Annotated in this window: 106 protein-coding genes (2 of these 106 cut by a window edge); 54 read left to right on the top strand and 52 right to left on the bottom strand. The window is 65.0% G+C overall.

Features of this window, described 5'->3' with window-relative positions; all coding sequences use genetic code 11:
- Together ML401_RS08590 and ML401_RS08595 are read right to left on the bottom strand one after the other, a co-directional pair.
- Nucleotides 1-153, bottom strand: partial view of a DUF58 domain-containing protein gene (locus ML401_RS08590; protein WP_194406580.1) — the beginning only. The gene continues 792 nt to the left of window position 1, outside the view; only the first 153 of its 945 coding nucleotides appear in the window; its start codon is at nt 151-153; the stop codon falls past the left edge of the window.
- Entirely contained in the window at nt 153-1,151 is a 999-nt protein-coding gene (locus ML401_RS08595; RefSeq protein ID WP_194406581.1) for a MoxR family ATPase, read from the bottom strand. Before ML401_RS08595 ends, ML401_RS08590 begins: the two co-directional genes overlap by 1 nt.
- Before the next feature lie 273 nt (nt 1,152-1,424).
- Here ML401_RS08595 and ML401_RS08600 point away from each other — a divergent pair, with 273 nt between their 5' ends.
- From ML401_RS08600 to ML401_RS08630, 7 genes are all read left to right on the top strand, one after another.
- The gene (locus tag ML401_RS08600) at nt 1,425-2,036 is read left to right on the top strand and encodes a DUF1285 domain-containing protein (protein ID WP_194406582.1); all 612 of its coding nucleotides are present in this window, start codon (nt 1,425-1,427) and stop codon (nt 2,034-2,036) included.
- Nucleotides 2,033-2,704 (top strand): CoA pyrophosphatase, encoded by a 672-nt coding sequence (locus ML401_RS08605; RefSeq protein WP_194406583.1) that lies wholly within the window; start codon nt 2,033-2,035, stop codon nt 2,702-2,704. Before ML401_RS08600 ends, ML401_RS08605 begins: the two co-directional genes overlap by 4 nt.
- Complete coding sequence (locus ML401_RS08610) at nt 2,701-2,964, top strand: DUF6111 family protein (protein ID WP_211419477.1); 264 nt, start codon at nt 2,701-2,703, stop codon at nt 2,962-2,964. The genes ML401_RS08605 and ML401_RS08610 overlap by 4 nt, the downstream gene beginning before the upstream one ends.
- A 10-nt stretch (nt 2,965-2,974) precedes the next feature.
- Nucleotides 2,975-4,231, top strand: a complete 1,257-nt coding sequence (locus ML401_RS08615) for a CCA tRNA nucleotidyltransferase (protein ID WP_285811411.1) — start codon at nt 2,975-2,977, stop codon at nt 4,229-4,231.
- Complete coding sequence (locus ML401_RS08620) at nt 4,228-4,998, top strand: sulfite exporter TauE/SafE family protein (protein WP_211419475.1); 771 nt, start codon at nt 4,228-4,230, stop codon at nt 4,996-4,998. The genes ML401_RS08615 and ML401_RS08620 overlap by 4 nt, the downstream gene beginning before the upstream one ends.
- Nucleotides 4,999-6,445: 1,447 nt before the next feature.
- Nucleotides 6,446-6,664, top strand: a complete 219-nt coding sequence (locus tag ML401_RS08625) for a hypothetical protein (RefSeq protein WP_211419474.1) — start codon at nt 6,446-6,448, stop codon at nt 6,662-6,664.
- A gap of 490 nt (nt 6,665-7,154) precedes the next feature.
- Nucleotides 7,155-7,700: a hypothetical protein gene (locus ML401_RS08630; RefSeq protein ID WP_211419908.1), complete on the top strand. Its 546-nt coding sequence runs from the start codon at nt 7,155-7,157 to the stop codon at nt 7,698-7,700.
- 186 nt (nt 7,701-7,886) lie between these two features.
- Here the strand turns inward: ML401_RS08630 and ML401_RS08635 are convergent, their stop codons facing one another.
- Both ML401_RS08635 and ML401_RS08640 read right to left on the bottom strand, forming a co-directional pair.
- Nucleotides 7,887-8,063 (bottom strand): hypothetical protein, encoded by a 177-nt coding sequence (locus tag ML401_RS08635; protein ID WP_212065609.1) that lies wholly within the window; start codon nt 8,061-8,063, stop codon nt 7,887-7,889.
- A gap of 29 nt (nt 8,064-8,092) precedes the next feature.
- Nucleotides 8,093-8,317, bottom strand: a complete 225-nt coding sequence (locus ML401_RS08640; RefSeq protein WP_285811413.1) for a hypothetical protein — start codon at nt 8,315-8,317, stop codon at nt 8,093-8,095.
- A 1,001-nt stretch (nt 8,318-9,318) separates the two neighbouring features.
- On the opposite strand from ML401_RS08640, the gene ML401_RS08645 reads away from it, so the two are divergent.
- Nucleotides 9,319-12,675: an adenylate/guanylate cyclase domain-containing protein gene (locus ML401_RS08645; protein ID WP_285811414.1), complete on the top strand. Its 3,357-nt coding sequence runs from the start codon at nt 9,319-9,321 to the stop codon at nt 12,673-12,675.
- A gap of 157 nt (nt 12,676-12,832) precedes the next feature.
- Here ML401_RS08645 and ML401_RS08650 read toward each other — a convergent pair whose 3' ends face one another.
- The gene (locus ML401_RS08650; protein ID WP_211419470.1) at nt 12,833-13,990 is read right to left on the bottom strand and encodes an acyl-CoA dehydrogenase family protein; all 1,158 of its coding nucleotides are present in this window, start codon (nt 13,988-13,990) and stop codon (nt 12,833-12,835) included.
- Between the two features lie 104 nt (nt 13,991-14,094).
- Here ML401_RS08650 and ML401_RS08655 point away from each other — a divergent pair, with 104 nt between their 5' ends.
- A complete protein-coding gene (locus ML401_RS08655) occupies nt 14,095-15,039 on the top strand; it encodes a LysR substrate-binding domain-containing protein (RefSeq protein ID WP_259204613.1) in 945 nt (314 codons plus the stop codon).
- 233 nt (nt 15,040-15,272) lie between these two features.
- On the opposite strand, the gene ML401_RS08660 is transcribed toward ML401_RS08655, so the two are convergent.
- The 6 genes from ML401_RS08660 to ML401_RS08685 form a co-directional block, all read right to left on the bottom strand.
- Entirely contained in the window at nt 15,273-15,734 is a 462-nt protein-coding gene (locus ML401_RS08660; protein ID WP_285811417.1) for a GNAT family N-acetyltransferase, read from the bottom strand.
- A gap of 7 nt (nt 15,735-15,741) precedes the next feature.
- A complete protein-coding gene (locus ML401_RS08665) occupies nt 15,742-16,206 on the bottom strand; it encodes a GNAT family N-acetyltransferase (protein WP_285811419.1) in 465 nt (154 codons plus the stop codon).
- Nucleotides 16,207-16,492: 286 nt separating this feature from the next.
- Entirely contained in the window at nt 16,493-17,251 is a 759-nt protein-coding gene (locus tag ML401_RS08670) for an HAD family hydrolase (protein WP_285811421.1), read from the bottom strand.
- Complete coding sequence (gene hemF, locus ML401_RS08675) at nt 17,242-18,129, bottom strand: oxygen-dependent coproporphyrinogen oxidase (RefSeq protein WP_285811423.1); 888 nt, start codon at nt 18,127-18,129, stop codon at nt 17,242-17,244. The genes ML401_RS08670 and hemF overlap by 10 nt, the downstream gene beginning before the upstream one ends.
- A 19-nt stretch (nt 18,130-18,148) precedes the next feature.
- Nucleotides 18,149-18,781 carry a 7-carboxy-7-deazaguanine synthase gene (queE, locus tag ML401_RS08680; protein WP_259204620.1) on the bottom strand — a complete coding sequence of 211 codons (633 nt, stop codon included), beginning with the start codon at nt 18,779-18,781 and terminating at the stop codon, nt 18,149-18,151.
- An 18-nt stretch (nt 18,782-18,799) separates the two neighbouring features.
- A complete protein-coding gene (locus ML401_RS08685; protein WP_211419463.1) occupies nt 18,800-19,258 on the bottom strand; it encodes a tRNA (cytidine(34)-2'-O)-methyltransferase in 459 nt (152 codons plus the stop codon).
- Nucleotides 19,259-19,536: 278 nt separating this feature from the next.
- Between ML401_RS08685 and petA the strand changes: the two genes are divergently transcribed.
- The 6 genes from petA (at nt 19,537) to ML401_RS08715 (ending at nt 26,516) form a co-directional block, all read left to right on the top strand.
- Nucleotides 19,537-20,067, top strand: a complete 531-nt coding sequence (gene petA, locus ML401_RS08690; protein ID WP_194406595.1) for a ubiquinol-cytochrome c reductase iron-sulfur subunit — start codon at nt 19,537-19,539, stop codon at nt 20,065-20,067.
- Nucleotides 20,068-20,129: 62 nt separating this feature from the next.
- Nucleotides 20,130-22,202 carry a cytochrome b/c1 gene (fbcH, locus tag ML401_RS08695; RefSeq protein WP_194406596.1) on the top strand — a complete coding sequence of 691 codons (2,073 nt, stop codon included), beginning with the start codon at nt 20,130-20,132 and terminating at the stop codon, nt 22,200-22,202.
- Nucleotides 22,203-22,387: 185 nt separating this feature from the next.
- Entirely contained in the window at nt 22,388-23,062 is a 675-nt protein-coding gene (locus ML401_RS08700) for a dienelactone hydrolase family protein (RefSeq protein ID WP_285811427.1), read from the top strand.
- A gap of 1 nt (nt 23,063) precedes the next feature.
- Entirely contained in the window at nt 23,064-23,528 is a 465-nt protein-coding gene (locus ML401_RS08705) for a GNAT family N-acetyltransferase (RefSeq protein ID WP_212065600.1), read from the top strand.
- A 273-nt stretch (nt 23,529-23,801) separates the two neighbouring features.
- Nucleotides 23,802-25,967, top strand: coding sequence for an anthranilate synthase component I (locus tag ML401_RS08710; RefSeq protein WP_259204622.1), 2,166 nt, complete (start codon nt 23,802-23,804; stop codon nt 25,965-25,967).
- A gap of 9 nt (nt 25,968-25,976) precedes the next feature.
- On the top strand, nt 25,977-26,516 hold the full coding sequence (locus tag ML401_RS08715; RefSeq protein WP_018323310.1) for an adenine phosphoribosyltransferase: 540 nt from the start codon (nt 25,977-25,979) through the stop codon (nt 26,514-26,516).
- A gap of 14 nt (nt 26,517-26,530) precedes the next feature.
- On the opposite strand, the gene ML401_RS08720 is transcribed toward ML401_RS08715, so the two are convergent.
- The 9 genes from ML401_RS08720 to ML401_RS08760 form a co-directional block, all read right to left on the bottom strand.
- On the bottom strand, nt 26,531-26,863 hold the full coding sequence (locus ML401_RS08720) for a GIY-YIG nuclease family protein (RefSeq protein WP_285811433.1): 333 nt from the start codon (nt 26,861-26,863) through the stop codon (nt 26,531-26,533).
- A gap of 86 nt (nt 26,864-26,949) precedes the next feature.
- Nucleotides 26,950-27,618 (bottom strand): hypothetical protein, encoded by a 669-nt coding sequence (locus ML401_RS08725; RefSeq protein ID WP_285811434.1) that lies wholly within the window; start codon nt 27,616-27,618, stop codon nt 26,950-26,952.
- 60 nt (nt 27,619-27,678) lie between these two features.
- Complete coding sequence (locus ML401_RS08730) at nt 27,679-28,431, bottom strand: hypothetical protein (RefSeq protein ID WP_063196576.1); 753 nt, start codon at nt 28,429-28,431, stop codon at nt 27,679-27,681.
- 219 nt (nt 28,432-28,650) lie between these two features.
- Nucleotides 28,651-29,865, bottom strand: coding sequence for a M48 family metallopeptidase (locus ML401_RS08735; RefSeq protein WP_285811435.1), 1,215 nt, complete (start codon nt 29,863-29,865; stop codon nt 28,651-28,653).
- Nucleotides 29,866-29,898: 33 nt separating this feature from the next.
- A complete protein-coding gene (locus ML401_RS08740) occupies nt 29,899-30,459 on the bottom strand; it encodes a LemA family protein (protein ID WP_194406603.1) in 561 nt (186 codons plus the stop codon).
- 138 nt (nt 30,460-30,597) lie between these two features.
- Nucleotides 30,598-31,578, bottom strand: a complete 981-nt coding sequence (locus ML401_RS08745) for a small ribosomal subunit Rsm22 family protein (RefSeq protein WP_259204634.1) — start codon at nt 31,576-31,578, stop codon at nt 30,598-30,600.
- Nucleotides 31,579-31,686: 108 nt separating this feature from the next.
- On the bottom strand, nt 31,687-35,151 hold the full coding sequence (gene smc, locus ML401_RS08750) for a chromosome segregation protein SMC (protein ID WP_211419454.1): 3,465 nt from the start codon (nt 35,149-35,151) through the stop codon (nt 31,687-31,689).
- Between the two features lie 217 nt (nt 35,152-35,368).
- Nucleotides 35,369-36,025, bottom strand: coding sequence for a DsbA family protein (locus ML401_RS08755; protein ID WP_212065594.1), 657 nt, complete (start codon nt 36,023-36,025; stop codon nt 35,369-35,371).
- Nucleotides 36,026-36,157: 132 nt separating this feature from the next.
- Nucleotides 36,158-36,655, bottom strand: a complete 498-nt coding sequence (locus ML401_RS08760) for a DUF721 domain-containing protein (protein ID WP_063196570.1) — start codon at nt 36,653-36,655, stop codon at nt 36,158-36,160.
- Between the two features lie 179 nt (nt 36,656-36,834).
- Between ML401_RS08760 and mutY the strand changes: the two genes are divergently transcribed.
- Together mutY and ML401_RS08770 are read left to right on the top strand one after the other, a co-directional pair.
- Nucleotides 36,835-37,953: an A/G-specific adenine glycosylase gene (mutY, locus tag ML401_RS08765; protein WP_285811436.1), complete on the top strand. Its 1,119-nt coding sequence runs from the start codon at nt 36,835-36,837 to the stop codon at nt 37,951-37,953.
- 52 nt (nt 37,954-38,005) lie between these two features.
- Nucleotides 38,006-38,428: a PaaI family thioesterase gene (locus ML401_RS08770; RefSeq protein ID WP_285811437.1), complete on the top strand. Its 423-nt coding sequence runs from the start codon at nt 38,006-38,008 to the stop codon at nt 38,426-38,428.
- Nucleotides 38,429-38,581: 153 nt separating this feature from the next.
- On the opposite strand, the gene ML401_RS08775 is transcribed toward ML401_RS08770, so the two are convergent.
- The gene (locus ML401_RS08775; RefSeq protein ID WP_285811439.1) at nt 38,582-39,859 is read right to left on the bottom strand and encodes a flavin-dependent oxidoreductase; all 1,278 of its coding nucleotides are present in this window, start codon (nt 39,857-39,859) and stop codon (nt 38,582-38,584) included.
- Between the two features lie 123 nt (nt 39,860-39,982).
- Here ML401_RS08775 and ML401_RS08780 point away from each other — a divergent pair, with 123 nt between their 5' ends.
- Nucleotides 39,983-40,603 (top strand): glutathione S-transferase family protein, encoded by a 621-nt coding sequence (locus ML401_RS08780; RefSeq protein ID WP_194408204.1) that lies wholly within the window; start codon nt 39,983-39,985, stop codon nt 40,601-40,603.
- Nucleotides 40,604-40,717: 114 nt separating this feature from the next.
- On the opposite strand, the gene ML401_RS08785 is transcribed toward ML401_RS08780, so the two are convergent.
- A complete protein-coding gene (locus ML401_RS08785) occupies nt 40,718-41,632 on the bottom strand; it encodes a LysR family transcriptional regulator (protein WP_285811442.1) in 915 nt (304 codons plus the stop codon).
- 91 nt (nt 41,633-41,723) lie between these two features.
- Here ML401_RS08785 and ML401_RS08790 point away from each other — a divergent pair, with 91 nt between their 5' ends.
- From ML401_RS08790 to ML401_RS08810, 5 genes are all read left to right on the top strand, one after another.
- Nucleotides 41,724-42,167 (top strand): nuclear transport factor 2 family protein, encoded by a 444-nt coding sequence (locus ML401_RS08790; RefSeq protein WP_285811443.1) that lies wholly within the window; start codon nt 41,724-41,726, stop codon nt 42,165-42,167.
- 83 nt (nt 42,168-42,250) lie between these two features.
- Nucleotides 42,251-42,385: a DUF1127 domain-containing protein gene (locus ML401_RS08795; RefSeq protein WP_285812646.1), complete on the top strand. Its 135-nt coding sequence runs from the start codon at nt 42,251-42,253 to the stop codon at nt 42,383-42,385.
- A 127-nt stretch (nt 42,386-42,512) separates the two neighbouring features.
- Nucleotides 42,513-43,094, top strand: coding sequence for a biliverdin-producing heme oxygenase (locus tag ML401_RS08800; RefSeq protein ID WP_259204641.1), 582 nt, complete (start codon nt 42,513-42,515; stop codon nt 43,092-43,094).
- The gene (locus ML401_RS08805; protein WP_211419445.1) at nt 43,091-45,637 is read left to right on the top strand and encodes an HWE histidine kinase domain-containing protein; all 2,547 of its coding nucleotides are present in this window, start codon (nt 43,091-43,093) and stop codon (nt 45,635-45,637) included. The genes ML401_RS08800 and ML401_RS08805 overlap by 4 nt, the downstream gene beginning before the upstream one ends.
- 257 nt (nt 45,638-45,894) lie before the next feature.
- Entirely contained in the window at nt 45,895-47,904 is a 2,010-nt protein-coding gene (locus ML401_RS08810) for a methyl-accepting chemotaxis protein (RefSeq protein WP_285811446.1), read from the top strand.
- Nucleotides 47,905-47,962: 58 nt separating this feature from the next.
- Here the strand turns inward: ML401_RS08810 and ML401_RS08815 are convergent, their stop codons facing one another.
- From ML401_RS08815 to ML401_RS08825, 3 genes are all read right to left on the bottom strand, one after another.
- The gene (locus ML401_RS08815) at nt 47,963-48,649 is read right to left on the bottom strand and encodes a glutathione S-transferase family protein (RefSeq protein ID WP_211419443.1); all 687 of its coding nucleotides are present in this window, start codon (nt 48,647-48,649) and stop codon (nt 47,963-47,965) included.
- 125 nt (nt 48,650-48,774) lie between these two features.
- A complete protein-coding gene (locus ML401_RS08820; RefSeq protein WP_285811448.1) occupies nt 48,775-49,101 on the bottom strand; it encodes a hypothetical protein in 327 nt (108 codons plus the stop codon).
- A 188-nt stretch (nt 49,102-49,289) separates the two neighbouring features.
- Nucleotides 49,290-50,420, bottom strand: a complete 1,131-nt coding sequence (locus tag ML401_RS08825) for a site-specific DNA-methyltransferase (protein WP_283818887.1) — start codon at nt 50,418-50,420, stop codon at nt 49,290-49,292.
- A gap of 439 nt (nt 50,421-50,859) precedes the next feature.
- Between ML401_RS08825 and ML401_RS08830 the strand changes: the two genes are divergently transcribed.
- Entirely contained in the window at nt 50,860-51,798 is a 939-nt protein-coding gene (locus ML401_RS08830) for a neutral zinc metallopeptidase (protein WP_194406621.1), read from the top strand.
- A 161-nt stretch (nt 51,799-51,959) separates the two neighbouring features.
- Nucleotides 51,960-52,523: a molybdenum cofactor biosynthesis protein B gene (moaB, locus tag ML401_RS08835; protein ID WP_285811451.1), complete on the top strand. Its 564-nt coding sequence runs from the start codon at nt 51,960-51,962 to the stop codon at nt 52,521-52,523.
- A gap of 49 nt (nt 52,524-52,572) precedes the next feature.
- Here moaB and ML401_RS08840 read toward each other — a convergent pair whose 3' ends face one another.
- Entirely contained in the window at nt 52,573-53,502 is a 930-nt protein-coding gene (locus ML401_RS08840; protein ID WP_259204645.1) for a helix-turn-helix domain-containing GNAT family N-acetyltransferase, read from the bottom strand.
- Between the two features lie 62 nt (nt 53,503-53,564).
- A complete protein-coding gene (locus ML401_RS08845) occupies nt 53,565-54,140 on the bottom strand; it encodes a glycosyl transferase (RefSeq protein WP_285811454.1) in 576 nt (191 codons plus the stop codon).
- Nucleotides 54,141-54,459: 319 nt separating this feature from the next.
- On the opposite strand from ML401_RS08845, the gene ML401_RS08850 reads away from it, so the two are divergent.
- On the top strand, nt 54,460-55,299 hold the full coding sequence (locus ML401_RS08850) for an RMD1 family protein (protein ID WP_285811456.1): 840 nt from the start codon (nt 54,460-54,462) through the stop codon (nt 55,297-55,299).
- Nucleotides 55,300-55,373: 74 nt separating this feature from the next.
- On the opposite strand, the gene ML401_RS08855 is transcribed toward ML401_RS08850, so the two are convergent.
- Nucleotides 55,374-56,552 carry an acetate/propionate family kinase gene (locus tag ML401_RS08855; RefSeq protein WP_285811457.1) on the bottom strand — a complete coding sequence of 393 codons (1,179 nt, stop codon included), beginning with the start codon at nt 56,550-56,552 and terminating at the stop codon, nt 55,374-55,376.
- A gap of 2 nt (nt 56,553-56,554) precedes the next feature.
- On the bottom strand, nt 56,555-58,969 hold the full coding sequence (locus ML401_RS08860; protein ID WP_285811458.1) for a phosphoketolase: 2,415 nt from the start codon (nt 58,967-58,969) through the stop codon (nt 56,555-56,557).
- Nucleotides 58,970-59,190: 221 nt separating this feature from the next.
- On the opposite strand from ML401_RS08860, the gene ML401_RS08865 reads away from it, so the two are divergent.
- From ML401_RS08865 to ML401_RS08880, 4 genes are all read left to right on the top strand, one after another.
- Nucleotides 59,191-60,369: a PA0069 family radical SAM protein gene (locus tag ML401_RS08865; protein ID WP_211419435.1), complete on the top strand. Its 1,179-nt coding sequence runs from the start codon at nt 59,191-59,193 to the stop codon at nt 60,367-60,369.
- 35 nt (nt 60,370-60,404) lie between these two features.
- The gene (locus ML401_RS08870) at nt 60,405-60,860 is read left to right on the top strand and encodes a VOC family protein (RefSeq protein ID WP_212065578.1); all 456 of its coding nucleotides are present in this window, start codon (nt 60,405-60,407) and stop codon (nt 60,858-60,860) included.
- 73 nt (nt 60,861-60,933) lie between these two features.
- A complete protein-coding gene (locus tag ML401_RS08875; protein ID WP_285811462.1) occupies nt 60,934-61,830 on the top strand; it encodes a ribonuclease HII in 897 nt (298 codons plus the stop codon).
- 278 nt (nt 61,831-62,108) lie between these two features.
- Nucleotides 62,109-63,617 carry a glycosyltransferase family 39 protein gene (locus ML401_RS08880; RefSeq protein ID WP_285811464.1) on the top strand — a complete coding sequence of 503 codons (1,509 nt, stop codon included), beginning with the start codon at nt 62,109-62,111 and terminating at the stop codon, nt 63,615-63,617.
- Between the two features lie 75 nt (nt 63,618-63,692).
- Here the strand turns inward: ML401_RS08880 and ML401_RS08885 are convergent, their stop codons facing one another.
- On the bottom strand, nt 63,693-64,499 hold the full coding sequence (locus ML401_RS08885; RefSeq protein WP_259204656.1) for a uracil-DNA glycosylase family protein: 807 nt from the start codon (nt 64,497-64,499) through the stop codon (nt 63,693-63,695).
- A 136-nt stretch (nt 64,500-64,635) separates the two neighbouring features.
- Between ML401_RS08885 and ML401_RS08890 the strand changes: the two genes are divergently transcribed.
- The 3 genes from ML401_RS08890 (at nt 64,636) to ML401_RS08900 (ending at nt 69,315) form a co-directional block, all read left to right on the top strand.
- Nucleotides 64,636-66,297 (top strand): electron transfer flavoprotein-ubiquinone oxidoreductase, encoded by a 1,662-nt coding sequence (locus tag ML401_RS08890; protein ID WP_285811468.1) that lies wholly within the window; start codon nt 64,636-64,638, stop codon nt 66,295-66,297.
- Nucleotides 66,298-66,604: 307 nt separating this feature from the next.
- Complete coding sequence (locus tag ML401_RS08895; RefSeq protein ID WP_211419429.1) at nt 66,605-68,401, top strand: tetratricopeptide repeat protein; 1,797 nt, start codon at nt 66,605-66,607, stop codon at nt 68,399-68,401.
- A gap of 29 nt (nt 68,402-68,430) precedes the next feature.
- The gene (locus ML401_RS08900; protein ID WP_194406635.1) at nt 68,431-69,315 is read left to right on the top strand and encodes a 4-(cytidine 5'-diphospho)-2-C-methyl-D-erythritol kinase; all 885 of its coding nucleotides are present in this window, start codon (nt 68,431-68,433) and stop codon (nt 69,313-69,315) included.
- Between the two features lie 32 nt (nt 69,316-69,347).
- On the opposite strand, the gene ML401_RS08905 is transcribed toward ML401_RS08900, so the two are convergent.
- From ML401_RS08905 to ML401_RS08925, 5 genes are all read right to left on the bottom strand, one after another.
- Entirely contained in the window at nt 69,348-70,241 is an 894-nt protein-coding gene (locus tag ML401_RS08905) for an alpha/beta fold hydrolase (protein ID WP_285811471.1), read from the bottom strand.
- A complete protein-coding gene (locus tag ML401_RS08910) occupies nt 70,234-70,866 on the bottom strand; it encodes a LysE family translocator (RefSeq protein ID WP_285811473.1) in 633 nt (210 codons plus the stop codon). The genes ML401_RS08905 and ML401_RS08910 overlap by 8 nt, the downstream gene beginning before the upstream one ends.
- Nucleotides 70,867-70,922: 56 nt before the next feature.
- The gene (gene fabF / locus ML401_RS08915; protein WP_285811475.1) at nt 70,923-72,185 is read right to left on the bottom strand and encodes a beta-ketoacyl-ACP synthase II; all 1,263 of its coding nucleotides are present in this window, start codon (nt 72,183-72,185) and stop codon (nt 70,923-70,925) included.
- 1 nt (nt 72,186) lies between these two features.
- The gene (locus ML401_RS08920) at nt 72,187-72,702 is read right to left on the bottom strand and encodes a helix-turn-helix domain-containing protein (RefSeq protein ID WP_211419424.1); all 516 of its coding nucleotides are present in this window, start codon (nt 72,700-72,702) and stop codon (nt 72,187-72,189) included.
- A 368-nt stretch (nt 72,703-73,070) separates the two neighbouring features.
- A complete protein-coding gene (locus tag ML401_RS08925; RefSeq protein WP_026202916.1) occupies nt 73,071-74,078 on the bottom strand; it encodes a polyprenyl synthetase family protein in 1,008 nt (335 codons plus the stop codon).
- Nucleotides 74,079-74,208: 130 nt separating this feature from the next.
- On the opposite strand from ML401_RS08925, the gene ML401_RS08930 reads away from it, so the two are divergent.
- The 6 genes from ML401_RS08930 (at nt 74,209) to glyS (ending at nt 79,846) form a co-directional block, all read left to right on the top strand.
- Nucleotides 74,209-74,436 (top strand): DUF2007 domain-containing protein, encoded by a 228-nt coding sequence (locus tag ML401_RS08930; RefSeq protein WP_018323354.1) that lies wholly within the window; start codon nt 74,209-74,211, stop codon nt 74,434-74,436.
- Entirely contained in the window at nt 74,429-75,193 is a 765-nt protein-coding gene (locus ML401_RS08935) for a tRNA1(Val) (adenine(37)-N6)-methyltransferase (protein ID WP_285811484.1), read from the top strand. Before ML401_RS08930 ends, ML401_RS08935 begins: the two co-directional genes overlap by 8 nt.
- A 214-nt stretch (nt 75,194-75,407) precedes the next feature.
- Entirely contained in the window at nt 75,408-76,316 is a 909-nt protein-coding gene (locus tag ML401_RS08940) for a S49 family peptidase (RefSeq protein WP_285811486.1), read from the top strand.
- A gap of 115 nt (nt 76,317-76,431) precedes the next feature.
- Nucleotides 76,432-76,623: a hypothetical protein gene (locus ML401_RS08945; protein WP_211419421.1), complete on the top strand. Its 192-nt coding sequence runs from the start codon at nt 76,432-76,434 to the stop codon at nt 76,621-76,623.
- A 188-nt stretch (nt 76,624-76,811) separates the two neighbouring features.
- A complete protein-coding gene (locus tag ML401_RS08950) occupies nt 76,812-77,747 on the top strand; it encodes a glycine--tRNA ligase subunit alpha (protein ID WP_038948278.1) in 936 nt (311 codons plus the stop codon).
- Nucleotides 77,747-79,846 (top strand): glycine--tRNA ligase subunit beta, encoded by a 2,100-nt coding sequence (gene glyS, locus ML401_RS08955; protein ID WP_285811491.1) that lies wholly within the window; start codon nt 77,747-77,749, stop codon nt 79,844-79,846. Before ML401_RS08950 ends, glyS begins: the two co-directional genes overlap by 1 nt.
- 297 nt (nt 79,847-80,143) lie before the next feature.
- Here the strand turns inward: glyS and ML401_RS08960 are convergent, their stop codons facing one another.
- A complete protein-coding gene (locus ML401_RS08960) occupies nt 80,144-80,497 on the bottom strand; it encodes a DUF1236 domain-containing protein (protein WP_194406644.1) in 354 nt (117 codons plus the stop codon).
- Between the two features lie 223 nt (nt 80,498-80,720).
- Between ML401_RS08960 and ML401_RS08965 the strand changes: the two genes are divergently transcribed.
- The 3 genes from ML401_RS08965 to ML401_RS08975 all read left to right on the top strand — a co-directional run bounded on the left by ML401_RS08965 (nt 80,721) and on the right by ML401_RS08975 (nt 85,827).
- The gene (locus ML401_RS08965) at nt 80,721-80,876 is read left to right on the top strand and encodes a DUF3096 domain-containing protein (RefSeq protein WP_008562090.1); all 156 of its coding nucleotides are present in this window, start codon (nt 80,721-80,723) and stop codon (nt 80,874-80,876) included.
- A 96-nt stretch (nt 80,877-80,972) separates the two neighbouring features.
- On the top strand, nt 80,973-83,912 hold the full coding sequence (ppdK, locus tag ML401_RS08970; RefSeq protein WP_285811510.1) for a pyruvate, phosphate dikinase: 2,940 nt from the start codon (nt 80,973-80,975) through the stop codon (nt 83,910-83,912).
- A gap of 460 nt (nt 83,913-84,372) precedes the next feature.
- Nucleotides 84,373-85,827: a cell wall hydrolase gene (locus tag ML401_RS08975; RefSeq protein ID WP_211419419.1), complete on the top strand. Its 1,455-nt coding sequence runs from the start codon at nt 84,373-84,375 to the stop codon at nt 85,825-85,827.
- Between the two features lie 115 nt (nt 85,828-85,942).
- On the opposite strand, the gene nadC is transcribed toward ML401_RS08975, so the two are convergent.
- From nadC to nadA, 3 genes are all read right to left on the bottom strand, one after another.
- The gene (nadC, locus tag ML401_RS08980) at nt 85,943-86,821 is read right to left on the bottom strand and encodes a carboxylating nicotinate-nucleotide diphosphorylase (protein ID WP_285812647.1); all 879 of its coding nucleotides are present in this window, start codon (nt 86,819-86,821) and stop codon (nt 85,943-85,945) included.
- Nucleotides 86,822-86,830: 9 nt separating this feature from the next.
- Nucleotides 86,831-88,432: an L-aspartate oxidase gene (locus ML401_RS08985; RefSeq protein ID WP_285811512.1), complete on the bottom strand. Its 1,602-nt coding sequence runs from the start codon at nt 88,430-88,432 to the stop codon at nt 86,831-86,833.
- Nucleotides 88,433-88,625: 193 nt separating this feature from the next.
- The gene (nadA, locus tag ML401_RS08990) at nt 88,626-89,744 is read right to left on the bottom strand and encodes a quinolinate synthase NadA (RefSeq protein WP_212065563.1); all 1,119 of its coding nucleotides are present in this window, start codon (nt 89,742-89,744) and stop codon (nt 88,626-88,628) included.
- A gap of 334 nt (nt 89,745-90,078) precedes the next feature.
- On the opposite strand from nadA, the gene ML401_RS08995 reads away from it, so the two are divergent.
- The 6 genes from ML401_RS08995 to ML401_RS09020 all read left to right on the top strand — a co-directional run bounded on the left by ML401_RS08995 (nt 90,079) and on the right by ML401_RS09020 (nt 97,485).
- Nucleotides 90,079-91,329 (top strand): MFS transporter, encoded by a 1,251-nt coding sequence (locus ML401_RS08995; protein ID WP_211419416.1) that lies wholly within the window; start codon nt 90,079-90,081, stop codon nt 91,327-91,329.
- A gap of 41 nt (nt 91,330-91,370) precedes the next feature.
- A complete protein-coding gene (locus ML401_RS09000; RefSeq protein WP_212065562.1) occupies nt 91,371-92,357 on the top strand; it encodes an MDR family oxidoreductase in 987 nt (328 codons plus the stop codon).
- Between the two features lie 113 nt (nt 92,358-92,470).
- Nucleotides 92,471-93,070: a hypothetical protein gene (locus tag ML401_RS09005; RefSeq protein WP_285811517.1), complete on the top strand. Its 600-nt coding sequence runs from the start codon at nt 92,471-92,473 to the stop codon at nt 93,068-93,070.
- Between the two features lie 166 nt (nt 93,071-93,236).
- Nucleotides 93,237-93,470 carry a DUF6894 family protein gene (locus tag ML401_RS09010; protein ID WP_194406652.1) on the top strand — a complete coding sequence of 78 codons (234 nt, stop codon included), beginning with the start codon at nt 93,237-93,239 and terminating at the stop codon, nt 93,468-93,470.
- A gap of 232 nt (nt 93,471-93,702) precedes the next feature.
- Complete coding sequence (locus ML401_RS09015) at nt 93,703-95,445, top strand: methyl-accepting chemotaxis protein (protein ID WP_285811520.1); 1,743 nt, start codon at nt 93,703-93,705, stop codon at nt 95,443-95,445.
- A gap of 351 nt (nt 95,446-95,796) precedes the next feature.
- The gene (locus ML401_RS09020) at nt 95,797-97,485 is read left to right on the top strand and encodes a methyl-accepting chemotaxis protein (RefSeq protein WP_211419411.1); all 1,689 of its coding nucleotides are present in this window, start codon (nt 95,797-95,799) and stop codon (nt 97,483-97,485) included.
- Nucleotides 97,486-97,488: 3 nt separating this feature from the next.
- Here ML401_RS09020 and ML401_RS09025 read toward each other — a convergent pair whose 3' ends face one another.
- The 6 genes from ML401_RS09025 to ML401_RS09050 all read right to left on the bottom strand — a co-directional run bounded on the left by ML401_RS09025 (nt 97,489) and on the right by ML401_RS09050 (nt 103,996).
- On the bottom strand, nt 97,489-100,203 hold the full coding sequence (locus tag ML401_RS09025) for a DUF2339 domain-containing protein (protein ID WP_285811523.1): 2,715 nt from the start codon (nt 100,201-100,203) through the stop codon (nt 97,489-97,491).
- A gap of 49 nt (nt 100,204-100,252) precedes the next feature.
- Nucleotides 100,253-101,221, bottom strand: a complete 969-nt coding sequence (locus tag ML401_RS09030; protein WP_211419409.1) for an NAD regulator — start codon at nt 101,219-101,221, stop codon at nt 100,253-100,255.
- Nucleotides 101,222-101,240: 19 nt separating this feature from the next.
- Complete coding sequence (locus ML401_RS09035) at nt 101,241-101,747, bottom strand: tyrosine phosphatase family protein (RefSeq protein ID WP_194406657.1); 507 nt, start codon at nt 101,745-101,747, stop codon at nt 101,241-101,243.
- Between the two features lie 139 nt (nt 101,748-101,886).
- Complete coding sequence (locus tag ML401_RS09040) at nt 101,887-102,501, bottom strand: YfbR-like 5'-deoxynucleotidase (RefSeq protein ID WP_194406658.1); 615 nt, start codon at nt 102,499-102,501, stop codon at nt 101,887-101,889.
- Nucleotides 102,498-103,124 (bottom strand): DNA-3-methyladenine glycosylase I, encoded by a 627-nt coding sequence (locus ML401_RS09045; RefSeq protein WP_211419407.1) that lies wholly within the window; start codon nt 103,122-103,124, stop codon nt 102,498-102,500. Before ML401_RS09045 ends, ML401_RS09040 begins: the two co-directional genes overlap by 4 nt.
- Nucleotides 103,121-103,996 (bottom strand): folate-binding protein YgfZ, encoded by an 876-nt coding sequence (locus tag ML401_RS09050; protein WP_211419406.1) that lies wholly within the window; start codon nt 103,994-103,996, stop codon nt 103,121-103,123. The genes ML401_RS09045 and ML401_RS09050 overlap by 4 nt, the downstream gene beginning before the upstream one ends.
- Before the next feature lie 101 nt (nt 103,997-104,097).
- Between ML401_RS09050 and ML401_RS09055 the strand changes: the two genes are divergently transcribed.
- The 5 genes from ML401_RS09055 to ML401_RS09075 all read left to right on the top strand — a co-directional run bounded on the left by ML401_RS09055 (nt 104,098) and on the right by ML401_RS09075 (nt 108,315).
- Complete coding sequence (locus ML401_RS09055; RefSeq protein ID WP_259204682.1) at nt 104,098-105,432, top strand: dihydroorotase; 1,335 nt, start codon at nt 104,098-104,100, stop codon at nt 105,430-105,432.
- A gap of 230 nt (nt 105,433-105,662) precedes the next feature.
- The gene (locus ML401_RS09060; protein ID WP_285811528.1) at nt 105,663-106,532 is read left to right on the top strand and encodes a sulfurtransferase; all 870 of its coding nucleotides are present in this window, start codon (nt 105,663-105,665) and stop codon (nt 106,530-106,532) included.
- Nucleotides 106,533-106,642: 110 nt separating this feature from the next.
- A complete protein-coding gene (locus ML401_RS09065; protein ID WP_259204684.1) occupies nt 106,643-107,332 on the top strand; it encodes an RNA polymerase sigma factor in 690 nt (229 codons plus the stop codon).
- A 118-nt stretch (nt 107,333-107,450) separates the two neighbouring features.
- Nucleotides 107,451-107,984 (top strand): DUF4142 domain-containing protein, encoded by a 534-nt coding sequence (locus ML401_RS09070; RefSeq protein WP_194406664.1) that lies wholly within the window; start codon nt 107,451-107,453, stop codon nt 107,982-107,984.
- A 10-nt stretch (nt 107,985-107,994) separates the two neighbouring features.
- Nucleotides 107,995-108,315 carry a cupredoxin domain-containing protein gene (locus ML401_RS09075; RefSeq protein ID WP_285811531.1) on the top strand — a complete coding sequence of 107 codons (321 nt, stop codon included), beginning with the start codon at nt 107,995-107,997 and terminating at the stop codon, nt 108,313-108,315.
- Between the two features lie 192 nt (nt 108,316-108,507).
- Here the strand turns inward: ML401_RS09075 and ML401_RS09080 are convergent, their stop codons facing one another.
- The 4 genes from ML401_RS09080 to ML401_RS09095 all read right to left on the bottom strand — a co-directional run bounded on the left by ML401_RS09080 (nt 108,508) and on the right by ML401_RS09095 (nt 110,460).
- Nucleotides 108,508-108,774, bottom strand: coding sequence for a hypothetical protein (locus tag ML401_RS09080; protein ID WP_028134933.1), 267 nt, complete (start codon nt 108,772-108,774; stop codon nt 108,508-108,510).
- 278 nt (nt 108,775-109,052) lie between these two features.
- Nucleotides 109,053-109,430 (bottom strand): TIGR02301 family protein, encoded by a 378-nt coding sequence (locus tag ML401_RS09085; RefSeq protein WP_194406666.1) that lies wholly within the window; start codon nt 109,428-109,430, stop codon nt 109,053-109,055.
- A 48-nt stretch (nt 109,431-109,478) separates the two neighbouring features.
- Complete coding sequence (locus tag ML401_RS09090; protein ID WP_285811534.1) at nt 109,479-109,913, bottom strand: NUDIX hydrolase; 435 nt, start codon at nt 109,911-109,913, stop codon at nt 109,479-109,481.
- A 46-nt stretch (nt 109,914-109,959) separates the two neighbouring features.
- Nucleotides 109,960-110,460, bottom strand: coding sequence for a hypothetical protein (locus ML401_RS09095; RefSeq protein ID WP_194406668.1), 501 nt, complete (start codon nt 110,458-110,460; stop codon nt 109,960-109,962).
- Nucleotides 110,461-110,523: 63 nt separating this feature from the next.
- Here ML401_RS09095 and ML401_RS09100 point away from each other — a divergent pair, with 63 nt between their 5' ends.
- The gene (locus ML401_RS09100; protein WP_212065555.1) at nt 110,524-111,288 is read left to right on the top strand and encodes an SOS response-associated peptidase; all 765 of its coding nucleotides are present in this window, start codon (nt 110,524-110,526) and stop codon (nt 111,286-111,288) included.
- Between the two features lie 27 nt (nt 111,289-111,315).
- On the opposite strand, the gene ML401_RS09105 is transcribed toward ML401_RS09100, so the two are convergent.
- The 3 genes from ML401_RS09105 to ML401_RS09115 all read right to left on the bottom strand — a co-directional run.
- Nucleotides 111,316-112,509 (bottom strand): CaiB/BaiF CoA-transferase family protein, encoded by a 1,194-nt coding sequence (locus ML401_RS09105; protein WP_212065554.1) that lies wholly within the window; start codon nt 112,507-112,509, stop codon nt 111,316-111,318.
- A 34-nt stretch (nt 112,510-112,543) separates the two neighbouring features.
- The gene (locus ML401_RS09110) at nt 112,544-113,473 is read right to left on the bottom strand and encodes a glycine reductase (protein WP_212065553.1); all 930 of its coding nucleotides are present in this window, start codon (nt 113,471-113,473) and stop codon (nt 112,544-112,546) included.
- Nucleotides 113,474-113,639: 166 nt separating this feature from the next.
- A protein-coding gene (locus ML401_RS09115; RefSeq protein ID WP_194406672.1) for an NUDIX domain-containing protein crosses the window boundary here: on the bottom strand, nt 113,640-114,060 show its 3' portion. The gene runs 161 nt beyond the window's last position; 421 of the gene's 582 nt are visible here — the last part of the coding sequence; the start codon falls outside the window, past its right edge; its stop codon occupies nt 113,640-113,642.

Raw genomic sequence — 114,060 nt, forward strand, 5'->3', positions numbered from 1 at the left:
GCGCCGGCCGTGCAGGCCGTGGATGACGTTGGCGGCGATACGGCGGGCTTCGAGCACCAGGCGTGGCAAGGACGCGGCGAGCGTGCGGCTTTCGCCATCGGCACGTCGGATCGCGATGATCTCCTTCGCCGTGTGCCCGTTCTCCGCTGCCATCAACCGATCCGTGTCTTGAGCTGCTTGATCACGTCCGGAATCGTGCGGCCCTCGGCGCGCGCCTGGAACGTCAGGGCCATGCGGTGCTTCAGCACGGGCTCGGCGAGGTCGAGCACGTCGTCGACCGAAGGCGCGAGGCGCCCGTCGATCAGCGCACGCGCGCGCACGGCCAGCATCAGGGATTGGCTGGCGCGCGGGCCGGGGCCCCAGGCGATGAACTTGCCGGCTTCGCCGCTCTCCGCGCCCGGACGGGCCGATCGCACCAGCGACAGGATCGCCTCCACGACGGAATCGCCGACCGGCAGGCGCCGGATCAGCCGCTGCGCGGTGATCAGCGCGTCCGCGGTCATCGATCCCTTCGCCAGCGTTTCCTCGGCGCCGGTGGTCTCGAACAGGATGCGGCGTTCGGCGTCGCGATCGGGATAGTCGACGTCGATCTCCATCAGGAAGCGGTCGAGCTGCGCTTCGGGCAGCGGATAGGTGCCTTCCTGCTCCAGCGGATTCTGCGTCGCGAGCACGTGGAACGGCTTCGGCAGATCGTGGCGCGCGCCGGCGACGGTGATGTGCTGCTCCTGCATCGCCTGCAGCAGCGCCGACTGCGTGCGCGGTGAGGCGCGGTTGATCTCGTCCGCCATCAGCAGCTGCGCGAACACCGGACCCGAAATGAAGCGGAAGGCGCGCTTGCCGGCGGTGCTCTCGTCCAGCACTTCGGCGCCGAGAATGTCGGACGGCATCAGATCCGGCGTGAACTGGATGCGCTTGGCATCGAGGCCGAGCGTGACGCCGAGCGTCTCGACCAGCTTGGTCTTGGCAAGGCCGGGCACGCCGATCAGCAGCGCATGGCCGCCGGAGAGGATGGTGACCAGCGTGTTTTCGATCACGCGATCCTGCCCGAAGATGACGGACGCGATCGCTTCCTTCGCGGCGCGAATCTGGCCCGACACCTGCTCGGCCGAACGGACGATCCCGTCCTCGAGTTTCTCGACACTCTCCGCCATCCGTTCGCTCCTTCAGCCCGCCATGCGGCTTGCCTAGGCCGTCATGTCATCGCAGCACGTCAGATCATCACGTTAGATCATGGGCCCCATGCTAGACTTGCAGGAAGGCCATGTATTCGTTGAATTAACCTATCCCCACCTTATCGGCTTCGGGTTATGTACGGCATCACGAAGTGGCGACCTCCCACACCGGGCTAATCCGGGGTGGAACCGTGCACCCGAGTACAACGTAGACCTGCACCAAACGTGCCAAGGACAAAGTCAGGGCAAACCATGGCGAACCAAGGGCAGAGCGCCAATCACGGTCTCGAAGGGCTGACGGCCGCTGCCAAAAACGCTGCCAATACCGAAGGCGCCAAAAAGGGCCTGCCGCCGGTGCATCTGTGGAATCCGCCGTTTTGCGGCGATCTCGACATCCGAATCGCCTCCGATGGTACTTGGTTCTACTTGGGTACGCCAATCGGACGTCCCGCTTTGGTGCGGCTGTTCTCGACCATCCTCAAGCGCGAGGGCGACAAGCATTTCCTGGTCACGCCGGTGGAGAAGGTCGGCATCCGCGTCGACGATGCGCCCTTCATGGCAGTCGAGATGCTGACGCATGGCGAGGGCCGCCAGCGCGTGCTGAGCTTCCGCACCAATGTCGACGACTGGGTCACCTGCGATGCCGCGCACCGGCTGCGCTTCGAGCAGGCGGCGGACGGCGGGCTGACGCCCTATTTGCATGTCCGCGCCGATCTCTGGGCCAAGGTCACGCGGGCGCTCTATTACGATCTGGTTGACATGGGCGAGGAGCGGATGGTCGATGGCCAGCCGATGTTCGGCGTCGAATCATCCGGCGAATTCTTCGCCATGGCCGATGCGGAGCAGGTGAGGGCCGCGCTTTGAACAAGCCAATCCTGAAGAAAGATCCAGTCGCGATTGGCGCGGCGGATTTCTTCGCCCGCTCGAAGGCGAAGCTGGGCTTCGACGTGCCGGCCGGCCTCTACGATCCCAACATCATTCCCGCCTCGGGCGATCCCGGCACCGACAAGATGCTGGAGATCGTCGCGCGCGAGCAGCCGGTGCGGCCCGCGGCGGTCCTGATCGCCGTGGTCGATCATCCCGAGCCGACCATCCTGTTGACGCAGCGCTCGGCCCATCTCAACGACCATGCCGGCCAGATCGCCTTTCCCGGCGGCAAGATCGACGCGACCGATTCCTCGCCGCTGGACGCGGCGCTCCGCGAGGCCGAGGAGGAGGTCGGGCTGTCCAGGGATTTCGTCGAGCCGCTCGGCTATCTCGATCTCTACGGCACCGCGTTCGGCTTCCGGATTTTGCCGACAGTCGCCAGGGTGCGGCCCGGCTTTTCGCTCAGCATCAACCATTCGGAGGTTGATGACGCCTTCGAGGTGCCGCTATCCTTCCTGATGAACCCGGTGAACCATCAGGTGCACAGCAAGGAATTCCGCGGCATGGAGCGGTTCTACTACGCCATGCCGTTCGCGGAACGCTACATCTGGGGAGCGACGGCCGGAATGCTGCGTGTGCTGTATGAGCGGATCTATTCGTCATGATCCGGCCGATTCTGACCGAGATCGGAATCTTCCTCATTCCCTTTGCCGTCTATGCGCTGTTCCTGGCCGCGACGCGCTCCGGCCTGTTCGCGCGCTCGTCCTGGCCGGTCACCGTCGTGGCGCGCCTCGTCCTGGCAGCGCTCGTGCTCGTCATCGCGGGGTTGATCGGCTTTGCGCATTTCTCCGGCGCCGCCCCGGATTCGACCTATATTCCCGCCCATATCGAGAATGGCAGGCTGGTGCCCGGCGTGGAAAGATAGGGGCGGCACGATGAGCGCGGAGCCGATACTCGCCGATGCGCCCTGGCTGATCTCGGGCGGGACCGCGCGTGTCCTGCGATTGCTCAATGCCGACGGCGAGGAGGCGCGGGTGGTCGGTGGCGCCGTGCGCAACGCGCTGCTCGGCCTTGTTCCCGGCGACATCGACATCGCGACCACGGCGCGGCCGGAGGAGGTGATGCGGCGCGCCAAGGCCGCCGGCATCAAGAGCGTGCCGACCGGCATCGATCACGGCACGGTCACGCTGGTCATCGACAGCCACCCCTACGAAGTCACGACGCTGCGCGAGGACACCGAGACCTTCGGCCGCAAGGCCAAGGTCGCGTTCGGCCGCGACTGGGTGAAGGACGCCGAGCGGCGCGACTTCACCATGAACGGCCTGTCGGTCGATGCGGGGGGCGTCGTCTACGACCATGTCGGCGGCATCGCGGATGCCAGAGCGCGCCGCGTGCGCTTCATCGGCGATCCCGACCAGCGCATCGCCGAGGATTATTTGCGCATCCTGCGCTTCTTCCGCATCCACGCCGCTTTCGGCGCGGGCGAGCCCGACCGCGACGGCACGCTCGCCTGCATCCGCGGGCGCGCCGGCCTCGCCAGCCTCTCGGCCGAGCGGATGCGCATGGAGATGCTGAAGCTCTTGGTGGCATCGGGCGCCGCGGCCGCCGCGCTGGCCATGGCCGAGGGCGGCTTGCTGCAGGCGCTGGTCGGCGGCGTCGTCTACACCGGGCCGCTGGCGACGATGATCGCGATCGAGCGCGAGCTCGGCCTCGCCGCGAGCAGCACGCGGCGCCTCGCCGCGCTGACCGTCGCCGTGACCGAGGATGCCAAGCGCGTCGCCACGCGCCTGCGGCTGTCCAATGCCGAGACCAAGGCGCTGGATTCGATGGGCCACCGCTGGTGGCGCCTCGCCACCAAGGACGATGCCAATGCACGGCGGCTGCTCTACCGGCTCGGGCCTGAGCGCTATCACGATCGCGTGTTGCTGGGCTGGGCGAGGAACGGCGGCGATGTCACCTCGATGCGCTGGCGCGCGCTCGCCGAGCTGCCGCAGCGCTGGACTGCGCCGAAATTTCCGCTAAAGGCCGCCGATTTCCTCGCGCGCGGATTGGCCGAAGGACCCGCGCTCGGGCATGTGTTGACGCTCGCCGAGGACGCTTGGCTTGCGGCGGATTTTCCCCTAGATGAAGCCGCGCTCGCTTCCATCGCCGATCAAGCTGCGGCCCGCATCAGCCGCGATGAGAGAACGTGACCATCGTCTCAGCCTTCGCCGACATCTCGATCTTTCAGCTCTTGCTGGTCGCGTTGATGGCGTTGTTTGCTTCGATCATCGGTGGTCTCGCCGGCTACGGCACCGGCGCGCTGATGCCGCTGGTGCTGGTGCCGCTGGTCGGCGCCGAGCCCGTGGTGCCGATCATCGCGATCTCCGCCATCTTCACCAATTGCAGCCGCGCGGTCGCCTACCTGCGCTACGCCGATCGCCGCCGCGCAGCTATCGTGCTCGCCTGCGCCGCACTGACGACCGCGGTCGGCGCCTACGGCTATACGCGGCTGACCAATGCGGGCGCAGCCGTCGTGATCGGCGCGATGCTGATCCTGAGCGTGCCGCTGCGCCGGGTGCTCCGCCGCCGCGAGGTCAAGATCTCCGACAGCGGCCTCGCCGCCGGCTCGGTCGGCTATGGCGTGCTGGTCGGCGGCACGTCCGGCTCCGGCGTGATCCTGCTCTCGCTGTTGATGGCCGCCGGCCTGGAGGGCGCCGCGGTGATCGCGACCGATGCGATGATCTCGCTCGGCACCGGCCTCATCAAGATCTCGGTGTTCGGCCTCGCCGGCGCCGTCACCGCGCAGGTGCTCGCCTTCGCCCTCCTGATCGGCGCGATCGCGATCCCCGGCGCGTTCCTGGCAAAAGCCTTCGTCGAGCGAATGCCGCTGCACATCCACACCGTGATCTTGGATGTCGCGGTGATCACCGGCGGGCTGGTGATGATCTCGGCGGCGGCGCGGCAGCTCTTGGCGTAGACGGGCCCAACTGGGCATTCGCAAGTATCCGCGATCCGGGCTTGTTCTGATAACGTTGGCTTCTGAGCGCCAAGCGGACGTCGCCTGGATCGGCTTTCTTCAGGAGCGCCGCCGCCAAAAGTGATGCTGTCCGGAATATGTGCATCCAATATAATGAAGTCTTGCTGTCTCAGGCGAGGATTAGCCCCGGCAGTTCCAGGGAAGCGCCCGAAAAACAGCCTGTCGGCAGTGTGGCTCGGGAGTTGCTTTGCGACATACACGGCAAGCAGAGACGGCTTCGCGCATCGATGATCGGCTCAGTTCGGTGAACTTCACCGAACGATGTGATGCCGTCCACTCGACGGGCCCTGAGGCCAACGTGAGCAGCAAGCGGGGGGTAAGTTCCATAATTGTCTATGTCAGAGACCGGACATAGTTGATATAGTCTGCTTCATCATCGACCGGCCTTAGGCATTTATCGATGACTGAGAGCGCGTTTGCTCCCGCCTGAATTGCCAGCGGTGAGACATGTGCCACATTTGCAAAACCCTCGACGATCAAATCCGTCGCTACCGTCGTCTACAGGACCGCATCAACGACCGTCAGGTGGAAGAGGCTACGCTCCATATGGTAGCCGAGCTGGAGGCGAGAAAGGCCGCCCTTCACCCCGCAGACAAGTAAACGGTCTCAGTTGGCTGTTTCCCAGCTTCGACTGCCAAGCGGCTAGGGGCCATGAACGGGAGCTAGTCGCAATATCTTAGCCCCGCTGTCCGTGTCGGGATACCGGCGGAGGTTTGTTGGTGGCCTCGCTCGCAGTTCCTATGTCGGAGGCCCGACGTATAGGATAAGGTCTTGCAATCACCGTTCCCTGAATTGGCGACTACCGGTGACTGAGAGTGTTGTGCTCCCGCCTAACCGCAGGAATGCCACGTGTCTCCATCCGATCCCCGCTTCCCCGATGAGCCTCAGCGCTGCCCCAAATGCCAAGAGCCCCTTTACCTGGTCGGTATCACGACAGGTCCTAAAGGACTCAATGTACGATCATTCGAATGCGGCAGATGTAACCATGCCATCACAGTGTCGGCTGTCTTGTCCCGATGAAGCAGGATGGGCCAGCCGCGTCCGCCGCAGACGAGCGACCATCCGACCAAGACGTTCGTCGGGATCTCGAAGCAATGTCCACCAGCGAACTTCGACAATTGTTGTTTGAGGTTGAGCAAGTCATGCTTGCCAGAGGTTTGCGGCCAGACAGGTTCTTTTGAACTCAAGAGACTGCCTGGAAAGTGGGTAGTCCGAGGCGAGCGCCCACCTTTGCTCGTTGGCAGGCAAGTAGCTGGCCGCGACATGACGTCAGCTCATAGCCCTCAAGTGACCTTCACGGCGATGAACGCTGAGGACAGCCCAAATGCTATGTCCGGATCGGATTTACCAAATATCCTTAGAGTGTCGCTCGCGAGCGGAAATATCGATGACTGAGAAGCACGTCGCTTCCATACCGATTGGGAGGCTTTCGATGATTTCCATCAAAGAGTGCAAAATATTCGCTGCCGAATACAAGACTCTGGGATGCGAACCTGATATTTCCGCTCGCCGATCCACTGTGCTTCTTAGCATTTCACGTAGTTGGATAGCGCTGGCACACCAGCTTGAAAACCTGACGATGATAGTCAAAGACGAAGAGAAGTAAGGCCGCCCCAGGTAGGCCAGGATGCAATCCCTGTCGCCTTTTGACCGTAAACGGACTCTGGATGTGCGGCCGGCGGTTCATGATCAGTCCTGCGTCACCCAATTGTTCTCATGCGGCTGAAATGTCCACTTCGATACATAGAAATTTACCGCCGGCACGGTGAGTACTTTGAATTGTTTCAGTGGCGATAGATTCTCAGGGTCTAAGCGCGGGAAGACCAGCGTTGCAAGTGCGGCGCCCAGCCCGCGCCAAAGCACACGAAGATGGACTCCATGCGTGGCCTCACCGGTCGGGTTTTTGAATGCCAGTGCGGCGAACGCACTTTGACCGAGGACAAAGAGTAAGGCCGCCGCCTCAATTGGCGGCCTCTTTCATGTTGTCGATGTGGTCCATGTCGCCTATTGGCCCGTAGCTGACCTGCGCGGCGGCGTCCGCCGACAGCCGCTTTTGACCCATTGCTGACATTGCAGATAGTTGGCATCGTCGCGCGATGATCAATAGCTGGCTTCCCGATATTCGTGCATGGGCTGTCTGTATGATTGCTTACTGCGCTGCTTGCACTAGCGCAGTGGCCTGTACGCTGCCGGGCACACCGGCCTCATTAAGAGGCATCCTCTTCGAGCATGTCCCGACCAACATCGACGCACCGGTCGTCATCGAAGCGACCATCTATGACGCAACGGATAATGTGAGCTTCGCATATGATGGAACTTTCGTACCTGCCACACTAATGGAAGCGCGAGTAGATCGAGTGATCAAGGGATCAATCGATACCAAGTACCTCAAGATATTCGTGTACATGGATAGCTGCGCGCACGTCGGCGTCGGGCAGGGGATCGTTCTCGGAACGCTTCGAGACGACCCTCAGCGCGGGATCATGTTGGAAGCAATCCAGAAGGCTGATATGCGCGATTGGTCCAAGGAATTTTTCGCAAAACACGTAGCAATTCATGATGCTACAAAGTGCTTCAAGAACAAGTTCGGGGCCCGTGAGTGCCGCCTCCCGGGCATTGGTCCGGAATCAACTCCGCCCTGATATCCGAAACGGGTCCGCTTCTGGCCCTTAGATGACCTCACGTTCCTATGAGCGAACGTCGGCTTTCCCACCTATAGCGGACCACATCGGAACGTGGCTCCGGGCAGTCGTCGGCGCCTTCATGATGCGCCAGACCTACTAGGTGCTCACCAACCAAGCACATCTGCGGCGTCAGCCGATATGAAGCTACTTGGGCTTTTGCTTGTCCGCTAACTCGCGAGCGGCCAACCCAAGCTCCAGCTCTCTGAGCTGTTCGACCAACTCTTTGACGATCTCATCGTAGTCAGATGGCGTCAGTGAATGCACGCCTCGCAATACCATTTGCTTCTGAAGGATCGTCGCCATCATGGCTTTAACGCTCATGGGCCGCTCAAATTCAACTCGCTACAAAATCAATCTGAAGTAGATGCCAAGCGCTGCGGATGCGCAATCTCCGTAGAATTACGGCCCATGACGAGGGCGTTGCGGGCATCCAAGAACCACTTTGGCAGGTGCTCGACAATTGAGCGCGAAATAAGAAGCGCCGGATTGCGTTCCTTGTTTCGGGACGCGATCTGAGCGTATCGAAAGCAGAGTCGCGCTTCGGCAAGTAAAATTTGGTTCTGTGTCATAATCATAATGACTCCGACGCAAAAATAGAAAATAGGGTGGAAAAAACAAAAACATCGGGAGGAGTAGGTGGATACTGTGAGTCGCCTGCGCGCGATGGCATCGCTGTGCCGTCAGACTGCCGCGCATCACCCTGATCGAAGTTGCAAACTGCTCGCTGAAGCTGAGTTTTGGGAGCATTTGGCCGATGATGCACTGCGCGATCAGTCGTGCACATCTGGCTTCCCGCTCCCAGCAATCGGAGATGATGCGAACGCTACGCAATCGGCCCCCAGTATGGCGGCATGAGCGCTTTTGGCGCCAGAGTCCCCTTGAGGGTCACGGCTACCCCTATGCAGAGCGTCATGTTCTGGGGAGAAGCAGGTCTCAATTTCCTCACGGCGTACGTGCGAGGCAGCGCTTGGAATAGCGGTAAATCACGAAAGCTGGACTAGTTTTTTTGGCAGGGGTTGCGTTCATGGATAGCGTAGAGCGGTGCTTCGCCGCGGTGACGGCAATTGGATTTTTTGTGACCGTCGTGGGGGTCATACTGCTGCAGACGATCTAGGTTCTAGCTCCGCGCGAATTGCAGGCCAGCTCGCTGGGGCCGGGCTTTGGGCTGTAGGTCAGCCGCGCTGCGCTCAAGATCACTTGGGGCTACTTCTTCAACAGTATCCCTAGTGTTCGCGCCATTCGCCTCACTGATCCTGCGTGACGGCCTAGCTCGGCTGCTATCTTCGATACGCCAGCGCGTGCTCGAGCGAGCCTGACCAGTCGTCGAATTTCCTGCTCGTCCCATTGTTTTGGCTTCGGTGTTTTCATGGTGCGGCGCTCAACCCGCGCCAGCTAACCAGCGAGCCTACTAGCCGACACTTGGGAAATTTACGGGGTGGTGTGGTCCCACGAGGCGCGCGGGAGGGCGCTCATGACCCAAACCGTCCGTCCGTACCAGCAATCCGAAGAAGCCGTACCCTAGACAGTCTGCCTCGCCTGGGGGATCATGCGACGTTAGGCGAGCTGGGACGCCGTTATGGACGTCGGAGGTTGGCTGCGGAGGCTTGGCCTCGAGCAATATGAGGCGGCATTCCGCGATAATGAGATTGACGATACCGTCCTGCCGAACCTGACGGCGGAGGACTTGAAGGACCTTGGGGTAGGACTTGTAGGGCATCGCCGCAAGTTGCTCGACGCCATTGCCGCCTTTAGCGCCAAAACGGGCGCACCGGCGCCGCTATCCGATGTTCCAATGGCGACCGACAACGTCACGAAGGATACGGCCGAGCGCCGCCAGGTTACCGTGATGTTCTCGGACCTCGTTGGCTCGACGTCGCTCTCCACACGCATGGACCCAGAAGACCTGCGCGATGTCATTTCGGCTTATCAAACTTGCGTCGCCGAGACGGTGCGTGGGTTTGAGGGTTTCGTCGCCAAATACATGGGCGACGGCGTGCTCATTTATTTCGGCTATCCGCAAGCCCACGAGGACGATGCTGAGCGCGCCGTGCGCGCGGGGCTTGAAGCAATTGCCGCAGTGGGCGCACTCAAATTGTCCGTTCCGCTGCAAACCCGCGTCGGTATCGCGACCGGACTGGTGGTTGTTGGCGATCTAATCGGATCGGGCGAGGCACAGGAGCGCGGCATCATCGGCGAAACGCCTAACCTTGCCGCACGCCTGCAGGGCCTGGCTGAGCCGAACACGGTTGTAATTGCCGAGACCACGCGAAGGCTCTTGGGCAATCTGTTTGAACTTAAGGACGTTGGACCTCAGGAACTCAAAGGCATCCCGGGCCGCATCAGAGCTTGGGCGGCACTGCGACCGTCTATAGTCGAGGGCCGCTTCGAGGCCCTCCACGCGGGCGGCGGATTGAGCGAACTTATAGGGCGTCAGGAAGAACTCGAACTGCTAATGCGGCGCTGGTCGAAGGCAAAGACCGGCCAGGGTCAAGTGGTGTTGCTTTCCGGCGAACCAGGCATTGGCAAGTCACGGCTCACGGCAGCGCTAATTGAACAACTTGCTTCCGAGCCGCACACGCGCTTGCGCTATTTCTGTTCATCGCAGCATACAGACAGCGCGCTTTACCCGATCATTACCCAGATGGAGCGTGCGGCCGGATTCGCGCATGACGACACGATACAAGCAAAGCTCGACAGGATAGATACCCTGCTAGCGCAGTTCTTGACGCCACACCAAGATATTGCGCTGCTCACTGAGATGCTTTCCCTGCCGAACGACGGACGATATCCCAATCTAGAGTTAACTGCACCGCAGCGCCGACAAGAAACGTTTGAGGCGCTAACCAGGCAAGTTGAGGCTCGATCCAAGCCTAATCCGGTCCTGATGATATTCGAGGACGTGCATTGGATCGATCCGACGAGCCTTGAAGCACTCGGTCACACGATCGATCGCCTAAGAAATCTCCGGGTGCTGCTGATTATCACGTACCGGCCCGAGTTCGAGCCGCCGTGGATCGGAAGGCCATATGTCACTGCAGCTCATCTAAACCGCCTCGGCGAAGACGAGAGCAAGGCCATAGTCAACCGGATATCTGGAAGCGCGCTACTTCCCGCAAACATCAGACAGGACATAATTGAACGCACCGATGGCATACCCCTGTTCGTCGAGGAGATAACCAAGGCGGTGCTGGAGGCAGGTGAGGAAGGTGGTGAGAGATCAGCTGCGAGTATGCCCTCGCGATCCGTCGCCGTTCCTCCGACCCTCCATGCTTCGTTGCTGGCGCGGCTTGACCGGCTCGGATCACCCGCCAGGGAAGTGGCTCAGGTTGGCGCGGCAATCGGTCGAGAATTCTCCTACGAGCTACTCCTTCCCGTAGCGCAGCGGAGCTCGGCTGGGCTGAATGGAGCACTCGATCAGCTTGTATCCGCCGAACTGATCTTCAGACGCGGAATGCCACCACACGCGGAATACACCTTTAAACACGCCCTGGTTCAAGATGCCGCCTACAGCACGCTGCTGCGGGCACCCCGTCAGAGGCTGCATGCACGAATTGCCGAAGCGCTCGAACAGCTATTTCCCCAGCGCGCCAGTATCGAACCCGAGCTGTTAGCGCACCATTTCACAAATGCCGGACAGGCAGAACGCGCTATTTCATACTGGTTGAAGGCCGGACGGCGTGCAGCGGAGCGATCCGCCGACAAGGAGGCTGTGCGTCATCTCAGGCGGGGCCTGGAAATATTGATGGTGCTGCCGCATTCCGCACAGAAGGACCAGCAGGAACTCGACTTTCAGCTCGCCTTGGGCACGCCTTTGGCCGCTCAGCATGGGTATGGCAACCCAGTCGTCGGAGCTGCGCGCGATCGCGCGATTGCCTTGTGTGAAAAATTAGGCGACATGCAGCACCTATTGCCCTGCCTCTACGGGCAATATGCCTATTGCATAGCGAGCGGCAAGATCCGCAAGGCACTTGAGTATTCGGAGCGCTGCCAATCGCTGGCCGCGGAAACCGGCGACCGCGTGGCGCGATTGATCGCACACCGCGCCATGGGCGCATCGCTGCTTGAAATGGGCGAGTTCGAGGGCGCCAAGACGCAGCTTGAACAGATCCTTGCAATCGACAGGACCGACGCGGACCAAGCTCTTTCGGTGCTTTACCTCGCGGATCCGCACGCGTCAGGTCTTGCCTATCTGGCACTGAGCCTGTGGGCCTTGGGATACCCCGACCAGGCAGTTGCGGCACGCCAAAAGGCAATCAAACATGCCTTGGATACAGAACACGCAAACACCAGCGGCATAGTTGCCATCTACGCTGGCGCACAATTGTCCGTATTGCTCGGCAAGATGGAGGACGTCAGGAACTACGTTGATAACTTAAACGCACAACTCGGCCCGCGCGTGCCACTCTGGGCAACTAGCTGCGGTCAAATACTTAAGGGATGGGCGATCGGGTGTGCAGAGCAGCTGGAAGGCGGCATTGCGCTGATGAAGCACGGAATACATGCGGCCGAAACACAGGTTCGGTTTCATTCCCCGCAGTACCATTCTCTCCTTGCAGTCCTCCAAGCACGCGCGGGAGATATGCAGGACAGCGTGAGCACGATCAGAAAAGCCAAAGAGCTGATGGACGAAACAGGCGAGTTTCTCTGGCAGGCCGAGGTGCTCAGAATAGAGGGTGAACTCCGATTGCTTTTCGGAGCACCTACAAATGAAGCGGAAGCAGGCTTTGTTCAGGCCCTCGAAGTCGCCCGCAAGCAGCGGGCAAAATCGCTCGAGCTGCGCGCCGCGATGAGCCTGGCGCGGCTGTGGCGCGATCGAGGGAAGGGGGATGAGGCCCGCGAACTTCTCGCTCCGCTCTACGGCTGGTTCGCCGAGGGCTTTGACACGTTGGACTTGAAGCAGGCCAGAGCGTTACTCACCGAGCTGGCGCAATGAGGGTTGTCGTATCGCGAGGCCAGCTTCGGAGGGGCAGCTTCTGGCCTGATGGCGACGTTCGGTTCGGCTCACAAATCGCCTGCTAACTGGGGCAGACCGGAAGTGACACGGCGCGACTCAAACCGGCGCTGTTGACGGATATCGCTCTCTCCGACGGCTAAAACCGAAACGTTCCCGGATCGAGACCGAGCCCCACCCGTCCAGACACGACATAGTTGTTCGGGCTCATTGCGATGTGCTTCGTCGCGGCCTGGATGTCACGGACATAGCGCTCGATCGGCGAGGTTTCGAAGATCGAGCCCGTGCCGGTTTCTGCGGCGAGCAAGTCGGCGATCCGCAGCGCCGTTTCGGCGGCATGGGTGCAAGCCGTCCTGAATACGGCGCGAGCTTCGATCAGGCGCGGTCCATCCTCGGTCAACGCGGCTGTCAGTTGCGACATTGCATCGATCAGGAAGGCACGGGCCGCACGATGCAACGCGTCGGCCCTGCCGTAATTGCTTTGCACGATGTCGCGGTCGCGCATCGTCGTGACCTGGCCCTGCCGGGCCTTTCGCCCGGCAAGTTCGACGAAGGCGTTCATCGCACCGCGCGCAATCCCGAGCGGGACGGTCGCGACCGTCCAGGCAAACACCGATACGGCCGGCAACTGATAGGCAACTCCGTCTTGCGTTGCGCTAACCCCGATGAAGTCATGCGCGTGCTGCGCGGCAACGAAAAGATCGCGAACCTCGAAGTCGCAGCTGCCCGTCGCACGCAGCCCTGACACGCGCCAGGTGTCGTGGATGACGACATCGCGCCGCCTGAAATAGTAAAACCGCGGCGGCTCCTCATTTCCGCCGGCATCTTTCATACTTGCAAGGGCCGTGAAGTGCGAGGCATGGTGAGCGCCGCTGCCGAACGGCCAGCGGCCTGTGATGCGATAGCCACCCTCCACCTTGTGCGCGAGGCCGACAGCGGCGGTTGCGGACACGATGAATGCGCGCGGATCGGAAAAGAACTCGCGCGCGACCGGCTCCGGCAAATAGCCGCCGGCGCGGCTCATGCCTCCACCGTTGCCGACCAGCCACCCGATCGAACCGTCGAGCATGGATGCTGCTTCCACTACCGACATGAAATCGGTCGGGGACAGTTGCGGCCCCCCGAACGCGCGAGGCAGCCACAACCTGAATAGCCCGGCATCCGCCAGTGCGTTGAATACGGTATCAGGGAGCCGGCGTTCGGTGTCGAAGGCGTCGCGATGTTTGGCGATCAGGGGCGCAAGCTGCGCAATCGCATCCAGGTAGTCCGCCACCCGGCCGGGGGATCCCGCCAGCATGTTGCAAGTGCTCCAGCTAAGTTGCCGATCACTCTCGGCCCCCACCCGCCGCGCTGGCAAGCTCGGATAATTCAGGTGCAAGATGAATTGGATTCACCTAGGCTATGCTGATGCGCCAGCTTCCTCCGCTTACCGAGTTGCGAGCCTTCGAGGCCGCAGCCCGTCATCTCAGTTTCAAGAAGGCGGCAGCGGAACTTTGTGTCACGCCGACGGCCATCAGCCATCAGATCAAGCTGCTCGAACGCCACTGTGGCAGGGACCTTTTCCGCCGAAGGCCCCGTCCCCTCAAGCTGACCGCTGCTGGCGAGCTTTTGTTTCCGACGGTCCGAGATGGATTCGCAAATTTCGCGAATGCGCTGGAGAAGGTGCGCGGGAGCGCAGCTGGCGGACGGCTGCGCATCACCTCCACCAATGCGTTTGCGGCGCGATGGCTAGTGCCGCGGTTGCCCAAATGGCGGGAGGCGCATCCGCGCCTCAAGCTCGACATCCTGGGGACGGACCTCGTCCTTGACCTCGCGGCTGGTGAAGCCGACATCGCCATTCGATATGCGCGCCAGCCGCCGGCCGGAACGAAGTCCATCGAGCTGACGCGCGACACGTTTCGCGTGGTTGCGAGTCCGAAGCTGGTTGGCGCTAGCGATAAATCACTTAGCCCGGCCGAACTTGCAAACTTTCCCCTGATCGAGATCGCATGGCCACCCGGCGACCGGGCCGCACCGACCTGGCAGCGCTGGCAAGCAAAGGCGCGACAGCGCTTTGAGAGGGTGCCTGACCTCGCACGCTTAGCCAATCTCGCGTTTCGTGAAGAACTGCATGCCATCGAAGCGGCCATCGCAGGTCAGGGCATTGCGATCTGCAGCGATGTGTTGGTGGCGCCCGAGCTTGCGAGCGGCGCACTCAAGGAAGTCTCGAAGCTGACGCTCCCCGGCTACGGCTTTTATCTAATGTACGTGCCGGCACATCCGAGGGTAGGGTCGATTGAAGCGTTCTCTGAATGGGCTCGATCGATGAGCAGAAATCCGATCATTGAGCTCTCTGGGGTCGATTGAAGTTTGCCTAGGTGGCGTGGGTGTATTTTTAGCACTTAGTGGACGTCGCACGCTACCCACAGACTTCCGGTTATGGCCCTTCGGCGACATCCAGCGATGTCCGCCGTCGCGCCGTGATGGGCAGAGAAGCGAACATCGGGGAAAGCTAGCAAGCAGACATGACAGGCCGATCACGCGGGCCGGCCAAGGCGGGAATTCCGCCGACGCCGAGGTGGAGAGCAGGGCGACGCAAATTAGGGGATATTGCGAGGCAAACTCCGCCGCATGCGCAGCAACGGATAAGGCCGCCCCTCACGATCGGCGTGCATCGATGAGATCACGCGAAAACTCATCGCGCTGTAGAATGCGACGGCCTGGGTGTTTTGGGCATTCACCTCGACCTCGAGGTTCTCGCCCCGAGCGGTAGCCTCGGCCACGAACCGCCGTCCCAGTCCCTGACGGCGGAACGCCGGCGCGATGTAGAGCGAGTCGATCTCTGATTCTTCCACCCTCATGAATCCGATCACCCGATCGCCGTCGTCAACCGCAACAGTGAAGTCGCGGTTCGGGAGATAGTCTCTTCGGACCTGGATGCAGATCTCCGCCAAATCGGTTTCGCTGAGGAAGTCGTGCGTCGCCAGCACCGAGGCGTGCCACACCTCGTACATCGGTTCTATGTCGTCAGGCCGCGACGTCCGCAGCCGCCAATCGGTCATGATGAAGCTAGTCGTTCGTCAGCTCCAGAAGATGCGGCACGGCCTCGGTGTCGACGGTCGCGCCGAGGCGCTCATAGAATCGCATGGCCGACGCGTTGTGCTTCCACACATCCCAGCCGAGCCTCGTGACGCCGTGATCGGAGCCCCACTCCTTGGCCTTCATCATCAGCGCTCGGCCGACGCCGTTTCCGCGCACGTCGGCGTGCACCGCAATGTCGCTGATATATAGCGCGGCCTTTGCGCTATAGAGCTCGTGAGTCAGGATCCACGCGATCATGCCGACGACGCGATCTCCAAGCAGCGCGACAAAGAGGTGCACGGGCGCATGCTCGCGCACATAGAAGGCGACATACCGGTCCGGCGTCAGAGGCGGTGGCGGCTCTTCGATATGAGCCGCCAGTGCGTCCGCAAGATCGCGAACGGCGGCATAGTCGCTCGCCTCGGCTTTCCGGATCTTCAATTCGCCACTCACGATGCCGTGTCCTCCCGTTGGCGCTGAAAGGCGCCCGCGGGGTCATCTACGTGCAAGCTCGGCAGGTCGTTACGTCAGCAGGCGAAGAAATTTTTGGCGGCCGCTCCCGTTCGAGGCCGAGCAGCAGCCCGCGCGAAACTCCCTGCCGCAAGTTTCGACGATGGCATCATGCCCCCGTTTTGCCCGACGGAGCAAGGGCCGTTTCGTAAAATCCGTAAGCCCTTGATCTTGCAGGGCCCGGCTACTGTGCATGGGGTTGTTTTGCGACTTTTATCTTTTGGCCTGCTCAGGAGCGGTCCGGCACCAGCTCCGTCAGCGAGCGGATGATGCGGTCGGGCTTGACGGTCGAGCCTTCGGGCAGGCCGTCACCATGCACGTCGATCCAGATCGAATAGATGCCGAGCCGCTGCGGCGTCACGACTTCCCATTCCAGATTGTCGCCGATCATCCAGGTGTCCTCAGGCGTGACGCCGAGCGCCTCCATCGCGTGCAGATAGGCGCGCTCCTCGGGCTTGCCGAAGCCGTGCTCGCCCTCGATCTGGATGTGGTCGAAGCGATGCGTCAGCTCGAACCGCTCGACCTTGGCGCGCTGCATCTCGGCGGCGCCGTTGGTGACGAGCGCGAGCTTGACGCCGCTGGCCCTGAACGCGTCGATCGCATCATGGGCGCCGGGGAAGACGAAGATCGCTTCCTCGCGGTAGGTGGTGAAACGGTCGGCGATGCGATCGGCGAGGTCGTCGGGCAAGGCGCGATGGCCGCTTGCGGCAAGCGCGGCAAAGCCGCCGCGCACCGTGAGCCGCCGCGCCTCGCCGAGCTTCATCCGCCATGCCGCTTCCGCGTTCGCCCAGAAGTTTCGCGCGAAGGCGAGCACGGCGGTTGCGACCTGCGGCGGCGGCAGCGGCGCGAGCTCCTCGGCAAACTCGCTCGCGATCGTGTTCCAGGCGATCTCGGGCCGGCCATAGGCCGACAGGATGGTATCGTCCATGTCGATCAGCATGGCGCGGGGCAGCGGCTTCAAAGCGGTCTTCATCGTCGTCACGGCCATTTCACCTCGGGCGGCATCGACGACAGGATCGACTCGACATTGCCGCCGGTCTTGAGCCCGAAGATGGTGCCGCGATCATAGAGCAGGTTGAACTCGACATAGCGGCCGCGCCGGATCAATTGCTCCTCGCGGTCGGCGGCGGTCCAGGCGCTTTCGAAATTGCGCCTGATGATCTCGGGGTAGATCTTCAGGAAGGCGCGGCCGACGTCCTTGGTGAAGGCGAGGTCGGCGTCCCAGTCGCCGCTGTCGTGCCAGTCGTAGAAGATGCCGCCGATGCCGCGCGCTTCTTTCCGGTGCGGCAGGTAGAAATACTCGTCGCACCATTTCTTGTACTTGTCGTAATCGGCAACGCCGCCGTGCTGGTTGCACGCCTCTTTCATCGCGGCGTGGAAGGCAATGGTGTCGGCATCGTCCTGCGTGCGCCTGCGGTCGAGCACCGGGGTGAGATCAGCGCCGCCGCCGAACCAGGCCTTCGTGGTGACGACGAAGCGCGTGTTCATGTGCACGGCGGGCACGTTCGGATTGCGCATATGCGCGATCAGCGAGATGCCCGAGGCCCAGAATTTCGGATCGTCCGCGGCGCCGGGAATTTGAGCCCGAAACTCGGGGGCGAACTCGCCGTGCACCGTCGAGCAGTGCACGCCGACCTTCTCGAACAGCCGGCCGTGCATCATCGACATCACCCCGCCACCTCCGGCCGCGCCGGTATGGTCGGTGCGCTGCCAGGGCGTGCGCTTGAAGCGGCCGGCCTCGCCCGGATAAAGGCTTGGCGGCGCGTCGTCCTCGAGCCGCTCGAAGCTCGCGCAGATGTCGTCGCGCAAGGCTTCGAACCAGGTGCGGGCGCGGGTCTTGCGGTCTTCGATCGTCGAACTGTCCATCTGCATTCCCGGTCGCGTCCTATCTGATGCCGAGCGACTTATGCGTCTGCACGCTGAGCCGCCATTGCGGGTGGTGCAGGCAGTAGTCGATCGCGCGCGCGGTGTTCTCGATGACCTCGGGGCCGTCCATCGGCTGCAGCGAGAAGCGCTCGAAGGCGAGGTTCTCGAACGCTTCAGGGGCGGCGAGGGCCTGCGGATAGACCAGCTTCAGCTCGTGGCCCTGGCGCAGCACCAGCTCGCTGCCGCCCTTGGGGCTGACGCAAATCCAGTCGAGGCCATCGGGCGCTTCGATGGTGCCGTTGGTCTCCACCCCGATTTCGAAGCCACGGGCGTGGAGCGCCTCGATCAGTGCGGCATCGACCTGGAGCAGCGGCTCGCCGCCGGTGAGCACCACGTAGCGGCCAGCTTCGGTGGCGCGCCATTGCGCGGCGATGGTGTCGGCGAGCTCGGCAGCCGAGGCGTAGCGGCCGCCGAGGGTGCCGTCGGTCCCGACGAAATCCGTGTCGCAGAACTTGCAGGTGGCCTCGAGCCGGTCCGCCTCGCGCCCGCTCCAGAGGTTGCAGCCGGCAAAGCGGCAGAACACCGAGGCGCGCCCGGCATGGGCGCCTTCGCCTTGCAAGGTCAGGAAGATTTCCTTGACCGCGTAACTCAATCGTCTCTCCTCAAACCTTCAAACTTGCGGGTTCCGGATCTGCCGCAGCGCCTCGCCTGCGGCCATGGCCGCCGTCATGGCGACGTTGAGCGACCGCAGCCCGGCTTTGATCGGGATCACCAGCCGCGCATCCGCGGCCTCGACCACCGCGTCGGTGACGCCGGCGCTCTCGCGCCCGAATAGCAGGATGTCCGACGTCTGGTAACGGAAATCGCGATAGTCGGTGGCGGCCTTGGTGGTGAACAGCAGCAGGCGGTAGCCATGCGCGGCGCGCCAATCCTCGAATTTCAGCCAGGAGTCGTGCCTGACGATGCTGACATGGCCGAGGTAATCCATTCCCGCCCGGCGGAACGCGCGGTCGGAGACCGGGAACCCCGCCGGTTCGATGATATGGGCGTCCAGTCCGAGGCAGGCGCAGAGCCTGAGAATCGTGCCGGTGTTCTGAGGGATGTCGGGCTGGAAAAGCGCTATCTGCATCGGGGGCGGCGGGTTGGTTGCGGGTCGGAAATGTCTCAATAAAACATCGCATGGCCGGGAATTCGTGCATGGCACGCCCCCGCGCCGATAGCGGGCTTGCGCTCGCCCGGCAAGGGTGCCAATAGAACGATTCTGGACTGCTGTTTCGCCTGTTTAGAGGCGAATAAGCGAAGTTCTGCCGCCGCGGGGGGCCGCGGGCGCCGGCAGCCTTTCCGGGGACCTCATGGGCGCCTCCTGGAGCGGTTCCGCCGGCTGCGTAAGAAGAAAGGGTTGGAATCGTGACGACAGCGTCTTCGGCGGACCATCCGACACGCCGTGATTTCTTATTCGTTGCAACGGGGGCAGCTGCCGCAGTAGGGGGCGCAGCCGCGCTCTGGCCCTTCATCTCCCAAATGAATCCTGACGCCTCGACCATCGCCGCCGGTGCGCCGATCGAGGTCGATCTCAGCCCGGTCGCCGAAGGGCAGGACATCAAGGTGTTCTGGCGCGGCAAGCCGATCTACATCAGCCACCGCACCAAGAAGCAGATCGACGAGGCGCGCGCCGTCAACGTGGCGAGCCTGCCCGATCCGCAGACCGACGAGGCCCGGGTCAAGTCCGGCCACGAGCAATGGCTGGTCGTGATCGGCATCTGCACCCATCTCGGCTGCATCCCGATCGCTCATGAAGGCAGCTACGACGGGTTCTTCTGCCCCTGCCATGGTTCGCAGTACGATTCGTCCGGCCGCATCCGCCAGGGGCCCGCGCCCGCGAACCTGCCGGTGCCGCCGTACACGTTCGTTTCCGACACCAAAATCCAGATCGGCTGAGCTTCGGACGCACGTCCGAAGCTTCGCGCCGTCTCGTCGTTTTATTTCCTCAGGATCGCATCATGAGCGGACCATCCGACTACCAGCCGAGCAATCCGGCCCTGCAATGGATCGAGCGGCGCCTGCCGATCTTCGGCCTCATGCACTCCTCGTTCGTCGCCTATCCCACCCCGCGCAACCTGAACTATTGGTGGACCTTCGGCGCCATCCTCTCCTTCATGCTGGGGATGCAGATCCTGACCGGCGTGATCCTGGCGATGCACTACACGCCGCATGCCGATCTCGCCTTCAAGTCGGTCGAGCTGATCGTCCGCGACGTGAACTACGGCTGGCTGCTGCGCAACATGCACGCCTGCGGCGCGTCGATGTTCTTCTTCGCGGTCTACGTCCACATGCTGCGCGGTCTCTATTACGGCTCCTACAAGGAGCCGCGCGAGGTGCTGTGGATCCTTGGCGTCATCATCTACCTCCTGATGATGGCGACGGGCTTCATGGGCTACGTGCTGCCCTGGGGCCAGATGAGCTTCTGGGGCGCCACCGTCATCACCAATCTGTTCTCCGCCATTCCCTATTTCGGCGAGAGCATCGTGACGCTGCTGTGGGGCGGCTATTCGGTCGGCAACCCGACGCTGAACCGCTTCTTCTCGCTGCATTACCTGCTGCCGTTCCTGATCGCGGGCGTCGTTGTGCTCCACGTCTGGGCACTGCACGTCGCCGGCCAGAACAATCCTGACGGCGTCGAGCCGAAGACGGAAAAGGACACGGTGCCGTTCACGCCGCACGCGACCATCAAGGACATGTTCGGCGTCGCCTGTTTCATGCTGCTCTACGCCTGGTTCATCTTCTACATGCCGAACTATCTCGGCGATGCCGACAACTACATTCCGGCGAACCCGGGCGTGACGCCGCCGCACATCGTGCCGGAATGGTATTACCTGCCGTTCTACGCGATCCTGCGCTCGATCCCGAACAAGCTCGCGGGCGTCGTCGCGATGTTCGGCGCGATCATCATCCTGTGCTTCCTGCCCTGGCTGGACGCCGCGAAGACCAAGTCGTCGAAGTATCGTCCGCTGGCCAAGCAGTTCTTCTGGATCTTCGTCGTGGTCTGCATCCTGCTCGGCTATCTCGGCGCACAGCCGCCGGAAGGCATCTACGTCGTTGCCGGCCGCGTTCTGACGGTCTGCTACTTCGCCTACTTCCTCATCGTGCTACCGCTGCTCTCGCGCATCGAGAAGCCGCGGCCCGTGCCGAACTCGATCTCCGATGCGGTTCTGGCCAAGACCGGCAGCCGATCGACGCCGATGGTGTCGACCGCGATCATGCTGGCACTGGCGGGTTCGCTGTTCGCGGGCTCGGTCGACAGCGCGAAGGCGTCTGAAGGCAGCGACACGCCTCCCGGCAACAAATGGTCGTTCTCCGGCCCTTTCGGTAAGTTCGACCGCGGAGCGCTGCAGCGCGGCCTGAAGGTCTACAAGGAGGTCTGCGCCAGCTGCCACGGGCTGTCCTATGTCTCCTTCCGCAACCTCGCCGAGCCCGGTGGGCCCGGCTATTCGGTGGCGCAGGCGGCAGCCTTCGCGTCCGAATACAAGGTCAAGGACGGTCCGAACGATGCGGGCGACATGTTCGAGCGCGCAGGGCGGCCGGCGGATTATTTCCCCTCGCCGTTCCCGAACGAGCAGGCTGCACGTGCCGCGAACGGCGGCGCGGCGCCGCCCGACCTGTCGCTGATCACCAAGGCGCGCTCCTATAAGCGCGGTTTCCCCTGGTTCATCGTCGACTTCTTCAGCCAGTACCAGGAGCAGGGTCCGGACTACGTCTCGGCGGTGCTGCAGGGCTTTGACGATCACGTCCCCGAGGGCGTCACCATTCCGGAGGGTTCGTACTACAACAAGTACTTCCCGGGCCACGCCATCAAGATGCCGAAGCCGCTCAGCGACGGCCAGGTGACCTATGACGACGGCTCGCCGACCACGGTGGCGCAGTATTCCAAGGACGTCACCACATTCCTGATGTGGACCGCCGAGCCGCACATGGAAGCGCGCAAGCGCCTCGGCTTCCAGGTCTTCATCTTCCTGATCCTGTTCGCGGGCCTGATGTACTTCACCAAGAAGAAGGTCTGGGCCAGCTCGCACTGAGCAGCGCGCGCGAAACGAGAAATGAGAAGCCCCCGCAAGGGGGCTTTTTTTCTGAGCTCAGCTCTCGGTCATTCCGGGTTCGCACTGTCGTGCGCCCCGAAATGACGAGAGTGTGGATTGCGCCTCGCGGTCCCACCCGCCAAAATGCCGTCAATCGCTCTGCCAGAAACTCATCGGAGGACACCATGGGAACCGCCATCACCTTCAAGCGCCCGGATGGCAAGGACGCCTCGGGCTATCTCGCCAATGCCGCGCGCGGCAACGCGCCGGGCGTGGTCGTGATCCAGGAATGGTGGGGCCTGTCGGACCAGATCAAGGGCCTGTGCGACCGCTTTGCGCTGGCCGGCTTCGATGCGCTGGCGCCCGATCTCTACAAGGGCAAGGTGGTGCCGTATCACGACACGGACAGCGCCAACAAGGAGATGAACTCCCTCGACTTCATGGACGCCACCACGCAGACGGTGCGCGGCGCCGCGCAATATCTGGCGCGCAACGGCGCCAAGGTCGGGCTGACAGGCTTCTGCCTCGGCGGCGCCGTGACCATCATCGGCTCGGTGCATGTGCCGGAGCTGTCCGCCGGCGTCGTGTTCTACGGCATCCCGCCGGAGCAGGCGGCCAAGCCGGCCGACGTCAAGATTCCGCTGCAGGCTCATTTCGCCAACAAGGACGATTGGTGCACGCCGGAGCTGGTCAATGGCTTCGAAAAGGCCATGAAGGCCGCCGGCAAGTCGCTCGAGCTGTTCCGCTATGACGCCGAGCACGCCTTCGTCAACGAGCAGCGCCTGGCCGTGCACGACCGCGAAGCTGCTGAACTCGCCTGGGGCCGGGCGACGGAGTTTTTCAGGAAGCATCTGGGGTAGCATGACGGGCAGCCCGAACCTCAGCTTTCGGCCGCTCGAAATGCACGATCTCAAGGCGATCAGTCTCGTGCACTACCGCGCCTGCCTGATCGCCTATCAATTCATGAACTGGTCGTATTCGCTGCAGGAGGTCGAGGCCTGGTATTCGCCTAAATTCGCCGAATGGAGCTGGACACTCGCAGCATTCGAGGCGGACGCCATGGCGGGTTTCATTGCGCTGAAGGGCCGGCATGTCGATCAGCTCTTCGTCGATCCATCGTGTCACCGGCGCGGCGCCGGTTCGGCGCTGCTGGAGCGAGCGATCGCGAGTGTGCATGCGAGTGCTCATGGCCGGATCACGCTCGATGTTTTCGAGCAGAATTTCGCTGCGCGTGCGTTCTACGAGAAGCACGGCTTTCGCGAGCGCGATCGATGGATGAACGAGGAAGAAGGCGCCATCGACCTGCTATATCTCCGCGAGGGCTGAACAACCGTCAGGCCGTTTTCACGCTTTCAAGCCTCGAAAGAGGGCCCGGACGGGCAGGGGCGTGGTTCCGTCTCTTGACATGGCCTCTCTCGGATGGTGAGTATCCGCCCATGAGCACCGCCGTCCGCCCAGCCCGTCTTTGGTGGCGCACCTCCTAAGAGGTGGCCGGTGCGATTTATTCTCCCAAAATCGTCTGAGGTCGCCTGCACAGTGCGGCGGCCTTCTCGTTTGTCCTGTGTGGCGTTCCCTCGGCAAGTTTCGTAAGAGGACCACATGAACAGGACAGTCTTTGCCCTCCCGGCCCGAAGCGATTACGTGACCCGCGCAGGTCTCGCGATCACGCGCGTGGCCGAGCAGTTCACGGGCGGCGCCAACCGGCTCGACGATCTCATCAATCTGCTCGACCGCCGCCGCGGCGTGGTGCTGTCCTCGGGCACCACCGTGCCCGGCCGCTACGAGAGTTTTGACCTCGGCTTCTCCGATCCGCCCCTCAAGCTCGAGACCACTGGCGTCGATTTCAAGCTGGAAGCGCTGAATGGGCGCGGCCAGGTGCTGATCGCCTTCCTCGCCGATGTCCTGCGCGAGCCCTGCGTCGTGATTTCCGAGAAGAGCGCGACGCATCTCGCCGGCCACATCGTCCGCGGCGACGCGCCGGTCGAGGAGGACCAGCGCACGCGGCGTGCCAGCGTGATGTCGCTAGTGCGCGACATCATCGCAGCCTTCTCCGCCAATGACGACGGGCTGCTCGGCCTGTTCGGCGCCTTCGCCTACGACCTCGTGTTCCAGATCGAGGATCTCAAGCAGAAGCGCGCACGCGAGGCCGACCAGCGCGACATCGTGCTCTACGTACCAGATCGCCTGCTGGCCTATGACCGCGCCACCGGCCGCGGCGTCGTGCTCGCCTACGACTTCGCCTGGAAGGGCAAGTCGACCGCAGGCCTGCCGCGCGAGACCGCCGAAAGCCCTTATTTGAAGACGCCGCGCCAGGGCTTCGCCGATCACGCGCCCGGCGAATATCAGGCGACCGTCGAGACCGCGCGCGCCGCCTTTGCGCGCGGCGATCTCTTTGAAGCGGTGCCGGGACAGCTGTTCGCCGAGCCTTGCGACCGCTCGCCGGCCGAGGTGTTCCAGCGCCTCTGCGTCATCAACCCGTCTCCTTACGGCGCGCTGATGAATCTCGGCGAGGGCGAGTTTCTCGTCTCGGCTTCACCGGAAATGTTCGTGCGCTCGGACGGCCGCCGGGTCGAGACATGCCCGATCTCGGGCACCATCGCGCGCGGCACGGATTCGATCGGCGATGCCGAGCAGATCCGCAAGCTGCTGAACTCGGAGAAGGACGAGTTCGAGCTCAACATGTGCACCGACGTCGACCGCAACGACAAGGCGCGGGTCTGCGTCCCCGGCACCATCAAGGTGCTGGCGCGGCGCCAGATCGAGACCTACTCAAAACTGTTCCACACCGTCGATCACGTCGAGGGCATGCTGCGCCCTGGCTTCGACGCGCTCGATGCCTTCCTCACCCATGCCTGGGCGGTCACCGTGACAGGCGCGCCGAAGCTGTGGGCGATGCAGTTCGTCGAGGATCACGAGCGCTCGCCGCGGCGCTGGTATGCCGGCGCCATTGGAGCTGTGAATTTCGACGGCAGCATCAACACCGGCCTCACCATCCGCACCATCCGCATGAAGGATGGTCTTGCTGAAGTGCGCGTCGGTGCGACCTGCCTGTTTGATTCCGATCCCGCAGCCGAAGACCGTGAATGCCAGGTCAAAGCCGCAGCCCTATTCCAGGCCCTGCGCGGCGATCCGCCGAAGCCGCTGTCGACCTTCGCACCGGATGCGACCGGCTCGGGCAAGCGGGTGCTGCTGATCGACCACGACGACAGCTTCGTGCACATGCTCGCCGATTATTTCCGCCAGGTCGGCGCCGAAGTCACCGTGGTCCGCCATGTGCACGCGCTCGACATGCTCAAGCAGAAGACTTGGGATTTGCTGGTGTTGTCGCCGGGGCCCGGGCGTCCTGAGGATTTCGCGATCAAGAAGACGATTGATGCGGCGCTCGAGAAGAAGCTGCCGGTGTTCGGCGTCTGCTTGGGCGTGCAGGCGATCGGAGAATATTTCGGGGGCGAGCTTGGCCAGCTCACCCATCCCGCCCACGGCCGCCCCTCGCGGGTGCAGGTGCGCGGTGGGCGCTTGATGCGCAATCTGCCGAACGAGATTGTCATCGGCCGCTATCACTCGCTCTTCGTCGAGCGCGACAGCATGCCGGAGGTGCTTGACGTCACCGCCAGCACCGAGGACGGCGTTGCCATGGCGCTGGAGCACAAGACCCTGCCGGTCGCCGGCGTGCAATTCCACCCGGAATCGCTGATGTCGCTCGGCAACGAGGTGGGACTACGTATTGTTGAAAACGCGTTCCGGCTGGATGCGCGTGTCGATTGAGAGGCACCAATGACCTTTGACCACGACATCAAGGCGAGCGTCCGCACCATCCCCGACTATCCCAAGCCCGGGATCATGTTCCGCGACATCACCACGTTGCTCGCGGACGCGCGCGCGTTCCGCCGTGCTGTCGACGAGCTCGTCAATCCCTGGGCCGGCAACAAGATCGACAAGGTCGCCGGCATGGAGGCGAGGGGCTTCATCATCGGCGGCGCGGTGGCGCACCAGCTCTCGGCCGGCTTCGTGCCGATCCGGAAAAAAGGCAAGCTGCCGCATACGACGGTGCGGATCGCCTATTCGCTCGAATACGGCATCGACGAGATGGAGATGCATGTCGATGCCATCCAGCCCGGCGAGCGCGTCATCCTGGTCGACGACCTCATCGCCACCGGCGGCACCGCGGAAGGCGCCGTAAAATTGCTGCGCCAGATCGGCGCCAACGTCGTCGCCGCCTGCTTCATCATCGACCTGCCGGAGCTCGGCGGCGCCGCCAAGCTCCGCGCCATGGACGTGCCGGTGCGCACGCTGATGACGTTCGAGGGGCACTGAGCCGGCCGCGGCGGTCAGATCGCCTCGGCCTTGAGCTCGGCCCGCCAATGCAGCAGGCGCTCCTTCAGGAGCGCGTTCCTGACATAGGCACTCTCTTCGTCCTCCAGACGCTCGCATTCGCCAAACGTCAGGCCGGCCTCGCCATGGGCTTTCCAGGCGGCCTGGAGGCTGCGGCAGGTATGGCTGCCCTGGCGGAGCGAGAACCAGATGCGGTTCTGGATCGTCTCGAGGTTTGGCGCCTGTCCGACCCAGGCCTCGCCTGAGGCCGCGCAGCGGACAACGTAGATGCCAGCAACTGTCTTGCGCTCCTTGTAGGCGGCGATCGCTGCTTTCCGGTCAATGCTCACGGGGGATGGGCCTTGCTGAGGGGATATGGATGCCCGCCTCCATACGTCGGCTCCAGCCTGCAGTCAATATTATCCGGGTAAAATAATCAGGACCGCTGCAGGATCAGGCTGAGCTCGAGCTCGCGGAAGGCGAGGTAATTGCGCCGGGTCCATTGGTGCAGCTCGGTCGAGGCGTCTTTCTCCTGGCGGAGATAGCCGGTGAAGGAGAAGTTCAGCCGGTCGATATAGGTCTTGAGGAAGCCGGGCAGGGCGGGCAGGCGGAACAGCCGGCCGCCGGCCATCGCAGCCGGCAGCTCGCCGCGCACGACATATTCGTTGTCGACCGTGATCAGGTTCATCCGCGGGATCCGCCCGCGCAGCATCTCGTGGGCGCGGGCCGAGACGCGGTCGGTGTCGGCGACGAACAGGATCTGGGGCGCGACGTGTCGGCGTGCCGCCTCCTTCAACAGGCCGATCTCGTCGGTCATCTTGAAGAACTCGTCGAAGGCGTGGAAGCCGAGGTCGATCACCTTGGGAAGCCCATCGTCGACGATGACGCGGTCCATCAGCTGCATCTTGCCGTAGGTGTCGATCACGTCAGCGGTCTCGGTGACCCCCGGCAGGTAGTCGAGCAGCGACGGCTCCTTCAGATTGACGTCGAAGGCCGCGACATTGCCGTTCTTGAGCAGCAGGAATTCGCTCAAAAGCCGCGCCAGCAGGGTCTTGCCGACCTGCGGGCGGGGCGAGCAGATGATGTAGACGGGCGTTGCGGGCATCGACAGCTATATCAGTCGAACTTGGCGACCAATCCAGCCGTATCAGCCCGGCTTGCGCAACTATTTTTCGCTGTTGCGGGTCACGGACTTCGAACCGACGATGTCGGTCAGGCGGATGCGGTCGAACTCGCTCCAGACGTTGGCCAGCCAGTGCCTGACATAGCCGCGCAGCACGAAGGAATAGTTCGCGGCCTCGTCGTTGATGCCCTTGTTGGCAACGAATTTCAGGAACGGGACGGACGACACCTCGACCTGTTCATAGGCCATTTCGTTGAGCTTGGGGATGGTCAGCTCAGTGGCGTCCTTGATGCGGTGGAAGTAGGAATTATAGGTCGCCTGGTCCCACTGGAAGAACTGGGTGTCGTTGATGAAGTTCTTCACCAGGAAGTATTTGGCACCGGTCATGAAGCCCGCGGTCTCGGCGATTTCGTCCAGAGAGGCGATCGAGGGTCCGAGGATGTGGAACACGGCAAAGGTAATCTGGCCGGCCTTGGCGGCGTCGAGGAAACCGATGTCGCGCAAGGAGGCGAGCGCCGGCGAGAGCAGGCCGGCGCGGACGTCGATCACGGTGACCGACGGGCTCGTCGCGTTGAGTGTATCGAAGATCTTCATCTGATCGGCCGTCGTCGTCATGTCGACGATCTCGGTGATGTCAGGGTGGAAGCGCTTCAGGGTTCCGCGGGGCGACTCCGTGTCGAAGGCGCGCGTCGGCACGTTGTTGGCTGAGAAATAATCGAGCAAGGTGCGCGACACCGTGGTCTTGCCGACCCCGCCCTTGTCCGCGCCCACTACAACCACTGCCGGCTTTGCCATTGCTGTCCCCTAACGCGCGCCCCCCGATCGCGAGGTCGCGATCGGCCGGGCCCCAAATCGATGTCCCGAGGATGGTCCCAAGGATGTCCCGAGTCTGCTGTTGGGCGCGAACATGGCAGAAACAAGGGAGAATTCAATTCCGCAGGCCGTCGAAACGGCAATTCCCGAAGTTTTTCCCAAGCGCGGCGAAACTGCCGCGCATGACGGCTTATCGCGCGCTCAATGACGGCCCCAAGGGCCCATGGGACTACCCACGGGGTTGCTGTTCGCGGTTCCGGGGGCAGGCACGGGCGGCGGAGCGGCTGGGCCGCTGGCATCGTTCCAGGGACCATGATGGAGCGGTGGTGGGGCATGCTGCGGGTCGGCTGGCGCCTCGGGCTCGCCCGTTTCCTCGGTCGGTGGCAGCGGGCCCGGATCATGGCCGCCGGCAAACTTGACCAGTGCATCCACCCTCGATTGCACCGAGGGGTGGGTTGCGAACAGGTCGGCAAAGCCTTCGCGGGGATTGTCGACGCAGAGCTCCATCACGGCCGAGGTCGCGCCGGGCAGCTCGCCACGATTCTCGATCTTGCGCAGCGCCGAGATCATGGCATCGGGATCTTTGGTCAATTCCACCGAGCCAGCGTCGGCGAGATATTCGCGCGAGCGCGACAAGGCGAGCTTGACCACCTGCGACAGCAGCCAGGCCACCACGATCAGCACGATCGCGATGATGATCACGATCACCGCGCCGCCGCCGGAGTTCTTGCTGTCGCTCGACGACGAGGAAGACGAGCGCGACGACGAAGAGGAGCCCGAGGACCACGAGCCGCCGGAGCCGGAGCTCCAATTGAAATTCGTGAACAGGCGGAAGAACAATTCGCCGAAGAAGCCAACCACGCCGGCGATGATGACGGCGACCACCATCAGCTGCACGTCGCCGTTCTTGATGTGGGTCAGTTCGTGGCCCAGCACCGCCTCGATCTCCTTGTCATTGAGCGTATCGAGGAGACCCGTGGTGACGGTGATGGAATATTGCCTGGGATTGAGGCCGGTCGCGAACGCGTTCAGCGCCGGGCTGTCCATGATCTTCAGCTTCGGCATGGTGATGCCGCGTGAGATGCAGAGGTTTTCGAGCAGATTGTAGAGCCGCGGCTCCTCCTGTCGGGTGACGTCGTGGCCGCCGGTCACGGCATCGATCATCGATTGGTGGAAGAAATAGGCGATCACGATCCAGGCCGCGGCCACGACCGTTGCAACGGGTGCTGCGACCTTCAGATCCAGGAAGGCGCGGCTCAGGTAATAGGCGACCGTGCCATTGCTGTTGATGACGACCTCGGCGACCAGCGCGCCGGCATAGACCAGCACATAGACCAGCGCGAACAGGCCGCCGAGCAACAGCATCGAACGAAACTTGTTCGAGGCGATATGCGTGTAGAGACCATACGCGGCCATGACGCGGTTGCCCTGCGACCTAGCGGCTCAAGATCAGAACTTTACCTGCGGCGCCGCCTCGACCTCGGTGCGGCTGGCGCCGAGATCGAAGAAGTCCCTCTTGGTGAAGCCGAACATGCCGGCGAACAGCGCCGCGGGCAGCTGCTGGATGCCGGTGTTGTATTCCTGGACCGCGTTGTTGAAGAAGCGGCGGCTCGCTGCGATCTTGTTCTCGAGGTCGGAGAGCTCGGATGCGAGCTGCTGGAAATTGGCGTTGGCCTTGAGGTCCGGATAGGCCTCCGACAGCGCGATCAGCCGGCCGAGCGCGCCGGACAGCTGGTTCTCAGCCGCGGACACCTGCGCGGGGCCTTGCGCCGACATCGCCGAATTGCGCGCCTTGATGACGTCGTCGAGCGTGCCGCGCTCATGCGAGGCATAGCCCTTCACGGTCTCGACCAGATTGGGCACGAGATCGTGGCGCTGCTTGAGCTGAACGTCGATATCGGCAAAGGCCTGGCCGACGCGCTGGCTCAGCGCCACAAGGCGGTTGTAGGCGCTGAACGCGAGGAAAGCGAGGACGACGATGACGCCGAGAACGATCCAGCCGGTCGACATGGAGAACTCCTGAAGGGGGAAGAAGGCGGGCCTAGCCTAGACCAAATTGGCGCAGAGCGAGAGCCCCGGCGCAGAGGAGAGGTAGGACTTGGTCGAACGGAGAGCCGCCCGAGTTCAAGGCAAAAGCCCCCGATGAGGTTAACTTTCGGCAATGACGGCGTCGCCCCAGCGCCAACGCCGGGCACTTGCGTAGGCGGCCTTGTCGCGCCGTGGGACCTTTGTCAGTGCGACACCTTCTTCGGTGCAGAGCTTCGCCGTGATCTCGGCCTTGCCAACATCCGGCGGGGCCAGCACGCGCGCAGCGCGGCTCGCCGGCGGTGTGCGTGTCAGGGCGACGTAAATGAAGCGCTCGTCCTCGAACGGCACCTCGGCGCCCTTGATCTGCCGGTGCGCCTGCGAGCGGGGCAGCCGCTGGCTGAAGTGACACCAGTCGGGCGCGACGAGCGGGCAGGGCCTCTCGTGCGGGCAGGGCGCGGCGACATAGGCGCCAGCCGCGATCAGCTGCTGGCGCAGCGCCAGGATGCGCGCGTAACCCGCGGGCGTGCCGGGCTCGATCACGACCAGCGCGTGGCGCGCTTTGGCCCACATGGTTTCCGCGAGCTTGCGCTGGTCGGCCTCGCTGAGCTCGCCGATGATGTAGCTGGCAATCACGAGATCGGCTTGCGAGACCTCCGCGAGGTTCGCACCGGCATCGCCGGGCAGATAGCGGCACTCCGCCAATCGCGAGCTGTCGCGTGCAAGTTCGAGCGCGAGCCGGCTCAGCGTGGCGTTGGCGTCGAGCAGGGTGAAATCCTGCAGCGAGGGAAAGGCCTCCGCTGCCGCCCAGCTCGCGGTGCCCGGGCCTGCGCCGACGTCGAGCAGCGTTTCAGGTGCGAGGCTTGGCGCGATCTCGGTCAGCGCATTCAGGCTGGCCGCGACGGCGGCGTAGGTCGCGGGCATGCGCGCCAGCGCATAGGCGAGCGCATCGGCTTCGGACTTGATCGTGCCGGAGCCGCCGCCTGCGCGATAGGCGGTCGAGATTTTTTGCGAGCGCTGCGCCGCGTCGGTGCGCGAGAAGCCCTGCAGCTTGCCGTCGAGGGCGGCCTTCAGTTCGGCGGGGAGGGTGGGGGAGATCATCATCAACCTCACGTCATTCCGGGGCGCGCGCAGCGCGAACCCGGAATCTGGAGGTTATAGCGCGAGATTCCGGGCTCTCGCTGCGCGAGCCCCGGAATGACGCCGGAGATATCACGCCACGTTCTGATCGAGAATGTCCACGGCCTCGGCGAGGCTCACCGACACCAGCTGCGACACGCCGCGCTCGGCCATGGTGACGCCGAACAGACGGTTCATCCGCGCCATGGTGATCGGGTTGTGCGTGATGATGATGAAGCGCGTGTCGGTCGAGCCGGTCATCTCGTGCAGGAGGTTGCAGTATCGTTCGACGTTGTGGTCGTCGAGCGGCGCGTCGACTTCGTCCAGCACGCAGATCGGCGAGGGGTTGGTCAGGAACACCGCGAAGATCAGCGCCATCGCGGTCAGCGCCTGCTCGCCGCCCGAGAGCAGCGACAGCGTCTGCGGCTTCTTGCCCGGCGGCTTGGCGATGATTTCGAGACCGGCTTCCAGCGGGTCGTCGCTTTCGATCAGGTGCAGCGCGGCCTCGCCGCCGCCGAACAGCTCGACGAACAGGCGCTTGAAGTGGTTGTTGACGACCTCGAACGAGGTCAACAGGCGCTCGCGCGCTTCCTTGTTGAGGCTCTGGATGCCCTGGCGCAGGCGCTTGATGGCTTCCACGAGATCGTCGCGCTCGGTGACGAGGCCGGTGTGCTGGGTCTCGACCTCGCGCAGCTCTTCCTCGGCGCGCAGATTGACGGCGCCGAGACGCTCGCGGTCGCGCCGCATCTTTTCGAGGTCTTCCTCGATGTCGTGCAGCGGCGGCAGCTCCGCGCCGGGCTCGAGCTCGGCAAGGCCTGCGACGGCCTGCGGCTCGACCTCGAGCATGTCGCGGATCTCGCGCTCGATGTCCTCGAGCCGCCGCCGTGCGCCTTCCATGCGCTCCTCGGCGCGGGCCGTGGCCTCGCGGGAGCTCGACAGGGCTTCGAGGGTCAGCTTGGCGACGCGGTCGGTCTCGGCCATCGCGCTTTCCGCGGTGGCGAGCGCGTCAGCGGCCATGCGGCGGTCGTTTTCCGCGTATTCGATCTCGGTGATCAGCGCGCTGCGCTTCTCGGCGAACACTTGCGGCGCGTTTTCGAGCTCGCTGCGCTCGATCGTGAGCTCGGCGATGCGGGCCTGGATGGTGTCGATGTGGGAGGCCGCGCTTTCCTTGCGGTTCTGCCACTCGGTGCGCTCGGCGAGGATCGCCTGCACGCGGCGGTCGGCGAGCTCGGCCTCGCGGGCCAGCGCCTGCGCCTCGGCGCGGACCTGGGCGGCCATGCGGCGGTGGCCTTCGATGTCGCTGCGGACGGCGGCGAGACGGGTCTCGGTGTCCTCGCTCGACGGCAGCTCGGAGATGCCGGCCTCGGCATATTCATAGGCAGCCTCGGCTTCGGCGCGGTCGGCGGCGAGGCGGCTGTGCGCTTCCGACAGCGTCGCCTTGCGCGCGGCATGGCGGCTGATCTCGCGCTCGGCGGTGGCATGGCGCTCGCGCGCGACGTTCAGCTCGCGCTGCGCGGCGCGCCAGGCTTCGCGGCTGGCGCCTTCCGTGCTGGCGGCCATCTGCAGCTCGGACTCGGCATTCTCCAGCGCCTGGCGCTTGATCTGCGCGTCGATGCGGGCCTGCTCCAGCTCGTTCTCGATGTCGACGAGGCGGGCACGCTCGGCGAGGCGGCGGGCCGCGCCGGTTGGAGCATGGGCGGCAGCGACAAAGCCGTCCCAGCGCCAGACGTCGCCTTCGGGCGACACCAGCCGCTGGCCGGTTTTGAGCTGCGAGACCAGCTCGGCACCGCGCTCGCGCGGCACCACGCCGATCTGGGCCAGGCGGCGGGCCAGCTCGGCCGGCGCCTGCACGTGATTGGAGAGCGGCACGGCGCCTTCGGGCAGCTCCGGATCGCCTTCGGTGTGGCCGACATTGGTCCAGCGCATCGGCGCCGACGGGTCGATCGGAGCGTCGAGATCGTCGCCAAGCGCGGCGCCGATCGCCTTCTCGAAGCCCTTGTCGACGGTGATGCCGTCGATGATCGGCGGCCACAGATTCTTGGTCTCGCCGTTGACGATCTTGGAGATTGTGCGTGCCTCGGTGTCGAGCCGCTGCACACGCTTATCCGCTTCGACCAGCGGCGAGCGCGAGGATTCCAGCGTCTGGCGCGCGGCGACGTGCGCGGCTTCGCTGGCCTGCGCCGCGGCTTCCGAAGCCGCCAGCGTCTGCTCCGCGGTCTCGACCAGAGCGGTCAGCTCGTCGAGGTCGCCGAAGCCGCCGGTCTCGGCGGCAAGCTTCTGCTCTTCCGCGGCGACGTTCGCGATCTCCTGGTCGAGCCGGGCGAGCTTGTCGCGGTGGGTGCGGACATTGGCCTCGAGCTGATTGCGCTTGGCGGTGAGGTCGGCGAGCGCGGTGGTGAGCTCGGCGAATTGCTGCTCGGTCTCGGTCAGCACCGCCTCGGCTTCGGCGACGCGCTCGTCGACGCCGGAGCGCTTCTCGACGCGCGACTTGATCTCTTCCTTGAGCTCTGCGTCTTCGGTGTCGAGCCGCTGCAGCGCGACATCGGCATCCATCGTCTGCTGCTGGGCGCGGGAGATGTCGCCCTCGAACTGGGCAAGGCGGCGCTCCAGCTCGGCGACGCGCTCCTTGGCGCGCTCTTCCTCGCGGTCGAGCAGCTCGCGGGCATTGGTCAGGCGCTGCAGCCCGGCGGCGGCGCGCGCTTCGGCATCGCGCAGCGCCGGCATTTCGGCGGCACGGATCGCCTGGATGCGAGCGGCCTCGGCCTGGTGCTGGGTGCGCTCGGCCATCTCGCGGACGGCGAGATCATGGGTCTGGCCGGATTCGTTGACGTCGGCATGGGCGCCGATCCAGCGCAGATGGAACAGGGTGGCTTCGGCCTTGCGGACCTTCGCCGCGACCTCGCGATAGCGCACCGCCTGGCGGGCCTGCTTCTTCAGGCCTTCCATCTGCCCGGAGAGCTGGCCGATCACGTCCTCGACGCGCGTGAGATTGGTTTCGGCAGCCTTCAGCCGCAGTTCGGCCTCGTGGCGGCGGGCGTGCAGGCCGGCAACGCCCGCGGCGTCTTCCAGCACGCGGCGGCGCTGCTCGGGCTTGGCCTGAATGATCTCGCCGATCTTGCCCTGGTGGACGAGGGCCGGCGAGCGCGCGCCGGTGGCGGCGTCGGCGAACAGGATCTGCACGTCGCGCGCGCGCACGTCGCGGCCGTTGATGCGATAGACCGAGCCCGCTTCGCGCTCGATGCGGCGGGAGATTTCGAGCAGCTGGCTGTCGTTCATCGCCGCCGGCGCGGTGCGATCGGCATTGTCGATCGTCATCGTCACTTCGGCGTGGTTACGCGCCGGACGGTTGCCGGAGCCGGCGAAGATCACCGCGTCCATGTCGGCAGCGCGCAAGCTCTTGTAGGAGGTCTCGCCCATCGCCCAGCGCAGCGCTTCGACGAGATTCGACTTGCCGCAGCCGTTGGGGCCGACCACGCCGGTCAGGCCGGGCTCGATGACGAAGTCGGTCGGCTCAACGAAGGACTTGAAGCCGTGAAGTCGCAGGCGGGTGATTTTCATAAGCACGCATCTCTGTTGGCAGGCGCGAATCCCCCTGCCGGGACACTACCATGGAAGGCAATGTCGCTATCCGGGCGAGTCGCGCGAGGCGCCTCATGCGGCTGGACAATGGCCGCGGTATGCCGCGAGGGCAACCGGCGAAAGCCGCTTTTCCCAAGGGATTTATGCCGGGAAAGATACGGCTTTCGAGATGCGAATCAGAGTCTTGACGCGCGAATCAGCTCTTCAGCAGCGGATTGATCTTCTTGGCGAACTCCTCGAACGAGGCCTCGCCCTTGATCTTCTCGCCGTTGATGAAGAAGGTCGGCGTCGAATCCACCTTGAGCACGTCGCTGGCGTATTTCTGGTCGGCGGCGATCTTGTCGAGCAGCGCCTGGTCCTTCAGGCAGGCTTCCACCTGCTGCTGCGTGAGGCCGGCCTGCTTGCCGATCCGCGTCAGGGTCTCGGTGGTGTTCTTCACCACCCAGTCGTTCTGCTGGCGGAACAGCATGTCGGTGACCGCGAAATATTTCGGCCCGTCGTCCTTCGCGATGCAGCGCGACAGCATCGAGCCGGCCGCGGCTTTGATGTCGAGCGGGAACTCGCGGAAGATGTAACGCACCTTGCCGGTGTCGATGTATTCCTTCTTGATCTTCGGGAACACCTGCTCGTTGAAGGCGGCGCAGTGCGGGCAGGTCATCGAAGCGTATTCGGTGATGGTGACGGCGGCGTCCTTCGGGCCGAGCGCCATGTCGGGCAGCGACACCGGCTTGGCCACATCGCCAGCCGACTGAGCCATGGCGTCAGAAATCCACCGGAGCGGCGAGAACCCGGCGACCGCGGCAAGCCCGGTCAGCGACAGCATCGTGGTGAAGGCGCGGCGGGTGATGATCAAGGTCGGCTCCCGAATTGGCGTGGTCTCGCCCCGAGGTCAGCAAGGTTCCCGGGCGGCCTGTCGCTAGCTTGAAACGTGGTTTGAGGCAATGGCGAGCGGCAGGGACGGTCCAGATTGGCCGCAAAATAAGGCTCAATTTCGCTTGATGGCCGCCCCAAGCCGCGCCAACGCCGTCTTCAGTTCTTCGTCTTCAATCGCCCCCAGGCTCTCCGCCACCTTGGCGACCGATTTGGGGTCCGGCGGGCCGGGCCGCTTCCGGGCCCGCGGCCGCGAGAGCGGGGCCTGGCGGAAAGCCAGCTTGCCGACCGCGCTCCAGCCGAAGAAACGGTTGACCCGCTGCAGGATCACGTCGGCGGAATGCTGGATCTCCAGCGCCATCGGCCCCTCGACCCGCAGCACCAGCGTCGCCGGCTCCTGCGGCTGGCCCTCTACGGGCCGCGGCCATTGCATCTTCAAGGGCTCGGCATGGGCCGCGATCTCGGGCCCCGCGATCTGCGCCCACCGCGTCACCAACTCGCGCGCGGCAAAGCCCTGCTTGGCATAGGCCTCGGCAAAGACGTCGTCGAGCAGGATGCCGAGCGGTTTGGCGCTGATCGGGCCGGGTTTGAAGATGGGACCGGATTTGGACATGGGGCCTTATAGCATTTTGGCGGGCGGGCCACATGGGCTTCGCCGTCATGGCCGGGCTTGTCCCGGCCATCCACGTTCTTCCTACTCATCCACGTTCTCCCGCGAAGAAAGACGTGGATGCCCGCGACGAGCGCGGGCATGACGTGGAGAGATCGACGTAACGTCGTTAGGGTGAGAGCATGAGCCCCAAATCTGCCCTCAAGGCCAGGCCGGAACCTGCGCCGTCGAAAGCGTCATCGCGCCCGACCCTCCTGCTCGCCTGGTACGACCGCCACCGGCGCCGGCTGCCTTGGCGGGCGGCGCCCGGAGAGGCGTCGGACCCGTACCGCGTCTGGCTGTCGGAGATCATGCTGCAGCAGACCACGGTGAAGGCGGTCGGGCCTTACTTCGAGAAATTCGTCGCGCGCTGGCCTGACGTCACGGCGTTGGGGAACGCCTCGCAGGACGACGTGCTGCGAATGTGGGCCGGCCTCGGCTATTATTCGCGTGCGCGCAATCTCTACGCCTGTGCCGTTGCCGTGACGCGCGAGCACGGCGGCGTCTTTCCGGACACCGAGGAGGGCCTGCGCGCGCTGCCGGGGATCGGGCCCTACACGGCGGCGGCGATTGCGGCGATTGCCTTCGACCGCCATACCATGCCGGTGGACGGCAATATCGAGCGCGTGGTGTCGCGGCTTTTTGCCGTTGAAGAAGAACTCCCGCAGGCGAAGCCGCTGATCCAGCAATTGGCGGCGACGCTGCTGGCGAATTCGCGCGCCGGCGACAGTGCCCAGGCGCTGATGGATCTGGGCGCCTCGATCTGCACGCCGAAGAAGCCGGCCTGCTCGCTGTGTCCGCTGAATGAGGATTGCATCGCGCGTGCGCAAGGCACGCAGGAAACCTTTCCGCGCAAGGCGCCGAAGAAGAGCGGGACGCTGCGCCGCGGCGCCGCCTTTGTCGTCACGCGCGGCGGCGAGCTGCTGGTCCGTTCGCGGCCGGAAAAAGGCCTGCTCGGCGGCATGACGGAAGTGCCGGGCTCGGACTGGCTCGCCGGCCAGGACGATGCGACCGCGAAGCAGCAGGCGCCGGAGTTGAAGGGGTTGTCGCGCTGGCAGCGCAAGGTGGGCGTCGTCACCCACGTCTTCACACATTTTCCGCTGGAGCTCGTGGTCTATACCGCGAAGGCGGAGGCGCGCACGCGTGCACCCGAGGGTATGCGTTGGGTGCCGACCGCGACCCTGGCCGGTGAAGCGCTGCCCAACGTCATGCGCAAGGTGATCGCGCACGCGCTGGATCTTCCACCAGGCCGCTCCTCCTGACAGCACGCTGGCAGCAGCGTTGCGCTAGGGGATTGCGAAATGGAGGCTGCCAATGGTCAAGACCGCGCTCGACAACTTTCCAAGGCCGCCCTGCGCCGAACTCCTCGGCTGGCGCCTGCTCGATGCCCGTCCGGAGGAGGGCTGGATCAAGCTCGCCTTCGAGGGTAAGCCCGAGTTCTGCAATCCGGCGGGCTTCATCCAGGGCGGCATGCTCTCGGCCATGCTCGACGACACCATGGGCCCGGCCGTGCTGGTGATGAGCGAGGGCCGGCTCTACACCACCACCATCAGCATGACCGTGAACTTTTTGGCGCCGGCCAAGCCTGGGACGATTGTCGGCGAGGCCAAGGTGACGCAGCTCGGCAGGACGATTGCGTTCGTCGAGGCGAAGCTGATGGCGGAAGACGGCACGGTGCTGGCAACGGCAAGCGCGAGCGAGCGATTGCTGGAGGCGGCGAGGGTGGTGGGGAAATAGGCCGGGCCGCGCGCTCCTCTTCCCTTCTCTCCTTGCGGGAGAAGGTGGCGCGAAGCGCCGGATGAGGGGTATCTCTCCACGAACTCTCATCGCGAGTTGAACGCGGGGGACAAACCCCTCAGGGCGCATTCATGCGCATCTTCGCGCGAAGTCCTAAGCTCCCGCCCGCGCATCCTTGCTCACGATCGGCGGCTTGGCGTTCAGCGCTTCCACCTGGAACCCCGCCACGCGCTTGTAGTTCGCCGCGATGTCTTCCAGCTCCTTTTGCGACAACACGTCGGTGACGACCTTGTACCCGTCGGGCGCGCGCTCCTCGACCAGCTGCATCACCTGCTCGGGGCCGTTCTTGCGGTTGAGCAGGACGAGGTCGGTGGTCGCGGGCCTGCGCTCGGCTTCATAGGCGAGCAGCGCCGCGCTCGTCGGGCCATGCGCGAGAATCTCGCGGGTGATCGTGCGGGCATCGAGGATCGCCTGCGAGGCGCCGTTCGAGCCGATCGGATACATCGGATGCGCGGCATCGCCCATCAGCGTGACCTTGCCAAAGGTCCATTGCGAGACCGGGTCGCGGTCGACCAGCGGATATTCATAGGCGTGCGGGCAGTCTCGGATCAGGCCGGGCACGTCGAGCCAGTCGAACTGCCAGCTCTCGAACCATGGCAGGAACTCTTCCAGCCGCGCGGTGCGGTTATAGTCCTCGCGCCGCCACTGATAGGTCGGGGGCATATGTCGCTCGGCGACCCAGTTGATCAGGTGATTGCCGGATGCATCCGGCTCCTTGCTGATCGGATAGCAGACGAATTTCAGGATCTCATGCCCGGCCATGATCATGGTGCGGCCGCTGAGGAAGGCTTTCGCCGGCGTGACGCCCCGCCAGAGGATGCGGCCGTTCCAGATCGGCGGGCCTTCGTTCGGGTAGAGCTTTTCTCGCGCGGCGGAATGAATGCCGTCGGCCGCGATCAGGATCGCGCCATCATAGGTCCCGGCGGCCCTACCGGTCGCCCGGTCGATGAAGTCGGCGCGCACGCCGTCTGCGGTCTCGGTCCAACCGGTCAGATGATGGCTGGTGAGAATGTTGCCGCGGCCGAGCCGCTCGACCGCGGTGTCGAGCAGGAGCTGCTGCAGCGTGCCGCGGTGGATCGAGAATTGCGGCCATTTGTAGCCGGCCTCCAGCCCGCGCGGCTCGCTCCAGATCGGCTTGCCGTGCTTGGAGAAATAGGCGAGCTCGCGCGTCCGCACGCCGCTGGCGTCCAGCCTGTCCAAAAGCCCGAGTTCGATCAGTTCGCGCACCGCATGCGGCAGCACGTTGATGCCGACGCCGAGCGGCTTAAGTTCGGCGACACTCTCGAACACTTTTACGGGAACGCCGATCTGGTGCAGGCTGAGCGCAAGCGTCAGGCCGCCGATGCCGCCACCGGCGATGAGTACGGTCATGACAATCCCCCTCCGATTGACGCGTCTTCGCATGGCAGGGCGGCGGTGGGCAACTGCGAAGAGGTCGCCTATGGACGGCGCGGCGGGGGGCCGTTAACCTCGGGTTTTCCCATGAGGTCCGACATGCTCAAGCTCTACTACGCCACCGGCACCTGCGCGCTCGCCACCTACATCACGCTGGAAGAGGCCGGCGCCGACTACACGGCCGAGCGGCTGAGCTTCAAGGACAACCAGCAGAACAGCCCGGATTACCTCAAGATCAACCCGAAGGGCCGCGTCCCGGCGCTGGTGACCGATCGCGGCGTCCTCACCGAGACGCCGGCGATGCTGGCTTACCTCGCGCAGACCTTCCCCAAGGCGAAGCTCGCGCCGCTCGACGATCCCTTCGACTTCGCCCAGGTGCAGTCGTTCAACTCCTATCTGTGCTCGACCGTGCACATCAATCACGCCCACAAGATGCGCGGTGCGCGCTGGGCGACGCAGGAGAGCTCGTTCGCCGACATGAAGGCGAAGGTGCCGCAGACCATGGCCGCCTGCTTTGCGCTGATGGAGCAGAAGATGTTCAAGGGGCCGTGGGTGATGGGCGAGCAGTACACGATCTGCGATCCCTATCTCTACACGCTCTCGACCTGGCTCGAAGGCGACAGCGTCGACATCAAAGCCACGCCGAAGATCGCCGATCACTTCAAGCGCATGTCGGACCGACCGGCGGTGGCGAAGGTGATGGCGGCGCAGAAGGCGTGACAGCTCTTGTAGGGTGGGTTAGCTGAGCAGATGGGCAAAGCGCATTTGCTCGGCGTAACCCACCATGCTCAGCGATCTCGACGAGGTTGGTGGATTACGCTTCGCTAATCCGCCCTACGAAGATTTCGTCTCCAGCTCCCGGCCCGTTTCCAGCATCAGCCGCCGCAACCAGATCGAGCCGGGGTCCATCTGGGCGCGGGTCGGATGAAACATGAACTGCTCGTCGATCCCGGGGTCGAGCGGCGGCGTCACCGTGACGAGGCCGAGCTGTTTCGACAGCGCGGCGATCAGCCGGCGCGGCACGAAGGCGACGAGATCGGTCCGGGCGGCGACGTGCAATGCTTCGAGATAGCCTGATACGACCAGCGAAATATGCCGCTCGATGCCCTTGGCTTGCAGCCAGGTGTCGATCAGATCCTCGTTGCTGCCGCGGATGATCACGCCGACATGGCGCGCGGCCAGGAAGGTCTCGTGCCGCTTCAGCTTCGCGGCCCAGGGGTGGCCGCGCCGCACCGCGAGGGCATCGCTGTCGGTGTAGAGCAGCTGGCGGTGAAAGCCTTTGAAGGCATTGCCGATCGAGATCACGATGTCGATGGTTTGGGCGAACTCGGCGTGGAAGATCGCAGGTCCCCGCCACGGCACGACGTCGATGCGAACATTGGGCGCGGCCCGCGTCACCTTCTCCATCAGCGGCGGCATCAGCAGCTCGACTGCGAGATCTGGCATCATCAGGCGGAATTGTCGTTCGCTGCGCGCGGCATCGAAATCGTCGGGCACGAACAACCCGCGCACCTGGTCGAGCGCCTGGGCAAGCGGCGCGCGCAGGGCCTGCGCCCGCGGCGTCAGCTCCATCCGCGCCCCGGTGCGCACCAGCAGCGGATCGCCGAAGATGTCGCGTAGGCGCTGCAGCGCGTGGCTCGTCGCCGGTTGCGACAGCCCGATCCGCATGGCGGCACGGCTGACGCTGGCCTCGCGCAGAAGCGCGTCGAGGGCGGTCAGCAGATTGAGGTCGAGCGAAGTCAAATTCATCAAACGAATAGATATCATATTCTCTATCGATTTGAAGAATTGTCTTCGCGCGGCGATGATCTCCGTGTTCTCACCAAACGGAGATGCCGCCATGAGCGCTGCCGCCAACAAGAAACTGATGCAGGATATTTTCGCCGCCGCCGCCAATCCAGATCCGGCCGCGCGCGATCGCGCCCTGTTCGCCGCAAGCCTTGCCGAGGACGCCAAATGGGTCGTCACCGGCCAATATTCCTGGTCGCGCACCTTTTCGGGCAAGGAGGCGATCCTTGGCGATCTGCACGGCTATGTGCGCAGCCGCCTGCGTGATCGCACGCGCACGGTCGCGCACCGCTTCATCGCCGACGGCGACGTAGTCGTCGTGGAGGCCAAGGGCGACAACGTCACGCCTGAGGGCGTGCACTACGACAACGACTATTGCCTGGTGTTTCGTCTCGACGACGGCAAGATCAAGGAAATCCGCGAGTACTGCGACTCGATCCTGACGGAGCGGGCGCTCGGTCCTTTTCCGCAGGCGCCGGTGAGAGCCGCGACCTGAGGCGCGTGCGCGTCACGTCCGCCGGCCGGTGTCATCGGGCCGAGCCGGCGAGGGTCATGCGGGCCTGGCAGGCGCTCGTCGAGATGCTCCAAAACAAGCGCGAACGGTCCCGGGTCCGAAATCAACTCGCTGCAATGACCGAGCGGGAGCTTCTGGACTGCGGAATGACCAGGGCGGAGATCACCTACGAGCTGCACAAGCGCCGCCCCCGGCAATAGAGGTCCGGGGGCATGGTCCGTCACCCGCGCAGATTTTCCAGCGCCGGTGGAACCCTTTGGGTTCCGCCGGCGTTTTCTTCGCTTCCGGGGCAATTGCGCCGCGGCATCGCGCGCGTTTGGGAAGTTCATGCTGGCTGGGGTTTCGGACGTTTCGACACAGGTAGACCGCAGCTTTCCCGGACTCCGTGAACGATTGAGAGACGCGACCGCGGCGGCGCACCGGGAGCTCGATGCGCAATTGTCGTCGTTCGATCTCACCGTCCTGACCGGCTATCGCCGCTTTCTCCAGGCCAGCGCCGGCGCGCTGCTTCCGCTCGAAGCCGCGCTCGTTGCGGCTGGCGTCACCGACATATTTCCCGACTGGCCGGAGCGGGCGCGCAGCGCGGCGATCGCGGCCGATCTCGGACGGCTCGGCAGCGCCGCGCCATCTCCCGTGTCGGTGCTGCCGCTGACGCCCGGTGGCTTGCTCGGGACCATGTACGTGCTGGAGGGCTCCCGGCTCGGGGCCAAGTTCCTGCTGAAAGAGGTCGCGGAGGCCGCCGATCCGCGCATCAGCGCGGCCACCCTCTATCTCCGTCACGGCACAGGCAAGCGGCTCTGGCAGAGCTTCCTGGCGAAGCTCGAAAGCGAGGCCTGCGACGAGGTCGAGGTGATCGCGGCGGCGCGCATGGCCTTCGCGGCGTTCGAGCAGGCGGCGGATCGCACATGAACGAGGCCGTCAATCTCACAAATTGCGATCGCGAGCCGATCCACATTCCCGGCAGCGTGCAGCCGTTTGGCTTCATGCTCGTCGTCCTCTCGGATTTCACGATCTGCATGGCCTCGGACAATGTCGGCGGCTTTCTCGGAAGCGACCTTGCCGATCTCCTCCAGCGGCCGTTGGCGACCATCATCTCCGAAGCGGCCGTCGAGACCATCCGCAGCCGCGTCGATCATCTGAGCGGGCCGGATGCGACCGAGCGCCTGTTCGGTATCGAGCTCCAGGCCGGCAAGCCACAATACGATCTCTCGATCCATTTCTCCGGCGTCTACCTCATCATCGAAGCGGAGCCGAGCGTCCACGAGCCGGGTGTCAACTCCGGCGAACTCGTCCGCCTGATGCTCGACCGAATCCGCAAGACGCGCGGCATGACCGATCTTGCGCGCGAGGCGGCGCGCCAGCTCAAGGCGCTGGCCGGCTTCGACCGGGTGATGGTCTATCAGTTTCACCCGGACGGATCGGGCGAGGTGATTGCCGAGACCGCCGAGGCGGGACTCGAATCCTTCCTCGGCCTGCGTTATCCCGCCTCCGACATCCCGAGGCAGGCCCGAGCGCTCTATCAGCGCAACTGGCTGCGTATCATCGCCGACGTCAATGCCGTGCCGGCAGCCTTGGTGTCCACGGCCACGCACAATGCCGGGCTGCTCGACCTGTCGATGAGCGTGCTGCGCTCGGTCTCGCCGATTCACATTGAATATTTGCGCAACATGGGTGTCGCCGCCTCGATGTCCGTGTCGATCCTGCGCGACGGCAAGCTGTGGGGACTGTTTGCCTGCCATCATTATTCGCCGCGTTACATCTCATTCGACAAGCGTACGGCCTCCGAGCTGTTCGGGCAGATGTTCTCCTGGATCGTCGAGGGGCGCGAGCGTGAGGGCGACGTCGCCTATGAAGCCCGTGCCCACCAGGTGCAGGAGCGGTTGATCGAGATCGCGGCTGCGCATGAGCACAGCCGCCGCGCCATCGTCGACTTCCTCGGCGACTATCGCAAGATGATCGAATGCGACGGCGTCGCGGTGTGGTCGGACAACAAGATCGCGCTTCAAGGAGACACGCCGACCGAGGAGGAAGTGAAGGACCTCGTCGCCTTCATCAATCGGACCTCGCCGGGGCGGATCCTGGCGAGCGCCGAGATCGCCAAGGTTTATGCCGCCGGCCAGTCCTTCCGCGACCGCGCGGCGGGTTTTCTCGCCATTCCGATCTCGCGAACCCCGCGCGATTGCCTGATCTTCTTCCGCCGCGAGGTCGTGCGGTCCGTGAACTGGGCCGGCGCTCCCGACAAGGTCTATGATGAAGGTCCGAACGGGCCGCGGCTGACGCCGCGCAAGAGCTTCGAGCTGTGGCAGGAGACGGTGGCGGGCCAGTCGAAGCCGTGGTCGGCGGCCGACATCCGCATCGCCGAGAGCCTGCGCGTCACGCTGCTGGAAGTGATCCTGCAATTGTCCGACCTCGCCGCGCGCGAGCGCCGCGGCGCGCAGGAGCGGCAGGAGCTGATGATCGCGGAGCTCAACCACCGCGTCCGCAACATCCTGAGCCTGGTCCGCGCCCTGGTGGCGCAGAGCAAGGACACCGCGACGAGCGTCGAGGAGTTCGCCAGCGTTCTCGGCGGCCGCATCCAGGCCCTGGCGCGCGCCCACGACCAGATCACCAATCTGAACTGGGCGCCGGTGGCGCTGCGAACCCTCGTCGAATCCGAGGCCGGCGCCTATCTCGGGGCGCGCGCAGGCCGGGTGAAGATGGGCGGGCCCGATGTCGCGCTGGATCCCAAGGCGTTCGCCACGCTGGCGCTCGTCGTCCACGAGATGATGACGAATTCCGCCAAATACGGCGCGCTCGCCGATTCCACCGGCAGCGTCGAGGTGGTCTGGCGTCTCGATCCTTCGTCGAGCCTGGTGATCGAATGGAAGGAAAGCGGCGGCCCGCCGGTGCAGCCGCCGTCGCGGCGCGGCTTCGGCACCACGATCATCGAGCGCTCGGTGCCGTTCGATCTCAAGGGCGACGCCGAGATCCGCTTCGATCTTCTGGGTGTGCAGGCGACGTTCGTCATCCCCGCAAATTTCGTAGAAATCGTGCCATCAATAGCAGGAGCCGCCATGCGCATCGAGGAGCAACAGTCCAGCCGTCCCCGGCTGTCCGAGACCGCGCTGATCGTCGAGGACAATCTGATCATCGCCATGGCGGCGGAGGTCATCCTGCTCGATCTCGGCGCACGCCACGTCGACACCGCCGCGAGCGTCGATCAGGCGCTGCGTTCGATTGAACGCACGCGGCCGAGTTTTGCCCTGCTCGATCTCAACCTCGGCAGCGAGAGCAGCATCAAGGTGGCGCAGAAGCTGAAAGAGATCGGCGTGCCCTTCATCTTCGCAACCGGCTATGGCGAGCGCGCGCCGCTTCCGGCCGAGCTTGCATCGGTGCCGGTCATCCAGAAGCCGTACACGCTGGAAGTGGTCGACCACGCCCTCGGCAAACTGCAGCAAGCCAGCGTCCTCTGAGGGTTCGCGTGCTACGCTATGCATGCCGCTGCGGATTCTTGTATGACTTCGCATAGCTGCCGATAAAATCAGCAAGTCGATGTGCGACGAGGCGCGCACGCGCGAAGAATTTGAAGGTTCAATTAACGAGTGTCCTCCATTGTGTCGCGGTGCAGCGTGGGTCGCAAGGACGCGACGCGCGGCTGCCAGGTGGCCGGCGACGCTTGCCGGACTCGTTCGGCTGCCCGAAGTGAAATGCATCTTGGTGGACAGTGGGAATGCCGAAGTTTCGTTTGCGGATCAGGGGACGCCTGTACGCAGGCTTCATGGCCCTTGTGGCGGTCGGTCTCGTGATGGCGGTGGTCGCCGTCTGGAATTTGTGGGCGGTCCAGGATCAGGTCGCAAGACAGTCCGCGCTCTCGGACAGCACGGCGCGGGTGCTGGAGATCTCGACCCATCTTCAGGCCATCCAGCGCGCCAATCTGCGCTACATCTACGATGCCAACGAACCCGCGATGAAGGAGGCGCAAGAGCGCGAGACCGCGGCGACCGAGCTGTTGCGGGTCGGCGCCAAGGGGACGGCCTCCGAGGAGCGGCGGGCGCTCTATAACGGCCTGATCGACGACATCGGCAAAATGCGACGCCTGCGTGACAATCTCGGCGACGCCGTCAACGAGGCGAGAACCGGCAAGGCGACGTTGCTGCCGAGCGGCGAGGATCTCGCCACCAAGACCGGCAAGCTGGTCGATGTGGCGCGTGCGGCCGTGGACGAAGACACCGCGGCCCTCGTCGCCGACCTCGAATCCAGGATCCTCCTGGTCCGAATCGCAAACTGGCGTTTCCTGGCTTTGCGCGATGTGCAGGGGCCGGCGAGCTTCCGGGCCAGCGTCGACAGGGCGGCACAACGGCTCGCGGCGCTCGAGAAGAGCCCGCAGGCGACGGAACTGCGCTCGACACTGGCGCCGGTGAAGACCGCGCTCGGCCTCTACAAATCGGCGTTCGAGACGACATCCGCCGCGATGCTTCAGGCCGACGAGATCTATCACAAGAACCTCGCGCCCCTCATCGTCGACAGCATCGGCAGGCTCAAGGCCGCGGAAACGACCTTGAAGAAGGACTATCAGGACTCGCGCAGCCAGGCAGAAGCCGTGATCGCCAGCACGACGACCATTCAGGAGATCGCAGGCGGCCTTGCCATCCTGTTCGGCGCCATCGTCGCCTTCCTGATCGCCCGCAGCATCGTCGGTCCTCTGACCTCGATGACGAGCGCGATGGGGCGGCTTGCCGGCGGCAATCTCGAGGTCGAGATTCCCGGCCGCGGCAAGACCGACGAGATCGGCGACATGGCCAAGGCGATCCAGGTGTTCAAGGACAACATGATCGACACCGAGCGCATGCGCGCCGAGCAGGCCGAGCTCGAGGCAGGGCAGGCCGAAAGCCGCAAGAAGGACATGGCCAGGCTCGCCAACCAGTTCGAGCAGGCCGTGGGCGAGATCGTCAACACCGTGTCGACGGCCTCGAGCGAGCTCGAAGCCTCTGCCGGCACCTTGACCACGACTGCTTCCCGGGCCCAGGACCTGTCGACGGAGGTCGCCTCCGCGTCCCAGGAAGCGACCGCGAATGTCCAGGCAGTTGCCACCGCGACCGAGGAGCTGTCGTCCTCGGTCGGGGAGATCGCCCGCCAGGTGCAGGAGTCCGCACGCATTGCGGGCGAAGCCGTCGCCCAGGCGAGCCGGACCAACGATCGCGTCGGCGAGCTCTCCAAGGCCGCGGCCCGGATCGGCGACGTGGTCGAGCTGATCAGCACCATCGCGGGTCAGACCAACCTCCTGGCGCTGAACGCCACCATTGAGGCCGCTCGTGCGGGCGATGCCGGCCGCGGCTTTGCCGTTGTCGCCACCGAGGTGAAGGCGCTGGCCGAGCAGACCGCGAAGGCCACCGGCGAGATCGGCCAGCAGATTGCAAGTATCCAGACGGCGACCGAGCAATCGGTCGGCGCCATCAGGGAGATCAGTGGCACTATCGAGCGGTTGTCGGAGATCTCCTCTGCGGTCGCCGCCGCGGTGGAGCAGCAGGGCGCGGCCACGCAGGAAATCTCGCGTAACGTGCTGCAGGCCGCTCACGGCACCCAGCGGGTCTCGACGAACATTGGCGACGTGCAGCGCGGGGCGTCCGAAACCGGTTCAGCCTCGTCGCAGGTGCTCTCGGCGGCGCGCTTGCTGTCGGCGGACAGCAACCGGCTGAAGCAGGAAGTCGCCAAGTTCCTCAGCTCGGTCCACGCTGCCTGAGGCTTGAAAGCAAAAGGGCCACGCGCATGCGCGTGGCCCGACCGGCGTCGTCGTGCGATCAGGCGACCTTGGTCGTCATGTGCTTGAACATGTTGGCGCGCGCCTCGTCGTCCATCTCGGCCTTGAAGGTGAACTTGTCCTTCAACGCGATCGCACGGCCAGCTGCGGGGCGCGCCGAGATCTCGTCCACCAGCCGCTTCACGTTCGGGTAGCGCGCAACGGCGTCGTCGCCGAGCTTGAACGGCAGCATCCGCGCCCAGCCCCACAGCGCCATGTCGACGATCGAATAGTCGTCGCCGACCATGTAGCGGCGGCCTTCGAGGTGACCGTCGAGAATCTTGTAGTGGCGATCGGTTTCGTACTGGTAGCGGTTATGGGCGTAGTCGTGGTTCAGGTCCTTCGGCGCAAAATGCTTGAAGTGCACCGCCTGGCCCGAATAGGGGCCGACGCCGGTGGCGATGAACATCAGCCAGGACAGCGTCTCGCCGCGCACGCTGGCGGCGGGCAGGAACTTGCCGGTCTTCTCGGCGAGATAGAGCAGGATGGCGTTCGAGTCGAAAACGATGGTGCCATTGTCGTCGATCGCCGGCACCTTGGCGTTCGGATTGATCTTCAGATAGTCCGGCGTGAACTGCTCGCCCTTGCGGGTGTCGATCTTCACCGGCTCGTAGGGCAGCCCGGACTCTTCGAGATAAAGCGCGACCTTGGTCGGGTTCGGCGATCCGTTGAAATAGAATTTGAGCATCGGTCTCCCCAGGGTTTGTTGCCAGGCGCGAATGCAGCGTCATTGCCGCGCCGCCTCTCTTGCCTGAACAGCGTCGAAGAGGGCAACCGGCGAGTTTGCCGGGCGGTATCTGCGCGGTACGCAGATCAGCCGGCGTAACAAAGGCCGATCGCCGCCGTAAGGACCATCGCCACGCCGACCGCCTCCAGGCGCAGTCCGAGCCGGGTGGCCAGATGCATGTCGGAGGCCTGGGCCTTGCGCTCCGATCCGCGGGCGTAGCCGTGGACGATGACGTCGTGATTGAAATTGTCGTGCGCCTCGTTGCTGCTGGCGAGCCCGACGGAGATCACGAGCACGCCGAACAATGCGAGGCCGGCGAAGCCGAGCAGGGCGATCAGGAACATCGGAAACATGCCGATCAGGAAGATCGGCAGCAGCGGCACCAACAGCAATGTCTCGGACTGTCGTCGCATGGGTGCGGTCCGGCCAGGACGGAGGCTGATCGGGGAGTCTAGTCCTGGCGGCGGCGGCATTCAACCATTGACGCCGTCATTCCGGGGCGCGCGAAGCGCAAGCCCGGAAGCCATTAGGCGCCATGGACGTGGCTGGATCGATTCCGGCTTCTCGCTTCGCCAGCCCCGGAATAACGGCGAAGGGGAGCCTACTCCGCCGCCATGCCGGCGCGGATTTCGGCGCGCAGCTCGTCGATCAGCTTGAGACCCTTCTTGGTCTCGACGTGCCAGAAGGTCCAGCCGTTGCAGGCCTGGGCGCCTTGCGCCACCGCGCCGATGCGGTGGATCGAGCCGACCTTGTCGCCGAACATGATGGCGCCGTCGGCGCGGACCAATGCGCCGAGCTTCTTCTTGGCGTCGAACAGCTTCGTGCCGGGCATGATCATGCCGCGCTCGATCAGCTCGGAGAACGCGACCCGCGGCGCTTCGCGCGCGGTCATGAACGGGGCGAGGCTGGCTTCCGGCAGCGGCTCGACCCTGGCGATGCGCTGCTCCGCGGCCTTGGCGTAGGTCTTGTCGCGCTCGAAGCCGATATAGGAGCGGCCGAGGCGTTTTGCGACCGCGCCGGTGGTGCCGGTGCCGTTGAACGGATCGATCACGAGATCGCCGGGCTTCGACGACGACAGCAGCACGCGCGCCAGCAGGCCTTCCGGTTTCTGCGTGGGATGCACTTTCTTGCCGTCGGCGCCCTTGAGGCGCTCCTCGCCGGTGCAGAGCGGGATCAGCCAGTCGGACCGTGCCTGCACGTCCTCGTTGGCGGCCTTCAGCGCCTCGTAATTGAACGTGTAGCCCTTGGCCTTTTCGTCTCGCGCGGCCCAGATCATGGTCTCATGCGCATTGGTGAAGCGGCGGCCGCGGAAATTCGGCATCGGGTTCGACTTGCGCCAGACGATGTCGTTCAGGAGCCAGAAGCCGAGGTCCTGCATGATCGCGCCGACGCGGAAGATGTTGTGATAGGAGCCGATCACCCAGATCGTCGCCGACGGCTTCATCGCTCGGCGCGCGGCAAGCAGCCAGGCGCGGGTGAAATCGTCATAGGCGGAGAACGAATCGAACTTGTCCCAGTCGTCGTCGACGGCGTCGACGTGGGATTCGTCGGGGCGCTTGAGATCGCCCTTGAGCTGGAGATTGTAGGGCGGATCGGCGAACACGAGATCGACCGAACCAGCCTGAAGCTTCGACATCTCGGCGACGCAATCGCCGAGGATGATGCGATGCGACGGAGACTCAAAATTTGTGCGGGGCGCCCTTGCAGACGCCCCGCGACGCGACTCTACCATGACTCAAGAACTCTGACTCAGGCGACGCTGTCGGCGACGCGGGACCAAACAACCGACTGACCGTTACATTGAAGCGGCAAAGTAAAAATCGACTTAATCCGCCGCTTTGGTGAGCAAGTCGCTTATCCCGTTCTGCGTGCATGTCATCGTGCGCATTCGCCGTGTTTTACAGAGGATTTCGCGATTGCCTGGGCCGCGGACGCCATCATGGCTGCAAAAAGACCGCAAATTTCTCTCGGAAAAAATTGCTCGACCCTCGGAAAATATTGCTGGCGTCGGCAGGTTGCCGCACTAGGCAATTTTTGCCGACCACGATATTGATAAAGGCAACGGAAATTTTACGTGTGTGGCGCGTTGAGCTTTCGCACCTGTGCGCTCATTGAGCCGACGACACCGAAGCAGGGCCCCGCGAATCGGGACACCGGAGGGAAAGGCCGCCATGCGTTACGATGACTTCCGCCGCAGCGACGACATCGAGGATCGTCGCGACGAAGGTGGTGGCTTTGGCGGCGGCGGAGGCGGCGGGTTCGGCCTGCCCATGGGCGGCGGCGGGCTCGGCATCGGCACCATCATCATCCTCGGTCTGGTCGGCTACGCCTTCGGCATCGATCCGCGCATCCTGATCGGCGGCGCCGAGATTCTCACCGGTGGCGGCCAGGCACCGAGCTACCAGACGGATCGCCAATCCTCGTCAGGCAAGCGCGGCGCGCCGACAGACGAGATGGGCAGCATGATCTCGGGCATCCTCGGCGAGATCGACGATCGCTGGAGCGAGATCTTCCAGGCCTCGGGCCAGTCCTATACCGGCCCGAAGGTCGTGCTGTTCCGCAATGTCACCAATGGCGGCCGCTGTGGCCGGGCGGAGTCGGCGATGGGGCCGTTCTATTGCCCGCCGGATCGCACCATCTTCCTCGACACTTCCTTCTTCCGGGAGGTCGAGACGCGCTTCCGCGGCTGCTCCGGCAAGTCCGCGTGCAATTTCACCACCGCCTACATCATCGCGCACGAAGCCGGCCATCACATCCAGAACCTGCTCGGCATCATCCCGCGCGTGACGCGGCTGCAGCAGCAGGCGGGCTCGAAGGCGGAGGCCAACGCGCTCCAGGTCAAGGTCGAGCTGCAGGCCGACTGCCTGTCCGGCGTCTGGGTCAATCGCGAGGCGAAGAAGCGTCCGAACTTCCTGGAGGCCGGCGACATCGACGCCGCGCTGACCACCGCGAGCGCGATCGGCGACGATACGCTGCAGCGTCAGGCCACGGGCCGCGTCGTGCCGGACTCTTTCACCCACGGCTCGGCCGCTCAGCGCAAGCAATGGTTCATGACCGGCTACCAGCAGGGCACGGTCCAGGCCTGCAACACGTTCGGCGGCGGGGGGTAGTAAACAAGACTGCGTGCTCCGGACGCAGCGCAGCTGTTCTTCAGCGGTGCGCTGCAGAGCCGGGGCCCACAATGCCGGTCTCCCAAGTCTCCAGATGGGTCCCGGCTCTGCGGCGCGGCGCTGATGTGCCGCACCTTGTCCGGGACATGAGAGACGCATCAATGGCCTCCATCGACGAATCCAAGCAGTTCATCCCGCTCAACATCGCGGTCCTCACCGTGTCGGACACGCGCGCGCTCAGCGACGACAAGTCCGGCCAGACGCTGGCCGACCGTCTGACCGCTGCCGGCCATCGTCTTGCCGCGCGCGAGATCGTCACCGACGACGTCGAGGCGATCCGTGACGTCGTTCGGCGCTGGATCGCGGATGCCAGCGTCGACGTCGTCATCACCACCGGCGGCACCGGCTTCACCGGGCGCGACGTCACGCCGGAGGCGATCGAGCCGCTGTTCGAAAAGCGCATGGACGGTTTCTCGATCGCCTTCCACATGCTGAGCCACGCCAAGATCGGGACGTCGACGATCCAGAGTCGCGCCACCGCGGGCGTCGCGGGCGCGACCTACATCTTCTGCCTGCCCGGCTCCCCCGGCGCCTGCCGCGACGGCTGGGACGGCATCCTAGCGGCCCAGCTCGACTACCGGACGCGGCCCTGTAATTTCGTCGAGATCATGCCGCGGTTGGACGAACATCTGCGAAGGCCGAAGGCGCAGGGCGCGACGGCGTAGGTGCGGATGGCTGACCGGTATCTCCCACGCCGACGGCCTTGCGACAGTGCTAGAGATCCATCTCCCAGGTCTCGCCGACCAGATCGGCACCGAAGCTGTGGTGCTTCTCTTCCTTCACGAGCTTGAAGCCGGCGGTCTTATAGATGCCGCGCGCGGCGACCAAAATGCTCTGGGTCCACAGCGTCATCCTGCTGTAGCCCCGCTCGCGTGCGCCCTGGATGCACTGCTCGACCAGCGCGCGGCCGACGCCGAGCCCTCGCGCCTTCTTCTCCACCTGCAGCAGGCGTAGCTTGGCGATCTCGTCCGTGGCCTTGACCAGAAAGATCGAGCCGACCGGTTCGCCATCGACCTCCGCGATCCAGCAGTGCTCGCGCGCGGCGTCGTAATTCCTGATGAACTGCGCGCAGATCTCGGCGACCAGTGCCTCGTAGCTGATGTCCCAATTGTAGTCCGCGGCATAGGCAGCACCCTGCCTGGAGATCACCCAGCCCATGTCACCGACGCGATGGCTGCGCAGCATGAAAGCCGCGGGCTTTGTTCGGCGTTGCTCCAGCACGGACTCGATGGTCGCCATCGCCTGCGTGAGCCGCGATGCATCGCCGGCCGAAAGCTGAGCCAGCATTGCGGCGACCTCATTTTGCGAGCTCAGGTTCAGCTTGGCGAACGTCTGGCGGCCTTTGGCGGTGAGGCTGAGCTGGTATTGCCTGCGATCCGCGGGCAGGGGCCTGCGCGTGATCAGCCCCTTGTCATCGAAGTTCTGGACGATGCGGCTGAGATAGCCGGGGTCGAGACCCAGCTCGTTTCCGATCTCTTTTGCCGCGAGGTCGTCGCGATGCGCGAGCTCATACAGCACCCGGGCTTCGCTGAGCGAAAACGGGGTCTTGCCAAGATGCTGGTCGAGCACACCGAGCTTGCGGGTATAGAAGCGGTTGAAGGCGCGGACCGCGGCAACGTGGTCGTCGGTACTGTCGATGGACATGGATCACCTCAATACTTGCCATTGTCAAATAATTATTTGACTTTGGCAAGTATCTGCCGGCTTCAGCCGACCATGACGATCCGGCTGCGCAGCATGGTGCGGGACGAACGGCCGAGGCGCCGGAGCAGCTGCGCTTCGGAACGGCGGGCCTGCGGCGGGTAGCCGCCGACCCGGTCGTAATGGTCACGGGCAATCAAAAGCCCTTGATCGCCGAACGGGCCAACCAGCCCCCGTGCCACGGCCGTGAGGATGTCGCGCCATCCGGTATCTGCATAAGGCGAGCGTGCATAGCGGAACACCGCAGCACGATCCCGTCCGCTGGTCGCGACGGCCTGGATGAACTGGGTGGTCTCCTCGATCCAGCCGGTTTCCAGCACGGCCCCTGCGGGCAGGAACATCAACCAGGGCGAACGAGCCTGCAGCGCGCCGGCGGCGAGCGCGGCCCCCGGCGAGGTCCCCTCGAAGCCGACGAAACGGCAGCCTGCAACGTCGGCCACGCGCTCGATGACGCCGTTACGGGTGCCGTCGACCAGAAGCACTTCCCGGACGATGCCGGCGGCGGCTCCGGGCACCAGCGCGGCCAGACTTGCCACCGCCGTCTGCTCGACGCCTTCGGTCGGGATGATGACGCTCAGCATGATTGAGACTTCACTGTCCGCACTTCGGGAGAAGCGTAGTTCATTGTGAGGCTGTCATAAACCGGTAGCATTGCCGAGTGCAACTTTCTGGCGGCGCTTCGGCGTGGATGGTAAACCGCAGCCGGTTATCGGAGCCAAATGTGTCACGGCGACGCCGGCAATATTGTCGAATGTTTCGGCACGAGCTCATTCCAGCGGCATTCACCGTAATTTTACGGCGACGCTGCGCAACGCGGGACAACAACGTCGAAGGCGATGCGCCTTGCGAGAAAGACCCGAGCAGGAAAATGTGTGACGTTGGTGCCGGCGGAGGCCGCATATGAACGCCGATCAACTTCCCGTTGGCACGGCGCCAACATCGCCGAAGCAGGAGGCTGCGCCGAGCTTGCGGATCCGGGCACTGATGCTGGGCGACCGCATCAATGCGTCCGGCCTGGAGATCGGGACGCTGGTCTCGTCCACCCCGGCGGCCTTCCGCGTCCATGCCGGTCTTGCCGTGATCTTCCGCTACGGCGTCGTGGTGCTGATCGGTCTGCTCGCTTCGGAAGAGAAGGTTCTCATCGACAATTTGAAGTCACGCGTGACCGGAGAGCTCAGCCCCTACGAGGAGGAGATCGCGCAGGCGCAGCTCTGCAACGATGAGGCCGCCGAGGCGATCCAGCCGGGCGGACCGATCTGCCTTGCCAAATTCTCCGACGACCGGCTGCTGCTGGTCGCGGATGCGCTCGCCAAGAGCACGTCGCTGGCGCGCGACGAGCGCCGCGTCGCGGCGGTCTTCGACGTGATCGAACCTTTTGCGCGCGAGCTCGCGGAACACGGCCGCACGCCGAGCCGGCGCAGGGCCATTCTGCAACTGATCGGCAACGCATTGCTGGTGCAGCAGCGCGTCGCCGGCCGCGTCGCGATCGCCGAGAAGCCCGACGTGCTCTGGGAGAAGCCCGAGCTCGACCGGCTCTACTCCCGTCTCGAGGACGAGTACGAACTCAAGGAGCGTCTCGACACGCTCGAGCGCAAGCTCACCGCGGTGTCGGAGACCGCCAACGCCCTGACCGACATCATCGACACCCAGCGCTCGCTCCGCCTCGAGATCGCGGTCGTGGTGCTGATCGTGATCGAGGTCGCGATCGGGTGTTTTCAGATATGGTCGGGCACACATTAGTGCAGCGAGAGGGCTGCGCGTGACTGTGCCGACTCCCCTTGTGGGAGAGGGCAGCTAGGGCCGCCGATGGCAATTCACCCCACGAGCACCATCTTGCAGTGCCGTGCGATCGTCAGCTCTTCATTCGTTGGAACGACGAACATTTCGACGTCACTCTCGCCCGCGCTGATCCGCTCGCGCGTCGCGTCATTCGCTGCAGCATCGACGTGCACGCCGAGCCAGCCGATGCGCTCGCAGATCGCGCTGCGAATTTCCCTGGCATGCTCGCCGATGCCGCCGGTGAAGACCAGGCAGTCCAAGCCGCCGAGTGTGGTGGCCATCATCGCGACCTGCTGCGCCGCCCGGAAGACGAACAAATCGACAGCTTCACGCGCGGCGGCCTCGCCGCTCGCCAGCAACGTTCGCATGTCCGCCGAGATGCCGGAGACGCCGAGCAGGCCGGACTCGTGATAGAGCAGGTGCTGGATCTCCTCCGCCGACATCTTCTCGTGCTGTTGCAGATAGAGCAGCACGCCGGGATCGATGGTGCCGCAGCGGGTGCCCATCACGAGGCCGTCGAGCGGCGTCAGTCCCATCGTGGTGTCGATGCTGCGGCCGTGGCGCAACGCGCACAGGCTGGCGCCGTTGCCGAGATGCGCGATGACGGTGCGTTTGGCGATGAGCTCCGGAGCAATCTCGCCAAGGCGTCCCGCGACATATTCGAATGAGAGGCCGTGAAAGCCGTAGCGCCGGACGCCGCGCTGCTCATAGCGCCGTGGAATCGCAAAGCGGCGCGCGGTCGACGCGAGGCCGTGGTGGAAGGCGGTGTCGAAGCAGGCGATCTGCGTCAGCGCAGGCCGGATCGCCGCGAGCGCGCGAACGGGCGTAAGGCACCGCGGCTGGTGCAGCGGTGCCAGCGGCGTCAACGCGTCCAGCTTCGCGGTGACGTCGTCGGTCAGTACGACCGGGCCTGAATAGTCCGACCCGCCATGGACGATCCGGTGACCGACGGCGCGCAGGTTGTGGTTGTCGAACCTCTCCTCGATGACGGCGAGCACGTCGGCGAACAGATCGCCGCCGTCGGCATCCGGCGCCTCTCTCCGTGTCGCGAACAGGTCCTCGCCCGCCGGACTCTTCACGACGAGGCGAGGTTTTGCCTCGTGCTCGTCGAACAGGCCCTTGCAGAGCAGGGCGGGCTCAGCCGCCGCGATGTCGAACAGGCCGAACTTGATGCTCGACGATCCCGAATTGAGGACGAGGACCGTGTCCGACATGGCTAGTCGCCGGCCTCAGTCGGCGTGTTGCCGCCGGAGCTGTTGGGCCAGACCCAGCCCTGGATCTCCGGCATGTCCTCGCCGTGCTCCCGCACATAGCGAGAATGTTCGATCAGCTTGTCGCGGAATTGCTGCTTGGCCTGCGCGGCCTTGGCCGCCAGTCCGGGCACGCGTTCGATCGCCTCGATCGCGAGGTGGTAGCGGTCGAGCTCGTTGAGCACGACCATGTCGAACGGCGTGGTCGTAGTGCCTTCCTCGGCAAAGCCGCGCACATGCATGCCGGCATGGTTGGTGCGGTTGTAGGTCAGCCGATGGATCAGATAGGGATAGCCGTGATAGGCGAAGATGACAGGCTTGTTCGTCGTGAACAGGCTGTCGAAGTCGCGGTCGGACAGGCCGTGCGGATGCTGCTCCTTCGGCTGCAGCGTCATGAGGTCGACGACGTTGACGACGCGGATCTTCAGGTCCGGCAACGCCTTGCGTAAGAGATCGACGGCGGCGAGAGTCTCCAGCGTCGGCACGTCGCCGGCGCAGGCCATCACCACGTCGGGCTCACCCGTTGGCTCTTCCGTCCCCGCCCAGGTCCAGATGCCGATGCCGGCGTCGCAATGCGTGGCGGCGTCCTGCATCGAGAGCCATTGCGGCGCCGGCTGCTTGCCGGCGACGATGACGTTGATGCGGTTGTAGGTGCGCAGGCAGTGGTCGGCGATCCACAGCAGCGTGTTGGCATCGGGCGGGAAGTAGATGCGGACGATATCGGCCTTCTTGTTGGCGACGAGATCGACGAAGCCGGGGTCCTGATGGCTGAAGCCGTTATGGTCCTGGCGCCAGACATGCGAGGTCAGGAGATAATTGAGCGAGGCGATCGGGCGCCGCCATGGCAACTCGCGCGTGACCTTCAGCCACTTGGCATGCTGGTTGAACATGGAATCGACGATGTGGATGAAGGCCTCGTAGCAGGAGAAGAAGCCGTGCCGGCCCGTGAGCAGATAGCCTTCGAGCCAGCCCTGGCAGAGATGCTCGCTCAGCACCTCCATGACGCGGCCGTCCTGCGCCAGATGAACGTCGTAAGGTTCGATCGGCTCCATCCAGACCCGTTCGGTCGCCTCGAACACCGCATCGAGACGATTTGACGCGGTCTCGTCCGGACCCACGATGCGGAAGTTGCGCTCCTTCGCGTTGAGGCGGATGACATCGCGCAGGAATTTGCCGAGCTCGCGCGTCGCTTCGGCCACGACGCCGCCGGGCTGCGGCACCTCGATTGCAAAACGGTGGAAGTCCGGCAGCTTCAGCTCTTTCTTCAGAAGGCCGCCATTGGCATGCGGGTTGGCGCCCATGCGCCTGTTGCCGTCGGGCGCGAGCGCCTGAAGCTCGGGAACGAGGGCGCCGCTCGCGTCGAACAGTTTTTCGGGCTCATAGCTGCGCATCCAGTCTTCGAGCACTTTAAGGTGCGCCGGATTTTCGCGGCAGCCGGCCACGGGCACCTGATGGGCGCGCCAAAAGCCCTCGACCTTCTTGCCGTCGACCTCTTTCGGCCCGGTCCAGCCCTTCGGGCTGCGCAGCACGATCATCGGCCAGCGCGGCCGCTCGACGCTGCCGCGGCCGTCGCGTGCGTGCTGCTGGATCGAACGGATGCTGGCGAGCGCGACGTCGAGCGCGTCCGCCATGGCCTGGTGCATCAATTTGGGATCGTCGCCTTCGACGAACAGCGGCTCGTGTCCGAACCCGCGGAAGAGATCGCGGATTTCAGCATCCGGCATCCGCCCCAGCACGGTCGGATTGGCGATCTTGTAGCCGTTGAGATGCAGGATCGGCAGCACCGCGCCGTCATGGGCAGGATTTATGAACTTGTTGGAGTGCCATGACGCCGCGAGCGGGCCGGTCTCCGCCTCGCCATCGCCGACCACGCAGGCGACGACCAAATCGGGATTGTCCAGCGCCGCGCCATAGGCGTGCACCAATGCGTAGCCGAGCTCGCCGCCTTCGTGGATCGAGCCCGGCGTTTCGGGCGCTGCATGGCTCGGGATGCCGCCGGGGAACGAGAACTGCCTGAACAGCTTGCGCAATCCGTCCGCATCGCGCGCGATCTCGGGATAGATCTCGCTGTAGCTGCCTTCCAGATAGGTGTTGGCGACCATGCCGGGCCCGCCATGGCCGGGGCCACAGACATAGATCACGTTGAGATCGAGCGCGCGGATTACGCGGTTGAGATGGGCATAGATGAAGTTCAGGCCGGGCGTCGTGCCCCAATGGCCGAGCAGGCGCGGCTTGATGTGCTCGGCCCGCAACGGCTCGCGCAGCAGGGGATTGTCGAGCAGGTAGATTTGCCCGACGGAGAGGTAGTTTGCGGCGCGCCAGTAGCGATCGAGGAGATCGAGGTCATTGCTCGCCGTGGCCGATTGTTGTTGACTTGTCATGTTCTTGCCGATTGTTGCCGAGCTGAGCCTCGCGATCGTCACCAACATTGTTCCGGCGCGATCGATCCCTGACCGGCATCAAACGAGATCGTTGCGACAGCCATGTTGCGTGAGGTCAAAGGACCGCGCCCGAAATTTGGGCGGGTTACTTTGCATGGGGTTGTTTTCCGGTTTTTCGTTTGCGTTCTTGATTTGTTCCTTTTGCATGCTATCTTAGCTGCATGAGTCCAGCAGCATCCTCACATGCTCTCAAGCACCCGCCGGTCAAGGCGCCCTCCGAGCCGGCGGGTGCGGACTCTGACTTCCCTGCCGATTTTCCAGAACTTGGCGTCGCCATCGACCGCGCGCGCCGGCGCGGGCGGGGCGCGCAGTCCAATGCCAGCGGCCGCTTTGAGGCCGAGGCGCGCGTCGCGTTCGACGACGGCTGGCAGAGCCTGGAAGAGCTGCCGCCGTTCAAGACCACGGTCGCAATCGACACCTCGCGCAAGGTGATCACCCGCAACGATTCCCCCGATATCGGCTTCGACCGCTCGATCAATCCCTATCGCGGCTGCGAGCACGGCTGTGTCTATTGTTTCGCCCGGCCGACCCACGCCTATCTCGGCTTGTCACCGGGGCTGGACTTCGAATCCAAGCTGTTCGCAAAACCCGAGGCACCTGCGCTGCTCGAGAAGGAGCTCGCCGCCTCCGGCTACGAGCCGCGGATGATCGCGATCGGCACCAACACCGATCCCTACCAGCCGATCGAGCGCGAGAACAAGATCATGCGCGGCATCCTCGAGGTGCTGGAGCGTGCCGGCCATCCCGTCGGCATCGTCACCAAATCGGCGCTGGTGCTGCGCGACATCGATATTCTCCAGCGGATGGCCAAGCGCAACCTCGCCAAGGTCGCGATCTCCGTGACCTCGCTCGATCCGAAACTGGCGCGCACCATGGAGCCGCGCGCCGCGACGCCGCCTAAACGGCTGGAGGCGCTGAAGCAGCTCGCCGACGCCGGCATTCCGACCACCGTGATGGTCGCGCCCGTGATCCCCGCGCTGAACGATTCCGAGATCGAGCGCATTCTCGATGCTGCCGCCCATGCCGGCGTCAAGGAAGCCTCCTATGTGCTGCTGCGGCTGCCGCTGGAGGTGCGCGATCTTTTCCGCGAGTGGCTGATGGCGAATTATCCGGACCGCTATCGCCACGTCTTCACCCTGATCCGCGACATGCGCGGCGGCCGCGACTACGACGCCAAATGGGGCGAGCGGATGAAGGGCACGGGACCGATGGCCTGGACCATCGGCCGCCGCTTCGAAATCGCCTGCGAGCGGCTTGGGCTGAATAAGCGCCGCTCCAAGCTGACGACCGATCACTTTGCGCGGCCGAAGCGGAACGGCGATCAGCTCAGCCTGTTCTGACCCCTGTTTCTTACTTGGAGTGGAAGAGGCGCAGCATGGTCAGGGAACCCAACGTGCCGGTGCCGCGGCTCACCGTCATCACGCTCGGTGTCAGCGACATCCGTGCCAGCATCGCTTTTTACGACGCGCTCGGTTTCTCGCGCCGGCTGAAGGCGACCGGCGAGGCCGTCGCGTTCTACGAGACCGGTGGTCCGGTGCTCGCCTTGTATCGCTGGGACCAGCTCGCGGCCGACGCCGCGCTGCCCGACCAGCCGAGGCCGCAGGCCTTCCGCGGCATGACGCTCGCATGGAACTGTCGGACCCGTGAGGAGGTCGATGCGGTGATGGCCTTCGCGCTCGGCAAGGGCGCGAAGCCGGTGAAGGCCGCGCACGAGACCGATTACGGCGGCTATTCCGGTTATTTCGCCGATCCCGACGGCCATCTTTGGGAGGTCGTGGTCGCCCCCGGCATCGATGTCGGCGACGACAGGCGGGTGCATCTGGCCGAGTAGGGCGGCCTGAATAACGGGAATTGCGCCGGGTTCCCGGTTGCGCAGGCCGGGCCGCTTGCGCACCATCCCGGCCATGATTCGAGACAAGTCCGCGACGAAGCCGGCCAAAGACGCGCCCAAGACGGCTGCTGAAAAGAAGGCCGCTGAGAAGAGGGCTGCTGCAAAGAACGCAGCCCCTGCCAAGGCGGCAAAAGCGGCTGCGGCCAAGACAAATGTCACCACGGCCATTCCCGCCGGCAAGAAGGGTATCATTGCCGTCACCACCCCAAGCTTTCGCCGCGAGCGCGCGCTGATCAAGCGCGGCGTGTGGCCGGTCGCCGGCTGCGACGAGGCCGGCCGCGGGCCGCTGGCGGGGCCGGTGGTGGCGGCTGCCGTGATTCTCGACCCCAACCGCATCCCGCGCGGCATCGACGATTCCAAGCGCCTGACGGCCGAGGAGCGCGAAAAGCTGTTCGACAAGATCTGCGCCACCGCGCAGGTCTCGGTCGCCGTCGCCTCGCCCGCGCGAATCGACCGCGACAACATCCTGCGTGCCTCGCTGTGGGCGCTGAAGCGCGCTGTGGTGGCGCTGCCGGAGGCACCCCGGCACGTCTTCGTCGACGGCCGCGACCGGCTCGACACGCAATGCGACTGCGAGGCCGTGATCGGCGGCGACGGCATCGTGCTGTCGATCGCCGCAGCCTCCATCATCGCCAAGGTCACGCGGGACCGCCTGATGTGCGCGCTGGCACAGGACTGCCCCGGCTATGGCTTCGAGCAGCACAAAGGTTACGGCGTCCCCGAGCACCTCGATGCGCTGAATCGCCTCGGTCCCACCATCCACCACCGCAGCATCTTCGCTCCCGTCGCCGCCGCGCGTGCCAAGCACATGCCGTGGACCGTCGAGCCGGGGCAGGACCTGTTTACGGTGACCGAGGTCGAGGTGCAGGTGGAAGCCAGCGTCGAGATCGACGCATCGGCTGGGCTCTAGGCACCTAACCCAGCCCTCTGTCCATCATTCCCGGGCATCCGCGTTCTCTGGAGCGACAGGAAAGACTGGATGGCCGGGTCATAGGCGAGCGAAGCGACGCCGTCCTTCGGACGGTTAAGCCCGGGCACGACGATCTGTTGTGCGTGTGCCTTTCGCTCCGCGTAAGAACGGGGAGAGGGAGCAGACCGTCGTTGCCACAACGCGTGACGCCCTTTATCAAAACAGACGTGAGCGAATAGGGCCGGCTGGACGGGTTGGCTGCATCTTTCGGGCGTTGCATGCGGTTTACCTCCCTGGTCATCGAGCTCATTCGCGCCCGGCCGCGGCTGATCGTGTGGATCGCCGTGCTGCTGCAGGCTGCGATGTGGCTGTTCGTGGCGCTGGTTTTCTACCGCAGCCCGCCGGGCACGCTGGCGACGCTGCTGGCTTTCGGACGCGAATACCAGGTCGGCACCGACCTCGGACCGCCCCTGCCGGTCTGGCTCGCCGACATCGCCTATCGCGCTGCCGGCGGCCACATGTTCGGCGTCTATGTGCTGGCCCAGCTGTGCGAGATCGCGACGTTCATTGCGCTCTATCATCTGTCCCGCGCCGTGGTCGGCTCGCAGCAGGCGGTGCTCGCCGTGCTCCTGACCATGACTGTGCTCGCCTTCTCCTCGTCGGCGCTCGACTTCGGCCCCCTCGTGCTGGCCCGGCCGCTGTGGGCGCTGCTGCTGCTGCACTCCTGGCAGATCATCGGCCAGCGCCGCGGCAATGCCTGGTTCGCCTGGTCGATCGAGGCCGGTCTGTTGCTGCTGACGACGCCCGCGGCGATCTTCCTGCTGCTGCTGCTCGTCGTATTCGCGGTCTCGACCGCAGGCGGCCGCCGGACGCTGCGCGCGCTCGATCCGCTGTTCGCGCTTGTCGTCGTCGCGGTGCTGGCGCTGCCCTATGCCGTCTGGCTGATGCGCGCCGAGACGCTTGTGATGCCGGCCCTGCCGCAAATCTCGGAGCTGAATGCCCGAGCCCTGCACGCGGCCTGGCTGCTGGGCGGCCTCGTGCTCGGGGCCGCCGCGATTCCGGCGCTCGCCTTCCTCAACACCGGATTGTTCGCCACAAAGGGCGAGGAGCCGCCGATCATCTATCGTCCGCCGGTCGCGCCGCTCGCGCGCAACTTCGTCTATTTCTTCGCGCTGGCGCCGGCGCTCGGCGGGGTGATGATCTCCGGCCTGCTCGGGCTCGATTCCGTCGTCGGTGGTTCCGGGGTCGTATTGATCGTGTCCGGACTCGCCGTGGTGGTCGCGGCCGGCGATCTCATCGCGATGCGCCGTGCGCGAATGTTGCGGACGGTCTGGGCCGCGGCCGTCGTGGCCCCGGCCATCGGCGTCGTGCTGGCCGTCCTGTTGCTGCCCTGGACCGGTGCCAACGAGATTGCGACCTCGATGCCGGCGCGCGCGATCTCGGATTTCTTCGACGACAGCTTCGCCCGCCGCACCAACCATCGCCTGCGCGCCGTTGCCGGAGAGACGCAGCTTGCGAGCCTGATCACGCTGCATTCGGGCCGGCCGCATCTCTTCATCGACGCCGACCCTGCGCGCACGCCATGGATCAATCAGACGAAATTTGCCGAGACCGGGGGCGTCGTGGTCTGGCGCGCCTCCGACACCGCGGGCACGCCGCCGCCCGACATCCTCAAGCGCTTTCCCGGCATCGTGCCGGAAGTGCCGCGCGCCTTCGAATGGCTGGTGACCGGCCGCCAGCAGCTGCTGCGCATCGGCTGGGCCATCGTGCGGCCGAAGGGAACGTAGCGTAGGTCTGTGCCTCGGCTCTGAGGAGCGCCACTGCGTGACGCACCGCGTCCGGGACACGAGAGAGCTGGCTACCTACCCCGCCAGCACCTTCGCGATCGCGCGCAGATCCTGCCAGGCCAGCCTTTTGTACGACGGCGAGCGCAGCAGATAGGCCGGATGGAACGTCGGCAGCGCGCGGATGGTGCGCTGGCCGGTCTCGTAGTCGAACCAGCGCCCGCGGGTGCGCATGATGCCCTCGCGCGTTCCGAGCAGCGTCTGCGTCGAGGGATTGCCGAGCGTCACCAGCACGTCCGGGTTCACCAGCTCGATCTGGCGCTGGATGAAGGGCAGGCAGATCTGCGTCTCCTGCGGCGTCGGCGTGCGATTGCCGGGCGGCCGCCAGGGAATCACGTTGGCGATGTAGGCGGTGCTGCGGTTGAGGCCGATGGCTCCGATCATCAGGTCGAGCAGCTTGCCGCTGCGCCCGACGAAGGGCAGGCCCTCGATGTCCTCGTCGCGGCCCGGCGCCTCGCCGACGAACATGATGCGGGCCTGCGGATTGCCGTCGGCGAACACCAGCCGCGTCGCCGTGTGCTTCAGCGCGCAGCCCTCGAAGCTCTGCATCAGCTCGCGCAGCGCCTCCAGCGTCGGCGCGGTGCGCGCCGCCTCGCGCGCGGAGGCGATGGCGATGTCGGGGGCAGGGGCGGCCTCGCCGCGCATGACCGCGGGGGCAGCGACGGGGCGCGGTGCCTCGACCGAAGGCGCCGCACGCGGGGCCGGCGGTGGGGCATCCAATTCCGCCAGGCGGTCGATCGGTTCCTCGGCGAGCGCGCAATCGACGCCGGCCTCCAGATAGAAGGCGAGAAGCTCTCGGACGGTGGGTGCGGGTTCGGGGATCATCTGGAAAGTCAGACTATTAGTTCATCTTAGACCGCCTTGCATCCCAGCGAAATGCGATTCCGAGGTTGTCCTACCCGGAAAAATCGGAAACAAGGAGGCGCAAACGACCGAGGACCGTCTCAAGGGCTGAGATCAGATGAGCACCGAAGAACTTCCCCCGCGCGAATCCATGGAATTCGACGTCGTCATCGTCGGCGCCGGCCCCTCGGGCCTGTCGGCCGCGATCCGGCTGAAGCAGCTCAATGCCGATCTCAACGTCGTCGTGGTGGAGAAGGGCTCCGAGGTCGGCGCGCATATTCTCTCCGGCGCGGTGATCGATCCGGCCGGGCTCGACAAGCTGATCCCGGACTGGCGCGAGGATTCCGACTGCCCGCTGAAGACGCAGGTGAAGGACGATCGCTTCTATTGGATGACGGCCGGCGGCGCGATCAAGCTGCCGAACTTCGTGATGCCGCCGCTGATGGACAATCATCACTGCTTCATCGGCTCGCTCGGCAATGTCTGCCGCTGGCTGGCGCGCAAGGCCGAGGCGCTCGGCGTCGAGATCTATCCGGGCTTTGCCGCTGCCGAGGTGCTCTATGACGAGGAGGGCAGGGTCAAGGGCATCGCCACCGGCGATATGGGCATCGGCCGCGACGGCAAGCCGAAGGACTCCTTCACCCGTGGCATGGAATTGCTCGGCAAGTACACGCTGTTCGCCGAAGGCGCGCGGGGCAGCTTGACCAAGCAGCTCATCGCGAAGTTCGCGCTGGATGCCAAGAGCGAGCCGGCAAAGTTCGGCATCGGCCTCAAGGAAGTCTGGCAGATCGACCCGGCAAAACATCAGAAAGGGATGATCCAGCATTCTTTCGGCTGGCCGCTCGACCTGAAGACCGGCGGTGGCTCGTTCCTCTATCATTACGACGACAATCTCGTTGCCGTGGGCTTCGTCGTGCATCTGAACTACGACGATCCCTATCTGTCGCCGTTCGACGAGTTCCAGCGCTTCAAGACGCATCCGTCGATCCGCAGCACCTTCGAAGGCGCCAAGCGGCTCGCTTATGGTGCGCGCGCCATCACCGAGGGCGGCTATCAGTCGGTGCCGAAACTCAGCTTCCCCGGCGGCGCGCTGATCGGTTGCGCGGCCGGCTTCGTCAACGTGCCGCGCATCAAGGGCGTGCACAATGCGATGGGCACCGGCATGCTCTCAGCCGAGCACGTCGCGGCAGCGCTCGCCGCCGATCGCGCCAATGACGAACTTGTCGAGTACGAGAACGCCTGGCGCTCCTCGTCGGTGGGCAAGGACCTGTTCCTGGTGCGCAACGTCAAGCCTCTGTGGTCGAAGTTCGGCACCGTGCTCGGCGTCGCGCTCGGCGGCTTCGACATGTGGTGCAACACGCTGTTCGGCGCCTCGCTGTTCGGTACCCAGTCTCATGCCAAGCCCGATCGCGCTACGCTCGATCCGGCCAAACAGCATGCGCCGAAGAACTACCCGAAGCCGGACGGCAAGATCTCGTTCGACAAGCTGTCCTCCGTGTTCCTGTCCAACACCAACCATGAGGAGGACCAGCCGGTCCATCTCAAGGTCACGGACATGAACCTGCAGAAGACCTCGGAGCACGACGTCTTCGCCGGTCCTTCGAATCGCTATTGTCCCGCCGGCGTCTATGAGTGGGTCGAGGAGGGATCGAGCCCGCGTTTCCAGATCAACGCCCAGAACTGCGTCCATTGCAAAACCTGCGACGTGAAGGATCCCAACGGTAACATCACCTGGGTTCCCCCCGAGGGCGGCGGCGGTCCGAACTACGAGGCGATGTAACGGCCGGCCGGGCAAGCGGATCGGGTCACGACGTGGTCCGGTGCACGTTCGCGTGAGGAGGAGGCCGGGGCCCCTGGTCCTGGCCACGATAAGGCCATAGTAGCGGCGTCTTGGGGCTGCTCCTGACCGGTGACCTGGCCGTTTTGGGGTGTGCGGAAGGGGGCGTCCGGTCCGAATCCTTGCGGCGAAGCGCCAAAAGCGGCATTGTCGGCCCGACGGTTCCGGGTCCCGATGCCACCGGCCGCGTTCGCATGCGAGACGGCCCTCTGCTGCAAACCCAGGCACTACCAACTCAAGGCGAGCCCTGATGTTTTCAAATCGTTTCAACCGCTGGACTGTTGCCGCCATCGCCCTCATGGGCACAGCGATCGCGACCGTCCCGGGCAGGGTCCTGGCGCAGACGCCGGATCACCCGGAGAACACGGCGGCGCAGTTTCCGACCCGAAACGATCTGAAGTCGCTCACCGGGGCCGGCAGCTATCTCGCCGCCCGCCACGCCAGCGTCGAGCGTGACGCGGCCTCCGCCGCCGCGTTCTACCGCTCCGCCCTGCGCACCGATCCCAAGAACAACGAACTGCTCGATCGCGCCTTCATTTCGTCGGTCGCCGACGGCGACATCGAGGAGGCGGTCAAGCTCGCCGAGCGCGTCCTCACCATCGACAAGACCAACCGCGTCGCGCGTCTCGTCGTCGGCGTGCACGATCTCAAGGTGAAGAAGTACGCGGCCGCGCAGACCAACATCAACCAGTCGATCCGCGGTCCGATCACCGATCTCGTTGCCACGCTGCTCTCGGGCTGGGCCGCCTATGGTGCAGGCGATGCCAAGGGCGGTGTCGCCACCATCGACAAGCTGGCAGGTCCGGAATGGTATCCGCTGTTCAAGGACCTTCACGCCGGCATGATCCTCGAACTCTCCGGCAAGGAGAAGGACGCCGGCACCCGCTTCGAGCGCGCCTACAAGCTCGACGATTCCATGCTGCGCGTGACCGAGGCCTATGCGCGCTGGCTGTCGCGCAACAAGGACTCCGCCGCCGCGACCAATGTCTATCAGGCCTTCGACAAGAAGCTGGCGCGTCATCCGCTGATCCAGGAAGGCCTGCGCGAGACCAAGGCCGGCAAGAAGATGTCGCCGCTGGTCGATTCCGCCCAGGCCGGCGCCGCCGAAGCGCTCTACGGCATCGGCGCCACGCTGACCCGCCGCGGCGGCGAGGATCTGGCGCTGGTCTATCTCCAGCTCTCGCTCTACCTGCAGCCGACGCATCCGCTGGCGCTGCTCTCGCTCGCCGATCTCTATGAATCGGTGAAGCGGCCGCAGATGGCGATCAAGGTCTATGAGCGCGTGCCGTCGAGCTCGCCGCTCAAGCGCAACGCGCAGATCCAGCTCGCCATCGATCTGGATTCCGCCGACCGCACCGAGGAAGCGATCAAGATCCTCAAGGGCGTCACCACGGAGGATGCCAAGGACCTCGAAGCCATCATGGCGCTCGGCAATATCGAGCGCGGCCGCAAGAAGTTCGGCGACTGCGGCGCGACCTATTCGCAAGGCATCGATGTGCTGCCGGCCGGCAACGACAAGGCCAACAGCGTCTGGTATTATTATCGCGGCATCTGCGAGGAGCGTTCCAAGCAGTGGGCCAAGGCCGAGGCCGACATGAAGAAGGCGCTCGAGCTGCAGCCCGACCAGCCTCACGTCCTCAACTATCTCGGCTATTCCTGGATCGACCAGGGCGTGAACCTCGACGAAGGCATGAAGATGATCAAGCGCGCCGTCGAGCAGCGTCCCGACGACGGCTACATCGTCGACTCGCTCGGCTGGGCCTATTACCGCATCGGCAATTACGAGGAAGCGGTGAAGAATCTCGAGCGCGCGATCGACCTCAAGCCCGAGGATCCCACCATCAACGACCATCTGGGCGATGCCTATTGGCGCGTCGGCCGCACGCTGGAAGCCAAATTCCAGTGGGCGCACGCCCGCGATCTCAAGCCCGAGCCGGAAGAACTGCCGAAGATCGAGGCCAAGATCGCGAACGGGCTGACCGAGGACAATTCGAACTCTTCGGCTGCGCAGGCGGAGAAGAAGAAGGACGACGGCAAGGGCGGTTAGTCTTAAGCGAAGTTGGGGGCGTGTCGCCGATGCCGGCGTTGATTGAAGAAGGGCGCGCGAAGGTCAATTTGAGCCTTCGCGTCGTAGGCCGTCGTGCCGACGGCTATCATGATCTCGAAAGTGTGGTTGCGTTCGCCGACTGCGCCGACCGCCTTACGCTGGAGCCGGGCGGCGAGCTGAGGCTCACCACCACGGGGCCGCTGGCCGCGGCCTGTGGCGATACCTCCGACAATCTCGTGTTCAAGGCCGCCAAGCTGCTCGCCGAGGCGGTGCCGGGCCTGAAGCTGGGCGCGTTCGCGCTCGACAAGGTGCTGCCGGTGGCCGCCGGCATCGGTGGCGGCTCGGCCGACGCTGCGGCTGCGCTGCGGCTCCTGGCGCGCCTCAACGATCTGTCGCTCGATGATCCCCGGCTGCAGAAGGTCGCGCTCGCGACCGGCGCCGACGTGCCGGTGTGCCTGGCCTCGCGTGCCTGCGACATGACCGGCGTCGGCGAGCAGCTGCTGCCGCTCGCACTGCCGAGCATGCCTTGCGTGATGGTCAATCCGCGCGTGCCCGTTGCCACCAAGGACGTGTTCAGCGAATTGGGCCTGCGCAACGGTCAATTGCTGGTCGGTGTCGCCGACGTCATCCGCGCTCCGGCCTGGCCGGAGGAGGGCGGATCGATTGCCGATTGGATCGACGTTCTCGAACGCGTTCCCAACGATCTCGAAGCGCCTGCACTGCGGATCCAGCCCGTGATCGGCGAGGTGCTGGAAGCCCTGCGCGACTCCCCCGGCGTCAAGCTCGCTCGCATGTCCGGCTCGGGCGCGACGTGCTTTGCGATCTACGGCGCGGCCAACGAAGCGCATACCGCCGCCGAAAAGATCCGGCGCGATCATCCCGGCTGGTGGGTGCATGCGGGGACGTTGAGCTAGGTCTTTCGCCGAAGACGCTGGAGCGTGCCACCCTACGGCAGTTGCACTAAATCTGCGGCGTCCTCAGCCAGCCCAAGAAACCGCCGGATCTCGTCCAGCACTTCCTGCGGCTTGTCATGCTGCAGCCAGTGTCCGGCGCCGGCGATGGTCTCGACGCGCGCTTGCTGGAAATACCGCTCGAGGCCCGCCGCCCTGGCACCGGCGAGAAAGCTCTCGCCGGCGTTGAGCAGCAGCGTCGGGCAGGCGATGCGGCCCCACAGCGCGATGTGATCGTCCGGCCAGAGCCGGTGCGGCGCGGAGGCGCGCTGATAGGGATCGAATTTCCAGCTATAGGAACCGTCCTCATTCCGCCGCGCGCCGTGAGTGGCGAGATGCAGCGCGAGGTCACGGGTGAGACGCTTGTTGTGAAGCACCATCTGCGCTGCCGCGTCCTCGAGGGTCGCGTAGCGGCGCGGCGTGCGGTCATGCAGTCTGTCGAGCTGGCCGACCCATTTGCCGATGCGCTCATGCACTTGGGCCTTCGGCGTATCCGGCAGCATGGTCACGCCGTCGAGCACGACAAGCTTCGTGACCTTTTCAGGGAATGATCCTGAAAAGATCAGGCTCACCATGCCGCCCATCGAATGGCCGATGAGAGTGACCTCCGGCGCTGCGACGACGCGGATGAGCTGGGCGAGGTCGTAGACGTATTCGGTCAGCGCGTAGCTGCCGCCCCGGGTCCATTCGGAATCGCCGTGGCCGCGCAGATCGGGTGCGATCACGTGGAAATGCGGCTGCAGCGACCGGGCGATGACGTCCCAGCTCCGGCAGTGGTCGCGCCCGCCATGCACCAGGATGAGAGGCGGCGCGCTCTCATTGCCCCAATCGGCGTAATGCAGCCGCAGGCCGTGGGATTCATAGAAGCGGTCCTGCGGGATGCTAGCCATTTGCCGGTCGCCGCGCCAAGGCCAACGACAGGCCGAGACCTGCAATGAAGACGCCGGAGCCTTGGGTGAGACGCCGCATCAGATGCGGCCGTCCGATCAGCTGCGTGCGCGTCGCGGAGGCCATCAGCACCACGACGATGTCGGCGAGCGTGTTAAACGCCACCGAGATCGCACCGAGCATGATGAATTGCAGCGTGGGGCTCGATCCGGCGGGATCGAGGAACTGCGGAATGAAGGCGAGGAAGAACGCGGCGGTCTTCGGGTTCAGCGCCTCGACCAGCACGCCGTCGCGGAAGGCGCGTTTGTCGCCGACAGAGTCGCTCTCGAGCGACAGCGCGCGGCCGGCGCTGCGAAACGTCTTGATACCGAGCCAGACCAGATAGAGCGCGCCGACGAATTTGACGGCGGCGAACAATTCGGCGCTCGCAAGGATGATTGCGGAGATGCCGAGGCTGCCGGCGACCACATGAACCAGCCCGCCCAGGGCCGTGCCCGCGGTCGAGGCAAAGCCGCTGGCGCGCCCGTCCGACAAGGTCCGTGCCGCGACGTAGAAGATGCCGGGGCCGGGAATGGCAGCAATGAGACAGGCCGCGGCCAGGAACAGCCAGAAATTGGTTTCGATCATCCTGTTTTCGTAGCGCAGCGGACCGCGATTGCAAGCCTTGGTTCGAAGGCCCCCGTTTAGTCCACGCGGCGGAAGATCACGCTGGCATTCACCCCGCCGAAGCCAAAGCCGTTGGAGATGGCATGCTGCATCGGCAGCGGCCGCGCGTGGCCCGAGACGATGTCGATGCCGTCAGCGCCCGCATCGGGGTTTTCGAGATTGAGCGTCGGCGGCGCGATCTGATCGCGCAAGGCGAGCACGGTGAAGATCGCTTCGAGGCCGCCGGCGGCGCCGAGCAGATGGCCGGTGGCCGATTTGGTCGCGCTGACGGCAATGCCGCGGTTGCGGCCGAACAGCGCGGCGATTGCGCCGAGCTCGCTCTCGTCGCCCGCCGGCGTGGAGGTCGCATGGGCATTCAGGTGCTGCAAATCTTCCGGAGCAAGCTTCGCCTGCCGAAGCGCGATCTCCATGGCGCGGCGGGCGCCGTCGCCGTCGGGCGGACCCGACGTCATGTGATAGGCGTCGGCCGTCGTGCCGTAGCCGACGAGCTCCGCGATCGGCGTGGCGCCGCGGGCGAGCGCATGTTCCAGCTCCTCGATGACGAGAATGCCGGCGCCTTCGCCCATGACAAAGCCGTCGCGATTCCTATCGAACGGGCGCGAGGCGCGCGCGGGCTCGTCGTTGAAGCCGCTCGACAGCGCGCGGGCCGCGGCGAAGCCGCCGAGGCTGACGATGTCGATGCAGGCCTCTGCACCGCCGCAGATCGCGACATCGACCTCGCCTGATCGGATCATGCGCGTGGCATCGCCGATCGCCTGCACGCCGGCGGCGCAGGCGGTGACCGGCGTGCCGAGCGCACCCTTGTAGCCGTATTTGATCGAGACGTGGCCGGCGGCGAGGTTGGCCAGGAACGAGGGGATCGTGAACGGCGACAGCCGGCGCACGCCGCGCTGCTCGGTGATGCGCACCGCCTCCGCCATGGCCGGGAAGCCGCCGACGCCGGAGGCCATGATCGTCGCGGTCCGTTCAAGCGCGGCCGCATCCTGCGGCGTCCATTTCGCCTGTGCGACGGCTTCTGCCGTGGCGAGCAGCGCGAACAGGATGAAGCGGTCCATCTTGCGCTGGTCTTTTGGCGCGGCCGCCTGTGCAGGATCGAAGCCGCCGTCGGCGTCATCGGCCTTGTCGGGCACGAGCCCGGCAATGCGCGCGGGCAGCGCCTGCGACCACTCCGGGAGCGGGCGCAACCCGCTTTGGCCGGCGAGCAGTCGGCGCCAGGATAATTCGACACCGCAGCCGAGCGGCGACACTGCGCCCATTCCCGTCACGACGATACGACGCATGTCAGTCTCCAGCCGGCGCGACGGCCGGGTTCATTGCCCTGAGCGAAGCGAGTCGTGTGCGCATCCCGCGGCTCGCACGGGGGCCTGCGATGACGACCGCATTGGCGAGTGTGATCGGTTGCATGTCGGTGGCATCGACCACGACCGGATCGAACGGACGACTATCTTTGCGGTTCGCCAGCAGAATGGATTCGCCCTTTGGCGCGAGATGCCTGTTGCCCCAGGCCAGCAGCGCCGCGACCACGGGGAAGAAATCGCGCGCCTTGTCCGTCAGCACATATTCGTAGCGCGGCGGCCGTTCGTGATAGCGGCGCCGGACGAACATGCCTGATGCGGTGAGATGGGCGAGCCGTCGCGACAAGATGTTCGGCGCAATGCCGAGGCTTTGCGAGAATTCGTCGAATTTCGTCGCACCCTGAAACGCATCGCGCAGGATCAGAATGCTCCACCATTCGCCGACCGTCTCCACGGCGCGGCCGACCGGGCATTCCTGGATGGAAGGTGATTTGGGTTGCATGGGCAGAAAGTAGGTAAGTAACTTGCAAAATGCAAGTGACTAGGCGGGCGAGACCGAAGCTGAGACGCTGTCGTGCCCCGGACGTAGCGCAACGCTTCTTCAGCGGTGCGCTACAGAGCCGGGGCCCATATTGCTGATCTCGGGGTGTCGCCTGGGTCCCGGCTCTGCGCAGCAGCGATTCACGCTGCAGCGCGTCCGGGACATGAGAAGAAGTGGGGCATCTTGCTCGGTCGTTGGAAGCGCAGCGAAGCAATCCAGGCTGTTTCCGCAGAGGGATTCTGGATTGCTTCGCTGCGCTCGCAATGACGGGGAGAGAGTTGCGCGCACACTCGAACAGCGCCCAATCCAGAAAGAGCGTCAGCCGCCGCCTAATGCGACCGTGCCAGACAGAACGCCACCACCTGCTCCAGCGCGCTCTTCATCGGCGAGGACGGGAACAGTGCCAGTGCGTCGACGGCCATCGCGCCGTAGTGCTGGGCGCGGCTCAGCGTGTCTTCCAGCGCGCGATGCTTGTTCATGAGCCCGATGGCGTGATCGAGATCGCTGTCGCCGATCTCGCCGCGCTCCAGCGCCCGGATCCAGAAGGCGCGCTCGGTGTCGTTGCCGCGGCGGAACGCGAGCACGACGGGCAGCGTGATCTTGCCCTCGCGGAAATCGTCGCCGGTGTTCTTGCCGAGCTTGGCGCTCTTGCCGCCATAGTCGAGCACGTCGTCGACGAGCTGGAAGGCGATGCCGAGATTCATGCCGACCGAGCGGCAGGCGGTCTGCTCGGCCTTCGGGCGGTTGGCGATGACGGGGCCGACCTCGCAGGCCGCCGCGAATAGCTCGGCGGTCTTGCCGCGGATCACGGCGAGATATTCGTCCTCGGTGGTCGCGGTGTTCTTGGCGGCCGCAAGCTGCATCACCTCGCCCTCGGCGATGGTGGCGGCCGCCGCGGAGAGGATGTCGAGTGCGCGCAGCGAGCCGACCTCGACCATCATGCGGAACGCCTGGCCGAGCAGGAAGTCGCCGACCAGCACGCTCGCCTCATTGCCCCAGAGCATGCGGGCCGAAAGCTTGCCGCGGCGCATCTCGCTCTCGTCCACGACGTCGTCGTGCAGCAGCGTGGCGGTATGCATGAACTCGACGGAGGCAGCGAGCTTGATGTGGCCGTCGCCGGTGTAGCCGGCGAGGTTGGCCATGGCGAGCGTCAGCATCGGCCGCAGGCGCTTGCCCCCCGAGGAGATCAGATGGTTGGCGACCTCCGGGATCATGGTCACGTCCGAACCGGTCCGCGACAGGATCGTGGCGTTGACGCGCTCCATGTCAGGGGCGACAAGGGCAACCAGCTCTTCGATCGACGCGCCGGGAGTTTCGAAAGGTACGATGACGGCCACGCCGGTCTCCAATATTTGCCCCAAAAGGGCTATTCTGACGGAAAGACAATAGAAACTGGCGGCGGATGCGGCAAGTGCTGCGGAACCATTGACATTTGCCGTTACCCCCTTTTCAGGCAGGACCTGCGATTTGCGTGAACTGGTTCGGACCAACGATATGGTGCTGGTGTCGGCGATCGGCGCGCTGCTCGATGGCGCCAATATCCATCATCTGGTGCTGGACCAGAACATGAGCATCATCGAGGGCTCGCTCGGTATCCTGCCGCGGCGGATCCTCGTCCACGAGGACGACGCCCAGGAGGCGAGGGAGCTGCTGACCGAGGCCGGCCTCAGCCACGAACTGCGCGGCGATGAGTGAGGCGACAGATATTACCGAAGACGCCTTTCTCGGCGGGCAGTTGCGCCTCAAGCAGAAGCGGTCCGGCCATCGCGCCGGGCACGATGCCATCCTGCTCGCGGCGGCGACCGAGGCGCGCATCGGAGATCGCGTGGTCGATTTCGGGGCCGGCGTCGGCACGGCCGGGCTGGCGCTGGCCCGGCGTATTCCCGGGATCAGGCTCAGCCTGGTCGAGATCGATCCGGAGCTGGCCGAGCTCGCTCGCGACAACGCGGCGGCAAACGCGATTGCCGCCGAGACGATCGTGCTCGACGTCACGGCCGACGCGCAAGGCTTTGCGTCACATGGGCTGTCGCCCGACAGCGTCGACGTGGTGCTGATGAATCCGCCATTCAACGATCCGGCCCGGCATCGCGGCTCGCCCGATCGGCTGCGTCACACCGCGCATGTGGCAACGGAGGAGACGCTGCATGCGTGGGTACATGCAGCGCGGCGCATCCTCCGATCGAATGGCGTGCTGACATTGATCTGGCGTGCAGATGGCATCGCCGATGTCCTGGAGGCCCTGTCGCGCGGATTCGGCAGCCTTGCGATCCTGCCGGTTCACGGCGAGGCGGGGCGGCCCGCGATCCGTGTGCTGGTGCGCGCGGTCAAAGGTGGCCGGGCCCCGACGCGATTGCTGCCGGGCCTCATGCTCAATGATGAGGCACGCGTTTCAAAAAACGAGATGATGGAGATTTTGGAGGGGAGAGCGGCCTTGCCGCTGATGGAACCTTGACGGCTTACTGCGGAAGCGATTCCGACTGCTGCTCTTGCGGAGTCGTCAGGCGGATCGCCATGAACAGCGCACCGATCAGCAGCATCAGCAGATAGATTTTCATGGTGTTCTCCGCTGCCTCATTGCAGCCTCCCAACGAGAAATCTGCAAAACACGTTCCAGGCACTTCCAATGACAGTCGCGTGATAAGAAATGGTTAATCAGAGGTAACGGCATGGCCGAACAATTGAACGATCGTGAGAGTTCCGGCCTGGCCGACAAGCTCATGCAATATCTGCCGGCGCGCTTCCGCCCCGGCACTGCGGTGGTGCCGGTGGTGCGGCTGTCGGGCGTGATCGGCGCGGTGACGCCGCTGCGTCCCGGCATGACGCTCGCGGGCGTCGCCAAGGTGCTCGAGCGTGCGTTCTCGATGCGCAACGCCAAGGCGGTGGCGCTGGTGATCAATTCGCCCGGCGGCTCGCCGGTGCAGTCGCGTCAGATCTATCTGCGCATCAAGCAGCTCGCGGCGGAAAAGAAGCTGCCGGTGCTGGTGTTCGTCGAGGACGTTGCCGCCTCCGGCGGCTACATGATCGCCTGCGCCGGCGACGAGATCATCTGCGATCCTTCCTCGATCCTCGGATCGATCGGCGTGGTCGGCGGCAGCTTCGGTTTCCAGGAGGCGATCAGGCGGCTCGGCATCGAGCGGCGTCTCTACACGGCCGGCGAACACAAGGCGATGCTCGACCCGTTCCTGCCCGAAAATCCCGATGACGTCGCCAAGCTGAAGGCGATCCAGCGTGAGATCCACCAGATCTTCATTTCGCTGGTGAAGGAGAGCCGCGGTGCGCGCCTCAAGGGCGTGGACGATACCCTGTTCACCGGCGAATACTGGGCCGGCGAGAGCTCGGTGGCGCTGGGACTTGCCGACAGCATCGGCGATCTCCGCTCAACTCTTCGTGCCCGCTATGGCGACAAGGTTCTCACCCCCGTGATCGCGCAGCCAACCGGGCTGCTGTCAGGTCTTTTGGGCCGGAAATCGCCCGGCGCGGGGCAGCTTTCGGCCCTGGAATCAATGGCCGGGCTGCCGGACGAGCTGATCTCGGCGGTCGAGACGCGGGCGATTTGGGCGAAATTCGGGTTCTAGCCGGAGTCCTTCCGCGCCATTTGGTCCAGGGGAACTTGAGGGCGAGCCAATTGCGGCGCGGCCCGGTCTGCGCAAGAATGTGCGTGGGGGCTGAGCACTCAACAAGGATCGACCGATGCCGCCGTTCGTTGCTTTCGCGGGCGTGCTGGGCGGGCTTGCCGTGGTTCGCTGGGCCTACAAGACCGCCGTCAAGATCAACCAGGAGCTGGAGGAGATGCGCCTGTCGCGCGTCGCCGAGGCCGCTCGTATGGGGGATATCCAGACGCTGAAACGTGACCCCGTGACCGGGGCGTTCAGGCCGGGGTAGCCGCGCCTTTCCCATTCGCGCCGTCACCCGGGGGCGATGTGAAGCATCGACCCGGAATCTCGAGATTCCGGGTTCGCCCTTCGGGCGCTCCGGAATGACCGCTCTTTGCCCCCTTTGCCTTGATTCCCACCCCCGCCGTCGATACGGTCCCGCGCGATTCAAAACCCCCGCGAGAGCCTGATCTGACGATGGACGCCTCATTGCCCGCCCATATGCGCCCGGAACGCTCGTTCCAGGGTTTTATCCTCGCGCTCCAGCGGTTCTGGGCCGAGCAGGGCTGCGTGATCCTGCAGCCCTACGACATGGAGATGGGCGCGGGCACCTTCCATCCGGCGACCACGCTGCGCGCGCTCGGGCCGAAGCCCTGGAATGCCGCCTATGTTCAGCCCTCGCGCCGGCCCAAGGACGGTCGCTATGGCGAGAACCCGAACCGGATGCAGCACTACTACCAGTTCCAGGTGATCATGAAGCCGTCGCCGCCGAACCTTCAGGAGCTGTACCTGAAGTCGCTCGCCGCGATCGGCATCGATAGCGCCGTGCACGACATCCGCTTCGTCGAGGACGACTGGGAGAGCCCGACGCTGGGCGCCTGGGGCCTCGGTTGGGAGTGCTGGTGCGACGGTATGGAGGTGAGCCAGTTCACCTATTTCCAGCAGGTTGCGGGCTTCGAATGCGCGCCGGTCGCGGGCGAGCTCACCTACGGGCTCGAGCGCCTCGCGATGTATGTGCAGGGCGTCGACCGCGTCTACGACCTCAATTTCAACGGTCGCGATGGCGACGCCAAGGTCACCTATGGCGACGTCTTCCTGCAGGCCGAGCGGGAATATTCGAAGCACAATTTCGAAGTCGCCGACACGGCGATGCTGTTCGAGCAGTTCAAGATGGCGGAAGCCGCCTGCAGGAAGTACCTCGACGCCGGCTGGAAGGACGACAAGCGCGAGGCGCATTTGATGGCGTTGCCGGCCTATGACCAGTGCATCAAGGCCAGCCACGTCTTCAACCTCCTGGATGCGCGCGGCGTGATCTCGGTGACCGAACGTCAGAGCTACATCTTGCGCGTGCGCGAATTGGCAAAAGCCTGTGGCGAGGCCTGGATCCATACTGAAGCGGGCGGAGCGGCCTGATGCCCGATCTTTTGCTTGAACTGTTCTCGGAAGAGATTCCCGCGCGCATGCAGGCCAAGGCGGCCGACGATCTGCGCCGCATGGTCACCGACAAGCTGGTCGCCGAAGGGCTCGTCTACGAGGGCGCGAAGGCGTTCGCGACGCCGCGCCGCCTCGCGCTCACCGTGCACGGCATTCCCGCGCGTCAGCCGGACCTCAAGACCGAACGCCGTGGCCCGAAAATCGGCGCGCCCGATGCGGCCGTGCAGGGCTTCCTGAAAGCGACGGGTCTGAAGTCGCTGGACGAAGCAAAAATCCAGCGCGATCCCAAGGGTGATTTCTACATCGGCTTGATCGAGAAGCCCGGCCGCGATGCGATCGACGTGCTCGCCGAAATCCTGCCCGTCATCATCCGCACCTTCCCCTGGCCGAAATCGATGCGCTGGGGCGCGCGCTCGGGCAAGCCGGGTTCGCTCAATTGGGTGCGCCCGCTGCACGCGATCACCGCGACCTTCGGGCTCGAGACCGAAGAGCCGGATGTCGTGAAGTTCGAGGTGGATGGCATCCAGAGCGGCCAGACGACATATGGCCACCGCTTCCTTGCGCCGGCGCCCATTCAGGTGCGCCGCTTCGAGGACTATGAGGCGAAACTTCTCAACGCCAAGGTCGTGCTCGACCCCGAACGCCGCAAGGACGCGATTCTCACCGACGCCAAGCAGCTTGCGTTTGCGCAAGGATTCGAGCTGGTCGAGGACCAGAACCTGCTCCACGAGGTCGCCGGCCTCGTCGAATGGCCGGTCGTGCTGATGGGCTCGTTCGAGCCGGAATTCCTGGCGACGCCTGCTGAAGTGATCCGCGCCACCATCCGCAACAACCAGAAATGCTTCGTGGTGCGCGATCCCAAAACGGGCAAGCTCGCGAGCAAGTTCATCCTGGTCGCCAACATCGAGGCGACCGATGGTGGTGCGACCATCATCGCCGGCAACGAGCGCGTCATTCGCGCGCGGCTAAGCGACGCGAAGTTCTTCTACGAGACCGACCTGAAGACGAAGCTCGAGGAGCGGCTGCCGAAGTTCGAGCAGATCGTGTTCCACGAGAAGCTCGGCACCCAGGCTGCGCGCATCAAGCGTATCGAGCGCCTCACCGCGGAGATCGCGCCGCTGGTCGGCGCCGATGTCGCCAAGGCGACGCGTGCCGCGCATCTGGCGAAGGCGGATTTGCTGACCGAAGTCGTCGGTGAATTCCCCGAGGTGCAGGGCCTGATGGGCAAGTATTACGCGCTGGCGCAGGGCGAGGATGCGTCCGTCGCGGCTGCGTGTGAGGAGCATTACAAGCCGCAAGGCCCCACCGACCGCGTGCCGACCCATCCGGTCAGCGTCGCCGTGGCGCTCGCCGACAAGCTCGACACGCTCGTTGGATTCTGGGCCATCGACGAAAAGCCGACCGGCAGCAAGGACCCATATGCGTTGCGCCGCGCAGCACTCGGCGTGATCAGGCTGATCGCCGAGAACGCACTTCGTCTGTCGCTCATGAAGGTGGCAGCGTCCGCGCTCGTCGGCTTGTCGGTCAAGCCAGCCGATGCTTCGAAGCTTCCAAGCGACCTCCTCGCCTTCTTCGCCGACCGTCTGAAGGTCCAGCTGCGCGAGCAGGGCGCGCGGCACGATCTCGTCGATGCCGTGTTCGCGCTCGGCGGTCAGGACGATCTCTTGATGATCGTCCGCCGCGTCGAGGCGCTCGGCAAATTCCTGGAGAGCGATGACGGCAAGAACCTGCTCGCCGGCACCAAGCGCGCCAGCAACATCCTCTCCATCGAGGAGAAGAAGGACAAGCGCACGTTCGACGGCGCGCCGGATGCCGCGCTCTACAGCCTCGACGAGGAGAAGGCGCTGGCGAAAGCGATCGACGAAGTGAAGGCTGAAGCCGGTGCCGCCGTCGCCGAGGAGGATTTCGCCGCCGCGATGCGCGCGATGGCGAAGCTGCGGCCGCCGGTCGATGCGTTCTTCGACAAGGTTCGCGTCAACGACGACGATGCCAAGGTGCGCGAGAACCGCCTGAAGCTCTTGAACGAGATCCGCAGCGCCACGCGCGCGGTCGCGGATTTCTCGAAGATCCAGGATTGAGGTGCGGGTATTGCGGCTCCCGTGCCCGGACGCAGTGCAACGCGCCGCCTCTTCGCGGCGTGATGCGCTGCAGAGCCGGGGCCCATGCGGCCCGCGTGCTCGCAGCGTCTGGGTTCCGGCTCTGCGTCGCAACGCTCGCGCGTTGCGCCTAGTCCGGGACACGTGAGTGGCCTCCAAAAAAGTGCCCCGCCCGGCGGGGGGAAGACCGGGCGGGGCCTGATGTCCGATTACACTGCTCGCGCCAGCCTGATTGAAGTGACGCGCCGGACATCTAGTCGATCTCAGTTCGATACGTCCTTAGTCCAGCACCTCGACGATGCGGCGCGAGCGCGGCTCGACGAGCACGGTCTCGCCGTTCACGACGGTGTAGCGGTAGGTGGTGGCGCCGAAGCGTTGCGGCACGTCATAATAAGTGACGCCGCTTTCGGGTAAGGTAGCGCCGACCACGATGCGATCCGGAATCCGGAAGGCCGGCACGCGTTGTTCGACGACATATTCGCGGAAAGCGGGCCGCTGTTCGGCCGCAATGGTCGGAGCGCTGTCGACCACGGCGGGTGCGCGTCCGACGGTGACACCGCTTTGCGCCTGCGCCGCCAGGGGCGAGCCGATCGCGGCCGCGAGCGCTGCAAGGGCAAGAATCCTGTTCCGCATGGACAACTCCTTCGACGTGATGGTTCGGACGCGCCAGCGGCGCGACCGGTTGCCAATGCATGCGTGTTGGCAATGTTCCGGGAAAAGCCCCGCCGCAACAGCGGCAATTTCGGGCAGTTTTCGTGGGAGGCGGAACTCGACTCGCCTGTTGCGCGTCTCTACTCCCGGAACCGGGAGGGCTATGATCCGCCCGCGATTCGCCCCCTCCACAGAAAGATAATTCATGCACATCACCGTCGCCCACATTTCGCCGATCCTGTCGTTGATTGCGGGCGTGCTCATCCTGATCATGCCGCGGCTCCTCAACCTGATCGTCGCGATCTTCCTCATCGTGAACGGCGCGATCGGGCTCGGGCTCCTGAAGTGGCTCCGCTTCTAGGCGTTCACTTTTCGGAACTGTCCGACTTGCGCGGGCCCGCCCAAAATGGTGTAAGGCCCGCGATTTCCCATTCCTCTCGCAGGTTGTGTGCAAGCTATGGCCAAAGCCGCCTCGAAGCCTAAAAAAATGCCAGCGAAATCAAAGTCCTCCGCCGCCGCGAAGGCCGCGCCGCCGGCCCGCAAGGCGCTGGCCAAGAGCGCGCCGAAGCCGGTCGCCAAGCCCGCTGCAAAGGCTGCCGCCAAGCCCGCGGGCAAGCCGGCGGCAAAGGCCGTAACCAAGGCGGCCGCGCCCAAAGTCGCCGCGAAGCCCGCGCCGAAGAAGGCTGCGCCCGCGAAGACGACGCCAGCCGCGGGCAAGGCCGGCAAATGGGTTTACACGTTCGGTGACGGCAAGGCCGAAGGCCGGACGGAGATGCGCGACCTGCTCGGCGGCAAGGGCGCCAATCTTGCCGAAATGGCCAATCTCGGCCTGCCGGTGCCTCCCGGCTTCACCATCCCAACCTCGGTCTGCACCTACTTCTATGCCCACGGCAAAACCTACCCCAAGGAACTGCAGGCGCAGGTCGAGAAGGCGCTCGACCATGTCGGCAAATTGACCGGCAAGATCTTTGGCGACACCAAGAATCCGCTGCTCGTCTCGGTGCGCTCCGGCGCGCGTGCCTCCATGCCGGGCATGATGGATACCGTGCTCAACCTCGGCCTCAACGACCAGACCGTGGAAGCGTTGTCGGAATTGTCGGGCGATCGTCGCTTCGCCTATGACAGCTATCGCCGCTTCATCACCATGTACTCGGACGTGGTGCTCGGTTTCGAGCATCATCATTTCGAGGAAATCCTCGACACCTTCAAGGATAGCCAGGGTTACACGCTCGACACCGATCTGTCGGCCGACGATTGGGTCGACCTGGTCGGCAAATACAAGGACGCGGTCGCCCGCGAGACCGGCAAGGATTTTCCGCAGGATCCGCACGACCAGCTCTGGGGCGCGATCGGCGCCGTGTTCTCATCCTGGATGAACGCGCGCGCGGTGACCTATCGCAAGCTGCACGACATTCCGGAATCCTGGGGCACCGCGGTCAACGTGCAGGCCATGGTGTTCGGCAACATGGGCGAGACCTCGGCGACCGGCGTTGCGTTCACCCGCAACCCCTCGACCGGCGAGAGCAAGCTTTACGGCGAATTCCTGATCAACGCGCAGGGCGAGGACGTGGTGGCGGGCATCCGCACGCCGCAGGACATCACCGAGGAAGCGCGCAAGGAATCGGGCTCCGACAAGGCGTCGATGGAAGCGGCGATGCCGGAGGCCTTCAAGGAGCTGACGCGGATCTACACGCTGCTCGAGAAGCACTACCGCGACATGCAGGACATGGAGTTCACGGTCGAGCAGGGCAAGCTGTGGATGCTGCAGACCCGCGGCGGCAAGCGTACCGCGAAAGCCGCACTGCGCATCGCGGTCGAGCTCGCCAATGAAGGCCTGATCAGCAAGAAGGAAGCGGTCACCCGCATCGATCCGGCTTCGCTCGACCAGCTCCTGCACCCGACCATCGATCCCAATGCCAAGCGCGACGTGATCGCGACCGGCCTGCCGGCATCCCCGGGTGCTGCCTCCGGCGAGATCGTGTTCTCCTCGGACGAGGCGGCCAAGCTTCAGGGCGACGGGCGTAAGGTGATCCTGGTCCGCATCGAGACCAGCCCGGAAGACATCCACGGCATGCACGCCGCCGAAGGCATTTTGACCACCCGCGGCGGTATGACCTCGCACGCAGCTGTCGTTGCCCGCGGCATGGGTAAGCCCTGCGTCTCCGGCTGCGGCACCATCCGCGTCGATTACGGCCGCGGCACCATGAGCATCGGCTCGCGCACCTTCAAGACCGGCGACGTCATCACCATCGACGGCTCGCTCGGCCAGGTGCTCGCCGGCCGCATGCCGATGATCGAGCCGGAGCTGTCCGGCGAGTTCGGCACGCTGATGAATTGGGCCGACCAGGTCCGCAAGATCGGCGTTCGCGTCAATGGCGATACGCCTGACGACGCGCGCACCGCGATCAAGTTCGGCGCCGAAGGCATCGGCCTCTGCCGCACCGAGCACATGTTCTTCGAAGAGACGCGCATCCGCACGGTGCGCGAGATGATCCTCTCCGAGGACGAGCAGTCCCGCCGCGCCGCGCTCGCCAAGCTGCTGCCGATGCAGCGCGCCGACTTCGTCGAGCTGTTCGAGATCATGAAGGGCCTACCGGTCACGATCCGGCTTTTGGATCCTCCCCTCCATGAATTCCTGCCGCACACCCACGCCGAGGTCGAGGAAGTGGCGCGCGCCATGAACACCGACCCGCGGCGCCTCGCCGATCGCGCGCGAGAGCTCTCGGAGTTCAATCCGATGCTCGGCTTCCGCGGCTGCCGCATCGCGATCGCCTATCCGGAGATCGCCGAGATGCAGGCGCGTGCGATCTTCGAGGCGGCGGTCGAAGCCGAGAAGCGCACCGGCAAGGCCGTCGGCCTCGAGGTGATGGTGCCGCTGATCGCGACCAAGGCCGAGCTCGATCTCGTCAAGGCGCGGATCGACGCCACCGCACAGGCGGTGATGCGCGACACCAACACCAAGCTCGCCTATCAGGTCGGCACCATGATCGAGCTGCCGCGCGCCTGTCTGCTCGCGGCCGAGATCGCGGAGTCGGCCGAGTTCTTCTCGTTCGGCACCAACGACCTCACGCAGACGACCTACGGCATCAGCCGCGACGATGCGGCGAGCTTCCTAGGGACCTACGTGTCCAAGGGCATCCTCCCGATCGATCCCTTCGTCGCGCTGGACCAGGAAGGCGTCGGCGAACTGGTCAAGATCGGTGTCGCGCGCGGCCGCAAGACGCGGCCGAAGCTCAAGGTCGGCATCTGCGGCGAGCACGGCGGCGATCCGGCCTCGGTCGCCTTCTGCCACAATATCGGCCTCGACTACGTCTCCTGCTCGCCCTACCGCGTGCCGATCGCCCGCCTTGCCGCCGCGCAAGCCGCGCTCGGCAAGGCGATCGCGAGCCAGGCGTAAGCAGAACCAAAATGCTGGAATGAAGAGGCGGGGCGAAAGCTCCGCCTCTTTCCATTTTGGCCGATGCTCTCTCCCGGTCATTGCGAGGAGCCCTTGCGACGAAGCAATCCAGACTGTCTCCGCGGAGAGTTTCTGGATTGCTTCGCGGCGCTCGCAATGACGAGCATCGCGGATGCACTGCGCGCAACACTGGGAACTCGTCGGGCATCCCGTAGTGATACGCGCCGTCAAGAGTTCCTTCACCATTCGCGTTGACGGGTCGTTTACCGCTTCACGTGACGACGCATTTACCAGCGCGCGCGAGCGCCCCGTGAAAACACCTGTGTTCGCTTGAGTGTGCTGCACGCGCAACGCCGATTAACGCCCCGGCAACCTAAATTGGATACTTACGATAAAGATCGAATTGCACGGATGTACTGCGGCTCGATTTTTCTGGCGTAAGCGTAGCGTGAGCGTAACGATGTCAGTGTTGCGTAACCATCCGAAGGGCGCGCGGTTCGCGTCCTTCGGAATCGGTCTCTGCATCTTCGCATTGATGCCGAGAGAGACCGGCTATCAGGATATTGCCTCCTTGCTGGCGCGCCAACCTGGCGTTGCCGAGCGTTGGCAGAAGCAGGTGTTCTCTGCGGCGTCCTCGATCCAGCTCGCCACCTACAGTTTTTCGCGGCCCATCGGCACCTCCGTGCCGCAGAGCGCGATGGTGCGTCTCGCGAGCCTCGATGGCCGCGACGTCACCGGCGCGATCAGCCGCAATCCGGCGCTGCAGACCGCGCCGCGCTACCAGGCTTCCGACTTTCCCAAGGTCGATCGCTCGATGAAGGGTGATCGCCTCGCAACAATTACACCGGGCCAGGCTCCGGAGACGAATGCGCCCGCGGCGGCACCGTCGCAGGAAGATCCCGCGACGTCGAACAGCTCGGTGTTCGGGGCCAAGACGGCCGCGTTGCCGCAGGCGATGTCGCCGGAATCCGCGGCCGCGCTCGATCCCGAGCTCCAGGAAGCGCTGCGCGCGCCGCCGTTGCCGCAATATGCCAATCCGCCACAAGCCAGCGACGCCGCGCGTGCGTTCGCGGTCCAGCCCCTCGAAGCGCTGAAGCGGGCGACTGCGCCGACGACGCCTGTGCGCGATCCCTTCAGCGTCAAGACCTCGAACCTGTTCTTCGGCAGCTCCTCGCTCGGCGGCAATCTCGAGAGCATAGAGAGCTGGAAGCCCGGCGCCGAACCGCTGATCGTGATGCCCGACCCCGACATGAAGGTGACGGCCTCGCTGACGCCGCCCACGGTGGAGATCGCCAAGGACATCGAGAGCGGCGAGAGCGTTGCTCCGAAGGGCGAGGTCAACGCCGACAACCAGCGGACCAGGTCACCGGCGGAACGGCTCGCGCTCGACGACAAGTCGCGCGCGAAATCCGAGAAGTGCCTCGCGGAAGCGGTCTACTTCGAATCCCGCGGCGAGGCCGTCCGCGGCCAGATGGCCGTCGCGCAAGTCGTGATGAACCGCGTGTTCTCCGGCAAGTACCCTGATACGGTGTGCGGCGCGGTCTATCAGAACAAGCACCGCCATCTCGCCTGCCAGTTCACTTTTGCCTGCGACAACAATGCCGACGTGATCCGCGAGCCCGAGATGTGGGAGCGCGCCAAGAAGATCGCGAAGGCCATGCTCGACGGCCAGATCTGGCTGCCCGAAGTCGGCAAGTCCACGCATTATCATGCCTATTGGGTGCGCCCGTCCTGGGTCGCCGAGATGAAGAAGATGTACAAGACCGGCGTGCACACCTTCTACCGCCCCCGCGCCTGGGGCGACGGCAGCGAGGAACCGAGCTGGGGCACGCCGGCCCAGACCGCCGCGCTCTCCGCCGAGCTCGCGCAGGAAGCTAAGAGCTCCGCCGAGATGGGCGCGAGCGAGCGGAGGTAGTCGTCATCACAAAGAGACCGTCATGCCCGGGCTTGTCCCGGGCATCCACGTTCTTCGTCCCGCGTGGCTAAGGCGTGGATGGCCGGGACAAGCCCGGCCCTGACGGAAAGACCGCTCACATCTCGATATCCAGCGCGCAATCGAAATTCGGCGCCGAATGGGTCAGCGCGCCCGCTGACGCGTAATCGACGCCGGTCGCGGCAATCGCGGCGATCGAATCCAGTGTGACGCCGCCGGATGCCTCCAGCTCGAGGCGGCCTTCGTTGAGCCGCACCGCCTCACGCAGCGTCGCAAGATCCATGTTGTCGAGCAGCACGGCGTCGGCGAGCCCGCTGTCGAGCACCTCGCGCAGTTGCGCCAGCGTATCGACCTCGATCTCGATCTTGACCAGATGGCCGGCGTGGCTGCGGGCGCGCTCCAGCACCGGTCGGACACCGCCGCCGACCGCGATGTGGTTGTCCTTGATCAGGATCGCGTCGTCGAGGCCGAAGCGGTGGTTGAAGCCGCCGCCGCAGCGCACCGCGTATTTCTCCAGCGCGCGCAACCCCGGCGTGGTCTTGCGCGTGCAGCAGATGCGCATTGTCGTGCCTTCGGTGCGCGCGACATAATCCGCCGTGAGCGTCGCAACGCCCGACAGGCGGCCGACGAAGTTCAGCGCGGTTCGCTCCGCGGTGAGGATGGCGCGCGCGGGGCCCGAGATCGTCAGCACCTGCTGTCCACCGGCAACGCGTGCGGCGTCGCGGACATGCGCGCGCACCTCGATGTCGGGCGAGAGCCTTTGCAGCGTCACGAGCGCGAGCGGCAGGCCTGCGATCACGCCGGACTGGCGCGCGACCAGGATCGCCTGGGCCCTGGTCGCTTCCGGAATCGTCGCAAGCGAAGTGATATCGCCGGCGCGGCCGAGGTCCTCGTCGAGCGCGCGCTGCACGGCCGCGTCGATGGCGAGCGGCGAGAGGAAGGCGTCGGGATAGAGCAGTGAGGTCGGGTTCATCAGAGGCCTCCTTCAGGCAATCATGGGCTGGACGGTGCGCGGCAGCGGCTGCTCGCTCAGGCTTTCGGCGATCTCGCGCGCCGCCGCGAGATCGGTCATCGTTCGCTGCGCCAGCGCAGGCACATCCGTCGGATGGTCGATGCGGAAATGCGCGCCGCGGCTTTCGCGCCGGCTCAACGCCGAGGCTGCGACGAGCAGGGCGGATGTCGCCATATTGCGCAGCGCGGTGCTGGTTGCCTCGCGCTCGAGCGTGGCGATGTGGCGCACGGCTTCCGCAAGGCCGGGATCGTCGCGGACCACGCCGACATGCGCGCTCATCATCGCGCGCAGCCGCTTCACCATCGCGGCATCCGGCGCGCTGCCACTCGAAGCAACCGGTGCGTCGGGGACGCCGGCAGGCGAGGGGAGAACGCGGCCGGCGATGTCCTCGGCGATGCGCGCGGCGTAGACCACGGCCTCGAGCAGCGAATTCGAGGCGAGCCGGTTGGCGCCGTGAGCGCCGGTCGACGACACCTCGCCGCCGGCCCAGAGCCCGTCGATGGAGCTGCGGCCGCGCCCGTCCACCGCGATGCCGCCCATATGGTAATGCGCAGCGGGCGCGATAGGGATGGCTTGCGTCGCTGGATCGATGCCGGCGGCGAGGCAGCTCGCATGCACGGTCGGAAATCTGTCGGCGAAACGCGCGCCCAGCGCCGCCCGCGCATCGAGGAAGGCGCCGCGCCCGGCCGCGATCTCGGCGAACACGCCGCGTGCCACGATGTCGCGTGGCGCGAGCTCGGCGAGCGGATGACGCGCCGCCATGAAGCGCTCGCCATTGCCGTTGATCAGCGTCGCGCCTTCGCCGCGCAGGGCTTCGGTGGCGAGCGGCGCCGGATCGCCTCCGGTCATGATGGCGGTCGGGTGGAACTGGACGAATTCGGGGTCGGCGATCACGGCACCCGCACGGGCGGCGATGGCAAGGCCGGAACCGACAGCCTCGCGCGGATTGGTGGTGACGGCATAGAGATGTCCGATGCCGCCGGTGGCAAGCACCACCGCGCGGGCGGCGAGCACGAGCGGCCGCGCCGAAAGATTACCGGCTTCGCGCAACTGAAGTCCTGTGACGGCGCCATCCTCGGTCAGGAGCGCTTCGGCGACGACACCTTCGATGACGCGGATCGACGGCGTGCGGCGCACGGCCTCGCTCAAGGCCGCGATGATCGCGGCGCCCGCGCCGTCGCCCCTGACATGCACGATGCGGCGGGCGGAATGTGCCGCCTCACGGCCGACAGCGAGCCTGCCTTCGAGATCGCGATCGAAGGGGACGCCATAAGTGAGCAGGTCATGGATGCGGGGTGCCGCTTCGCGCGCGATGCCGAGCGCCACCGCCGCGTCGACCAGGCCGCCACCGACCGCGATCGTGTCAGCCGCATGCGCCTCCGGCGTGTCGCCCTCGGCCACGGCCGCGGCGATGCCGCCCTGCGCCCACGCCGATGATGCGCCCTGTCCGAGCGGCGCGGCCGAGATCAAGGTCACCGGCCGCGGCGCGAGTTTCAGCGCGCAAAACAATCCGGCAAGACCGCCGCCGACGATGACGATGTCGGTGCGGGTGAGGGTGTGGATGTCGTTGGTCATTGTGCTCTCTCCATTCACTCCGCCGTCGTCCCTGCGAATGCAGGGACCCATAACCCCAGGGAGGGGTTCTCGCGCCAACTCGCCAAACATCTTCCTGTGGTTAGCGCGACGAGCGCGAGCGCTCGCGCGGGGGGGCCCGAATCTGCGCGGGCTTGTCCGGGATGACAGCGGTGCTTGCTGTTGCGGGTTGCCTTCAGTTCTTCAGATTGATCATCCGCTCGACCGAGCGCCTTGCGCGATCCGCAAGCGCGGGATCGATCGTCACCTCCTCACGGAGCGTCAGCAGGCTCTCCAAAATGTTGGCGAGCGTGATGCGCTTCATGTGCGGGCAGAGATTGCAGGGTCGCAGCATCTCGACGTCAGGCAGCTCGGCCCGCACATTGTCGGCCATCGAGCATTCCGTGATCATCACCAGGCGCCGCGGCCGCCGCTCACGCACCCAGTTGATCATGTGCGCGGTCGACCCCGTGAAGTCGGCTTCCGCCAGCACGTCAGGCGGGCATTCCGGATGCGCGATGATCTGCACCGAGGGATCGGCCTCGCGGAAGGCACGCAGCTCTTCGCCCTTGAACCGCTCGTGCACCTCGCAGGCGCCCTTCCAGGCGATGATCTTCACGTCGGTCTTCGAGGCCACGTAAGTGGCGAGATAGCGATCGGGCAGGAAGATCACGCTTCGCGTGCCCAAGCTCTCGACCACCTGCACCGCATTCGACGAGGTACAGCAGATGTCGACCTCGGCCTTCACCTCGGCCGAGGTGTTGACATAGGCAACGACAGGTACGCCCGGAAATTTTTCGCGGAGCAGGCGGACGTCGGCGCCCGTGATGCTGGCGGCGAGCGAGCAGCCGGCGCGCGAGTCCGGGATCAGCACCGTCTTGTCCGGGTTGAGCAGCTTCGAGGTCTCCGCCATGAAGTGCACGCCGCACTGGACGATGATGCCGGCCTTCACCTTGGTGGCTTCGACGGCGAGCTGGAGCGAGTCGCCGCCGATATCTGCGACACAGTGGAAGATCTCGGGCGCCTGGTAATTGTGCGCGAGGATCACCGCGCCGCGCGCGTGCTTCAGCTCGTTGATCGCCAGGATCGTCGGCGCCATCAGCGGCCACTCGATCGGCGGGATCACATGCTTCACACGCTCGTAGAGCGGCGCGGTGGCGCGCGCGACCTCCGGTGTCCATGCCAGCGAGGGCGTCGGCAGCGTGGGTCCCGTTCGTGCCGGTGCGGCACGGGGGGAGGCGGTAGCTTGGCCTAGGTGCTGGCCCTGCGGCCGGTTGGCAAAGTCGTCGGGACCGTAAATTCCAGCGATCGGCATCGAAGCCTCCGTTGCAAGTCAATTATACTCATATTGAGTATATGTGGAGCCTGAAGAATCCCGCCGGCGGGCGGGCATGGACCTTGTCAGGGATGATATACTCAATGTGAGCAAATCAGATATCATGCTCTGCCGGGAATTGCCAGATGCACCCGCACACATTTTCGTCAGGCCCGGGCCGGACGCCTCTGGCGAGGCCACATTGAAACGCAAGGCTCCCGCGGCAGCTCCCCGTGGAATGCAATCGTTTTTGACTTGGGATCTTCATGCAAGTGCATTAAATGGCAGTTCGCGGCCGCTCCTGCGAATCCGCCAATGACAGACGAGGAACATCATGTCGATTTCAGCGGGCGAACTTCCCAGCTCACGTTCCTCCAATTGGCGCACCCCGGCCGTCATCATTCTCTGTGGATGTGCGATCGGCATGCTCGGCTTCGGTCCGCGCTCGGCGCTCGGCTTCTTCGTGCAGCCGATGAGTCACGAATTCTCCTGGGGCCGCGACGTGTTCGGCCTCGCGATTGCCGTGCAGAATCTGTTGTGGGGCCTGGGCCAGCCCTTCGCTGGTGCGGTCGCGGATCGCTTCGGACTGTTTCGGGTGATGTGCGTCGGCGCTCTGCTCTATGCCGGCGGCCTTCTTCTGATGCGCTACTCCTCGACGCCGTTGTCGCTCAACATCGGCGCCGGCGTCATGGTCGGTTTTGGTCTTGCCGGCTGCTCGTTCAATCTGGTGCTGTCGGCGTTCACCAAGCTGCTGCCGGCGGAGAAGCGCGGCCTTGCGCTTGGTGCAGGCACGGCGGCGGGCTCGTTCGGGCAGTTCCTGTTCGCGCCGATCGGCGTCGCGTTGATCGACAATTTCGGCTGGCAGCAGGCGCTCTCCGTGTTCGGCTTCCTGATGCTGCTGATCATTCCGCTAGCGCTGGCGCTCTCGACGCCGCCGGTGACGACCACGGCCAATGCAGCTCCCGCGGATGATCAGACCATCACCAAGGCGCTCGCGGAAGCCTTCGGTCATCGCTCCTACGTGCTGCTGGTGCTCGGCTTCTTCACCTGCGGCTTCCAGCTCGCCTTCATTACCGTGCATCTGCCGGCGTTCCTGGTCGATCGCGGCATCTCCGCGCAAACCGGCGGCTGGGTGATCGCCGCCATCGGCCTGTTCAACATCATCGGCTCGCTCAGCGTCGGCTATCTCCAGAACTCGGTGCCCAAGCGCTACATCCTCTCGACCATCTACTTCACGCGCGCGCTCGCGACACTGGCCTTCATCTCGTTCCCGATCACGCCGTTTTCTGCGATTGCCTTCGGTGCGGTCTCCGGCCTGACCTGGCTCTCCACGGTGCCGCCGACTTCGGCGCTGGTGGCGCTGATGTTCGGCACGCGCTGGCTTGCGACGCTCTACGGCTTCGCCTTCGTCAGCCATCAGGTCGGCGGTTTCCTCGGCGTCTGGCTCGGAGGCATCGTGTTCGAGAAATTCGGTTCGTACACGCCGATCTGGTGGCTCTCGATCCTGTTCGGCGTGCTCTCCGCGCTGATCAATCTTCCGATCGTGGAAAAACCCGTTGCACGGGCGGTTGCGCAGCCTGCCTGATCGGCTAAACATCCCCGGCAAACAAGTCAGGGAGTTCAGTCGTGGCCACATTCAAGGCGATCCGGATCGACAAGGCGGACAAGGGCACCACCGCCGCGCTCACGCAGTTCGATGAAGCCGAGCTGATGGACGGCGACGTCACGGTCCGCGTGGAATGGTCGACGCTGAACTACAAGGACGGCCTCGCGCTCACCGGCAAGGCGCCGGTGGTGCGCCGCTTCCCGATGATCGCCGGCATCGACTTTGCCGGTACGGTCGAGGCATCCTCGCATCCGCAGTGGAAGGCGGGCGACAAGGTGGTCTGCACCGGATGGGGCATGGGAGAGACCCATCTCGGCGCCTATGCCGAGAAGGCGCGGGTCAAGGGCGACTGGCTGGTCGCCCTGCCGCAAGGGCTCTCGGCGCGCGATGCCATGGCGATCGGCACCGCCGGCTTCACCGCGATGCTGTCGGTGCTGGCACTGGAAAGGCACGGTCTGTCGCCCAAGAGCGGCCCGGTGGTGGTGACCGGTGCCGCCGGCGGTGTCGGATCGGTTGCGACCGCGGTGCTCTCGAAGCTCGGCTACCACGTCATCGCCTCGACCGGCCGCGCCGCGGAAGCGGACTACCTGAAACACATCGGCGCCGCCGAAATCATCGATCGCAACGAATTGTCGGGCGCGGCCAAGCCGATCGCCAAAGAGCGCTGGGCGGGCGGCGTGGACAGCGTCGGATCGACCACGCTGGCGAATCTGCTGTCGATGACCAAGTACGGCGGAGCGATCGCGGCCTGTGGCCTCGCCGGCGGCCTGGACCTGCCGTCTTCTGTCGCCCCCTTCATTTTGCGCGGGGTGTGCCTTCTCGGCATCGATTCCGTGATGTGCCCGATTGAGCCGAGGAAAGCTGCTTGGCAGCGTCTGGCGTCCGATCTCGATCGAGCAAAACTAACTGAAATTACTCATGAAATTTCGCTGGACGACGTTCCCCAATGGGGCGCGAAAATCCTCGCCGGCGAGGTCCGCGGGCGCATCGTGGTAAAAATCGCTTAACGGCGTTTAGACTTTACCAACCAAGCTGCTTCAATGTCGCCATGGTTAGTATGGTAAGCAGCGGGTAAAGAGATAAGGCATCGCCCGCTGCGGGGTTGGGTTCGGAGTTGAGCATGCTTGCGCGTATTGTGTTGGGGGCTGTCACGGCGGCAGCAACGTTTGCGCCGGCCATTGCCGGAAGCATGAACGCTGACGAAGCGCGTCGCTTCGTGGCCGGCAAAGTGTTTGCCTTCACCTGTTTCGACGGCACCCGCGGCGCAGGCCGTATCCTCGACGATCTCGGCGCCGCCGGTGCGGTGCAGTTCTCGGGCGCGGGGCCCGTCAAGCACCTCCGCCTGCCTGGAAATACGCTCCAGATCCGCGGCCAGAACGTCTGCGCCTCGATCAAGGGCATTCCGTTCGAGCCCTGTTTCAACCTGGAAAAGACCGACGATCGCAGCTTCCGCGGCTCGGTGTCGGGCATGGGCTTCGCCTATTGCGACTTCCATCACCAGGGCGGCAACCAGATGCTGATGGCGCGCGCTGCGGCGCGGCCACGCTCGCTGCACAGGCCGGAGCACACCGGTTCGGTCGGCCCGACCAACACCGAAGTCGCCGCGCGCGTGGAAACGCCGCGCGTCGAGAGCAGCCGGCTCGAGCCGGTCAAGGCGGAAGTCAGGTCCGAGCCCGCCAAGAACGAAGGTCCGCTGGAGTTGCGCCGTTCGACTCAGTGAGGCGGCCCTGCGGGGACTAGCTGCACGCTTTAGTCGTTGAAGACGTTGATCAAACATGAAGCCGCCGCGCCGTAGTCATACGGACGGCGGCTTTCATGCGTTGGTAGCTGTTCGCGTCCCAGTTTACGTCCGGCCGGGGGGCGCGGCCCTACACAAGGGTTCAACGATGTCGCTGTACTTCTTCCGCATCAGCACCGGTCGCTATTCCGGCGCCGCCGACCAGCCGTACGAGTTCGAGGATCGCGCAGCCGCCTGGACCGAGATGACCGAGGTCTGCGCCAATTTGCTCGGGAGCATCGCGCGCGGCCTGAAGCCGAACGCCGAATGGTGCATGGAGCTGCTCGACGAGAACAAGAAGCCGGTTTTTCGCATCAGTCTCGTCGGCGAGAACGTGCCCTGACGGTTCGCCGACGTGCGACCGGCGTTAACGAATGTCAGTGCATGCAAATCCGCGAAGTCCGGGCTGTTGCACGTAGAAGCTGCGAAGAATCGCGAGGCTGAGCAGGTATTTCAGTACTTCTACTTAGGCTGTCGCGGTGCTGCTTAACGTTAATGAGGAACGTCGCTGTTAACGTTCCCGGGTTGTGCACGTGCTTCGTCGCGGCAGTCGCCATACGTCCGGGGAAATTTCGATGATGTTCATTCAGAACCTGCGAATTGGCACCAAACTCGCCATCACCTCTGTGCTGACCATAGGGCTGGTCGCGCTGATGATCTTTCTGCAGATGAGAGGGGATGCCGATGTCCAAAGGCTCAACAATGCCGCGTCAGGACAGCAGGCGATCGCGCAAAACGCCGCGGAAGCGAAGGCGTCGGTCCGGGGCATGCAGATCGGCATTCGCGACATCCTGACGTCTGCATCGCCGGCCGAGATGCAGAAGGCGGTCACCTATTTCAACGACCGTCAGAGCGCTGCCACAAAATTCTCGAACGAAATGGCGAAGCTTTCACGCTCGCCGGAGAACCGCAAGCGGATCGATCGTCTGACCGTGCTGATCGGGGAGTTCGGCAAGGGCCAGCAGCAGATCGAAGCCATCCGCAAGCAGGAGCTGGCGCTCGAGGAGAAGAAAGACGCTGAAGGGGCGGCGCAGATCGCCAAGCTCGTGAGCGAGGTCGATCGCTTCCGCAAGGGAACGCTGGCGCCGATCAACGAAGAGATCAACCAGCTGGTCAACCAGATTACCGATTTCGCCAAGCAGAGAACCGTTGAGGCGCGCGCGGAAGCGGAATCCGAGGCCGCCTCGGTCGCCCGGACGTCGCTCGTGACCGGCGTGTTGGTTGCGCTGGTGTTGATTGGAGCCTGCATCTTTTCGGTGTTCAGCATCGCGCGGCCCATGCGCGCGCTGACGCTGGCGATGGAGAAGCTCGCCGGCGGGGACTTCTCGGTGGTGCTCCCGGGCCTGGGCCGCAAGGACGAAGTCGGCGAGGTCGCTGGTGCCGTCGAAAAATTCAAGGTCGTGTCCGAGCAGAAGGCGCGCGAAGAAGCGGAGGCCCAGGTGCGGCAGGATCAGATCGCGGCCGAACGGCGCAAGGCCGAAATGTACAAACTCGCGGACAGTTTCGAGTCTGCGGTCGGAGAGATCGTCGGCACGGTTTCCTCGGCCTCGACCGAGCTTGAGGCCTCAGCTACCACGCTGACCTCGACCGCCGAGCGCACGCAACAGCTTACCACCGTGGTGGCGGCCGCATCGGAAGAAGCGTCGACCAACGTGCAGTCGGTGGCATCCGCAACGGAGGAACTGTCCTCCTCGATCACCGAGATCAGCCGCCAGGTGCAGGAATCCGCGCGCGTCGCCGGCGAGGCAGTCAGCCAGGCCCGCACCACGACCGACCGCGTCGGCGAACTGTCCAAGGCAGCGGCGCGGATCGGCGATGTGGTTGAGCTGATCAACACCATCGCGGGTCAGACCAATCTCCTCGCGCTGAACGCAACCATCGAGGCCGCTCGCGCCGGCGAGGCCGGACGCGGCTTTGCCGTCGTCGCTTCCGAGGTCAAGGCGCTTGCCGAGCAGACCGCGAAGGCGACCGGCGAGATCGGGCAGCAGATTGCCAGCATCCAGTCTGCCACCGAGCATTCGGTCGGTGCCATCAAGGACATCAGCGCCACCATCGAGAAGCTGTCGGAGATTTCTTCGACCATCGCAGCTGCCGTGGAAGAGCAGGGCGCCGCGACGCAGGAGATTTCCCGCAACGTGCAGCAGGCAGCGGCAGGCACGCATCAGGTCTCGTCCAACATCACCGACGTGCAGCGCGGCGCGAGCGAGACCGGCTCGGCGTCCTCGCAAGTGCTGTCGGCTGCGCAGATGCTGTCGGGCGACAGCAACCGCCTCAAGCTCGAGGTCGGGAAGTTCCTCGAGACGGTGCGCGCCGCCTGACGGGGGGCCGGCGAGACGGGGCCGCCTCGGCGCAGGTGCATTCCGCCGCGCAGTCGCTCTCGCAGGGGAGGGCATGCGGCTCAGGACCGGGGTCTCGCGCTTTCTGGAGGCGGTGCGTGCCGCGCGATGCCGGCTGCGCTGCAACAGATGGCTGCGGAACATATAACGGCGGCGGTGCCGAATTCCGTAATTTAACGTAGCTTCCTGTTAACGCCTGTTTGCAACTATGGGCGCAATTTTACGGGATAAGAACCAGCCATCATCGTTGGAATGCCCTCCGCCCTATTGTCCCTCGCGACGATCACGGCGCAGGTGATTTGTGCGTCGTAGGCCTCAACGGGATTTTGTGTGATGTCGAAGTTGTCGATCGTTTTCAAGCTTCTGACCGTGCTGTCGGTCCTTGTGCTCTCGCTCGCCGGTGTCGGCGTGATGGCGATCGGCACGATGCAGAACATCAATTCCCACACGGTCGAGATCGCGGAGAGCTGGCTGCCGAGCGTGCGTGCGCTAGGCTCCATGCGGGCCGACATCAACGAGCTGCGCGTCGCGCTCCGACTGCACCTGATGCAGGACAGTGCCGAGGGCAAGGAGGCCGCCGAGAAGCGACTCGCAGGCTTGCGCGAACGAATCGAGAAGACCCGCAAGGTTTACGAGCGCCTGATCAACGTGCCCGAGGAGCGCTCGCTCTACGAGCAATGGAGCAAGGCGTGGGCCGAGTACCTGAACGGCGTGCAGGAGACTATGGCGCTGTCGCGCAAGAGCGTCGGCCGCTTCCCGACCGATGCCAACGAGATGTTGCAGACCAAGGTCGCCAAGATGGCGCAGGCCGCCGATCCGCTGCTTCAGAAAGGCATCGAGCTCAACAACAGCGGCGCCGAGCTGGAGACCAAGCAAGCGGCCGACAGCTATGCGCTGATCTTCCGCGTGCTCGTCGGCATTATCATCGCGGCCGTCCTGATCGCGATCGGCGCCGCCTATTATCTGGTACGCGACGTTTCTCGCGGCATCGCCTCGATCATCCGCCCGATGCAGTCGCTCGGCGAGGGTGACCTCTCGGCTGAGGTGCCGCATCGTGGCGAGAAGACCGAAATCGGATCGATGGCGGATGCGCTGCAGATCTTCAAGGAGGCGCTGATCGCCAAGAAGGCCGCCGACGAGGCCGCTGCCGCCGATGCCGAAGCCAAGATCGAGCGCGGCCGCCGCGTCGATGCCATCACCCGCAAGTTCGAGGCGATGATCGGCGAGGTGGTCGGCACCGTCTCTTCGGCCTCGACCGAGCTCGAGGCCTCGGCCTCGACGCTGACCGGCACCGCGCAGCGCGGCCAGGAACTCGCGACCGTGGTTGCCGCGGCGTCCGAGGAAGCCTCCACCAACGTCCAGGCGGTCGCCTCCGCCTCGGAGGAGCTGTCGTCCTCCATCACCGAGATCAGCCGCCGCGTGCAGGATTCGGCGCGGATGGCGGCGGAAGCCGTCGAGCAGGCGGCGCGGACCAACGAGCGCGTCAACGCGCTGTCGCAGGCCGCCTCCCGCATTGGTGACGTGGTCGAGCTCATCAACACCATCGCGGGCCAGACCAATCTGCTGGCGCTGAACGCCACCATCGAGGCGGCGCGTGCGGGCGAAGCCGGCCGCGGGTTCGCCGTCGTCGCCTCCGAAGTCAAGGCGCTGGCCGAGCAGACGGCGAAGGCGACCGGCGAGATCGGGGCGCAGGTGTCGGGCATCCAGGCCGCGACGCAGGAATCCGTCAGCGCCATCCAGGAGATCGGCGGCACCATCGAGCGATTGTCCGAGGTGTCGGCGGCGATTGCCGCTGCCGTCGAGGAGCAGGGCGCGGCCACGCAGGAGATCTCGCGCAACGTCCAGCAGGCCTCGGTCGGCACGCAGGAAGTTTCGGCTAACATCACCGACGTGCAGCGCGGTGCGATGGAGACCGGCGAGGCCTCGGTCGAGGTGCTGTCGGCCGCGAAATCGCTGGCATCCGACAGCACGCGTCTCAAGGTCGAGGTCGCGCAGTTCCTGGAATCGGTCCGCGCGGCCTGATAATCAACTGCCCGTCTGCGGAGCCGGCGGCGGTGCGACCTGCCGCCGGAACAGGATGCGCTGGTACAGCCAGCCGATCGCAACCAGCACGATGCCGAGGCACATGAACGAGAGCGCCCGGTAGACGCCTGTCAGCGTCGACATGTCGATGACGAAGGCCTTTAGGATCGTCAGCGCGATGACGGCGGCCGAGGCCAGCCGCGCGCGCTCGGAGTTGACGAGAATGCCGACGCCGAGCAACACGACGCCGAAGGTCAGCCAGCCGATCGAATAGGTGTATTGCTCGACGCCCGTGGTCGGTCCGCTGGACAGGATCGGGCCGTGATAGAAGCGGCGGATCTCCAGCGTCACGTAGGCGAGCGCGAACACCAGCGCACCGCCCGCGATCGTGTTGGCGTAGGCCTTGCCGCGCGCCCCGACCACCGCATAGGACAGCAGCAGCATCAGCACCGCCGGCAGCGCATAGCCGAGTAGCAGCAAGTTGAACAATGCGCCGCCGACGTCGATGCGCCAGATCAGCGGGTTCTCCAGGATCAGGAGGCCGAACACGCTGATCAGCCCGCCGATCGCCGTGAGCACGATCGCGCCGATATCGTGCACGATGCTGTGGCTGCGCAGCCGCAGGCGCTCCAGCCCGATCGCCATCGCAAGCGTGATGCAGACCTGGAGTGCGAATTCGAGCAGCGAGGGCGGCGAGATCATGTCGCCACCGGTCGCGAAATGCCGGATCTCCATGAAGGCGAGCAGCGCGGTGAACAGGATCGCGGCGGTCTCGACCATGCGCAGCGGTGGATCGTCGGCGCGGCGGCGCAGGATGACGCTGGCGCCCCAGAACGAGGCCGCCGGCAGGCCGTAGCCCCAGAGCAGCCAGTTGAAGATCGGCGTGGTGCCGACGGCGTCGCCGACGATGCGGGGATCGTAGGCGATGCGCGCGGTGACGAGCCCCGCGAAGATCGCGGCGAGCCAGCGCAGGAACGGGATCGGCCGCTGCAGCGAGATCCAGGCGGTGCCGAGCGACATCAGCGCCAGCGCGATCGTCAGCCAGCCCTTCTCCAGCGCGAAGGTCAGCGCCAGCGCCAGCGCACCGAGCGTGCCGGTCGCGTACAGAGCGGTGGAGATCATGGTGCCCGGCCGGGTCTCACGGCGCGAGAGAGCCTCGGTCGCGGCACCGAAGCCTGCCGCGAGCAGCACTGCGAGGATCGCGAACGGGATCGAGCGGTCGAGATGGGCGATCCGCGCGTAGAGCGCGACGAGGATCGCGATCGGCGTCGCGACTGATGTCGCCGACCACACCACCGGGATGATCGCCGAATTCGACCGGCCTTGCGCGAGGAAGCCGGCAATGCCGAAGCCCGCGGCGAAGATCGCGGCCGTCACCAGATGCAGCGTCACGGAGCCGTCGATGGCGCTGGGCTCGATGCCGGACATCGCACCGCCCGGCAGCACCAGCATGTCGGGATTGGCGCGCACCGCCCATTCGGCGAACACGATGAAGACGGTCGCTGCGGCCGCGCCGAGCGCGCCGGTGGCGGCCGGCGCACGCCAGGCGACGAGCAGGGTTGCGCCGACGAGCAGCGTAAACGCGATCAGCGCCAGGTCGGCATGCGCGCTCGACAGCACGATCAGCATCGCGCCGAACAAATAGGCGCCGAGCGAGCCCGACGAGATGGGTTCGATCTCGCCGTCCTCGATGCTGGGTCCGAACATGAAGCCGCAGACGACGAGCAGCGCGGCCAGCACGAAGCCCGCGACGGCATGGAAGGCGTGCGGCGCGACCTGCAATTCGCTCGCGTCGAGGCCCGGGAAGATCCAGAGCACGGCAAAGGCAATCGTCGTGACCGCGAGCCAGCGCCACAGCCGGATGCGGGCGAGGCCGAAGCTCGCGGCGGTGACGACGGCGAGATAGATGTAGAGCGCCCAATAGTCCGGCTTGCCGCTGGAGACGAGCACCGGCGTCACGAAGGCGCCGACCACGCCGAGGCCGGCGAGCGCGGGGCCGTGCAGCAGCGCGGCCGCGAGCGTGCACATCGCGACGATGCCGAGCAGCACGAAGGCGGTGGCGGGCACGAGGAAGCCGTAGAGCGCATAGGCCGCATAGATGGTCGCGAACGCCACAGCTGTACCTGCCGCGGTGAGGATCGCGGGGATGTTGGCGATCGGCAGCGCGGCGATGGCCGAGATGCTCTCCTTGCGCCGCGTCCATTCGCCGGCTCCGAGCAGCGCTGCTGCGAACAGGCCGCCCAGGAACACGCGCACGCCGGGGCCGAGCAGGCCGGCCTCGATCGAATAGCGCACCATGAAGAAGCCGCCCAGCGCCAGCGCAAGGCCGCCGATCCACACCACCCAGCGCGTGCCGAGCTGCTCCTCGAAGCCGGGTTCACGACTATCAGGCGCGCGCCCGGGGAGCGGCGGCGGGGCATCGGCCCCTTGACTCGCTGCGAGCGGCCGGGGCTCTTCGGTGACGAGCGGAGGCGGCGCCGTTTCGGCCTCCGGCGCGAGCGGCGGAGGTTCGGTGGTCGCCGTTGCGGGAGCTTCAGCCTGCACGTATGCCGGCAACGGTGGCGGCGGTTGGACCGGTCGCTGCTGCGCGTAAACCCTCTCTTCGAGCGCGCTGAAGCGCCGACGCAGCTCGGCCGCCTGGCTTGACGCCTTGATTGCGATCAGGATGGCGATGATCGCGATGATCAGCGCAAAGACGTCAAACGGGCCGTCGAACATGAAGCCTCCAGGCAACCGGCGGGCAGGGGCCGATCGCGCAAATCTTGAGTTAGCGCCGGGAGCGTACGCGCAACCCCGGTGCGGGCCGCTCCTGGAGCACGTCGCGGCGGAAGCGGTAGAGCGCCGCCGGCCGTCCGCCCGTCTGTGTCGACATCACCCCGGTCGGTTCGACCAGGGCTTCCATTTCGACCAGGCGGCGGAAATTCTGCTTGTGCAGGTGCCGGCCGGAGATCGCCTCCACCGTATACTGCAGTTCCGTAAGTGTGAATTCGGGCGGCAAAAGTTCAAACACCACAGGACGATACTTCAGTTTCGCACGCAGCCGCGCGATCGCCGTGGCAAGAATCCGGCGGTGGTCGAACCGCATCGAGGTCCCGAGCGGGGGAAGCGCCGTGCGCGCCAATGCCGCAGGGCGGCCGTCGCGCCTAGCTTCCTCGACCAGCCCGGCCTCGTACAAGAGCTCGTAGCGGTCGAGCACGCGCTCCTCGTCCCAGGCCGCCCCGTCGAGGCCGAAATAGAACCGCACGCGATCCTTGCGCGGCAGAGCGCGGGTCGTCTCCGGCGTCTCCTCCGCGGCCCACTCGGTCAGCGCGGGAATGATGTCGCGGGCGATGATCGCCGGCGGCTCCTCGCGCCGGTCTTCCCAGGGGAGGAAGCGATACCATGGCGCGAAGCTCGCCGCGTTCGCCGCAAGCTCGCCGTCCACCGCGCGCGTCAATGCGAGATAACCGATCGACACCATATGCGCCCCGGTGTCGCCGGCCTCGGCATGGCGGCCGCGATCGCCAAAGGTGTAGAGCTGCTCGACATAGCCGAGCCGCAAGCCCGCCTGCTCCTCGACCCAGGCGCGCAGGCCGATCTCGAAGGTGCGGTGCGCGAGCGCGTCGAACGGGCCGAACGGCAGGCCGGCAAGCCCTTCACTGTCGCGCGCGGTCAGGATCAGCGGCTCATGACCCTCGATCGCCACGATCGCCGCGGTCAGGCCGATCTCGATCGGCGTCAGCAGCTTCTCGCTCATGCGGCTGATATCACAGCTGTCATTCGAGCTCGATCACGAAGGGGCGGCCTTCGACCATCATCGCGCCCGGACCGATCTCGTCGAGCGCGCGCAGCATGCGGCCGTTGCGCCCCAAGGCGCGGTCGGCAAGGCCGACGATGCGCCGGTTCGGCGAGGCGATCGGCGAGGCCGCGCGGATCTTCCTGGCGATCTCGAGCTCGTCGCGGTTGGGATTGAGCGCGCAGACCGCCGCGAACGCGCTCGCGGTGGAGCGGCTGATGCCGGCATAGCAATGCACCACCAGCGGTGCGCCGCGGTCCCAGGAGCGCACGAAATTCAGCACCTGGTCGATGTGCCCCTCGGAGGGCGCGACGAAACCGTCCATCTCCTCGGTGATGTCGTCCATCGACACCTTGAGATGATTGGCCGGCAGCACGGAGACCGGCCGGGCCACTTGCTCGACATTGGCCATCACGGTCAGCACATGGCTGGCCTTGGTGAGGCGGACGGTTTCGGGAAGCGCGGCGAGCGAACAGACGTGGATCATGGCGGACCTTTTTGCCGCGATTATAACGAGCGCTCGTAGGGTGGGCAAAGGCGCAAAGTGCCCACCATCTCGCAAATGCGCGCATCTCGCCTGGTTTCGTGGGCACGCTTCGCTTTGACCACCCTACGAAGGGATGATGCTACGCAGACACCGCGCCAAACCGCTCCAGAAACTGCTTCTCGGCCCGCGCCGCGGTCCAGGGCGTGAGATAGTCGCGCCGGACGCTGTCGGTGAGGCCGGGGTCCTTGCCGAACAGGCGCCGCGCCTCGCTTTCACTGAAGCCGGCAAGCTCGGTCGCTTCCAGATAGGCCGCGCCGCGATCGGCGGCCTTAATGGCTGACGTGATCTCCTCCGGCAAGTCCGGTGGCAGGCCGAAGCGGATATGGATGGCGCCGAGCAGGCGCTTCTCCACGGCCTTGTAATGGCCGTCGAGCACCGCCTTGAACGGCGAGATCATGTCGCCGATCACGTATTCCGGCGCATCGTGAAGCAGCGCGGCGAGCCGCATGCGCTGATCGGCGCGCGGCATCTCGTGCCGCAGCACGATCTCCACCAGCAGCGTGTGCTGCGCGACCGAGAAGATATGCGCGCCGATGGTCTGGCCATTCCAGCGCGCGACGCGCGCCAGCCCGTGCGCGATGTCGGCGATCTCGACGTCGAGCGGGGAGGGATCGAGCAGATCGAGCCGCCGGCCCGACAGCATGCGCTGCCAGGCGCGGGACTGCGCGTCGCGCGCGGTCTTCTTCACGGTCATTTGGACTTGAGACGCGGCTTGCGCGGCGCCTTGCCGCAAGTCGCGTGACAATGGCAGTCGACGAGATGGTCGTTGACCATGCCGGTCGCTTCCATGAAGGCATAGACGATGGTCGGGCCGACGAATTTGAAGCCGCGCGAGGACAGCTCTTTCGAGATCTGGGTCGACAGCGGCGTCGAGGCGGGCACGCTTGCCGTGGTCTTGAAATGGTTGACCTTGGGCTTGCCGTCCATGAAGTCCCACAGCAGCTTCGAGAAGCCCGGGCCCTTCTCCATGATGTCGAGATACGATCTCGCGCTCAGGATCGCGCCGTCGATCTTGGCCTTGTTGCGCACGATGCCGGCATCGTTCATCAGTGCGTGGACCTTCTTCTCGTTGTAGCGCGCGATCTTCTCCGGCTGGAAATCGTCGAAGGCTTTGCGGAAATTGTCGCGCTTGCGCAGGATGGTGATCCAGGACAGGCCGGCCTGGAAACCGTCGAGGATCAGCTTCTCGTAGAGCGCGCGGTCGTCATATTCCGGCACGCCCCATTCGGTGTCGTGGTAGGCGACATAAAGCGGATCTTCGCCGGGCCAGGGGCAACGCGTCTTTCCGTCGGGATGCTGGCGAGGGGCTCGGCTCATGCGGTGGGCTGCTTTGCGGGGATGCGGACGACGTCCGGGTCTGCCAGCTTCAACGCGAGCCCGCCAGCGGTCAGCGGCTGGCCGGCATCGAGCGCCTCGGCGACGCGGTCAATGCGCACCAGGGCAATGCCCTTGCCTTGCGCCGACGAGCCCATGGTGCCGACCGGCTTGTCGCCGGCCATGACGCTGACGCCGGCCTCCGGCGAGAAGTCGTCGAGCAGCACCTTGACGCTGCGGGTGCGTGCGGTGCCGCGATGCTGCATGCGCGAGACGACCTCCTGGCCGACATAGCAGCCCTTGTCGAAATCGACGCCGGCAAGGCGGTCCATGTTGGTCTCGTGCGGAAAGGCGTCGTTGTACGAGAAGTCGAGCCCGCCGCGCGGCACGCCGAGCGCGATGCGGTGCGCCTCGTATTCGGTCGCATCGACAAGCTCGGCCCCGATGAGGTCGGAGAGCTTCTGCTTGAGATCCTCGGGGATCAGGATGCGATAGCCGAGCCCGTCCTGGCGCGGATCGGCGAACGCAAGATCGGGCTGGGCCGCTGGCTGGCCATCCCAGGCGGCGAGCACGCCGAGATCGAGGTTTTCCACCGTGACCTTGGCGCGCAGCTTGTAGAATTTCAGCTTGGTGGCGAGGCTATCCGCCAGCGCTTTCGGGCAGTCTAGCAGGAACCCGCCGCCATGGCCTGCGGGCACCTCGGCGATCAGGAAATCGACGATGATCTTGCCCTGCGGCGTCAGCAGCGCGCCGAATCGCCCCAGGCCCGGCTTCAACCTGTCGACGTCGGTCGTAACCAGGCCGTTGAGGAAGTTGCGCGCATCCTCGCCCGCGACCTTGACCACGCCCCGGTCGGGAAGAAACGCTGATTTCATGCGAAAATCTCTTGCGACATGTTGCTCCGGAACGTAAGCCCGCGAGGCATAAACGACAAGACCTCGAGCCCTGCGCTTGGGGACGAGAGAGGCCTTCAGCCATGACCCAGCGCTTCGATGTGATCCTCAAGAATGGCACCGTCGTCAACCAGGACGGCGAGGGTGTTCGCGATATCGGCATCACCAATGGCCGCATCGCCGAACTGGGTCCGCTGTCGCAGGCCTCCGCCGCGGAGGTGATCGACTGCAAGGGCCTGCACATCCTGCCCGGCGTGATGGACACCCAGGTGCATTTCCGCGAGCCCGGGCTGGAGCAGAAGGAAGACCTCGAGACAGGCTCGCGCAGCGCCGTGATGGGCGGTGTCACCGCCGTGTTCGAGATGCCGAACACCTCGCCGCTCACCGTGACCGAGGCCACCTTCACCGACAAGGTGAAGCGCGCCCATCACCGCATGCATTGCGATTTCGCCTTCTTCATCGGCGGCACCCGCGAGAACGTGCAGGACCTGCCGGTGCTGGAGCGCGCGCCCGGCTGCGCCGGCGTCAAAGTGTTCATCGGCTCCTCGACCGGTGCGCTCCTCGTGGAGGACGACGAAAGCCTGCGCCGCATTTTTCAGGTCATCCGCCGCCGCGCCGCCTTCCATGCCGAGGACGAGTACCGTCTCAACGATCGCAAATCTCTGCGTATCGAAGGCGATCCGCGCTCGCATCCGGTCTGGCGCGACGAAACCGCGGCGCTGATGGCCACGCAGCGCCTGGTCAAGCTCGCGCACGAGACCGGCAAGCGCATCCACGTGCTGCACATCTCGACCAAGGAAGAGATCGAGTTCCTCAGGGATCACAAGGATGTCGCCTCTTGCGAGGCGACGCCGCATCACCTCACGCTGGTCGCGCCGGAATGCTATGAGCGCCTCGGCACGCTGGCGCAGATGAACCCGCCGGTGCGCGGCGCCGATCACCGTGCCGGCATCTGGCGCGGCATCGAGCAGGGCATCATCGACGTGCTCGGCTCCGACCACGCTCCGCATACGCTGGAGGAGAAGCAGAAGACCTATCCCGCCTCGCCCTCCGGCATGACCGGCGTGCAGACGCTGGTGCCGCTAATGCTCGACCACGTCAACGCGGGCCGGCTCTCCCTGGCGCGCTTCGTCGACCTCACCAGCGCCGGCCCCGCGCGTCTCTACAACATGGCCTGCAAGGGCCGCATCGCCGCCGGCTACGACGCCGACTTCACGGTCGTCGACCTCAAGCGCAGCGAAACCATCACCAACAAATGGGTCGCGTCGAAGGCAGGCTGGACCCCCTATGACGGCGTGCGTGTCACAGGTTGGCCCGTCGGCACGTTTGTCCGCGGCCGCCGCGTGATGTGGCAGGGCGAGCTGGTGACGCCATCGCAGGGCGAGCCGGTGCGGTTTCTGGAGACGCTGACGCAGTAGGACGCTTCGGTCGGGGACGAACGCACCATCCCCGTCCTTGCGAGGAGCTCAGCGACAAAATTGCGGAGCAATTTTGCGCAGATGCGACGAAGCAATCCAGCGTCCCCTTCGCGGAAAGATTCCGGATTGCTTCGCGGGTCCTGTCATCGGGCCGCGCTTCGCGCGGACCCGGTGGCTCGCAATAACGAGAGGAGAGAGCTACACTCCCTCTCGAACGGGAGTGCATTCCGATGTCAGAGCCAGCCGCCCTCATCACCACCGACCAGCTCGCCGCCATCCTCGGCGATCCCAACCTCCGCCTCTACGACTGCACGACCTATAACGAACCCGTCCCGCCGGGCAGCGACGTGCCGTATCGCGCGGTCCCCGGCGACAAGACGTTTGCAGCCGGCCACATTCCCGGCGCCGATTTCCTCGACCTGCAGGGCGAGTTCTCCGACACCTCGTCGCAACAATTCTTCATGATGCCCGATTTGGCCCAACTCGAAGCCGCCTTCGGCCGCCACGGCCTCGATGCAGGCAAGACCGTCGTGCTCTACAGCATCGGCACCATGATGTGGGCGACGCGGTTCTGGTGGATGCTGCGCTCGCTCGGCGTCGATGCGCATGTGCTCGACGGCGGCTTCGACAAATGGAAGGAGGAGGGACGCCCAATCGAGACTGGCACACCGAAAGGCTATCCCGCGACGACCTTCAAGGCCACGCCGCGCGCGGGTTTCTTCGTCGACAAGACCACCGTGAAGGCGCGGATCGGCGATCCCGCGACGGTGATCGTCAACGCGCTCGGTCCGCAATTTCATCGCGGCCTCGAGCCGAGCCGCTACGGCCGGCCCGGCCGTGTGCCCGGCAGCGTCAACGTATCGGCCGCGACGCTCGTCAATGCCGACAAGACCTTGACGACGCTCGCCGACGCCGAAGCCAAATTCACAGCTGCCGGCGTCACGCGCGACAAGAACGTGATCCTCTATTGCGGCGGCGGCATCTCGGCGACGATCGACCTCTTCCTGCTGACGCAGCTCGGCTACGACAGGCTGACGCTCTACGACGCCTCGATGGGCGAATGGGCGAGGGACCCGGCACTGCCGATCGAGACGGATTAGGTGTGCTTGGCTACCCCTGGAGGGGCTCTCCAGGCGAGTGTAAGAAATCCGGGAACCTTTCCCTAGGCCTGCATCCAATGTCCGGAACCAATGGAGACAAGGCACCAACTATGCAAGGGACCGCAGCCGGCCTGTCGGCCGGCGCCAGGACATCGGAAACCGAGCTGATCGAGCGCGCGCGGCGCCGGGACGAAGCCGCATTGCGCGAGATCATGCAGGCCAACAACCGCAGGCTCTATCGCCTCGCCCGCGGCATCCTGCGCAGCGACAGTGAGGCCGAGGACGTGGTGCAGGAAACCTATGTCCGCGCCTTCACGCATCTCGACGGCTTTCTTGGTACGTCGGCGCTGTCGACCTGGTTGTCGCGCATTGCCATCAACGAAGCGCTCGGGCGCCTGCGCAGCCGGAGGCCGCAGGTCGAGCTGGGATCGGTGCCGGAGGCAACGCTAGAAGCACAGATCATCAAGTTCCCCCTTTCGTCCGCCGCAACCGATCCGGAAAGATCCATGGCTCAACGCGAAATCCAGCGCGTCGTCGAACACGCGGTCGACGAATTGCCCGACGCCTTCCGCATGGTCTTCATCGCGCGGGTGATGGAGGGGATGAGCATGGAGGAGACGGCCGAGCTGCTCGGCATCAAGCCCGAGACCGTGAAGACGCGTTTGCATCGTGCGCGCGCCCTGCTGCGCGAGAACGTCGAGAAAAAGATCGGCCCCGTGGTGATGGATGCATTCCCGTTCGCCGGCCAGCGCTGCGAGCACCTGACCGAGGCCGTGCTCAGGCGCCTTGGCATCGGCTGATTGGCATCTGTTGATTGGCGCCGGCGCGTCATTTTTCGGGAACGTTTGCGCGAAACTCCCATCCAATCCCTGTGACGCAACGCGCCGGGCAATGCCGGCACCACAGGAGTATCAAGCCATGTTCACCCGACGGAGCGCGGCGATCGCCGCGGCCATTCTGTTGTCGAGCCCCGCGCTGCTGCAAGGCGCCAGCGCCGCCGACAAGCCCACCGATCCGCAGATCGCCCATATCGCCTACACCGCTGGCGTGATCGACATCAACGCGGCCAAGCAGGCGCAGAAGAAGGCCAAGAGCAAGGACGTGAAGGCGTTCGCCGAGGACATGCTGCGTGACCACGAGGCCGTCAACAAGCAGGCACTCGCGCTGGTCAAGAAGCTGAACGTCACCCCTGAAGACAACGACACCAGCAAGGCGCTGTCCAAGCAGGCGAGCGACAAGCTGGCCGAGCTCGACAAGCTGAGCGGTGCTGCCTTCGACAAGGCCTATGTCGCCAACGAGGTCGCCTACCACAAGGCGGTCAACGGCGCGCTGGAGACGCAGCTGATTCCGTCGGCGAGCAACGCCGAGCTGAAGAGCCTGCTGCAGACCGGCCTGAAGATCTTCCAGGGCCATCAGCAGCACGCCGAACATGTCGCGGCCGAGCTGAAATAGGGAGTGTGCGATGATGTCGGGGCGGCTGACTTCGTTTCCCATCGCGCTTGTCTTCGCCGCGATGGTCGTCCCGGCGCACGCCGCGACGATCGAGATCACGATGGAGAACCTCGTGATCTCGCCGGCTGAGGTGTCGGCCAAAGTCGGCGATACCGTCAGCTGGATCAACAAGGACGTCTTCGCCCATACCGCCACCGCGAAGAACGGTGATTTCGACGTGAAGTTGCCGCCCAAGGCATCGGCGACGTCAGTTCTGAAAAAGGTGGGAACGGTCGAATATTACTGCCGCTATCATCCCAACATGAAAGCGAGGCTCAAGATCGAGCCGTGAGGGGGAGGGAGCGCATTCCCGACTCCGTCAGGAACAACTCCCGGCCATTGCGAGACTAATGCTTGTCGGGGGCAAGCGGCTTCCGTGCGATAAAGCCGGCAGACCTTTGCGAAGCCTTTCGGCCAAATCTGTTCGCAAGGTCATTCATCCGTTGACTGGCCCCGCCCATGCGGCGGGGTCATTTTCGGAAGCCTACTGCCTGCAGATGTCGACCGAGAATTCGCCGTTGCGGATACGGCCGGGGAAGCCTTCGACGAATTTGGCGACCGCGTCCTCGCCATAGGTGCCGACGAGCTCGGCAAAGGCCGCGAACAGGCTCGCCTGTGCCAGGCAGTCGCCGTCCACGCCGTCATGGCGCGCTTCGGCCCAAGCCTCGTTGAGATAGCTCAGTGCGGCCTGTTTCTGCTCGTGATCGGGCAGCGGCGCGCGGGCGGGGGCGTAGGAAATCGGCTGGCTCATGAAACTCGATCAGGGCTGGGGCGCGATCCACGGCGATGCGCTGTGCGAGAGGTGTAGCACGGGCGTTAACGACCGCTAGGCCACATCTTTAGGAACGGTTAACGGCTGTGTACAAAGTCGATGACAGAGTTCCGGCCCGGCTGTCATTCCGGGGCGCGGCGAAGTCGCGAGCTATGGTGCGTAATTGCGCACCTGAGAATCCATCGCGCTACAGAGTCGGTGGATGAATGGATTCCGGGCTCGCGCTGCGCTCGCCCCGGAATGACACGAGGAGAGAACTAGTTCGCGTAACGCGCCGTCAGATCCCGCGAGATCTTCGAGCCTTCCTCGATATAGCGGCGGATCGCCACCGTCGCGGCCGGCGTGCAGCTGCGGTAGGTCTGCTGGAAGCCGTTATAGCCGCGGTTGAAACCGGCGATCATGCGGGTGCGGCGCTCCCCGGAGGGGGTTTCGGCATCGATCAGCGCCTGCATCTCGTTGCGCCATTTGTTGCCCTCGTTGGACCCGCAGACGCCGCGCAGATAGTGCAGCCCGCCGAGGATCTCGGCCAGCCGCTGCAAATCGGCGTCGAACGGCGCCGCCACGTCCTGGGCCCGAATGGGTCCGGAGGCGCAGGCGAGAATCAGGACAAAAATGGCCAGAAATCGCGTGGACATCGGCGGGGTGTATGCCCGCTCGAGGCGGTGGACGCAAGGCGGGGGCGCTCAGGGGCCAATCAGCCGCGCGGCGGACTGGATCACCTCTTCCAGCCCCCCGGTCAGCTTGAGGTCGGTAAGGCTCGCCAGGGCGCTAGGGGAGATCCAGCGGTAATCGTCGAGCTCGTCGTTGAGGGACGGCTCCCTGGCCACCCAACGGGCGGCAAACGACATGATCAGATAATGGCCGGCGCCGGGCGCGGCCGGCAGCACCTCGCGCCAGCCGGCAAGGCCTGCGATGGCAATGTCGAGCCCGGTCTCCTCATCGACCTCGCGCTTAAGCGCTTGGTGCAGCGATTCGCCGAACTCGACCCGGCCGCCGGGCAGCGAATAGAACCCCTTCGCCGGCGAACGGGCGCGACGGGTCAGCAGCACCTTGCCGTCGCGGAAAATCGCGGCACTCACGGCGAGCTGGGGGTGGGTGGGCTGTACGACCGACGCCATTTCTTACGAGACCTGTTTTACAGGACGGGTTCTTACAGGAATCGGCTCAGTTCGCCATGATGGTGTCGACGTCGGCTTCGGCCCCGCCATGGATGATGCCGCCGCAGGCCGCGATCAGCGGCTTGACCCAGAGCGCGGCCTGCTCGGCGAGGCGGATCCGCGTCGTGTCCTTCTCGACCTCGCGCATGGCCGTGCCGACCGCGGTCAGGATCGAGGTCATGGTATCCGTGAGGTGGTCGAACTGGGCGCGCACGTTGGGATCGGCCTTCTCATAGGCTTCGATGGCGAGGTCGCGCGCCTTGAAATTCGACGCCGTGAAATGCTCGGCATAGGACAGGGGCGACCAGGTCAAAAAATCCTCGGCGCATTCCGGCATGTCCGGAACCATTTCCAGCAGCATCACGGCTTCATTGAAATGGTTGAGATAGTCAGTGGCAAGCCCGGTTCGCGGGTTGATATTGGCCACGCGCAGCCGCTCGGCCCAGGCGGCGGCCTCGGGGCCCGTCTGTACATGCGTCCGCGCGGGTTGGGAGGCCGTTGAGCTCATCTGCCACAGTGTTAACGTTCGGGGTTAAAAGGACCTGAACGGACCCTATATAGACGCCCTGAGATGTGTGGACGCTTCGTCATAACTTCGGCCCCCGCGGCTTTGCGGCAACTGTTCGGCTATGTCGAGCAGCCGAATTTCCCGCCTCGGTACAATGTCGCGCCGACACAACCGATTCCGGTCGTGCTGGTCGAGAACGGCGCGCGGCATTTCCGGCTGATGCGCTGGGGATTGCTGCCCGGCTGGGTGAAGGATCCCAAGAGCTTTACCCTCCTGATCAATGCCCGCTCGGAGACGATCCTCGAGAAGCCCGCGTTCAAGCGGGCGATTCGCCGCCGGCGCGGCCTGATCCCGGCCGACGGCTATTACGAATGGAAGGTGGAGGACGGCCGCAAGCAGCCCTTCTTCATCCATCGCGCCGACGGCGCGCCGCTGGGCTTCGCTGCGGTGTTCGAGACCTGGGCCGGGCCGAACGGCGAGGAGCTCGACACCGTCGCGATCGTCACGGCCGCGGCGGGCGAGGATCTCGCCGCGCTGCATGACCGCGTGCCCGTCACCATCGGCGAGCGCGATGTCGAACGCTGGCTCGACATCAAAGGCGACGATGTCGATTCGATCCTGCCGCTGCTCGCCGCCCCGCGCATCGGCGAATTCGCCTGGCACCCCGTCTCCACCCGCGTCAACCGCGTCGCCAATGACGACGAGCAGTTGCTCTTGCCGATCAGCGCGGAGGAGATGGCGGCGGAAGCCGAAGCGGCCAAGCCGAAGAAGGCGGCGCGGAAGGTTGCTGCTGCATCATCGGATGACGGGCAGGGCTCGTTGTTCTAATCACTGCCACCCTGCGGCCGCGGTGTTTCAAACGATCTCCCTCGCCCTCAACGCCGCAATCTCGGCGGCATCGAATCCCAGCTCGTCCAGCACCGCATCCGTATCGGCGCTCAGCTCCGGCGCCATCCGGTCCAGCCGGCCGCCGCCATGGGCGAGCTTGAAGCCGCTGCCGGCAAAGCGCAGCCGGCCGTAGGGCGTGTCGAGTTCCTGGATCGCGCCGCGCGCCTTGATTTGCGGATGGTCGATGACTTCCTCGACCTTCCAGATGCTGGCGCAAGGCGCGCCGGCGTCTTCCAGAATGGTCTCCCATTCGCGCGCAGGCCTCGCCGCAAGCGCCTCCTCGATGATGGCGCGCAAGGCCGGCTCGTTCTCGTTGCGCGAGAACCAGTCGGCAAAGCGTGGGTCGCTGAGCGTGTCCTCGCGGCCGAGCGCGGACATCAGCGCGCGATACTGCTTCTCGTTGTTGACGGCGAGCAGGATATGGCCGTCGCCGCATTTGAACAGGTTTGCCGTAGTCCGGCGGCTCACCGCCTGGTTACCCGACAGTTGCTGGCGATGGCCGGCGACCGACCAGTCCGCGATCTGCCCGGACAGAAACGCCATTGTCGCCTCCAGCATGGAGACGTCGATGAGCTGTCCCTTGCCGGTGCGGTCGCGCTGGTAAAGCGCGCTCGAGACGCCGAAGGCAGCGGTCGCGCCCGAGAGCACGTCGCACACCGCAAAGCCCGCGCGCGTCGGCCCGGTCTCGGGGTGGCCGGTGATCGCCATGATGCCTGACAGCGCCTGCATCTTGCCGTCATAGCCGGGCCGTAGGCGGTCCGGGCCGGTCTGGCCAAAACCCGACACCGCGCAATAGATCAGTTTTGGATTGATCGCCGAGAGCGCTTCATAGCCGATGCCGAGCTTGTCCATCACGCCCGGGCGAAAATTCTCCATCACGACGTCGACGGTCGCGGCAAGCTTCTTCACGATCGCGATCGCCTCCGGCTTCTGCAGATCGAGCGTCAGGCTGCGCTTGTTGCCGTTGATGGCCTGGAACGCCGGTGCCAGCCCGCGCTCGGCCCATTCGCGTGAGAGCGGCGTGCGGCGCATGTCCTCGCCCTCGCGCCGCTCGACCTTGATGACGTCGGCCCCGAGCAAAGCGAGCTGGTAGCTCGCATACGGGCCGGCCAGCACTTGCGTGAAATCCAGGATCTTCACGCCCTCGAACGGTCGCGTCACGTCGCTCTCCCGATAATTATTGTTCCTGGAGCCGTCAGGCGGCGCGGTTGCCGCGCGCGATCTCCTTCTGCTTGTCGAATTCGGCGCGGCGGCGCGCCAGCTCTTCCGGCGAGAGCTGCGCGACATTGTTGTAGTCGAGCTTCCAGGAGGCGTCCTCGCTCCAGCGCAGCGGCGACTGCATCGTCGTTTGCGGGCCGCTCGAGGTCTCCAGCAACTGAAGCGCCAGCTCCAGCGTTTGCGCCTGCGAGGCGACGTCGTGCGGCTTGCCGGCGGAATTGCCGAGCGGGAAGTCGGAGAACAGGAAGCGGGGCGCGGCCGCGTGCTCGATGATGTCCTTGGCGCAGCCCATGATCACGGTCGGAATGCCGTTGGCCTCGAGATGCCGCGCCACAAGCGCCGTGGTCTGGTGGCAGACCGGGCAGTTCGGCACCAGCACCGCGACGTCGACCTTGTCGGCAAGGCAGCGCGCCAGAATTTCCGGTGCATCGGTGTCGAGCGTGACGCGGTGGCTGCGGTTGGTCGGCGCGCCGAAGAAGCGCGGGGCAACCTCGCCGATCCGGCCCGCCGCGCTCGCCTTCAACAGCTGCGGCAGCGGAAACCAGGTGCCGTTGTCGGTGGCGCTGGTGTGTTTGCGGTCGTAGCCGATATGCGAGATGCGCAGGTCGTGCTCTCTCGACGTGTCGCCGTCATAGACCTGGTAGAACTTCGCGCTGCCATTATACGCCGCGCCCGGCCCCTGGTCGCCCTTGGCGGGATCGTAGGGCGCGGCGGTGGTGATGATGGTCACGCGCGACTTCGCCAGCGGCTTCTTCAGCGGCTGGAACGGCGCTGCGGTGTAATGCGCCCAGCGATACGCCGTGGTGTAGCCGATCGCCGCGTAATATTCGCGCGTGCGCTGCATGTAGGGGATGGGAGAATCATAGTCGGGCGCAAAGCCGAATTCGTCGTCGCGCGGCGCGGTCATGGGCGCGTCTCCTGGTTCTTGGTTGGAGCCAGACTAGAGATAGTTTTGGGGTTGCTCAACAGGGGAGCGGGGCAGCGCAGGGCTGAATTGCATGTGAGGATGCTGCGGCACCGGTGCTGCCACTTACCCTCCCCTGGAGGGGCCCCTCCAGGGGAGGGTAAGAAGCTCACCTGAACACGTGCAGCGCCGCGTATTGCAGCAGCATGATGGCCTTGGCGTCGATGATGCGGCCGTCAGTGATCATCGCCAGGGCCTCGTCGATCGAGAGCTCCAGCACCTCGATGTCCTCGCCCTCGTGCTCGAGGCCGCCGCCGTCGCTGACACGCATCTCCGGCTCGTATTCGGCGACGAAGAAATGCAGCTTCTCGGTGATGGCGCCCGGGCTCATGAACGCCTCGAACACCTTGTGGACGTGATGCAGGCGATACCCGGTCTCTTCCTCCGCCTCGGCGCGGATGCGCTCCTCGGGCTCGGCATTATCCAGAACGCCGGCGGCCGCCTCGATCAACAGGTCGTCGTAGCCGCGGATGAAGGCCGGCAGGCGGAATTGCTTCACCAGGATCACGGTGCGCCGCGCGAGATTATAC

Origin of the sequence: Bradyrhizobium sp. 62B (genome assembly GCF_030272265.2) — a bacterium.
Lineage (GTDB): Bacteria > Pseudomonadota > Alphaproteobacteria > Rhizobiales > Xanthobacteraceae > Bradyrhizobium.

Coding starts and splice junctions, on each gene's coding strand:
- ML401_RS08640 (WP_285811413.1), bottom strand. CDS start 8,317: ATGATTATGACACAGAACCAAATTTTACTTGCCGAAGCGCGACTCTGC.
- ML401_RS08745 (WP_259204634.1), bottom strand. CDS start 31,578: ATGATGATCTCCCCCACCCTCCCCGCCGAACTGAAGGCCGCCCTCGAC.
- ML401_RS08685 (WP_211419463.1), bottom strand. CDS start 19,258: ATGCAGATAGCGCTTTTCCAGCCCGACATCCCTCAGAACACCGGCACG.
- nadA (WP_212065563.1), bottom strand. CDS start 89,744: ATGCCGATCGCTGGAATTTACGGTCCCGACGACTTTGCCAACCGGCCG.
- ML401_RS08800 (WP_259204641.1), top strand. CDS start 42,513: ATGCTGGCTGGGGTTTCGGACGTTTCGACACAGGTAGACCGCAGCTTT.
- ML401_RS08855 (WP_285811457.1), bottom strand. CDS start 56,552: ATGTCGGACACGGTCCTCGTCCTCAATTCGGGATCGTCGAGCATCAAG.
- ML401_RS08885 (WP_259204656.1), bottom strand. CDS start 64,499: ATGATCCCCGAACCCGCACCCACCGTCCGAGAGCTTCTCGCCTTCTAT.
- ML401_RS08660 (WP_285811417.1), bottom strand. CDS start 15,734: ATGACCGATTGGCGGCTGCGGACGTCGCGGCCTGACGACATAGAACCG.
- ML401_RS08960 (WP_194406644.1), bottom strand. CDS start 80,497: ATGCGGAACAGGATTCTTGCCCTTGCAGCGCTCGCGGCCGCGATCGGC.
- ML401_RS09095 (WP_194406668.1), bottom strand. CDS start 110,460: ATGAGCTCAACGGCCTCCCAACCCGCGCGGACGCATGTACAGACGGGC.
- ML401_RS08935 (WP_285811484.1), top strand. CDS start 74,429: ATGAGTGAGGCGACAGATATTACCGAAGACGCCTTTCTCGGCGGGCAG.
- ML401_RS08995 (WP_211419416.1), top strand. CDS start 90,079: ATGTCGATTTCAGCGGGCGAACTTCCCAGCTCACGTTCCTCCAATTGG.
- ML401_RS08900 (WP_194406635.1), top strand. CDS start 68,431: ATGCCGGCGTTGATTGAAGAAGGGCGCGCGAAGGTCAATTTGAGCCTT.
- ML401_RS08645 (WP_285811414.1), top strand. CDS start 9,319: ATGGACGTCGGAGGTTGGCTGCGGAGGCTTGGCCTCGAGCAATATGAG.
- ML401_RS09020 (WP_211419411.1), top strand. CDS start 95,797: ATGTCGAAGTTGTCGATCGTTTTCAAGCTTCTGACCGTGCTGTCGGTC.
- ML401_RS08880 (WP_285811464.1), top strand. CDS start 62,109: ATGCGGTTTACCTCCCTGGTCATCGAGCTCATTCGCGCCCGGCCGCGG.
- ML401_RS08600 (WP_194406582.1), top strand. CDS start 1,425: ATGGCGAACCAAGGGCAGAGCGCCAATCACGGTCTCGAAGGGCTGACG.
- ML401_RS09040 (WP_194406658.1), bottom strand. CDS start 102,501: ATGACCGTGAAGAAGACCGCGCGCGACGCGCAGTCCCGCGCCTGGCAG.
- ML401_RS08735 (WP_285811435.1), bottom strand. CDS start 29,865: ATGGCCGCGTATGGTCTCTACACGCATATCGCCTCGAACAAGTTTCGT.
- fbcH (WP_194406596.1), top strand. CDS start 20,130: ATGAGCGGACCATCCGACTACCAGCCGAGCAATCCGGCCCTGCAATGG.
- ML401_RS08670 (WP_285811421.1), bottom strand. CDS start 17,251: ATGGCCGTGACGACGATGAAGACCGCTTTGAAGCCGCTGCCCCGCGCC.
- ML401_RS08975 (WP_211419419.1), top strand. CDS start 84,373: ATGTCAGTGTTGCGTAACCATCCGAAGGGCGCGCGGTTCGCGTCCTTC.
- moaB (WP_285811451.1), top strand. CDS start 51,960: ATGGCCTCCATCGACGAATCCAAGCAGTTCATCCCGCTCAACATCGCG.
- ML401_RS09060 (WP_285811528.1), top strand. CDS start 105,663: ATGTCAGAGCCAGCCGCCCTCATCACCACCGACCAGCTCGCCGCCATC.
- ML401_RS08830 (WP_194406621.1), top strand. CDS start 50,860: ATGCGTTACGATGACTTCCGCCGCAGCGACGACATCGAGGATCGTCGC.
- ML401_RS09005 (WP_285811517.1), top strand. CDS start 92,471: ATGCTTGCGCGTATTGTGTTGGGGGCTGTCACGGCGGCAGCAACGTTT.
- ML401_RS08905 (WP_285811471.1), bottom strand. CDS start 70,241: ATGGCTAGCATCCCGCAGGACCGCTTCTATGAATCCCACGGCCTGCGG.
- ML401_RS08920 (WP_211419424.1), bottom strand. CDS start 72,702: ATGCAACCCAAATCACCTTCCATCCAGGAATGCCCGGTCGGCCGCGCC.
- ML401_RS09110 (WP_212065553.1), bottom strand. CDS start 113,473: ATGACCGCGCCGCGCGACGACGAATTCGGCTTTGCGCCCGACTATGAT.
- ML401_RS08775 (WP_285811439.1), bottom strand. CDS start 39,859: ATGACCGTACTCATCGCCGGTGGCGGCATCGGCGGCCTGACGCTTGCG.
- ML401_RS08615 (WP_285811411.1), top strand. CDS start 2,975: ATGAGCGCGGAGCCGATACTCGCCGATGCGCCCTGGCTGATCTCGGGC.
- ML401_RS08890 (WP_285811468.1), top strand. CDS start 64,636: ATGAGCACCGAAGAACTTCCCCCGCGCGAATCCATGGAATTCGACGTC.
- ML401_RS09025 (WP_285811523.1), bottom strand. CDS start 100,203: ATGTTCGACGGCCCGTTTGACGTCTTTGCGCTGATCATCGCGATCATC.
- ppdK (WP_285811510.1), top strand. CDS start 80,973: ATGGCCAAAGCCGCCTCGAAGCCTAAAAAAATGCCAGCGAAATCAAAG.
- ML401_RS08625 (WP_211419474.1), top strand. CDS start 6,446: ATGACTGAGAAGCACGTCGCTTCCATACCGATTGGGAGGCTTTCGATG.
- ML401_RS09090 (WP_285811534.1), bottom strand. CDS start 109,913: ATGGCGTCGGTCGTACAGCCCACCCACCCCCAGCTCGCCGTGAGTGCC.
- ML401_RS08780 (WP_194408204.1), top strand. CDS start 39,983: ATGCTCAAGCTCTACTACGCCACCGGCACCTGCGCGCTCGCCACCTAC.
- ML401_RS08875 (WP_285811462.1), top strand. CDS start 60,934: ATGATTCGAGACAAGTCCGCGACGAAGCCGGCCAAAGACGCGCCCAAG.
- ML401_RS08820 (WP_285811448.1), bottom strand. CDS start 49,101: ATGCGACGACAGTCCGAGACATTGCTGTTGGTGCCGCTGCTGCCGATC.
- ML401_RS08630 (WP_211419908.1), top strand. CDS start 7,155: ATGATCAATAGCTGGCTTCCCGATATTCGTGCATGGGCTGTCTGTATG.
- ML401_RS08825 (WP_283818887.1), bottom strand. CDS start 50,420: ATGGTAGAGTCGCGTCGCGGGGCGTCTGCAAGGGCGCCCCGCACAAAT.
- ML401_RS08770 (WP_285811437.1), top strand. CDS start 38,006: ATGGTCAAGACCGCGCTCGACAACTTTCCAAGGCCGCCCTGCGCCGAA.
- ML401_RS09015 (WP_285811520.1), top strand. CDS start 93,703: ATGATGTTCATTCAGAACCTGCGAATTGGCACCAAACTCGCCATCACC.
- ML401_RS08700 (WP_285811427.1), top strand. CDS start 22,388: ATGGGAACCGCCATCACCTTCAAGCGCCCGGATGGCAAGGACGCCTCG.
- ML401_RS09080 (WP_028134933.1), bottom strand. CDS start 108,774: ATGAGCCAGCCGATTTCCTACGCCCCCGCCCGCGCGCCGCTGCCCGAT.
- ML401_RS09070 (WP_194406664.1), top strand. CDS start 107,451: ATGTTCACCCGACGGAGCGCGGCGATCGCCGCGGCCATTCTGTTGTCG.
- ML401_RS09010 (WP_194406652.1), top strand. CDS start 93,237: ATGTCGCTGTACTTCTTCCGCATCAGCACCGGTCGCTATTCCGGCGCC.
- ML401_RS09055 (WP_259204682.1), top strand. CDS start 104,098: ATGACCCAGCGCTTCGATGTGATCCTCAAGAATGGCACCGTCGTCAAC.
- hemF (WP_285811423.1), bottom strand. CDS start 18,129: ATGGACAGTTCGACGATCGAAGACCGCAAGACCCGCGCCCGCACCTGG.
- ML401_RS09075 (WP_285811531.1), top strand. CDS start 107,995: ATGATGTCGGGGCGGCTGACTTCGTTTCCCATCGCGCTTGTCTTCGCC.
- glyS (WP_285811491.1), top strand. CDS start 77,747: ATGCCCGATCTTTTGCTTGAACTGTTCTCGGAAGAGATTCCCGCGCGC.
- ML401_RS08705 (WP_212065600.1), top strand. CDS start 23,064: ATGACGGGCAGCCCGAACCTCAGCTTTCGGCCGCTCGAAATGCACGAT.
- ML401_RS08785 (WP_285811442.1), bottom strand. CDS start 41,632: ATGAATTTGACTTCGCTCGACCTCAATCTGCTGACCGCCCTCGACGCG.
- ML401_RS08655 (WP_259204613.1), top strand. CDS start 14,095: ATGCTGATGCGCCAGCTTCCTCCGCTTACCGAGTTGCGAGCCTTCGAG.
- ML401_RS08895 (WP_211419429.1), top strand. CDS start 66,605: ATGTTTTCAAATCGTTTCAACCGCTGGACTGTTGCCGCCATCGCCCTC.
- ML401_RS08985 (WP_285811512.1), bottom strand. CDS start 88,432: ATGACCAACGACATCCACACCCTCACCCGCACCGACATCGTCATCGTC.
- ML401_RS08635 (WP_212065609.1), bottom strand. CDS start 8,063: ATGAGCGTTAAAGCCATGATGGCGACGATCCTTCAGAAGCAAATGGTA.
- ML401_RS09050 (WP_211419406.1), bottom strand. CDS start 103,996: ATGAAATCAGCGTTTCTTCCCGACCGGGGCGTGGTCAAGGTCGCGGGC.
- ML401_RS08805 (WP_211419445.1), top strand. CDS start 43,091: ATGAACGAGGCCGTCAATCTCACAAATTGCGATCGCGAGCCGATCCAC.
- ML401_RS09100 (WP_212065555.1), top strand. CDS start 110,524: ATGTGTGGACGCTTCGTCATAACTTCGGCCCCCGCGGCTTTGCGGCAA.
- ML401_RS08790 (WP_285811443.1), top strand. CDS start 41,724: ATGAGCGCTGCCGCCAACAAGAAACTGATGCAGGATATTTTCGCCGCC.
- ML401_RS08850 (WP_285811456.1), top strand. CDS start 54,460: ATGAACGCCGATCAACTTCCCGTTGGCACGGCGCCAACATCGCCGAAG.
- ML401_RS08610 (WP_211419477.1), top strand. CDS start 2,701: ATGATCCGGCCGATTCTGACCGAGATCGGAATCTTCCTCATTCCCTTT.
- ML401_RS08840 (WP_259204645.1), bottom strand. CDS start 53,502: ATGTCCATCGACAGTACCGACGACCACGTTGCCGCGGTCCGCGCCTTC.
- ML401_RS08845 (WP_285811454.1), bottom strand. CDS start 54,140: ATGCTGAGCGTCATCATCCCGACCGAAGGCGTCGAGCAGACGGCGGTG.
- ML401_RS08650 (WP_211419470.1), bottom strand. CDS start 13,990: ATGCTGGCGGGATCCCCCGGCCGGGTGGCGGACTACCTGGATGCGATT.
- smc (WP_211419454.1), bottom strand. CDS start 35,151: ATGAAAATCACCCGCCTGCGACTTCACGGCTTCAAGTCCTTCGTTGAG.
- ML401_RS08870 (WP_212065578.1), top strand. CDS start 60,405: ATGGTCAGGGAACCCAACGTGCCGGTGCCGCGGCTCACCGTCATCACG.
- ML401_RS08730 (WP_063196576.1), bottom strand. CDS start 28,431: ATGGCAAAGCCGGCAGTGGTTGTAGTGGGCGCGGACAAGGGCGGGGTC.
- ML401_RS08795 (WP_285812646.1), top strand. CDS start 42,251: ATGCTCCAAAACAAGCGCGAACGGTCCCGGGTCCGAAATCAACTCGCT.
- ML401_RS09035 (WP_194406657.1), bottom strand. CDS start 101,747: ATGATCCACGTCTGTTCGCTCGCCGCGCTTCCCGAAACCGTCCGCCTC.
- ML401_RS09045 (WP_211419407.1), bottom strand. CDS start 103,124: ATGAGCCGAGCCCCTCGCCAGCATCCCGACGGAAAGACGCGTTGCCCC.
- ML401_RS08815 (WP_211419443.1), bottom strand. CDS start 48,649: ATGCTCAAATTCTATTTCAACGGATCGCCGAACCCGACCAAGGTCGCG.
- ML401_RS08725 (WP_285811434.1), bottom strand. CDS start 27,618: ATGCCCGCAACGCCCGTCTACATCATCTGCTCGCCCCGCCCGCAGGTC.
- ML401_RS08965 (WP_008562090.1), top strand. CDS start 80,721: ATGCACATCACCGTCGCCCACATTTCGCCGATCCTGTCGTTGATTGCG.
- ML401_RS08945 (WP_211419421.1), top strand. CDS start 76,432: ATGCCGCCGTTCGTTGCTTTCGCGGGCGTGCTGGGCGGGCTTGCCGTG.
- ML401_RS08950 (WP_038948278.1), top strand. CDS start 76,812: ATGGACGCCTCATTGCCCGCCCATATGCGCCCGGAACGCTCGTTCCAG.
- ML401_RS08595 (WP_194406581.1), bottom strand. CDS start 1,151: ATGGCGGAGAGTGTCGAGAAACTCGAGGACGGGATCGTCCGTTCGGCC.
- ML401_RS08810 (WP_285811446.1), top strand. CDS start 45,895: ATGCCGAAGTTTCGTTTGCGGATCAGGGGACGCCTGTACGCAGGCTTC.
- ML401_RS09030 (WP_211419409.1), bottom strand. CDS start 101,221: ATGAGCGAGAAGCTGCTGACGCCGATCGAGATCGGCCTGACCGCGGCG.
- ML401_RS08865 (WP_211419435.1), top strand. CDS start 59,191: ATGAGTCCAGCAGCATCCTCACATGCTCTCAAGCACCCGCCGGTCAAG.
- ML401_RS08740 (WP_194406603.1), bottom strand. CDS start 30,459: ATGTCGACCGGCTGGATCGTTCTCGGCGTCATCGTCGTCCTCGCTTTC.
- ML401_RS09085 (WP_194406666.1), bottom strand. CDS start 109,430: ATGTCCACGCGATTTCTGGCCATTTTTGTCCTGATTCTCGCCTGCGCC.
- ML401_RS08715 (WP_018323310.1), top strand. CDS start 25,977: ATGACCTTTGACCACGACATCAAGGCGAGCGTCCGCACCATCCCCGAC.
- fabF (WP_285811475.1), bottom strand. CDS start 72,185: ATGCGTCGTATCGTCGTGACGGGAATGGGCGCAGTGTCGCCGCTCGGC.
- ML401_RS08940 (WP_285811486.1), top strand. CDS start 75,408: ATGGCCGAACAATTGAACGATCGTGAGAGTTCCGGCCTGGCCGACAAG.
- ML401_RS08710 (WP_259204622.1), top strand. CDS start 23,802: ATGAACAGGACAGTCTTTGCCCTCCCGGCCCGAAGCGATTACGTGACC.
- ML401_RS09065 (WP_259204684.1), top strand. CDS start 106,643: ATGCAAGGGACCGCAGCCGGCCTGTCGGCCGGCGCCAGGACATCGGAA.
- ML401_RS08860 (WP_285811458.1), bottom strand. CDS start 58,969: ATGACAAGTCAACAACAATCGGCCACGGCGAGCAATGACCTCGATCTC.
- mutY (WP_285811436.1), top strand. CDS start 36,835: ATGAGCCCCAAATCTGCCCTCAAGGCCAGGCCGGAACCTGCGCCGTCG.
- ML401_RS08760 (WP_063196570.1), bottom strand. CDS start 36,655: ATGTCCAAATCCGGTCCCATCTTCAAACCCGGCCCGATCAGCGCCAAA.
- ML401_RS08910 (WP_285811473.1), bottom strand. CDS start 70,866: ATGATCGAAACCAATTTCTGGCTGTTCCTGGCCGCGGCCTGTCTCATT.